Genomic DNA, 115,343 nt, shown 5'->3' with positions numbered 1-115,343 from the left:
GGAACGATTTAATGGGAAATGTATCTTACTATATTGATCAAATTGTCATTGTGGGACTGTTGAACCCATCTGAGCTCGGTTTGTACGCTGTTGCGGTGAGCTTGTCACGGGTGGTCAATATCTTTTCGACTTCGATCATCGTCGTCTTGTTTCCGAAGGCTTCGGGATTACCGAAGGACCAAGTGGTCGATATGACCTTCCGTGTCTATCGGTTAAGCACTTGCATTGCGCTCTTATGCTCCATGATCATCATGCTCGTTGCGCCATTCGTAATGCCGCTTTTATATGGGCCTGATTTCAAGGAAGCCATTAGCGTATTCCGAATGCTGCTGCTGGAAGTATCGTTATCCGGTGGAACCATGGTGCTGGCGCAAGCGTTCATGGCGTTAGGCAAGCCGAAAATTGTCACGATCCTCCAAGGTCTTGGACTCTTAATTGTCATTCCGTTATTAATGGTACTTATTCCGAAATTCGGCTTGTTAGGCGCCGGAATGGCGATCCTATCCTCAGGGATATTGCGATTTTTATTTATTCTAATCAATGTGAAATTCACGTTGAAGACGAAGCTGCCGAAATTATTCATTAACAAAGAGGATATCCGCTGGCTGCTTCGAGCTGTATCTGCCTATAAAGTTAAACAATCGGATTGAAATTGGGGGAGAGGGGCGAATCAAATGAGTCACCACCGTGACACTGTGGGAAAGCATGGCCTATCTGTTGTCATCATCGCTCAGAATGATGAGTCGAGAATAGGAAGTGCAATTAGTTCCTGCAAGTCTTTTGCAGACGAAATTGTAGTCATTGACGGGGGAAGCAAGGATGCAACTGTCCGAGTATCTGAACAATTAGGATGCAAGGTATTCACCAATGCTTGGCCAGGCTATGCGAAACAGCGCATTTATGGCAGTGATCGGGCGACGTATGATTGGATTTTTGTCATCGACACCGATGAGGTTGTCAGTGAACCATTGGCTGCTGCAATAAGAGAGCTGAAGTTGGATTTGTCAGATACGAGCAGAGCCTACTCCGTCTTGCGCATCGGTGACTTTTTGGGACGTTGGATGGGAAAAGGAGAACAATTGGTTCGTCTGTACAACCGGACGGAGTTTCAGTACCGAGACAGTCTTGTTCATGAAACACCTGATGTGCCGCAGGATAAGGTAGCATACTTGCCAGGCATCCTATGGCATTATGGGTTCCGCAGCATTCATGATCATATCCAGCGCTTTAACAAATATACCGATCTGGAAGCAGAAGGCGCTGTTGCGCAGGGCAAACGATTCAATATTGTACGAATGATGGTTCGTCCGCCGTTGCGTATTGTTCAAAAATATATTTTTCAAGGTTTATACAAAAAAGGTATTCCTGGCTTGGCCGTTTCCCTCTTCTGGGGAATGTACGAATTTCTAGTTTGCATAAAGCAGTATGAGCTGCTGTTAATTCAAAAAAAGACGAAGAAAATTGAGGGCGAGCCCCTGAAGGAGGGAAGTGCTTATGCAATTCAACAATAGCTTGCGGATCTTATCAACCGGCATGGGCTGGCCTTCCGCCCAGCCAGGTGGTTTGAACACCTATTTTAAACATATTAATGAAGCTTTAGCTGAGGATCACAATCTGCAAGCATTGGTAAGCAGTGCTGAGAAGCCAGTTGTCAAAGAAGGCCTGCAGGTGACGAATGTTGCCAAAACGCAGTTGAAGCTGAGTAAAAGGCGCGAAGCCTTTCGCCAGCACGCCGCTTGGCTCATGGACAATCAAGAAGTGGATGTTGTGTATTCCCACTTTGCTCCTTATAGCGTGGGTGTCGCGTTAGAAGCGAAAGAGCGCAATATCCCTGTTGTTATGACGTTCCATGGTCCTTGGAGTGAGGAAATTAAACTCGAAGGCAGTGGACTTAAGCATTGGATCAAAACGATCATTGCCAAAAATATGGAGATGAAGGCTTATCGATATGCCGATGCGTTCATTGTTTTGAGTGAAACCTTCCGGAGTATCCTTCACGAACAGTATCAAGTGCCGCTATCCAAGATCCATATTGTTCCGGGGGCAGCGGATATTGACCGCTTCAAGCCTTCCATCCAACGTACAGCAATACGAGAAAGACTTCATATACCTGAAGGAACAACAGCTGTATTGACGTTAAGAAGATTAGTCAATCGGATGGGACTCCTTCAACTCATTGATGCCTGGAGGGAGGTAGCCAAAGAAATACCGAATACGGTTCTCTTATTAGGCGGCAAGGGGCCGCTTAAGGAAGAACTGGAAAGTAAAATTAAGGAATATGGCCTGCAGTCACGTGTTCGTATGTTAGGCTATGTGCCGGATCATGAGCTTGCTGATTACTATCAGGCCGCCGATCTGTTCGTGGTTCCTTCGCAAGCACTGGAAGGCTTCGGACTGATCACGGTAGAAGCAATGGCAGCGGGAGTTCCTGTCATGGCGACGCCTGTCGGCGGAAATCGGGAGATTCTTCAGAAGTTCCGTCCTGACCTGCTGTTCGCTGGAAAAAGCAGTCAAGATATGGCGGATGGCCTCATTCGCAGCTTGCGTCAGAAGGAAAGCTGGCCAACGGCTGAACAATGCAGAATTCATGTGCTGGAGCATTACACATGGGCACGGGTATCCAAGCAAGTAGAAGGCATATTCCGTTCGGTCATTGATAATCATCTCATCGCTTACGGTCGCAATCGGAATCCACGCGTTCTGGCTGAACGAAAAGGAGGTCATGAGAAGGATGTTGAGAGTAGCGTATTTGGATCATACCGCTAGATGGAGCGGAGGCGAGGTTGCGTTATACAACCTGATTACGAATATGGGCAGCGAAGTGAGTCCGCTAGTCATTGTGGCAGAGGAAGGCGCATTAGTCGAGCGACTGCGTGCCAAAGGGATTGATGTCCGTGTTGTGCCTTTAAGTGACAAGGTGAGGAATCGAAACCGCAATGCCGTAAGTTTCGATGCTTTGGTTGGTGCTTTCGAGCTGTTTACGTATGGGAAACGGATTTCGAAGCTGCTGAAAGAAGAGCAGGTCGCTTGTGTGCATACGAATTCACTGAAATCAGCGTTTTATGGTGCCGTAGCAGCCAAGCTGGCAGGTGTCCCGCTAATCTGGCACATCCGTGATCATATCGGAGCTCCTTATTTAAAGCCTATCGTTGCTAGTGCAATCCGATTCATGTCCCGAATGCTGCCCAATGGCGTTATAGCCAATTCCAACTCAACACTGGATGCGCTGCAATTGCCGAAATCCAAAAAGACACTAGTTGTCTATTCCGCTTTTGCCCAAAAGCTCAACACACCTAGCCATGCCCTTCCTATGAAAAGGCAGAAGAAGTCGTACATCATTCTTTTAGTGGGTCGGTTAGCGGAGTGGAAGGGCCAGCATATTTTACTGGAAGCTGCCAAATCGTTCTTGCCTGATTCGCAGGTCGAGTTCTGGCTGGCCGGCGACGCGCTCTTCGGAGAAGATGCGTACAAACAACAGCTTCTGAAACAAATGGCCGATCATCATTTGTACAATGTTAAATTACTCGGACATGTGGATGATATCCAAGCCTTGATGCAGAAAGCAGATATTCTCGTACATACGTCCATCACGCCTGAGCCCTTCGGTCAAGTGATCGTAGAGGGGATGGCAGCAGGATTGCCGGTAATTGCCTCCAATGAGGGAGGCCCAAAAGAGACTGTTGTTCCTGGTGAAACCGGACTTCTTATAACGCCCGGAGATCCAAAGCTGCTTGCAGAGTCGATTCGCTACTTGCTGGAAAATCCGGAAGTAAGAATTCGCATGAGCGAGAATGGCCTGAAGCGTGTGGAGCAGCACTTTGTCATCGAGAAAACCGTTACCCAAATCACTCATTACTATGCTGGATTAATTGCCAATGCGTAACTAGTCTCATAGTAAATAAAGGATGGATCAAATGAAAATAGCAATCGCGCATGATTATTTGGTTCAAATGGGCGGCGCTGAAAGAGTCGTAGAAGTCTTTCACCAAATGTTTCCGAATGCCCCCATCTATACAACGATGTTTAGCAGTCATCGACTACTCGATGAGCTTCGAGATGCTGATATTCGAGCTTCATGGCTGCAGAAGATGCCAGGGGGAAAGAGCCATTTTAAAGAAATGCTGCCTCTTTATCCATTTGCTATTAAGGATTTCGACTTCCGCGAATTCGATATTGTTCTTAGCTCGAGCAGTGCTTTTATGAAGAGCATCGAAGTTCCCAAAGAGACATTTCATCTCTGTTATTGTCATACACCGATGCGTTTTGCTTGGGATTACGATACGTATATGGAGAGACAGACGAAATCCAGCGTGATGAAGCGGTTATTGAAGATTTATATTGATAGATTGAAGCATTGGGATCAGAAAACGTCTGCCAATGTGAATCAATTTATTGCCAATTCTTCCGTGGTGAAAAATCGTATTCGCAATTATTACCAGCGCGATGCCGACGTTATTTTTCCTCCAATTAATACGTCGCGATTCCAAAGAGCGCATTCGATAGAAAATTATTATCTCATCGTTTCCAGACTTGTTTCCTACAAGCGAATTGACTTGGCTGTCGAGGCTTTCAACCGGAATGGGCTGCCTTTATATATTGTCGGAGAGGGACCCGATTCAGCGCGCTTGAAGAGCATGGCTAAGGGAAATGTTCGTTTCTTGGGAAGATTGGATGATGCCGTAGTTACCAAAATGATGGCGGAGTGCCGGGCGCTTATTTTTCCAGGCGAAGAGGATTTTGGCATTACCCCTTTAGAGGCGAATGCGGCCGGAAGGCCTGTTGTTGCTTATCAAGCTGGAGGGGCTCTGGATACGATCGTTCCTCATGTAAATGGCGTGTTTTTCCAACGGCAGGAAGTGGATGATCTGCTTGGCGCCATTCACGACGTAGAAAGCCATGCGTGGGATATCAGTCAAATTATGAATCATGCTAAGCAGTTTGATGAAAAGACGTTTATGACGAAGTTGAAAACGTATATGAGCACATCCTACCAACAATTCAGAGAGGGGCATTGATCGTATGAAAATCGCAGTCATCGGAACAGGGTATGTGGGGTTAGTATCCGGGGTTTGTTTTGCTGAAAAAGGCAATCATGTGATCTGTGTCGATCAGGACAAGCAGAAAGTTGAGAAATTGCAAAATCGGATTTCACCTATTTTCGAGCCTGGTATCGAGGAACTGATGGATCGCAATCTCAAAGCTGATCGGTTGGCATTTACCTCTGATCTAACGCAAGCCGTACAGCAATCGGAGCTCATTATTATCGCGGTAGGCACACCCTCCTTACCCAATGGGGAAGCGGATCTCCAATATATCGAGCAAGCCGTTATACAAATTGGCCAAGCCATGAACGGGCATAAGATTATTGCCACCAAAAGTACAGTACCCGTAGGTACCAATGAGCATATTCAGATGATTCTTGCGATGAATACAATGGAAACCTATGATGTTGTTTCGATCCCCGAGTTTCTCAGGGAAGGATCTGCTATCCAGGATACGCTGCATCCTGACCGTATCGTCATTGGTCTGGATAATTTGGAATTAACGGAGACTTTGACAGAGCTTCATCGTGCGTTCACGGATCAAATCTTCGTGACCAGCATTCGAAGTGCCGAAATGATCAAATACGCATCGAATGCGTTTCTGGCAACCAAAATCTCCTTCATCAACGAAATCTCCAATATCTGTGAAAAGGTGGGAGCTGATGTCACCGAGGTTGCTAAAGGGATGGGCCAGGATCGCCGAATTGGCGCTTCCTTCCTGAATGCAGGGATCGGGTATGGAGGTTCCTGTTTCCCCAAAGATACGGATGCCCTCATCCAAATTGCCGGCAATGTGGATTATGAGTTTCAACTGCTGAAGTCGGTCGTTGAAGTGAATAAGTCCCAGAGGTACAAAGTGATTACCAAATTGGAGGGATCGCTTGGAAGGTTATCTGGCAAAGTCATCGGAATATGGGGATTATCCTTTAAGCCGAACACAGATGACATCCGCTACGCCCCTTCTATAGAAATCGTCGAAACGCTGCTGAAGGCAGGCGCACGCTTGAAGCTTTACGATCCAATTGCTATGGATAAATTCAGAGACCATATCGATCATCCGGCCATTCAGTGGTGCGAATCGGCTTTGGAAGCAGCCACCGGCGCAGATGCGCTTTGTCTCTTGACCGACTGGGATGAGTTCAAAGCAGCGCCGCTGTCCCAGCTTGTTTTCATCATGGAACAACCAATCCTCATTGATGGACGCAATGTGTATAGCCGTGAACAGATTGAAGGCACTGGCATTCACTATTACTCGGTCGGCAGACCCGACCAGAAGCATCCTACGCGTCATAAAGCTGTCGTTTAGCGTTAACGGGATCTAGCAACGAATTCTTATAAAACCGAATGGAGTGTGGTTTTCATGAAAATAGTTCTTCTTTCCGGCGGATCAGGTAAACGTCTGTGGCCATTGTCTAATGATTCTAGATCCAAACAGTTTCTCAAGGTATTAGAAGACAGGGATGGCAGAAGTGAATCGATGGTTCAGCGCGTCTGGAGACAGCTTCAAGCTGCTGGGCTTGGGGATTCCGCTTATCTGGCTACCAATCGCTCCCAAGTGGAAATGCTGATGAGTCAACTAGGCAGCGATGCGCCTCTCATCGTTGAGCCTGAGCGTAGAGATACCTTTCCTGCCATCGCTTTGGCGGCTGCCTTTATGTATGATGTGGAAAGTCTGCCGCTAGATACGGTCATTACCGTTATGCCGGTCGATCCTTACGTTGATGAGGCTTTCTTTCATAAGATTAAGGAACTGGAGCAAGTACTTCATGCAACAGAATCCAACCTTGCGTTAATGGGGGTTGTTCCGACGGTTCCTTCGGAGAAATACGGATATATCGTTCCTTCCGAACAGCGCTATGCTGGCACCGAAGGGCTGAAAGTTAATCATTTTGTTGAGAAGCCTAATCGCGATCAGGCTGCTGTTCTCATGGAGCAAAAAGCTTTATGGAATTGCGGGGTGTTTGCTTTCCGTTTGGGTTATATTATCGAACTGATGGTGGAAAAGGGGATTCCGCTTAAGTATGAGGAATTGCTCAAAAATTATAAGAAGCTGACGAAAATTAGCTTTGATTATGAAATTGTTGAGAAAGAAACGAGTATTGTTGTAGTACCTTATGATGGCTACTGGAAAGATTTGGGGACCTGGAATACGCTCACGGAAGAAATGAGTCGTTCACAAATTGGAACAGGCATCGTCACGGAAGATTCCTTCAATACCCATCTGATCAATGAGCTTGACATTCCTGTTACAGTCATTGGGATTAACGATGCTGTCGTGGCAGTCAGCCCTGACGGAATTCTTGTCACCTCCAAAGCGGAAAGTCCGCGCATCAAGGAAGTGATGAATACAATTGAGCAGCGTCCTATGTATGAAGAACGCAGATGGGGGCGCTACCGCGTTATTGATTATGTGAAATATACGGAGGACAACGAAGTTCTGACGAAGCGTATTCTTGTGCGTGCCGGTAAAAATATTAGTTATCAATTGCATTACAAACGCAGTGAAGTATGGACCATTGTGAGCGGTGTTGCGGATATTGTTATTAACGACAAGCTATATCAGGTTAAGCCGGGGGATGTTGTCAGAATTCCAGATGGAACAAGACACAGCATAAGAGCGATAACCGATGTCGAATTCATTGAAGTTCAGAGTGGATCTGAACTCGTTGAAGAGGATAATATCCGAATTTGTTTGGAATGGAAGGACATTCCACTGCACCAGTTTATTTAAGGCCAGCCTTCCAATAATGAACCGCCTTCTATTCGGATAAGAATGGAGGGCGATTATTTGTTTGGCAAGAAACGTACGTTTGGTAAAAACTTGCAATTACCTTAAACTTAGCTGATATTAGCTTAATACTTGATCTGTAGGATAGAACTAACACGAGCTGGATGCAGGCAATATGGCTGGGTGCAGCGTATGGTGTTAATTTATCTTACTGGAGGTTAGATGATGTTTATGAAATACGGAAAGGTGGGTGCGCGAGTTAAGGTGACTTCTTTGCTATTTCTACTCTCATTATTATCACCACAGCTTTTGTTTCACCCCGATATTTCGCATGCTGCGTCCGTTCCGATTAACACACAGGCGACGATTGAAGCGAAAGTCGTCTTGCAGCATCTGTATACGATTTCGGGACTTAAGACTATCAGCGGACAGCACGATTATCTGGAAAGTCCAGATGAATGGACGAACCAAGTGAAGGGAATAACGGGTAAATATCCGGGTATTCATGGTTATGAAATGGGAGCGATTATGAATCAGACGGACAGCGAGCAGGCTTCTCAACGGCAGAATGTCGTTAACAGTGCCATTGCTTGGCATAAGGCTGGCGGTTTAGTCACGATTTCCTATCATGAAAATATTCCCGGTACCTGTCTCTGCTGGTCCAATGTGAAGAAAGAAATGAGCCAAGCAGACTTTGATAAATATGTAACTCCGGGTACGCCGCAGTACAAACAATTGATTGCAGATTTGGATAAAACGGCTGTCTATTTAGGCAAGCTGAAGGATGCCGGTGTGCCGGTATTATGGCGCCCTTACCACGAAATGAACGGTGGCTGGTTCTGGTGGGGTAAGAAAACGAATTTCTCCGCTCTCTGGAATTTGATGTACGACCGTTTCGTTCAAGTCCATCAGCTGAACAATCTGCTATGGGTATGGAGCCCCAACGCTCCCAATGATTCCTCAGATGCGTATGATTTGACGTTTCCGGGGATAAACAAAGTAGATGTACTCGCTGTCGATATTTATGATAATGACTATAATCCAGATTATTATAATAAAATTGTGGAGCTTGCTAACGGCAAACCGATTGCCGTTGGCGAAAATGGGGAATTGCCCAGCAGTTCCATTCTTGCGAACCAAACCAAATGGGCCTATCTCATGACTTGGGGGAAGATGTTGTCTGAAAATAATAGACATGCTGAAATTGCCAGCTTCTATGCTAATCCACGATTGCTTTCGAGGGAAATGTTCCAGGGTGACTTGGAGAATCCGATCATTGTACCGTCGACACCTGCTGCTTCCCGCAATGGTTTGCGAGGAGAGTATTATGATAACAAAGATCTCACCGCTCTGAAGGAAGTAAGGGAAGATGCCAAGATCGACTTCAATTGGTCCAATTCAGCGCCATTTCCATCGATGGAAGCCGACACCTTCTCTGTCAGGTGGACAGGGAAACTGAAGCCAAAGTATTCAGAGACTTACAAAATTTCCACACTGTCGGATGACGGAATTCGGGTCTGGGTGAACGGTATTCTGGTCATTGATAGCTGGTTTAATCAAAGCTGGGTGGAGCGGGCAGGAAGCATTGCTCTTACTGCGGGCACTCCGGTTGATTTCAAAGTTGAGTATTATGACAATACGAATGGAGCTGTGGCTAAGGTTAGCTGGGAGAGTCCATCCCAACCGAAACAAATAATTCCTGACAATGTCCTGTTTCTTCCCTAACGAATAGACAGCATCCTGCAGGAAATGGAGAGAACAGGATGAACAAGAAAAACATCAGATATTGGATTATATCCGTTACCTTTATGATTTTACTGATTGTAACATCGGCTTCCAACAGCCACGGCGTCGTTGCGAAAAAAAAACCTTTCTTAAGCGAGGTGACGCCATTGTCTGCCTTTACGGGTGAACAGATCTGGAAACTTGGAAACTCGAATGATTCGTATGAGGAATTCGGCAAGGAGAGCAGCCAGTTACAGGACTACACGATATCCGCGGCAACAGAAGCGAATCCGGATTGGCGAGCAATTCCGCAAGGACTCAACAAATCGGTGAATCCCAGCCTTCGCTTGCATTTTGCTTTAGGGACAATGCCAGAGCATGGTGTGCTGTTAAAAGTACGGATATTGGATGCGCATAAAGCTGTGCCGCAGCTGGCGGTGTTTTCGAATCGGTTATTATCGGGGCTGATTCAAATTGCCGGCGTCGGTGGAACAACCAGCGCTTACCCTTATAAGAAGACATATGAGCTTTACATTCCTAAGGAGCAGCTGCTGCTAGGCGAGAACGAGTTAAAGCTTGCCGTTGTTGGTTGTCTTTATTGCAACGAGGATGAGAATAAATATCTGTGGTGGAAATGGGATTTCATCGAGCTGGATGCGTTGTCTGAGCCTGCGGTCGAACCGATTCATGGCAAATATATCGAATCCGGGACGAAAGTCAGCAATTTATCTTTCTATTATGATGAGGGGGCCGTTCGACATCTGCCTTATGTCTTGAAATGGCTGGGTATTGCCTATAGCGGCAACATCATGAGGGTAGATTGCGCGACGGATGTGAAGCAGGGCTGCTCAGCGATCAAGCCGTACTATGAAACCTTGCGGGATTACAACACACAAGCTGTTGCACTGCATCTGCATACGGGAAATGTGAAGCTGCAGCCAGACGGCTCGTTACCGGCCGATGCCCAGAAAAAGCTGCTGGATTATGTGAAATCGTATGGCTCGCTGTTCCAGTATTACGAAATTGATAATGAACCTGGGCTTTTTAATCGGGCCAAGGGAGTTAATCTGGCGATTGCGAATTGGTTAAAAGGCCATATTCCTGAGTTGGCTCCACATTTGAAAACCGTTGCTCCTGGCTGGGCTTATGCGCCTTCCTATGCGCAAAGAGCTTGCCGCAATCAAGATGCATCAGGGAAGCTGGCTTGTGGTGAGCCGGATGGCTGGGAAGGTGATCCGGAGCAGCGCTTGGAGCTTGAAGCGGTCACAGATTTAACCAATGGACATGCGTACGGCTCCTCCTATACGGACAATAAAGGCGGCAGCTTCTTGGAAAATCTGCGAACATTTGACGGAGCCGAGGAGGGCTTGCCAAAGCCAATGCTGAATACCGAATATGGTACGTCAGACAGCCATACAGATAACAAGTTGTATGGTGCGAAGCAGCCGAAATCAGCCGTTTTTGATCGGATCATGCGGGCTCATATTGGATTTGCCGATATGTTTATGCAGCATGCCGCGTTTTATCCGAATTACGCTTTGTTCGAGTCGGGTATTGATTTAAACGTTCAGAATCCTGCGCGGATGGTCATTCACAAAAATGCGCCTGATACGGATTCCCGTGTCGGTATTACGAGAAGGCTGAATTTAGCTTATGCGACGCATGGCAAACCATTGCCTTATACGATAATGAACGAATCTGACATCTACGATAAGCTTGTTTATGTTCGTGCGGTGGATACCTCAACCTTAGCGCCATTAGCGGGTTCTGGCGGCAAATCGGACAAGCTGCTCGTGAATTTTGTGAATTTTGAAAATAGCACACAAACGATCCATGCCAAAGTGACCATGCCGGAAGCTGTTCGTTACGAGGGAGAAAGAGTGGGAGCGGGAGATACGTATGAAAGCGCCCGTAGCTATGTAACGGCATTGGATGCAGCACCTGAGCTGGATTTCACTGAAACGCTCGGTCCCGGTGAAGCTGTCCAATATATCCTGACACGAGCTAAAGATGTCAAGTTGAAAGCACCCAGCTGGGTACAGGCTGGAATTCTGGCTGATCATACGATGGAGCTGAATTGGACGGAGTCTGAGGGGGCGCAGACCTATGAAGTTTGGCGGCAAGAGAGCGGGGCCGCGAATTTCATATTAATCGCCAAAGATGTACCTGTTACCCATTTTGTAGATAAGGATATTGTGCTTGGACAAGCCTACAGCTATCAGATTCGAGTTTCTGGCAGGCAGGAAGCATCACCAAAAGCTCAGGCCAAAGCTTCCGATCAAGCACCTTTGAATCGTGCAGATTGGGTTGTAAGCAGCAGCTCAGGGAAGCCGCAGAACGCAATTGACGGCAATCCTTACAGCCGGTGGGATACAGGAAAAGCACAAGCGCCAGGACAGTATTTTCAAGTGGATCTGAAAGAACCTTACCAAATCAGTCGAATTGAGCTTCAAAGTGAAGGCTCTCCCAACGATTATCCGAGGAAATATGAGGTATTCACCTCTATGGATGGGATGAATTGGACCTCACCGATTGCTTCGGGGACCGGATCATCCAACATGACGATAGCCTTTGAAGCACGAAATGCGAGATTCGTGAAGATTGTACAGACATCGAAGGCAGGGAATTACTGGTCAATTTATAATTTGCAAGTGTTTGGGAAGAAAATCGATTGAAGCGATTGAAGCCGTGTATGGTGGCTGACTCCAAGCTAAGTTCAGGTCTGAACGCTGATGCGCGTAAGAGCTACAATTCACACCAGGAATTTCCAACAATGGGGAACTAATGCGTCACGAGCTATGCAGCTGTAAGTGGCGGCTCAGCTAATCTGGAAAACCTGCGAAAATGCAGGTTTTTCCGATCAAATCATGTGAAAACAGAGAAAGCCTGCGAAAATGCAGGCTTTTTCGGCATTTTCATCCTGGAATCGCAAAATCGTGTGAAAAGGATGCACAATCGCAGGCTTTTCCTGGATTTGTTCATTCTCGAGCCGCAAAGGATGCACAATTGCAGGCTTTTCCAGTTTCGCTGATTCCCAAAGGACCGCTGAGCTCAAAGGTGCAGTTTCTGTACCCCAGATCGTCGTGGCTGCCTTAAGCAGGTCTATCTACGTAGGGGATAGCTCCTCTGTATTTGTCTCAATAAATTGACTAGACTCTCTATCGGAGCTATCATCAAGATAACGAATGATATCCTATGTACCTGATCTTCTTACATTTTTAAAGGAATGTTAATAGGGAATGGAGGTATAACATACTTATGCCAAAAAAATATAAAGTAGCAGCAGGTTTCACCATTTTAGGCTATCTCATCAGTCTGTTTACGTCCGGGCTTCTGCCGGGTGGTGTTAATTTATTAGTGCCAACAGCCTTTTCGCTAGGCAGCATATTCGTGCTTAGCCGGCGTTCATATACGTTGGACGAGCCGCGCAGTAACGAAAGGTTGAACAATCAAACACCGTCACCAGAAGTTCCTGTTGCTAACAGCAACAGCAGCTCCGCGGTAGAGCCAGAAGCGAAAATGGAGCAGGATACCTTCTGGGGACCCGTCATGGAATATATCCATGTCATTGAAGAAATGGTCATTTCTGAATGTCAGAAGAACACGCTGGATGATGAAATTGTCGAAAAGACACTTAGCTTGCTTTCAAGGGTGAGCCGAATCATTCCCCAGTTAAAAGAGCTTAATGATGGAAACATGAATCATAACATTCAACGACTTATTTTTAAGGATCTCAACGGCGCCATCAACCCTTTCCTCAAGCTTGGGGGAGAAGCAAAGCGGCTCAATCGCCGGCTTCTGCTGAATGGCCTCAGAGACATTAATTCCAAACTTTCCACCTATGTGGAAACGATCGAGCAGAAGGATTTAATCGAATTGCAGACGCGAATGGATCTGATTCAACAACGATATCGGTCAGCTGACTAAAGGAGGAGCAAGACATGTCAACGCAATTGGTGCAATTAAAAGAATCCGATTTGGTCAAAGCAGAGCAAGAGGCAAAGCAACTGCTTCAGAAAGTATCGACGACAGACACAATGGAACTTGAAACACTCATGGATTCGATTGGGCGAATGGGTTCCAAAACGATGGAGCAAGCTGGTCAATCTTTAGCGATGCTGGAGAGACCAGTGAATGAATTGATGTCAGGCAAACGGTCTGATGTGCAAAATAATATTTTGAAGCTTCGCGGGGAAATTGATTCCTTAAGCAAGAGCAAGCAGTTGGGCTTTTTTGAGAAAATGATGAAAAAGACACCGCTCAAAAATTACATTTATAAATATCAATCAGTCAAAACGAATGTCAATGCGATTGTTCAATCGCTGCGCAACGGGAAAGAAACGCTGGAAGAAAACATGGCTTATATGAAAACCTTGAAGCGGAATTCACTCGAATCTGTCTACAATTTGCAGATGCGGATTGCGATGGGGGAGAACCTGAGGCAACTGTTTGAACAAGAGATGGCCAAGCCTGAGAATGAGAGCCGGAAGACACATCTGGAAAGAGGACTGCGCAAGGTGGTCACACGCATCCAATCCTTCCAGGAGATGATTATTCTGTATCAGCAAGCGATTGCTGGAACCGATATTATCAATGACAACAACGATAAATTAATTGATGCGGTTGATGCTACGATTGACAAAACGCAAAATCTGCTGACGGTATCTGCGATGATTTCGATGGCTATCGAAGATCAGGTACAGACGATTGATGCCGTCAATTCAGCTAATTCTACGCTTAACAAAATGTTTGAGGAAAATTCGCGACTGCTGAAGGAAACGACTCAGAGAACGAATGAATTGCTTGGCAAACCAGGTGTGCAAATGGAATCCATCGAGCGGGGAATGACCGATCTCTTCGCGGCATTGGATTTATTTGAACAGTCGAATCGAACGATCATTCAGTCCGCGACTGAGCACACGAAACGACTCGGTTCCATCAGCGAGCAAATGACGCAGCGATTAGGGCTGATGCCGGGGAACCAGACGAATGCGGAACTAAAGGGTTCAGACTTGAACGAGTTGTTGAAGTAGTTAACCTTGCAAAGCTCAGGATGTCAATCTAGTAATGGTTTGTATAATGTTGAACGAAAACCCACACCAACATGAAAATGTATGGACATGGGTTTTTTTCATACCTTTGGCCGTTTAGGAGCTTGCAGGCTCAGGTTGTCCAAACCATGCTTGTTTTAGCAAAAGAATGCCTTGCTTCATCTCTTTTATACGCATTCCGGCAAATCCCAAGTAGATTCTGGGCGAGATGTCATATCGTATACTCTGTGAGATATAAACGATAACACCTGCTTGCTCAGCTAACGCTTGCAATTCTTCGGCTGGGCAGCTTGTCAGAACCGTAACTTCCAAATGCAGCGCCGCACTGTTCGGATTAACTTCCACATACGGTGATAAATGCTGCTGAATGAGTTCAACCAGCAGGCTCCTTTTTTTGCGATACAGAATACGCATTCGACGGATTTGCTGGAACCAATGTCCGCGGTCTATAAACAATTGCATCGCCAACTGGTCAATTCGAGAAGGACAAGTGAGCAGGTGCTGACTACTTTTCAGCTTCTGCGCCAGTGGTAAAGGCAGCACCATATAATTCATGCGAAGCGCAGGCGTAAAGGCTTTGGAGAATGTGCCCAAATAGATGACGACACCCTTGTAGTCGAGCCCTTGGAGAGAAGGAATTGTTTTGCCGGCATGGCGGAATTCTCCATCATAATCATCTTCGATGATATATCGCTCATGGTCATAAGCCCATTGCAGAAGTTGCATTCGTTTGCTGTACAGGAGCGGAGTGCCATTTGGCTGGTGAGAAGGTGTCAAGTAAACGCCATGAACGTTGCTTTGGTCCAAAGCATCAACAATGGTTTCTGGACTGGCAAGGGGAACGTCCCGAATCACAAATTCATTTTGTGCAAAAATGTTTCTAACCTGCGCGATGCCGCCTTCTTCAAAAGCGATCACTTTGGCTGAACCTAGCAAATGGGAAAGAATGCGAATGCTGTTTGAGATACCTGTTCCTATGATAATCTGTTCGGGTATACACGATACTCCGCGTGAGGTTTTCAAGTAGTGAACTAAGCTGGCACGCAGTCCATATTCTCCTTGAGAATCGCCGTACTGATGAAGTGAATTTCCATGCATGGACATGGCGTCCATCCAAACTGACTTCCAAGATCGAATAGGAAGCGACTCGGTGTCGACCGATAACAAATTGAAGTCGATCATCTCTTGGTCTTGCCTTGGCGGCAGCTGATGTTGGACGCTCATTTTGTTTGCCAAAGGGATCGTCGGCTCGTGTCCTGCAAACGAAGGGGCATGGGCCGATGCCGGGGTCACCACAAATAGACCGGAACGCGGTTTGCTCACAGCATAACCTTCCTCCATGAGCAGGTGATACGCTGCCTCAATCGGGGTTTTGCTAATATGTAATGTCACGCTTAAAGAACGAACAGAAGGAAGCTTAGTTCCATCGGCAACTGCGCCGCATTGAATGTAATCTCGGATTGTTCGATACAGCTGCATATATAAGGGACCGGCTTCATTGTCAGGAAGCAGGATGTCAAACATGTTCACTCACCTCATCTGACCCTTTTAATTAACTGGAATCTGTCTATATAAAAATGGTCACATTCAGTATAAGCTAATGCTGACTAGGGATCAATTGGTAACTGAGGAGGCATTTATCACTATGACAGATCATGTGGAGCAAAGATTAGAGAGGCTTGGCATCATTTTGCCGCAAAGAAGCGAGCCAGCGGCTAATTACTCGAATTATGTGAAGAGCGATTCTTACCTTTTCGTTTCTGGGAAAGGTCCTTCTGGCAGCCCCAAAGGGAAACTCGGGCAAGATTATTCAACGGAGGCAGGTTATCACTTTGCGCGCTCGGCAGGCATAGAAGTATTAGCGGTTATCAAAGAGGCCCTGGGACGTTTGGACGGGGTGAAGCGGGTTGTGAAAATACAGGGTTTTGTTAACGCAACCGATTTTTACGAGGAGCATCATCTTGTGCTCAATGGTTGTTCAGATCTTATGTGTGAAGTTTTCGGTGAGCAAGGTATTCACAGCCGTTCGGTTATGGGAGCCAACTCGCTGCGCGGGAATTTGCCAGTTATAATCGAGTCGATTTTTGAAATTTAGGCTTTATGTTACTATGATACTAAGTGTTATAGCTGATTGAAGGGGCTGGAATGAAGATGGATAAAAAGAAACTTGCGGCAGAACATGCTGTTGCTTCTATCGAAGAAGGCATGGTGCTTGGTTTGGGAACAGGATCAACCGTATACTGGATGATTCAGAAGTTAGGGGAACTGGTCAAGGAAGGGCTCAAGATCAAGGGAGTTCCTACGTCGCAGGAAACCGAAGCAATGGCAATGAAGCTAGGAATTCCATTATTACAACTCGCTGATGTCCATGAAATTGATTTAACCATAGATGGAGCCGATGAGGTAAGCGCCAATTTGGAGCTGATCAAAGGTGGAGGAGGAGCATTATTCAGAGAGAAAATGATAGCTTCCATTTCCCGCCGTCTTCTTATTGTCGTTGACGATTCCAAGGTTGTAACTACTCTAGGGGAATTTCCATTGCCTGTCGAAGTCGTCCCTTTCGGATGGGAACTAACGAGCAGAAAGCTCCGTGCATTTGGGTGCGCCCCGGTATTGCGTTTCACGGATAAAGGGCCGTTCATTACCGATAACGGGAATTATATTCTAGACTGCCATTTTGACACGATCCACAATCCGGAAGAATTGAACAAACACTTAAATCTGACGATTGGCGTTGTGGAAAATGGCCTCTTTGTCAACATGGCCGATACGATTATTGTAGGGAGCAATGAAGGCGTATATACGAAGAAGAAATCAATGTGAATACGTACGATTGTGCAAGATGATTGTGCAAGAGCTGCCTTAGCGAACTTATCGCTGAGGCTTTTTTTGTTGAACCAGCACAGAATTTTAAAGTTAAGGATAGGTAGAAAAGTGCAAATTTTCAGTAGTAAAGTGTATTCATTTCAGAGCGATATCGCTTTACTATTAAGAGGTCATCATCAAGGTTATACGAATGAGAAGCTAATGAGGGGAGTGTGAACGATATGCATCCATTTATGGGAATCACCGATTGGGATCGTGTTGGCCTGTCCGTTGAGGCGTCAGCCAAAAGGCTGCAAAGAATCGCCTATGTGGATCGTGGTTTAATGCAAATTGAATGCGGACAACTGATAGCAAGACCTGAATATGAGGTGAAAGGCGCCTTGGCCCGGATGGTCTGGCAAGAGGCTAATCATTATGATGAACTGCGCAGCCGCTGCAAGCAGCTCAGAATGGGCTCGGTTGCTTTTGACAAGTGTCCAGATTCCGGACTTAAAGCAATGATCGACAGGACATTAGAAACTGGTTCGGCATTAACTTTGCTAGTTGTTTTATTCGAAGTGATTAAACCAGCACAAATCCGCGCGATAAGCAGCTATATGGAACAGGCGCAGCCCTTGGTAGATGAACCCACGATTTCACTTCTGAAACGGCAATTACCGGAGCGGGAGGAGCAGATGGCGTGGGGGACAAGCGCGATCCAAGAGCTTTCACTCGCAGCTGCGGAAGAGGAATGTGAATTAGCCGCTAGATGGAAAATCTATGTGAATGGACTTCTTGGGGCCGCAGGCGGGGTTGACGGTACAAGCCCGCGGACTGAAATTCGCGCGGAAGACAAAGTGGTGACCCAACCGTTCCAGCTCCCCCTTCAAAGCACTAGGGACGCTCGTTTTGTTTCGGCTGTCAAGAAGCACAAAGATCAGCATTTTACCGACAATGAGCATGGTCGGTTCGAACAGATGATGTTCACTCGCTTTTTTGAGATGTCACCGGCAGAAGGCGTTGCTTATGTTCATTTTACGACAAAAGGCAAGCCTTGGGCGTTCTACATGGATACGGCACGCCATCTGTGGGACGAGGTCAGACATTCTTGGTTTGGAGAAGCCGCGCTTCGCAAGAAGGGCTATGACATCTATGCTGTGCCGAATTGGACCGGTTGGTACGATTTGACGGCACAGCATTTTGAACTTGATGAGGCTTATACGCATCTGACTATCGCGATTGAAAAGGCAGCCATGAAGTATCCGCCGGGCAAACGGGAAGAATGGGAGTTCTGCCGTGATATTGCTAAGGATCCATTGATGACGACCTTTCAGGATTTCGATTGGGCTGATGAAGTGGTCCATGCCAGCTTCGGTCAGAAATGGATCATAGACGAGATCCATCAAGGAGATAATCGAGCCGCCAAGGCAGCAGCGGAAGCCACCGTGGTGAAACGGCTTGCGTATATGAAAGCATATGAAGAAGGAAAGCAAGCGCACGGCAACCCTTTTGCCGGAGGTTATTAATACGTCAGTGGTATATCAAACAAAAACAGCCCTCAAATAGATATGAAGGCTGTTTTTGTTTGGAGCTAGTGGCGAATGACACCGTTTCTGCCGTTATTTTTTGCACCGTAAAGGGCTTTATCACAGGTTGTGTATAGAGTCTCCAATTGTGTATCGGAATCAGGAATAACCGTAACCACGCCTATGCTTATGGAATAGCGAACCGCGATGTCCCCGATGGTCGCTTCGGCAATGGTATGTCTAAACAATTCTGCCTTATCTGTGGATTCGATTTCATCTGTTCCCGGCAGCAAGATTGCAAACTCATCACCGCCATAGCGACCGAATAGGTCGTTCTCACCTAGTAATGACGTTATTCTCTTGCATAAATCCTGAAGTACGCGATCCCCGGCATCATGACCGTAGGTATCATTAATCGTCTTGAATTCATCAATATCAAAAAGCAGCAAAGAGATCGGCTTCTTCCTTTTGGCATAAGCAATCAGGCTTCCTCTAGCTTGATTTACGAACATTCTACGATTGAGAATGCCGGTTAGATCATCGTAGTTGGCTAATTGCTGCAGCTCGCGGTCTGCCCGTTCTTTCATTAACAGGACAAAACCCGTATTTCCTAAAATCATCACCAGATACAAGACCAGAAAGGAAATCGTCTGATAAATGCTGGGGATAAAGAAACCAATGACTTGTTTCAAAAATAGGGCAAATAAAGCCCGTCCGATCAACATGAAAATAACGATCCCGTACAGGTAACCCATCATTCGCATGAGCAAAGATGATGATTTATCAGTGATCATATGATAAGTAGGGAGAAATAGAATAGTGACCAAGCCGAGTGAAGCGACTGCAATCCGAATATCTTCTTGCTTCAGGAAAATAACAATATGAAATGTGGCAATGTTAATGAATGTCATGAGGTAGTAAAAATTTTTCGTTTGTCTCTGGAACTTCTGTTGAAGCTGCAACAAAGCGATCGTCTCTAAGCTGGCACCCAAAAAGAGAAGCGTATTGGAGAACGAGATTGTAAGAACATCCGGAATGCCACCACGAAGAACAAGGACGAACCATGCAAGTGCTTGTACGCATTTTCCGGCAAAAAAGATATTCATTGTCGATTCTTTCGCGTGTTGACTCCAATAGGCACTAATGAGAATGATCGTAAAAATATGCCCAACAACTAGTGTGATGAAAATCGTCTTCATATCCAATAAGTAATCCAATTGAACCACCAACTTACATACAAGTTCCAAGTCAATTAGAGTATAACCAATAATTCAACATTTTTCCACAAAATCTATCAGGATATTCCCCTAATTTCTGGGTGCCCACAGGATGATGGAGACACCGATTACACAAACTGCGGCGCCAAACCAATCATAGAGGTCAGGTGTTTTTTTATCTACTAGCCATCCCCAGAACAGCGCAAGCAAGATGAATACTCCGCCGTAGGCGGCATAAACGCGTCCGAATGATGGAAAGCTCTGCAGCGTGGGGATGATTCCATATACGATCAGAATGATACTGCCGACGATGCCATACCAGAGGGGCTTGGACTCTTTTAACCAGAGCCAGACCAAATAGCCTCCGCCAATTTCTGCGAGACCGGCAATAATGAATAGTAAGATGGCAATGAACATGTTCTAAGCTCCTTTCTAAGCTCAAGTTTATCATCTTGGCGAGAAGGTGTCTGCTTCATTTGACTTTAATTGAACGATCATTTAACATAAAACTTATGAGACATAAAGATGAGAATAAAAGCGAAGCGATCTTTGAGGCTACGATTCAACTTTTGAACGAAATTGGATTTTCTGACATATCCATGTCTAAGATTGCCAAACGTGCGGATGTTTCTTCGGCGACAATTTATGTGTATTTTGAGAATAAGGAAGATATGTTGGGCAAGTTGTATGTGCGGGTTAAAGAGAAAATGAGTCGACAATTGCTCCTGTTGGTTGATGAGAATTTGCCGCTCCAAGTGCTCTGTGAAAGATTCATGAGAAATTCGCTGCAGTTCATCATGAACAACAAGGATGATTTCATGTTTCTGGAGCAGTTTTCTACCTCCCCATTGATGGACAAATTATGTTTGGAAGATACGTCTTCGATGTTTACTCCTTTGTATGATTTGATCGAGAAGGGGAAGCAGAACGGGGAATTGAAACCCTTGGAGACGATATTAATACTCACGTATTGCTATTTTCCAGTAGCACAGTTAGCCAGAGCTCATTTCAAAGGACAATTCCAGGCAAGCGAAGAAAATTTGCAACAAATCATGAAGATGAGCTGGGATGCCATTAGAAATTAGTCGCGATATTTTGCAAATGAGAGAGCTGCTGCCCTCAATTAGCTGATGGTTCATAGCTAGTTGAGGGCGCAGCTTTATCTGTGCTATCCGGCATGTTATCATATAACAACACTTGTAATTCTGCTTCGGTGAACAGATCGGATGGTTCCATACCGCTTCTCCTCGAAATATGCTTAGATTTACGCTCTTGCTATCATGCTGCTAGGAGATTGGATCTTACCCTTGTTTTCTTTCACTTCTTTTTTTCAGTACCCATTCAATAAATTGATCTAACCGCTGCTCTGAGAAATCAGAGATTTGAAAGTTGAAGTCTTTGACGGTGCTTTCCTCCACATTCGGCAGCTGTGAAGGCAAATTCTTATGCATGTTATTCGTCATAGGCAAATTGAATTGGTTACGATTCATTCTTATCAGTTCCTTCCTCAATTACACGTGTTTAATAATTGCTGTAAGGAAAGAGACGTAAAAAAGACCATCTCTCTCAATGAAAGAAGGTCGGTTGCACTATTCGCTCCACTAGGTCAAAGTGCCCATATAATGACCTAGCTTCAAAGCTCCCTAATATCGTTCTATTTACTCGCATTATACAACTATCTACCATATTTAGTAAAGTGTTTGATTACATAAGTCATGATAAAACACAAAATGGGTGTGTCCATATATATGAGACACGATTGTCATTAAATTAGAGGAGAAGGATATGAACGAATGGATTGAATTATCTCGTCAGAGGTGCAGACAACGGGGGCTCGATCCCACTCAAATATCGCAGCCAGTGTTTCAATTATCGGAGATGGAATTATTGGAGGAGAGAGAAAGATATCATGATATTCTTTCCGTTATTCAATACTTTGCAGACAAAACATTGTCGATGTTATCCGGAAAACCGCACTTAATCATTGTAAGCAACAATAGTGGATATATTTTAGATCGGCACGGTGATCAAGCGTATAAATCGATGGTAGCTGAGTTCGGCATACATGATGGCATTAAGTGTGATGAAGCGTTTATGGGGACGAATGTTGTGACTTTAGCTCTTGAAGAACAGATGCCGATCCAGATTATTGGAGCCGAACATTATCATGTCTTGCTGGAGAATGCTGCCTGCTATTGTGTCCCGTTTTATTTCCCAATCTACCATGATCTGTCTGGAACGGTTTCCATCATGACATCGGTTGAACATCATAATCATACCTATCTTGCTTTGCTTTCCAATATGGTGGATTCCATCGAAAGAGAACTGTCGCTGCGCTTGACGAATCATAATCAGAATCTCATTCAACAGTTGGTCGTCAATAACATGCGCAATGGCATTATCATGACCGATGAGCGTGGTATCATTACCGAATTTAACGCATATGCAGAGAAAATAACGGGCAGAAATCGGGAAAGTGTCATTCATACTCCTGTATTTCCTTTTGAACATTTTGGAAGCTATTTTTATCAAGGCCTTAAATACGGCAAGCAATTCGAAAATATTGAGCTTTCGTTTCGCTATTCGCTTGACCAGAATTATGTCTGTTTGTTTGATTTGTTGCCAATAACGAATGAAAATGGTGAGTTGCTGGGAGCTTTTGCACAGTTTCGTGACATTACGGATCGTGTCATTTTGGAAAGACAATTCATCAATGCGGAAAAATTTTCTGCAATCGGTAAAATGGCAGCAGGCTTGGCTCATGAGATCAGGAATCCATTAACTTCAATTATTGGTTTCTTTCAGCTGCTGCAGCAATCTAATAACCCGCAGAAGTTTCAGAACTATGTAGGCTTAATTAATACAGAGCTGCAGAATATGAAGCAGTTGGTGTCTGATTTTGTCGTTATGGCTAAGCCGAGTACGCCGGAGCGAAAAGCCATTCCTATTAAAGAATTCCTGCAGGATACCATTCGTTTTATGGACAGCCAAGCTATTTTGAAAAACACTTCGATTCGTGCGAACTTCGATGAGGAGTTAACTGTTGCTTGGATTGATCCTGCGCAGGTCAAACAAGTCTTGGTCAACCTCATTCAAAATGCCATCGATTCCATTGAAAAAAATGGATTTATTCAGCTCTCCACGGAGCAGGACACGAATCGATCTCATTTTAAAATTATCATTGAAGATAATGGCGTGGGCATGACGAAAGAAGAACTCGCCCAGATTGTTAATCCCTTCTTTACAACCAAAGAGAACGGCGTTGGGCTTGGGTTATCCATTTGTTATCGAATCGTTGAAAATCATAAAGGAAACATGACGGCTACTTCTCGAAAAGGAATCGGAACACGGTTTGAAGTGACCTTACCGTTAAGCTAAGTTATGGAAATTCATGCCGAGTGATTGGGCAGCTGGGATGCTTCTCAAAAGTTGCATCCTTTTTTTGACATCGTATATAGTTAGATTAGGCACTTATTGTAGCAAATAATGGGTATTGGAGTGAATTTGAATGTCTGAAATTAAGCTCTCGATTGATTATGAACAGTATGAGGAAGGCATTAAGATGAAAGATCTACTGGAGGAGCTGGCCAATAAACCGGAAGGTGCGGAATTAACTAGCCTTATCATAGGGGATTGGGGAGGTTCTTACGAAAATGATTCCAGTGAAATCGTGGAAACTTTGACACGGTTGAAAGATCGTTTCCCACGCCTTCGCAAGCTGTTCATCGGGGATATGGGCTTCGAAGAATGTGAAGTCTCCTGGATCATGCAAAGCAACTTGTCTCCCCTATTAACGGCTTATCCGGAATTGGAATCCTTTACGATCAAAGGCAGCACAGGGCTTGAGCTAGAGCCAGCCAAACATGCCAAGCTGCAAGAACTTGCCATCATCTGCGGAGGACTAGGCAAGCATGTTCTTGCCAGTATTAGTCAAGCGGATTTCCCTAAGCTGAAGAAATTAGAGCTTTATCTGGGTGTCGACCAGTATGGATTTGATGGCGGCTTGTCAGACGTTTTAGCAGTAATTGAGCCTGGGAAATTCCCGGAATTAACGTATTTAGGGTTGAAAAACAGCGAAATAGAAGATGACATTGCCATTGCACTGGCGGATGCTCCCATTCTGGACCAGCTCCACACCCTGGATTTATCACTGGGTACCTTAACAGATAAAGGAGCAGAAGCACTTCTGAACAGCGCTAAGGTCCAAAACCTGAAGTTCCTCAACCTGAGCTATCATTATATGTCCGATAACATGATGAATCGCTGGGCGAACGCTGGCATTGAGGTGGATACAAGCGAACAACAGGATGCGGATGATGAAGAAGATTATCGTTACCCGCTTCTTACCGAGTAGAATATGGTCCCTATGTTGTTAATCGGCAACCCGGGAAATCGGCGCACAGCCGGCTTGCAAGCAGCGAGGGCTCGTTTGGGACTTCCGCCGGCTGTTGTCGTTCCTTATCTGGCTCTGCTGCAAGGTCTGTTGTCGCTGGCTGAAGTGGCGCAATGGACAGAGCTTCGCGGTTGCTCAGCACCATACGTCAGATTGGATGCGCCAGGTGAGGATTTTGATGTGGAGCGCGCCTTGATAGCATTAGGCGCGCCGGATCGTTCTGCCTCTGCGGAGGAAGAACGATTGCTGCCTTTTGGCGCACGCTGTGATCCGGATCCTTGGTCCAGTTCGATGGCTCTGGGAATTAAGGAACAGGTCGGCCGACTGTATCACCCCGCGCAATGGTTTCGCGGCTTCGGTCGCCTGCTTGCGCGGATTGAAAGCGAAGCAGCCGAGCTGTGGCCAGCCGCGCGCTGGGTGAATGCGCCGAAAGACATTGCGGCCATGTTTGACAAACGATACACCCATCAAATACTGACTGCTGCCGGCGTGCCCGTTCCGCGCTTATTGGCTGAACCTGATCGCATCCGAAATTATGAGGAGCTTAAGGAAACGATGATGCAGAAGCGGATGCATCGCGTGTTCGTTAAACTCGCTTTCGGCTCGGGGGCTTGCGGAGTTGTCGCTTATCAGCTTAACTCGTTGACAGGTGCGGAATTAGCTGTCACCACTTTAGGTGTTGAGACTTATGTAGCGCGACCGCCGATTTTCTTTAACTCGATGAAGATACGCAAATACGCGGATCAAACAACGATCCGTCTGATTGTGAACTGGCTGCTTAAGCAAGGAGCTCATACGGAGCAGTGGATTGCCAAAGCATCCTTTCAAGACAGAACCTACGATATCCGCCAATTAGTCGTTTCAGGCGAGCCTTGTCATCGTGTCGCTAGGGTTAGCCAGACACCGATAACAAATTTGCATTTGCGCAGTGAACGGATGAGTTTGGAGGCCGTGGGATTAGATAAGCGGCTGCAAACGACTATTGGTGATTGTGCAGTGAAGGCACTTGCTGCATTTCCGTCAGCTGCAGTAGCTGGTGTTGATGTGCTGCTCAGCAGTGGCTCGATGCAGCCCTATGTCATTGATGTAAATCCGTTTGGCGACTTACTTTATAAGGTCTTGCATCAGGGGGAAGACGCCTACACGTGGGAATTAATGAAGACAGAGGTGGAGCCACATACAGCAGCAGCGGCAAGGGAAGTGTTGAGAGAGGAGGAGTTGGCATGACAGATATGAATGCAATCATCGGCTCTCATGATATCGTGATGATCACTTTGGATACCTTGCGTTATGATGCTGCTGTACTTGAAGAGCCGAATTGCCCGAACCTGTGCGGCAGCGGATCTTGGGAAAAGAGGCATACCCCTGGGAGCTTCACCTACGCAGCACATCATGCTTTCTTCGGGGGATTTCTGCCCACGCCCGCTTCGCCAAACAAATCCGAGCATGAGCGGCTGTTTCATTCCAAGCATACCGGACTCAGGACACATCCGCATACGTGGTTATTTGACGCACCTGATCTCGTTTCTGGGCTGCAAGGTGAAGGCTATCGGACTATTTGTATCGGAGGCGTTATTTTTTTTACGAAAAAAGTACCGCTTGCCCGCGTATTGCCTAGCTACTTTCAACAGAGCTATTGGCGGATGACGTTCGGCGTAACGAATCCGCGCTCAACGGAGCACCAAGTGAATCATGCCTTGAAGCTGCTGACGCAGATGGATGAAACGGAACGTCTTTTTCTATTCTTGAATGTGTCCGCGATTCATGGACCCAACCATTATTATATAGACGGAGCCAAAAGAGATTCCATCGAGACGCAGCGCGCGGCCTTAAGGTATGTAGATGGAGAATTAGGACGTTTATTCGCGGCATTGCGGCAGCGTGAGCGACCGGTGTTCTGCCTCGTATTTTCGGATCATGGGACTTGCTATGGCGAAGATGGCTATGAGGGACATCGGCTTGCCCATGAAGCCGTATGGAATGTGCCTTATCGCGAGTTTATTTTAGCTTAGAGGATGTGAAACGAAGATGACTTCAAGAGACCACACAACAAGCCTTCGAAGCTGGAGTGAGAATTTGCGTTCAGAGCCTTATCGCTCTTATTTATACAGTTATCCGCACAAAACGGCCTACCGTGAGCTTGAGCCCAAAGCGCAGCTATCCGAACTATGGCGCAATGAGCCGGCAGAAACCTTGTTCTTGTACATGCACATTCCCTTCTGTGGAGCTCGCTGCGGTTTCTGCAATTTATTTACGCTGCCGGATAAACGTACTGGGGTGCATCAGCAGTATGTCGATGCGCTGGAAAGGCAAGCGCGCGAATGGGCTCCCATCGTTGCGAATAAGCCATTCGCCCGCTTTGCCATCGGCGGCGGAACGCCAACCTTGCTGGAGCCCTATCTCCTCGAACGGCTATTCACGATAGCCGAAGAAATCATGGGGCTTGACGCTCAGCAGGCATCCATTTCGGTGGAAACCTCGCCGGAAACCGTCACAGAGGAGAGACTGCGAATCTTGCATGAGCATCGCGTGGATCGGGTCAGCATGGGCATTCAAAGCTTCATAGAAGAGGAAGCGACAGCCATTTACCGCCCACAGAAGCCTTTGGAAGTGGAGAGAGCATTAGCATTATTGAAAAGAGAGCCATTTCCCATCTTAAATCTGGATCTCATTTATGGGCTGCCAGGCCAAAACGTACAATCCTGGCTGTATTCGCTTGAACGCGCACTTGCCTATGAGCCGGAAGAAATTTTCATTTATCCCTTATATACGCGTGAACAAACGATCGTAAAACCTGAGCAGATTCGCCGCAGTGGAGAGGATGTTCGTATGGCCTGTTATTTGGCCGCGCGTGACCGTTTGCGCGGTGCGGGCTATCAGCAGCATTCCATGCGTCGGTTCTCGAAGCCATCGGCCAACGCTGCTAAACAGCTGCTTCCATATGGATGTCAAGAGGATGGGATGGTAGGCTTAGGCTGTGGGGCGCGCTCTTATACGCGTGAGCTTCATTACGCGTCTCGTTATGCGGTAGATCGTCAAGCGACGGCTAGCATTATCGCGGATTATGTCGCGGCTAAGCAACATGATACTGCGGATTATGGCTACATGCTTAATCTCGAAGAACAGCAGCGGCGGTTTATTCTTAAAGCAATCTTACACAGCGAGGGCTTGGAGCTGTCTTCCTATACGGAACGCTTCGGAAGCGAGGCGTTGACCGATTATTCGGAGCTTCATCGCCTGCTAGATACAGGTCTGGCGCTGCAATCGGAGGATTTGTTCCAACTCACGGAGGAAGGTTTAGCCTATTCGGATGCTATCGGGGACTGGTTTATTTCGCCTGCGGTTAGAGAGCGGATGGAAGGATTCGTGTTTGTATGAGGGCAACACTTTATTACAGAGGCAGCATCTCCTCTTGTAATTATGATTGCCCGTATTGTCCTTTCAGCAAAAACAAGGACAATGCGCAGACGCTGGCTAAGGACCGCCTTCAGGTCGGCACATTCGTGAACTGGGTGAAAGATCAAGAGCAGGAGGGGCATCGTCTTTCGCTCTTTTTTAACCCTTATGGCGAAGGATTGACACATCGTTGGTACCGCGAAGCCATGATTGAACTTTCTCACATGGCACATGTTGACAAAGTGGCCATTCAAACGAATTTGTCCGCCAAGCTGGATTGGACAGATGATTTGAACCCGCACAAAGCGGCATTCTGGGCAAGCTATCATCCCGGACAAACGGAAGAAGCCAAATTCTTGCAGCAATGTCTCGCTTTGCATAAGCGTGCCATTCCTTTCAGTGTAGGCTCTGTGGGTGTTAGAAGCGCCTTCGCGGCACTGTCTTCGCTGAGACGTATTTTGCCTGCTGATGTGTATATGTGGGTCAATGCGTTTAAAGATCACAAAAACTATTACACTGACGATGATATTGATTTTCTAACCCGTTTAGATCCGCATTTCAATCGAAATGCAGTCGACTACGAGAGCTTTGGCAGAGATTGCTTGGCGGGCGAAGATGTTTTTTATGTGCAGGGAGCAGGGCTGGTTAAGCGTTGTTATAAGGATCGGTCCGTGATCGGGCACCTGTATCGAGATGGGTTAACGGCGTTGTCCGCCAAACGCGCATGTCGCATGAGCATTTGCGATTGTTATATAGGTTATATCCATATGCCGGAGCTGGAGCTGCAAAGTGTTTATGGGAGTCGGCTGTTAGAGCGAATTGCTGGAGATGAGAGATAAATGAGTAAAGCCAAGTTTCTTCCTGTTACCAGGAGGACCTTGGCTTTATTTGATCTTCCTAAGATCACTTTTTCTTCAGCATTATGAAGTGAGATGAGGACAGCTCGGGGTACTTCTGAGGGATAACATGGCTGATTGAGAAATCGGAATGCTGCATCAAATGATGCAAAATAGGACGGTCTTGAATGGTCGCGACCTCTTGCGGCTCGAGTCCGGTTGTTATTTTGGTATACAGGATGACCCATTTCTTGGCGCTCTCAAAAATGTTGGACAAGGTGGAGAGAAAATCTTCCTCATCGGTAATATGGTACAGCACATCGAGGCATACAACCAAATCTGCTTGAATAAATCCGCGGTTTACAAGTAAACCAGGCTTATAGAGCATGAAGCTTTTGGTCGTATCTTCCTTGAACTTCTCTTTGCACAAGCGAATGGAGGATTGAGCAACGTCCAGTCCTAAATAGGTTGAATACGACATCGTCAGCAGCTGATTGCCATCGCCGCAACCGAACTCGATGACGGATTCAATCTGGTGCTCTTGAATAAAATCATTGATGATTTGCGACTTGAATTCTGCTAATAAGCCATAAGAGCCGCTGCCTGAGTCTCCGCCATGGCTGTAATTATCGTTCCAGAACTCGATGTAATCGAAGGACATCCGGATGGTCTCCTTATTTATGGATTTTTTTCCTTAATACTGCGCGAAAACAATAAAGCCCACCCCATAGATCGGTATGGAGCGCATCAGACGGAAGGTCAAAGGAGGGAGCGGAGTAGAAGCTCAAGCCAGCCTCAAGGACCAGCTGATGAAACATTTCCAATTGAATGGTTGGGTAATCCAAAGTGAGCAGAAGCATACCGTCATCTTTAAGCGTTCGATTAAATTCCTTCAAAGCCAGAAGCATATCGGCGGAATTCAAGTGCTCGACGACAGAAATGCAAAAGATTTTGTCGAAAAAATGGTCGGCATAAGGCAGTTCCGTAAGGCTTGCTTGGCAAAGCTGCAGTGGTGAAGATTGAAATAGGCTTACCTTGGCGGCAGCTTCTTCACTAACGTCCGAACGCACGGATTCCAAAATATCGCTCGCTGCGTTCACTCGAGGATCTAGATCGCAGGCATAAGCCTGCTTACATTGTTCAGCCAGCACAAATTTGAAAGGATGCGGAATTCCGCAAGCTGCGTCTAAAGCGATATCGTTGGAGTCGATGAAGGAGGCGCACCAAGCATATTCATAAGGTCGACTCCACCAAGTATCAGGCAACTGGAAAACGAACTCATGCAGGGATGGATCAGAAGCGTTAATAAATCTGGATTCCAGCAAAGAAGCGGACTTCATCCAAAGCCCTCCTTTTCAATGTGGATACTTATTCGTTGCGCTTGCAATCAACTGCCACCTTAATGTTATGCGTGATTGTGAGCGGCTAGAAGGAAAGGGCACGGGAAGTGAGCAATTTTTTCACTTGACATTTGGAGTAATTATTCAGTAAGATGGGAAACATAATTCAATAATAGGCAATGACCAAAGACATGATTTCCTTCACGAACTGTTCAGAGAGAGAAGTTAAGGCTGAAAGCTTCTCCGGTAACCGGTTGTGAAATTACCCCTTTGCAGCCGTGATGTTGAACCCGTGAACGTCCTTTACGGCAGTAAGCAGCACCGATTTATCCTCGATACCGGATACTGATAAGGACCTTTCAGCTGCTCATTTGATGATGAATCAAAGTGTGACATGCTGCAGGTCGAATTTGGGTGGAACCACGAGCTGAACGCACTCGTCCCTTTCTGGGAGAGATGCGTTTTTTTGCGTTCAAAATAATCGGAATATGAGGGAAATGGAGGTCATATCATGGAGATCAATGTCACACTGCCAGATGGAACAAGTAGGAGGTACCCGCAAGGAACGACATTCGAACAGGTAGCGGAATCGATCAGCTCAGGTTTGAAGAAGAATGCGGTAGCGGCGAAACGGAACGGAAAGTTGGTTGACTTGAACCAACCTATTGAGCAGGATAGTCATATCGAAATTGTTACTCTAGACAGCAAAGATGGATTAAATGTCTACCGACACACAACTGCTCATATTATGGCGCAAGCCATCAAGCGGATTTACGGAAACAAGGCGGTTAAGCTGGGCATTGGCCCCGTGATCGAAGACGGGTTCTATTATGACATGGATTTGGAAAGACCCCTATCGACGGACGAGCTTGAGAAGATTGAGAAAGAGATGGAGAAAGTGATCCAAGAAAACATCCCGATCGTTCGACGGGTCGTTAGTCGTGCTGAAGCGATTCAAACTTTTGAGGATTTAGAGGACCCCTTCAAGTTGGAGCTGATTCGCGACTTGCCCGAGGATGCCCAAATTACGATTTATGATCAAGGCGAATTTTATGACTTGTGCCGCGGTCCGCATCTTCCTTCAACTGGCAGAGTGAAGGCGTTCAAGCTGATGAGCGTAGCAGGAGCGTACTGGCGTGGAGATTCATCGAACAAAATGCTGCAGCGGATCTATGGCACGTCCTTTCCCAAGAAAGCGCAGCTGGAAGAGCATCTGCATGTGCTCGAAGAAGCAAAGAAGCGGGATCACCGCAAACTGGGCAAAGAGCTTGAGTTGTTTATGTTTTCTGAGGAAGCGCCAGGCATGCCGTTTTTTCTTCCCAAAGGGATGACGATCCGAACAGAACTGGAGAACTTCGCCCGTGAGTTGCAGCGGCAGCGGGATTATGATGAAGTGCGTACGCCGCTTATGATGAACAACAGGGTCTGGGAGCAATCAGGCCACTGGGATCATTACAAAGATAACATGTACTTCACTCAAGTAGATGAAACGAAATTCGCGCTTAAACCGATGAATTGCCCCGGTCATATGCTTATCTTCAAAAACAGCTTACATTCCTATCGGGAGCTGCCGATCCGCCTTTCGGAATTTGGCCAAGTACACCGTCACGAGTTCTCTGGGGCCTTAAATGGCATGATGCGAGTTCGTACATTTTGTCAGGATGATGCCCATCTATTTGTACTTCCAGAGCAAATTGAGGAGGAAATTGGACGGATCATTACCTTGATCGACCATGTCTATCAGGTGTTGGGCTTTGAATATAAAATCGAGCTGTCTACACGTCCCGAAGATTCAATGGGCTCAGAAGAACTTTGGGATCAAGCCGAGAAGTCTCTGCAAAATGTGCTCGATAACCTAGGCATCCAGTATGTGATCAATGAGGGGGATGGCGCTTTCTATGGCCCCAAAATTGATTTCCACATCTTAGATGCATTGAAACGCAGCTGGCAGTGCGGTACCATCCAATTGGATTTCCAAATGCCGGAGAAATTCGACCTTACCTACATTGGCGAGGATAACCAAAAGCACAGGCCGGTCGTCATTCATCGTGCTTTGTACGGTTCGATTGAACGTTTTATTGGTATTTTAACTGAGCATTTTGCGGGAGCATTTCCATTATGGCTGTCACCTGTGCAAGCGAAAATATTGCCTGTCTCTGAGAATTATCTCGATTATGCGCTGCAGGTGAAAAGCCAATTAGAGAAAGCTGGCATCCGCGTCGAAGTTGATGGGCGCAATGAGAAACTCGGGTATAAAATTCGGGAGGCTCAACTTGAGAAAGCACCGTACATGCTCGTTCTCGGAGAGACGGAGAAGAACTCGGACAGCGTGTCTGTGCGCAAGCGTGGAGGCATTGATCTTGGTACGATGAAGATTGCGGAGATCATTGAGCGTATGACGAATGATATTCATGCGAAGTTAAGCGATGACATGCATAAATCATAACCAAAGCAGCGAAATGCATAAATCATAACCAAAGCGTTCCATACTAAAGCTTAGACTTGTGACACAAGAGGCTTGACCCGTTTGTATAACGAGGGGGGCCTCTTGCAAGTCACAGTTTGCAGGGATGGAGATGATACTATCAAGAATAAACTGCTCGTAATTAATGCGCATCCAAAAGTAGAATCTACAACTTCTTTTAGCTTACAGGTGCTTAGTCATTTTTTAGAGGTATATAAAGAACAAAACCCGACAGAGCCCATTGAACAAATTAATCTTTATGATGATCAAGTCCCCGCTGTTGACGCAACTGTTCTAAGTGCCTGGGAGAAGCTGGCCAAAGGCATAGGCAAAGGTGAACCCTTAACAGAGAATGAAGCAGTAGTAACAGGCCGGATGACAGAAGTGTTGAGTCAGTTCAAAAGCGCCAACAAATATGTGATCGCGCTGCCGCTGCATAATTTCAACATTCCTTCCAAGCTAAAAGATTACATGGATAATATTCTCATCGCACACGAAACCTTTCAATACACGGATGCAGGCTCTGTTGGACTATTAACTGACGGCAGAAGCGTCCTTGTCATCCAAGGCAGCGGCGGCGTTTACACGAATGACGACTGGTACACAGAAGTCGAATACTCACATAAGTATCTTAAATCGATGTTTAATTTCATGGGACTTGAGGATTATCAAATTATTCGAGCACAAGGCACTGCTTTCCTGAACAAAGATGATATCCTGAAACATGCGAAAGAAGAAGCGGCAAGAGCAGCTACCAAATTGTCCGCAGTAACTTCTTACCTGGCATAAACTGGCCGTTCTGCTTATACTTTTGAGCGCTAGCTCCAGTCACTTTCTCAAAACCTGCAATTATGCATCTTTTTTGCTCTTGGGATAGCCTTAATTATTAAATTCCTGCGATTGTGCAGGCTTTTGAGGCTTTTTCTGGATGAGCGGCTCGAAAAGATAAAAATACCTGCACAATCGCAGGCATTTCCACTTTTCAGCTCGATTTGGTATGAAATTCCTGCATTTTCGCAGGTTTTTGCATTCAGGTGACCTGAAGACGATCATCTATCGACGCTTACGTACTAAACTTGGCTTATGGAACAGTCTTCTTAGAATTTAGGAGGGGTTTTACTGGGTAAGAGAGGGCTTTATTTGAACGACTACCTTTCCTTTGGCACTTCCACTTTCAAGATATTGAAGCGCTAGCCCGGCATCTTTGAATGTAAATTCCTTATCAATAACAGGCTTAATGCGATTTTCTTCCATAAATTCTTTGATGATCTTTAATTGCGCTCCGCTTGGTTTCATAAAAAGGAAATGATAGCTCGTGCGGGTTTTCTTCTCAAGAGCTGTGATTTTACGGCTCACGATGGACAAAATGGCCGTCTTCATCCAACCTAATTTAGCTTCTTTTCCGAATCTTGCGTTCGGAAGGCCGGAGATGGATACTATTTTTCCGTTTGGCTTCAGCACCTGGAAAGATTTCTCCAAAACTTGTCCTCCTAAAGTATCGAACACCGCATCATAGCCCGTGAGATGTTCTTCAAAATTCTCTTTTTTATAATTAATGATTAGGTCGGCGCCTAGAGATTTGACCAAATCGTAACCTTTATCGCTTGCTGTAGTGGCAACATAAGCTCCCATTAATTTGGCCAATTGGATAGCGAAGGTGCCTACGCCGCCTGATCCTGCGTGAATCAAGATTTTCTGGCCTTTTTGAAGATTCAAAATATCGGAAAAGGCTTGGTATGTGGTAAGTCCAACCAATGGGATGGATGCCGCTTCTTCAAAGGTTAAGTTCCGCGGCTTCAGCGAAATATCTTCCTCATGTATAGCAATATATTCGGCCAGTGTCCCAATCCTGTCTTTGCGGGGTCTTCCGTAGACTTCATCTCCAGGTTTAAATGCGCTAACCCGGCTTCCTGCCTTAACCACAACGCCAGAAAAATCATTGCCTAAGATTAAGGGCATCTTATACGTTAGTAGAAATTTTGCTTTTCCTTCTTTGATTTTAAAATCGATAGGATTTAAGCTGGCTGCATAAATTTCAACGAGCACATCATATTCTCCGATGTTAGGCGTTGGTCTTTCAGTCATAAGTAAGGGAACATTTTTACCGTATTTCTCAATGACCATGGCTTTCATTCCTATCACTCCTGTTATGATTATTGGTTTAAACTTATGGACGAATAGGTCGCAAAAGTTTCCTGTGTATACTTAAACTGACGGGGGGCGTTGAATCCGAATTAGTCATTTATGATAAGCCCAGTGAAATAATGGCTAATCGGACAACACATGTAAGCAACCTTGCTGGTCAAGATTTGGTGCACTGGGCTTCAATGGCGGCAATTAATGCCTTGAGTTGTTCAAGAGGTTTGCTGACAGTCAGCACATAATAGTTTTCTACGCTCTTTTTTTCAAAATTAACAAAGCCAGATAGTCTCAACACCTTCAAATGATGGGAAATGGCCGGCCTGGACAAATTGATGTGGTCCGCTATCGTATTGACATTAAGTCCGGATTTATGCTCTGCAAGCAGCAAAATAATAGCTTGACGGTTTTCATCTGTCAGCACATCCAGCAATGGAATACACGCTTTGAATTGTTGCAGAATAGGCTCGATTTGCTGACTCATGCCATTCACCCCTTCCGTTTATTCGTTTAAATACTTAAACTAATTATAATCAACTTGTTTATAAAATCAAGGGGGAGCGGTAGGAAATGATCGGTTTGAATTAGCAGCAGGTGAGATATAATGGGATAAAAGAGGAATAGAGGAGGGAAAATGGTTGTTACAGTATCAAACCACCTCGGAATGGAACGAGGGATTATGGCTGCAAGCAGAACGCGTTTACAACAAGGCGTTTCCAAAGCATGGCAGGAAAAATCGCTCCATCGTTCGACGCATGTTCGAAAGAGGCATCTGTACGCTGCACACATGGAGCGAGCATGAAGAAGTGATAGCCATGGCACTCACCGCAAGCAATGATGCGGCGCGTATTCTTATCATTGATTATATAGCTGTTCGACAAGATCAACGAGGCAAGGGATTAGGCCGAATAAGCCTAAGGCATATCCGAGAGTGGGCAGAAACTACGGCAAATTGCAGAGGGATAGTCATTGAAGTTGAAGCAGACCCATCCACGGAAAATGCGGAGCGAATCCGCTTCTGGGAAAGGGTCGGCTTCCATTTGACCGATTATGTGCACACATATATTTGGGTCCCCGAGACTTATCGAGCTATGTATTTGAGTTTGAATGAGCATGAACCACTACTGGATGATGGGAAGCTACTTTTTGAATATATCACGGAGTATCATGAGAAGGCTTACCGCGGGAAATGAGGGGTGAATACTTGATAAATTGTGCTTGCTGCGTGGAATATTCGGTGTGTGCTAGTTAGTGGTGCTATATGGTGGATAGGATGGAGCAGCATTAGATTCGGGCGGATAGTTGAAACTGCCGCTGTAAGGCTGTTTTTCAGCTCTATAGCGAGGATTCAGTGCGAATTTCCCGCTGTAAGGCTGAAAAACAGCCTTAACGTTGTCGTGATGCTGCTTTAGGGGCTGACATTCAAGCTGTAAGGCTGTTTTTCAGCTCTATAGCGAGGATTCAGCGCGAACTGCCCGCTGTAAGGCTGAAAAACAGCCCTACCATTGTAGTGATGCCGCTTTAGTTACTGAAATTCAAGCTGTAAGCAGGTTTATTAGCGTAACAGTGAGGATCCAACTGGAGATGTGTGATGCACATTTGCAAAGCGTGTCCCTTCTTTTCCCCGCCATTCGAGTCGTACCTCAGGCAAAAATAGCCGAATAAGAGATAAATCGGTTGTATCGAATATGGCTATAAACCTAGGCGACTGATAGAATACTAGCAAATAGAAGCAAGAAAGGATTGAAGATGACTATGCCTTATTTATCATTGACGACTTGGAGTTTACATCGAAACCTTGGACCATTGCGGTGGACCCGCTGGGACGCAGATAACCGAACGCAAGTGACGGCGGTGCAAGATCAACCGGAACTTCTCACATTGCTAGAGCTGCCGATCGTTTTGGCGGAAAAAGGGTTTAAGTCGCTGGAAGTTTGCCATTTTCATATTCCGGATACGAGTGAAGCTTACTTGAAAAAGCTGCGGCAATCGTTTGCTGATGCAGGCATTCGCTTTTACACGCTGCTAATTGAGTACGGTGATCTTACCAACACGGATGAGGCGCGTAGGCAATCCGACATCGCATGGATAAAAAGCTGGATAGATCATGCTTCCGTGGCTGGAGCAGAACGGGTTCGAGTGATTGCTGGCGATGCGGAACCTTCTGACCAGCTTGCTTTGCAGCGTTCGGCAGCAGCGCTAAGTGAGCTTGCGGATTATGCATCTGCGCGAGGCGTTAGAGTTGTTACGGAAAATTTCCACGCACTAACTTCAACGGCGGAGAATTGTCTTGCCTTGTTGGAAACTTGCGGAGAGACACTTGGATTTACTTCAGATTATGGGAATTTCAAAGGGACTACGAAGTACGATGATCTCAGCAAAACGATTCCGCATAGCGAGTCTATTCACGCGAAGGCGCAAACCGATGCGGAGGGGAATCCCGATGAAGCGGAGTTTATTCAATGTATGGAGCTGGCTAAAAATGCCGGCTATGAGGGACCTTTCACACTAGTTTACGATGGCCCTGGTGAGATGTGGGAGGGAATTGAACGAGTGAGAAAGCTTGTGGCTCCCTATTTAGAATAGTGAGATTAACGGAGTGATTTGACTCAAGCAACAACTTATATCCGATAATGCATATCGGATTATAATAATTTGTGATTGACGAGTTTTAATAAAAGATGTTAATCTATGGATAGAAATTTTCAATCCTGTGACTACCGTATGAACGGAGACGCTTCTTCCTCTATCTAGAGGAGAGTGTCTCTTTTTTTTATCCCAAAAAGGAGATGAATGCGATGACAGAGCCATTACTGCGTATCGAACATTTAAACAAGACATTCCAGTCCAGCAAAGGGGCTGTCCAAGCTTTACATCATATTCAATTGCAAGTAAAAGAAGGGGAATTTATTACCGTTATTGGACCCAGCGGCTGCGGGAAAAGCACGCTGCTTAAGATTATCGCCGGCTTGGATGTGCAGCATAACGGGGATGTTCGGCTTGGCGGTCAACCGATTAAAGGTCCGGGTATTGATAAAGGCTTCATTTTTCAAGAACCGCGATTATTTCCTTGGCTGACTGTAGAGAAAAATATTGCGGCCGACCTCTCGCTAAGGGATGGGGAAGTTCGAAGAAAAGTCGATGAACTGATTGAGCTCGTTCGCTTGGAAGGATTTCAGAAATCATTCCCCAGAGAACTTTCCGGGGGGATGGCTCAACGTGTCGCAATCGCTCGAGCGCTGCTTCGCAATCCTAAAGTTTTGCTGCTGGATGAGCCGTTTGGTGCACTGGATGCTTTTACGCGAACGCATATGCAGGAAGTGCTGATTGATATTTGGCAAAAAAATAAAACAACGATGATTTTTGTGACGCACGATATAGATGAAGCTATTTATCTGGGCAATCGTGTCGTTATCCTCAAACCGCGTCCTGGTGCAATTCGGAACATTATTCCGATTGACCTGCCGGTTCCCAGGAAAAAAACGACCACGTCTTTTCAAGAGCTGCGCTTAAAGGTGTTAAGTGAATTCGAAAAAATCGAAGAGCTGGAGCTAATCGATAGTTCCGGCATCTAGTCGGAGAGGGGGATCTCGCAATGAGCCAACAAGGTGAATTGGCAGGAGTGAATCTAGACGTGGCGCAGAAGCCAAGTTTGACGGATAAACAAATAAGATTAAAGCAACGTTTGAAACGCACATATTTGGGGGCGATTGTACCTATCGCAGTGTTGATTGCATGGCAAGTATTAGGCCAATCAGGCATTATTTCATCCTTGCTGTTTCCAACGCCGATGCGCATTATAAGTGCGGGAATTCGCTTGATTCAGACAGGTGAGCTTTATGAAAATATTAGAATCAGCGTTTTTCGTGCCCTATCAGGTTTCCTTTTGGGCGGCACTTTGGGTCTGGCCTTTGGCATTCTTGTTGGTTTATTTCGCCGAACAGAGAGGGCGCTCGATCCGACCGTTCAAATGATTCGAATGGTGCCTCACTTGGCAATTGCGCCGCTTTTTATTCTATGGTTTGGGATTGGGGAAACGGCGAAAATTCTTTTAATTGCAAAAGGTGCCTTTTTCCCGCTCTATATCAATGCATTCCTAGGCATTCGCGGTGTAGATAATAAATTGTTTGATGTGACGCGAGTACTCGGGTTCAGTAAATGGAAGCAAGTGATCCGACTAACGATCCCTGGCGCGTTACCTCATATCTTGTTAGGCGTCCGTATCTCGCTTGGCGTATCCTGGTTGGGTTTGGTCGTAGCAGAGTTGATGGGTTCTACATCGGGCATCGGCTACATGATGTCGGATGCGCGGCAATTTTCCAAAACGCCGGTTGTTTTCGTAGGCATTCTCATATTCGCCGTCTTCGGTATTGCTGCCGATTCTGCTGTAAGAGGACTTGAACGCAAATGGCTTAGCTGGCAGGACAGCTACAAAGGACATTAAGAAAATACGATGCAGGAGGGTGCGGTCATGAGCAACAGTGTTAAAGCGATAAGGCAAACACAGGGAATTGGAAATTCCGAAGGGGCGGAGCTCGGTTTTCTGCGAGTAAAATGGTTCAAAGACAAACTAAATGATATTGTCATCGGTTCTATCTTACCCTTGCTGCTTCTGGTCATATGGCAGGTATCAGGCGATTTGTCCTTATTTTCACCTGAGTTTCTGCCGACACCTTTACGCATTTTGGCTGAGTTCCAAACCTTGATCGGATCAGGCGAGCTTATCCATCACTTAGCGATTTCGCTCCAGCGAGCGGCAGTTGGCTTTTTAATTGGCGGTGCAATAGGGCTTCTTTTCGGGTTTCTTGCCGGTTTTATTCAAAAGTTTGAGTTCATGCTGGATCCCTCTTTTCAAATGCTGCGGATGATTCCTCATTTGGCCATTGCCCCTTTAATCATATTGTGGTTTGGTTTTGGGGAGGTTTCGAAAATCGTTATCATCGCGATTGGCGCCTTTTTCCCTATGTACATTTATACCTTTCTGGGGATACGCAGTGTGGATTACAAGTTGTTTGAGGTTGCTCAAGTACTCAATTTCAGCAAGGCGAAGCAGATTTTTCGCTTAATTCTTCCGGCCTCTTTGCCAGGGATTTTATTAGGCTTACGGCTGTCTGTAGCTATATCTTGGTTAGGCCTCGTCGTTGCTGAATTAATTGGCTCGCAGGAAGGGATTGGTTTTCTAATTAATTATGGCAAGCAAAACTCGAGTGCAGAGCTTATTTTTGTTGGTGTCATCATTTTTGCTATTATCGGCAAGCTAGTCGATTCATTGGTTCGTTTATTAGAAAGAAAATGGCTTAGCTGGAGAGACAGCTTCCAAGGCTAAGTCGACAGCGACATCAAGGAGGTAATCTTATGGGGAAAGCCCAGCATACAAAATGGGAAGCTGATGTTCTGGTTATTGGCGGTGGACCGGCAGGCGCATGGGCCGCCTGGAGCGCAGCCAAACAAAACGCAAAAGTCATCTTGGTTGACAAAGGATATCTGGGATCAAGCGGAGCGACCGCACCAGGCGGCACGAATCTTCTGTATCTTCCTCCAGATCCCGTGCTGCGAGAGAAAGCGGTGCAGCAGCGCTACAAGGAAAGCGGATATTTGGCTGAACCTGAGTGGATTCACCGGGTTTTGGATCAAGTTTATGAAAGCTTGGTTTTGGTGGAAAATTGGGGTTATCCATTTCGCAGAGATGAGAATGGCGTTCCGCTGCGCGATCATTTGCAAGGGCCGGAGTATATGAAGCTTATGCGCAAGCAAGTGAGTCGTGCAGGCGTGAAAATTCTAGATCAATCGCCGGCTTTGGAATTGCTGGTAGATGAGCATGGGGTTGGAGGGGCGCGGGGAATATCGCGGCTAGACGATACCGAATGGGAAGTCCGCGCCAATGCGGTTGTCATTGCAACAGGAGGCTGCGCTTTTCTAAGCAAAGGGTTAGGCTGCAATGTCCTGACTGGCGAGGGACTCTTAATGGCGAGCGAGCTGGGGGCGGAGCTGTCCGGGATGGAGTTTACTAGGCAATATGCACCAAGCACAGCTTTCGGTACGGTGACACGCGGCCGGTTGTTGAATTGGGCTACCTATACATCGGAAGATGGGACTGTCCTGCAAGCCGGCGGGCCCAGAGCAGGCGATTTCTTGCCGAGTATGCTGAGCAAAGGGCCAGTATATGCGGTGCTAAATCATGCGGATACAGAAGAAAAGCAGCAGATTTTGCGAAAATCCCATGCGATTTTCTTCCTGCCTCTGGATCGCGCTGGCATCGATCCCTTCAAAGAGCGTTTCCCGCTCACGCTTCGCTATGAGGGGACGGTGAGGGGCACGGGCGGCATTCGCCTAACGGATGAAAGCTGCGCTTCCACCGTGCCAGGTCTTTATGCCGCCGGCGATGCCGCTACCCGTGAGCGAGTCACGGGTGCCAAATCAGGGGGAGGCGCCTTCAACGCCTCCTGGGCCATTTCCTCCGGCACGTGGTCGGGTGCCGGCGCTGCGAAGCATGCGCTGGCACAGAACCGCAGCGCAGGAGAAAGAGATCTGCGACCGGCCGGCCGATACGGCCTGGTCCAAGAAGAGCCGCCGACTGGCAGCGTGCTTGATGCGGCGGCGCTCGTGAAAGCTGTCCAGCAAGAGGTGTTTCCGCTGGACATTAATTATTTCCGCAGCGAGCCCGTGCTCCGTCAATCGCTGGAGCGATTGAACGGGCTGTGGGCGAGCGTACAAGGAGCTGTGACGCCAACGGTACAGGGCCGCGTTCGCTCGCGTGAAGTCGCGGCGATGATCGCGACGGCGAGATGGATGTATACGGCAGCTCTAGAGCGAAAAGAGACGCGTGGCTTGCATATGTTCCAAGAATATCCGGAGACTGACCCCAAGCAGCAGGTCCGGCTCATTGTATCAGGTATTGATGAGATTCGAGTTCGGAAAGAAAAACCATCGACACAGGAGGTTGTTGTCCAATGATTGAATTCGTAAGCGCCGAAAGATGCGTTGGCTGCACATTGTGTGTGAAGGTGTGCCCAACGAATGTTTTTGACAAAGGAGAGGATGGGATTCCTAGCATTGCTAGACAGGAGGATTGCCAGACTTGCTTTATTTGTGAAGCCTACTGTCCGGTTGATGCGCTCTATGTAGCGCCATTCGCCGATCCGCTCGACGTTTCTCCGCAAGAGGAGGAACTCGTGGAAGCGAATCTGCTAGGCAGTTGGAGAGAAACGATAGGCTGGGGCAAAGGCCGAACGACGTTAGCTGAGCTGGATACCACGCCATTCATCGATCTCATTTTACCGCAGCGTCGGTGACTTTAATATCAATTATGTGTCTTATGTTATGTAGGGGTGTCTCTGGCAGGCAGCTTGTTAACGAGTCTATCTAAAAGCTCCACAAGCATCAGCTTCTCAGCCGGGCTGAACTGCTCGAAAGGTTCGGCTAATTTATCTTTCCATGCTTGTTCCGTCTGTTTAATGACGTCATAGCCAGCTTCTGTCAAAATAACGGTTTTGACGCGTGTATCGCTTTCACTCGTTCGGCGTACAACGAGCCCCGCTTTCTCCAAGCGATCAAGCATTTGGGACATCGTGCTTTGCTGTACATCGAGCTTAATCGCTAGTTGTCCGACTGTCTGGTTCTCTTCCGTGGAGAGATGGCGAAGCAGCAGCCATTGAACACGGGTAATCGTTCGGCTCTCAAGGCCGAAGGTTGTATACCGCAGGTAACGATTAACCGCCAAAAGCGAAGCGGCAAGCTGGTCTAAAGTATCCGATTTGTGCATTCGATTCACTCCAAAGGTTGGTTTCATATTGGGTTAATTATATAGTGCACCTATATATAATACAATCTAAAAATGGAAATAAATGCGATATTTAGTGGGGATATTGAACGAAACAAACTAATAAAACATAGTTGACGAATATAAATGGGAGTGCTACTATGGTCTTAATCTTAGTAAACAACTTGGTTTATAGATGATTCAACGAATGGCATAACCAATCGGCCAACCGTACAAACGGAGGCGTTCCTTTCATAAAGGGATGCCTCTTTTTTGTTTCATTAAGGGAGCATGATGGAACATGCACAGGATTTCAAACGGCTTCAATGAAGATATGGGGAGGCAATGAGGATGGCAAAGTTGTGGGAGGATCAAGAATTGCGGTTATCGGCAGACGTTCTAGTCATTGGAGGGGGCCCTGCGGGAACTTGGGCAGCTTTAACGGCGTCAACGAACGGCTCTAAAGTTATTCTGGTTGATAAAGGCTACTGTGGAACTAGTGGAGCAACGGCGCCATCAGGTACAGGCGTTTGGTATATTAAGCCGGATGAGAAGCTGCGTGAAGAAGCGAGGCAAAGCCGTTATTTGCTGGGCGGCAAGCTGGCGGAAGTCCCTTGGATGAATCGGGTATTGGATCGTACGTATGAGAATATGAACAAGCTGGGTACATTGGGATATCCGTTTCCCAAGGACGATATCGGTGATCCCTATAAACGCGGCTTGCAAGGACCTGAGTATATGAAGCTTATGCGTAAAGTGGTTCAAAAAGCGGGCGTTCAGATTCTGGACCACAGTCCGGTTCTTGAATTGCTGGCTGATGAGCACGGGGTTGGCGGAGCCACTGGCATAAGAACTCAAAGCGGCCAAACCTGGACCGTACATGCCGGAGCTGTCGTTATTGCGACTGGCGGCTGCGCTTTTCTGAGCAAAGCTTTAGGAACTAACGTGCTGACCGGGGATGGTTATTTATTAGCTGCTGAAGCTGGGGCGGATTTCTCGGGGATGGAATTCTCGAATGCTTATGCCATTTGTCCAACGTTTTCCTCGGTTACCAAAACAGCTTACTATCGTTACGCTTCCTTCTATTACGAAGATGGCACGATCGTTGAGGGAGCCGGTTCACAGCGCGGACGTTCCATCATTGCCCGCAACTTGCTGCAAGGACGCCAAGTCTATGCAAGCTTGGATCAAGCGCCTGAGGACATTCGTCCATTGCTGCGTGTAAATCAAACGAACTTTTTCCTGCCGTTCGATCGGCTTGGCATTGATCCATTTAAAGATAAGTTTCCGGTTACCCTTCGCTTGGAAGGTACGGTTCGCGGAACCGGCGGCATTCGTGTCATTGACGAGAAGTGCTCGACCATTGTGCCTGGCCTATATGCGGCAGGAGATGCGGCTACGCGTGAGCTCATCTGTGGAGGATTCACAGGCGGAGGCAGCCATAATGCAGCTTGGGCGATGTCATCGGGCTCATTTGCAGGAGAAGGAGCTTCCCAATTCGCACGTGAGCTTGGAGATAAAGCGGCTCGTCGTCAATTGAAAAGCGTATCTACAACGACTTTTACGAAAAGCAGCACAGGCAGCGACAAGGCGAAGTCGAGTGAAGCGATTCGAGCTGTTCAGGAAGAGGTCATGCCGTATGACCGGAATTTGTTCCGAACACAGAAAGGTCTTGAAGGCTCGCTGAATCGGCTGGATGGCTTGTGGCACGATCTTCGGGAGCGTGAAGCTACGTTGGATCTAGAGGGGGTTAGGCACAGAGAGGCAACTGCCATGACGGCAACGGCACGTTGGATGTATAACACGGCTCAAGTGCGAACGGAAACAAGAGGGATGCATAAGCGAGAGGATTTCCCGGACTTGGACAGCACGCAAGGATACCGCTTGATCAGCGGGGGGCTTGACCAAGTATGGGTTCATAAAGCGGAAGAGACGAAGGAGGCTGTTCCCCAATGATTGAGCTGGTGAGCGAATCCAAATGCATTGAATGCAATATCTGTGTTTCTGTGTGCCCTACGAATGTATTTGATAAAGGCGACAACGGCATTCCCGTCATTGCACGCCAAAGTGATTGCCAAACTTGCTTCATGTGTGAGCTGTACTGCCCTGCTGATGCCCTGTATGTGGCAGCTGATGCAGAGGGGCCAACACTCGTGAGTGAAGAGCAGCTAGATGAACATGGATTATTTGGCGGCTATCGGGAAAAAGTCGGATGGGGCCCTGGCCGCAAGCCAGTTGCCCAGCATCCTTATCTATACGAACTAGCAAAGAGAACCGCCATTGGATAAATGGACGGCGTTAACCTGAGAGGAGATTAAGTCAAAATGAGATCGAATGTGAATCAAAGAAAAAGGGGACTGTTCCACAAATTAAATGTGATCCTGCTTGCTGGTGCTATGATGGCTTCCTTAGCGGCTTGCGGCAAATCAGATGGAGGTGCCAAGCCTGCGGATGCCAGTGCGACAGCAAGCAGCGGAAGTGCCAAAGCGCAACCGCCAAGTGTTCTGAATTATGGCTACATCGGGACTAACAAGCTTAATTTTCCAGGCGGTGCAGAAGGATGGGGCTTCTACAAAGGGATTATTCAGGATGAGCTGAAGAAATACGGGATCACCGAAGTTAAGCTCGTGGCTTTCCCGAACGGACCTGACCAAAGTGAGTCGTTGATTAGCGGCAGGCTGGATTTCGGCAGCTTGGGAGACACCCCAGCGCTGCTAGCCCGCTCCACAGGAGCTAAAACGAGAGCTATTACGCAAGGGGCGACAGATAGTGTCGGCTATTTGATCGGGAAAAAAGGAGGTCCCCAAACCCTCGCCGATCTGAAAGGGAAGACCGTCGCCATTCAGAAGGGCTCTTTCATGCATCGTTATATCGCAGGATTGGTGAAGGAACAGAACATTCCCGATGTGAAATTTATCCATATGCTTCGTCCTGATGGTGAAGCTGCTCTCTCACGGGGAGAAGTGGATGCAATGACGAACAGCGCGATTTTCGCCTTAAAGCAAATTGATCAAGGGTACCCATTGATTGATGAAGCCACGAAGCATCCTAATTTAATTGGCACTAGTATTACGGTGGTGTCGGAAGAGTATCTGAAGAAGTTTCCTGATTTTCAAAAGGTATGGAATGAAGCCAGGCTGAAGGCTCTTAAGGATTTGCAAGCCAAGCCAGATGAATATTACCAATTTCTATCCCAGCTCAACGGCTTTACACCGGAGCTAAATAAGAAAGTAACTCCTATCGCAACGATCAAAGATGTTAATTTTACCGATGACGGCATTAAGCTGCTAGAGGGTACGAAGAAATTTCTGGTGGATGAAAAATTGGCCGAAAAGGATTTCGATTTGAATCAGTGGATTTTAAAATAAGACGAAGTTACTTTCTGTAACGAAAGGATTGCATACACATGACAACTACTCAAACGGGCTATCAAGCGGTGATTACGCCGGAGGTCGAAGCGCAGCGCAAGGCGGAATATCCGGTACATCCTGTTTTTCTGAATCGTTGGTCTTCTCGCGCTTTTGAAGCGAAAGAGGTAACGAATGAAACCTTATACACGATTCTCGAAGCAGCACGTTGGGCACCATCGAGCAGCAATCTTCAGCCATGGCGCTTTATTGTTGCCAAAACCGAGGAGCAAAAGCAAAAGTTTCAAACGTTTATCAAACCGAATAATCAATTATGGACCGTTCATGCGCCTGTATTAGTGCTTATCCTTTCTCACAAGCTTCGCCAAGATGGAGAGCTGAATGGCGCGCATGCTTTCGATGCGGGCGCAGCCTGGGCTTCGATTGCGTTTCAGGCGCATTTGTTAGGGCTGGCAACACGTGCTGTCGGTGGATATGAGAAGGACAAAGCACGCGAGGTGCTTCAGGTGCCAGCTGATTATGAGCTGCATGCTGTGATTGCGCTTGGCTATCGCGGGGTGCGTGAAACGTTGTCAGCTGAGTTCCAAGAGCGAGAGCAGCCGAATGGCCGCAGAGTATTGCAAGAAAGCATCATTGAAGGTTCCTTCTAACCGCATGAGGCAGTGAAAGAAGCTCTGAAATATGAATAAAAATGGTGGACAGGATGCTTCCTGCTCCGCCTTTTTTTTATTTATAAGTGCGTGCAGCTGTACTTTTCGAAGGAAATTATTGATATGCATAAGTACCGACAGTTTTAAGGAGGTGCAAAGTGCGAGGAAGTGATGAGTTCGCATACGCGTTACATCGGATGAATGAAGATATTAAACATTCGGCTTCTCGATTGGAGGCATGCAGCAATTGCTTCGAAATTTTAAAGGATAAATTAGATCGTCTGTGTGATTTTATAACCAGCATAGAAAATGTGCGGCAATGGTCTTTATGGAACCATGAACCGAATGTGCAGGAACAATCGCGGATGCTCAGAACGACAGCTGTGAAAGCTCTTTGCGATTTGGAAAAATATCAGTCAAGGCGCATACATAATGAGGAAACTCAAATAAGCGAGTATATGCAAAAACTGTCTCATTCAGTCCGAGCGGATGTAACGTGTATGCAAGTCACTGAACAGTCAAAGGTTGTGTTTATTGGGTCTGGTGCTTTGCCTTTATCCGCGCTAACGATTGCCCAAGAATCAGGAGCAGAAGTCATCTGTCTGGATATTGATTTGGAGGCTGTGGAGCTTGGGCGCCATACGGCGGCGATGTCTGGTCTTGGTTCCCGTGTTGCGTTCTCTCATAAAAGGATAAGCGAATTAGCTGTTGCGCGTGAGGCTACGCATTTCATCATTGCTTCGCTTGTTGAGAATAAGCTGGAGATACTGGAAGAACTTAAGCATGCGGCGCATCATCAAGCTAAAATTTTGATCAGATACGGAAATGGGCTGAAATCGTTATTCAATTTTCCGCTGGAGGCTGATTTATCTGAGGACTGGACGCTGGATACGCTAAGGACACAGGGGCATCTCTATGACACGATTATTTTGGAGAGAGCGATCCAACTGAAGGGCGTGTGACAGTCGCCTTGTAGCTGATAGGCAGCTGGTGGAGAGATTCTAAGGCTGGAGCTCTGTGGCAAGCTGGTTTCATTGGATTAATTCCAGTGAAAGCTTGCAATAAGCCCTTTGACGGCTGATTTCATTGGACGAATTCCAATGAGAAGAAAAAAACCATTTGTGTATCTTTCATCCAGCCATCCTGAGTTTGAATAAGGGGCAATCCTCAAATTTTATCTACTTGAGGATTGCCCCTTTAGTGATCTTTAAGGATATACAATTGGCGAATAAACTGCTGAAGGATACGGATCGATGAGTACAGGAGTTGCGCTCCAGCCTGTATTACCGGGTCCTTGAATAATAGTGAAACCATTCGCGCTGCCAAAGTAGCTGCCTCTTCCAAGTCCTGTAGCCGTGACATTGTTGAAGGTGACAGATCCTCCGTTCGCGCGGTTTTCGATCGCATAGGTTCCTGCTCCGATAATTTGGTCGCGGTTGAAGGTGATATTGCTGATTGTGGAGCCAATAAAGTGAATCGCTTCATAGTTGCTGTCAATGATTTTGTTGTCATCAACATGGATGGTTGCTGTTAAAGGCTGATCCAAAGCAAAGAACCAGAGCGCGCCTGTTCCGAAGTTCCAGCCATTGTAGTAATCTTTGGAACCGCTGCGAATAATGGTGTTGCGGGAAATATTAATGACACCGCTGACCGGCGTGACCGGGGAGAAACGGTTGCCCACATGAATGCCGCCGCCTTCAGCTTGTTGATCCGCTACATAGTTATCTGTAACATCGTTGTTAGTTCCGCCATAAAGCGCAATGCCATTGGCAAGAACGGGCAATTCCACGCGATTGAACGTGAAGGCATTGTTCGAATCGGGGATGGAGTTTCCACTGGAATCACTCCACATCGCTAATCCGTCATCGCCGGTGTTGCGGAAAAAGGACTGTGTCACGGATGAGTTCGTAACCCCTTTGTGGAAGTTAATGCCATCTGCATTCTGATTGCGAATGCGAACGCCTGTAATTTTCAGATTATCGAACGGTCCATCGAGCCACATGCCGCATTTGGTATGTTCGATCCAAAGATTGCTGAGGGTTGAATTCGTTAACGCCCCGCCAATGCCATTAATTTGATCATTATCAATTCGTGTCATGACTTCTCCGAAGATAGCGAAATCGGAAAGATGCACGTTCGTGCTTGGATTTGGTGCATAGTTGCCATAAAAGCCTTCATTATTGCCTGTAGACGTGATGAAATGGAATTTGGAATACCAGATGCCCGCCCCTTTCATCGTGACATTATTGACGAGGATTTGTGTATTGATGGTGTAGGTGCCAGGCGGAACCCATAATACTTTTCCCTGCGCAGAAGCGGTGTTCACCGCATTTTGCGTAGCCGCAGTCGCATCAATAACACCAGTCGGATCGGCACCGAAATCTGAGGTTAACGATAAAGAGCCGGCAGGCTGAGTTGCGGCGGGCGCAACCTGTTCGAAATCCATGAGGTCAATGGTATAGGCACCTGCGTTATTGCCCGGATCTACCTGTACTTTGACTTTTGTCCCTGGCGTCATTTGGTTGACTAAGCGGTTCACTTCGTCATAGAAATGATGTGGACGAACATCGACCGGGTTATTGTTGAACGGATAACCGCCATAGATCCAGCCATATTTGGAGGTGAGTGTTAAATCCGTTTGTTTCACTCCATTGATGTATAAGGCGAGAGGAGCGGTAATCCCTGTCCCGGCAGCATTGTCGGGAATACTGTAGCGCATGACGATTGAATTTGCATTTTGCGGAACCGTAAATTCGACATATTGCCCTTGTGCGCTTAGTGTAACGGCTTTGCGTCCGGAAGCTTCTCCGGCCAAGCTTGGATACGAACGATCCGGGCCAATGATCGTCCCATTCGTGAGAGCATCCTCCGCTTGCACTTCTGCATAAGGCAGAGCAGGACCAGCGGTGGAGACGCCAATGGTTGTCGTTAGCGTGTTATTCGTTTCCTTCACTTCGGCAATTGTATTCGCTGGATCAACGGTAGCGACAACCGAAGTGGAGCCATTCACAGCCGTCCAAGTCCCGGATACACTGATGCTTCCAACGGCTCCAGCCGCCAGACCGCCGGCAAGTGAACCGTTTAATGTTGTTGAGCCGACGACGACACGCGCAGCTACGGCGCCATTCGCAGGATCAATGCCTTGATTCTTCACGACGACAGTGAAGCTCACGGAATTACCTGGCTGCGGATTGCTAGGCGACCAATTAACGCTCTGCACGATAAGATCCGGGCCTGGGAGTGGTGCAATCGTAATGGATTTGGAGGAAGAATTGTTGTTTTCATTCCATTCACTGATCGTGTTGTCAGGGTCAATGATGGCAGCTACAGTATAGGTACCCGAGGTGGATGACCATGGTGTTGAAGCTGTAATCGTTGTTTTCGCATTTAGGCCAAGGCTGGTCATTGCAGAGCCCGTTGCGATTTCATTGCCATTCATGCGAAATGAAACTTTGTGGGCTGTATTTGGACTGGCACCCGTACCCGAATTGGTAATTTCAGCACTAAATGTGACATTAGCGCCTTCCGTTAGGATTCCGCTGGGCGTCCAAGTCAGGTTAGAAACCGTTAAGTCCGGTTTCTGGGCTGAAGATGGATTGACTGTGATTTGATCCAAATTGATATTGGCTCCATCTCCGGCATCATATTTATAGGCAATGGTGTTCACACCGGCATTTAGATATACAGTTTCTGTTTTGATTGCCCAAGTGTTCCAGTCGTTGGTTGTAGGCAGAGCGCTTTGTGTTATCTTGGTTCCATTTACATACAAGGAAATGCTGGAAGCCGCAAATCCATTGCTAAACCGGAGAGCAACATCCTTCCAGCCAGCGGAGGAGGCATTGACGTTAAAGGAAGTTGATGCTCCTTGCGTCCAGTAGCCCTCAACAAAACCAGTACCCAGATAGCCGGTATGGTTGGTCGTAATTGCCGCACTGCCGCTTAATGTGGCATTCTCGGCTTGATATGTGGTACCCGTACCAGGGTCCGGTGATGATGAAGGGGTTGGCGTAGGGCTAGGAGGACCAGCGTCGCCATAAACCTCAAACTCGGAAATTTGCGCCGCAGGCCAAACGGAATTGGCAGTGAAGTTCAGCTTCACATAACGCGCACTCGTATTCGTAAACGTAATGGTTACGGTATTGGAAGTGTTCACATCAAAGGTATACGTTTGTGAAGCTTTTATCGTCGTATACGTTACATCATCTGAGCTTCCCAATACAGCCAATGTTTGGTTGCGTGTTCCCCAACCAGTGGGAAGTTTCAAAACAACTTGATTAATGGTCGCTGCCGTGCCTAAATCAACACGAAGCCACTGAGGAAAAGCATTATTGGCGCTTTCCCAATAGCTGGCTTGATTCCCGTCATTCGTGTTGCCTGCCCCATAGGTTTGGTTAGAGCTGCTGGATGTCACGGCTTTGCCTGCTGTCAAGTTCGTAGCTGCCGATGAATAACCGGCATAAAGCGGAAGCAGGGTCATAATAAGAATAAGCGCACAACACCATTTGGCTGCCTGCTTCGAGTTCAAGACTCGTTTTGCATGTAACATGGTTTCCTCCTCATTTCAGTTGGATTTATTTCATTATTGCGAAGACGGTTCGAAAGAATGATCACCTCCTTAAGAGTTAAATAATGCTATTGATTCCATTAATTCCTTAATACTAGGCCGGACTAAGCGCTAACTCAATGTAATGTGATACGCATTTCAAGTGTTTTATTACGATGTTATGTTTTAGCTATCAAAATACCAAAGAAAGTATCTATTTTCCCCTATGATGTCGATGGCAGGCATGCTATTTTTTTACCAAAAGAACGGAGAGGGGGATTGTTATGATCGAGCAAGAAATGAGCCGGCTTCTGGAGCAAGTGAAAACAAAGATTGCGGCTGCACAAAAAGCAATTCAATCTAATTGGGATCTGTTTATGCATGCTCAATTTGATCTAGCGCGGGAGCATATCCAGAAAGCTAGTCAACTATTTGAGGCGGCGGTTGCCTTAGAGAAATCGGATATTTCCACAGGCATGAGTACTGCCAAATTGGCATCTATTGCGGCTTTGGACGCTTATTGTCTTGCGCAGCCAAGCCGCGTTGCGGAAGCTAGAGGCACCTGGTATCGCCCTACGGAGAAAAGTGATGAGGAGGTGTGCCATACCCTAGATCGGATGCAGGCTGCCGGTTTGAATGAATTATATGTAGAAGCCTGGTTCTGGGGATACACCATCTATCCGAGTCAAGCTGCATCAGCTCAAGGGATTGAGGAGCAGCATCCTGCATTCCGGGGGTGGGACCCCTTGGAGGCTTTTGTGAAGGAATCAAGCAAACGCGGAATAGCTGTGCATGCTTGGTTAGACGGCTTCATGGTCGGTGTCGATCCGACTGGAGGGCCAGTCCTCCGCGTTTATCCGGAATGGTCGGCATTTTCGAAGGAACTGAATGCGCTGGACGTACCACAGCCAGAGCAAGGCACAGGGTATTATTGGCTGGACATTACGAATGCACATGCTCGGCACTATTTACGGGATATTATCAAAGAAATAGTCTCACGTTATGACGTTGTCGGCGTTAATTTGGATTTCATACGATTCCCTGAAGCTGCGCAGATTCGTACGGAGATGCAGCCAGCACACTGGGAAGCTTGGTCTGATAGGGTGGAGAAAATCGAAGATGAATTTGTAGCTGAGTTATACAACGAATTGAAGTCGATTCGTCCTCAGCTAATTGTATCCGCAACGCCGGAGCCGGGAACTGAGTCAGAGAAGATCGGTCATTGGTCGCACTATGTGGATGTGGTCATTCCGCAGGCTTATCATCGAACTTGCATCGAGGTGCGAGAATCAGTTTTGAGGCATAAGGCTGAGCTGGCATCAGGCAACCTGATATACAGCGGCGTCTATCCCATGTACATTGGACTGGATGCTCAGGATACGGTAGAGCAAATATTCGCTGCATCTGATCAGGATCAAGGGACAATTATTTTTGCTTTTGGTCAAGCAACGGAGGAAACCATACGTGCGTTGCGAACAGGCCCATGGAGAAACCCGGCCATATCCACTGGATTGTCACCGCGCAAAGCTGTTCAAGCGCTCTTGCAGTCGACAATGGATGATATCGAACATATCTACATGCCACGTGGAGCTTTAGCTATCCAAATGGGCAGGGATCTCAGAGACAACATGGAGAGCCTCCTGCATAATTTGCGAGTCCAGCTACCGCAGGAGGAAATCAGCGAGCCCGAAGCAAGGGCAGCAGCACTTGTGGACTGGCTGAGCATGGTTAACGACGAAGCTGAGATGCGCTCGATTGTTCGGAAACAGTTGATAAATACACTATCGACCATTCGCGAGCTTCTCATCTATGCGAGAATTAAACAAATAGACTAGAAGCAGGAGAAAAGACCGCCTGGAGCGAATGCATGTGAAACAAATTGCAGCCACGAGGTGATCACGATTCATTTATTAATTGTCGAGGATGAAATACGGCTCCGGCATGCGCTTGTCAATAACATTCCTTGGGACCAACATGGCATTGAGGTGGTCGGGCAAGCTGGGAATGGAACAGAGGCCTTGCGGTTGATTGAGCGTAAAAAGCCTGAAATTGTGTTATTGGATTTGCAGATGCCGGAAATGGATGGGCTGACATTAGCCAGAAAACTAAGGCAAACGGACCCTTTGTTGAAAATTATCGTGTTAAGCGGCCATGATGACTTTGCATACGCACAAGAGGCCCTGGAACTCGGAGTTCTGAAATATTTGCTGAAACCGGCTGGTGAAGAAGAGATTTTGATGACCGTGCTGGAAGCCGCCGAAAGGTTAAAAAAAGAGCTTGAACAGCGCCATAATCAAGATGAGCTGAAAGAGAAATGGAAGCTCCATCTGCCATTTTTAATTAATGACTTCATGCAGGGATGGCTGAATGGGAAATTTGAAGCGTGGGAAATTGAGTACAAAAGCAAGGCCCTGCAGCTTGAGTTAACGATGGATGACAAGTACGCAGTTGTCGTGGTTGATATGGATCCTATCTCAGAGGCTGAACAACGTTTTAGCAAAAAGGACACCCCTCTGCTGCAATTTTCGCTCAGCAGCATAGTGAAGGAATTTCTGCAGTCTGAACGATGCTGGGTATCTACGGATTATGCAGGCTGTTCTGTCGTTGTGTTTCAAGTGCCCGGCAATCAAGAGGTCAACATCGTTCTGCAAAAAATCAATACGATTACTGAAAAGCTGCTGTTTACTGTTCACAGATGCCTTAGACTGACAGCAAGTGCGGGGATCAGCGGGGCAATAGGCGGCGGTGAAGATATGAATAAGCTTTATGTACAAGCTGTTCGCGCGCTGCAGAACCGAATTGTACTTGGTCATGACTTGGCAATTCCTTATCGGGAAGAGCAAGGAAGAGAATTGGCTTTGATGTTGGAACCGAATCTGGAGAAAGCGCTGGAGATTGCTCTGGAGACAGGGGAAGGCGACAAAGCCAGCGAAATGATGACAGCCATTTGGGAAGGCGCAGTGGCGAAGCTGCTAACGTTCGGGGACATGCAAGAGCACATCTTGTATTTTGCCAGTCTTTTTGTGCGAATCATACAGAAACAGGGCTGGTCGGTTCAGGAAGTGGCAGGCGACGATTATATGTACTTTGTGAATCATAGAGAATTGACAACAAAGGAACAAATTTTATTATGGCTGCAGCGAATGATTAAAGCCTATTTAAACTACGCCAATCAGCGAAGGAAATCAACAAGTCATAGCATAATTAAAACTATCCTGAGTCTTGTTGAGAACGAAATCGACCAGGAAATGACGCTGCATGCTGTTGCAGACAGGCTGTATGTCAACTCCTCCTACCTCAGCCGATTATTTAAGCAGGAAACAGGCAAAGCCTTTTCGACGTATGTACTGGAACGGAAAATGGAGAGAGCCAAGGCCACCTTGCAAGAAGGTGTTCGGGTGTATGATGCAGCAGCAGCAGTTGGCTACAGGGACGTAAGTTATTTTACAAGAGTATTTCGCAAATTTTGGGGTGTGACGCCTGGCGAAGTACGTAATTAACTGCATAAGAAACGAGCAAATGACCTTCCAGATCCTAGGGAAGGCTTTTTTGCGTTGAAAGGAAGGGTTAATTATACGCGATTGCTCCGAGAAGTTATCAAAGTACCAAAACAAGTAATATTACTCTAATTCGCATTAAATGGACGGATGATACACTAAATCTAAGATGAATAGGCAAGAGGGAGGAGTCACCATGAGAGAACCGACCATGACAGAGAAAAGTGTTAGAAGTGCGAAAAAAAACGTGAAAAAGAGTTACACACGGCAATTATGGATTGATATTCGGAAGGATTGGGACTTGTATCTGGCTCTCATTCCAGGCATCGCTTTTCTGCTGTTGTTCAAGTACACCCCCATGTATGGCATTATTATCGCTTTTAAGGATTTCAATATTTTCGAGGGAATGTCGGCAAGTCCGTGGGTAGGCTGGAAACATTTCGAGAAATTGATATCATCCGCCAGTTTTTTGCAAGTATTTCAGAATACGCTGCTTATATCTGTGTATAAAATTGTTTTTCTATTCCCGCTGCCTATCATCATCGCGATCTTGTTGAATGAACTGAAACATATAGCTTTTAAGCGAAGCGTACAAACGGTGATCTACCTCCCCCATTTCTTATCGTGGGTTATTGTCAGTGGCTTGTTCATTGATCTGCTGTCAACGAATGGCGGGATTGTTAACAAAATGATTGTCGCACTAGGCGGCGAGCCCATTCGCTTTTTTCTGGACAGCCATATATTTCGTTCTGTGCTTGTAGCTTCAGCAGGTTGGAAGGATCTTGGTTGGAATACAATCATCTATTTGGCCGCTTTGGCAGGTATCGATCCCGGATTATATGAATCCGCCAAAATGGATGGTGCAAATAGATGGAAGCAAATCATACATATCACACTGCCAGGTCTGCTGCCAATCATTCTGCTCATGTTTATTCTACGGCTTGGTTATGTGCTGGAGGCAGGCACGGAGCAAGTGCTTGTCATGTACAATCCAAGTGTTTACAATGTCGCCGACGTTATTGGCACCTATGTTTACCGAATCGGTCTTGGCGAACAGGATTACAGCTTTTCAACGGCAGTGGGCGTCTTCGAATCGGTGGTCGCGTTTATTTTGATCATTTCGGGGAACAGCCTGTCGCGGAAGTTTTTTGGACGAGGCATCTGGTAATCGCGGAAAGAAGGAGGAACACGCATGCAAGTGAACAACGTTGTGAAAACAGCAAGCAGGAAGAAAACGGGCGGTCTTCGGACCTCATCCAGTGAGAAACTTTTTCACGTAATCAATTATGCATTCTTTATTCTGCTTGGACTGTCTACAATCTTTCCCTTTATTAATCTAATCGCCAAGTCGCTCAGCGGGGAAGCAGCTGTCGTATCCGGCATGGTATCTTTGTATCCGATTGATTTCCAAGTGGGAACGTACAAATATGTGGCAAGCAATTCCTTGTTCCTGAATGCTTTCTTAGTTTCCGTTACGGTGACATTCGTAGGATCAATTCTGGCATTAATCATGACAACACTTGCCGCGTATCCCTTATCAAAGCCGAGACTGCGGGGACGCAAGATTTTTATCCTCATGTATCTGTTCACCATGCTGTTCAGCGGGGGATTGATACCGACTTACTTGCTCATGCACAAGCTTCATCTGATCGACAAGCTGCCCGTCTTATTTCTGCCTTTTATGATTAACGTGTACAACATGCTGATTATCAAAAGTTACTTCGAAAGCTTGCCCGATAGCCTGGAAGAATCAGCCAAGATCGATGGAGCAAGCAATATCCGCATCCTGCTGCGTATTATTTTGCCGCTGTCGCTTCCTGTGTTAGCCACGATCGGACTGTTCTATGCCGTAACGTTCTGGAATGATTACTTCACTTCGTTAATTTACATCAATTCGGCCAATCTGAAGCCTTTGCAGCTTTACTTGAAAGAGCTGTTCGTCACTTCGACAGATGTGTTTCTTAGAACGAATGTCGATGCTTCCCTCAATGTTTCACCGCAATCCATCCAAGCCGCTTCGATTATTCTTGCCACACTGCCGATTATCGTCGTGTATCCTTTCCTCCAGAAATATTTTGTGAAAGGCGTTCTGGTAGGATCTGTTAAAGGGTGAGAATACCAGCTGTGCGTATGAAAGGTGGTGGTCGCGGGAGTTATCAGCTTGGTTCAGGTTCCTTGAAGGTAGGCATTGGCATGATCCCATGATCACGAATGAAAAGGGAGGTTTATGTATGTTAAAAAAATGTTTAACCGTATTATCCATTACAACGTTAACAGCGGCATTATCGGCTTGCGGTGGAAGCACTCAAACTACAGGAAGCTCTAGCTCGCCATCCGCGACTACGGCAGCAACAGCATCAGCAGCTGTAAATGCGCAGAAACCGGAATTCAAAGCACTTCTGCAGTATGGGCGTTTTGACCCGAATACTGAGGTTGTGGCGAAGTTTTTGAACGAAAAAACCGGTTATAAAGTAACGTATGATATGCTGCCTGTTGAGAACCCGGATGACAAATTAAATTTGCTAATGGCCAACAAGGAGCAATATGCCTTCATGCTGCTTACAGGACTACAGTATTCCAAGCTGGCGTCTTCCGGAGCGCTTGAGCCCATCGACGAGTTGGTGAACAAGTACGGAACGAATATGAAAAGTGTCATTTCCCAAAACTCCTGGAACGGGGCAAAACTGAACGGTAAAATCTACGGTATTCCGCAGACCGGATCAGGGACAGTTGTGAGCTCGTCACTGATTGTCCGCCAAGACTGGATGGATGAGCTTGGACTTAAAGCGCCGACGACACGCGATGAATTGTACATGGTGATGAAGACAATTAAAGAGAAGAAGAACGTGATGGCTTTGTCCGGTGGGAAAAGCCCGCTTCTTCCGGAGATCATGCCGACATTTGGTTTGACGATGGTGCAATCCACCTTAACAACAGGTTGGCAGGATGTTAGCGGCAAGTTGGTTAATGCCGTCGAGAATCCGAACATGAAGACGTATTTGGCTTTCATGAAGAAGCTTTACAGCGAGAAATTAATCGATCAGGAATGGTCGCTGAATCAGCCGAACAAAGTGATTGAAAACTTTACGAGCGGTAAAACCGCAATCATTTCAAATGGCTACTTCAATGCGCCGATTGTGCAAACTGCGCTGGTGAAAAATACGCCAAATGCGAAAGTTGCCAGCCTGCCTTATTTGAAAGGCGATGATGGGAAGGTCCAAGTCATGGCAAGCGCAGGAATCAATTATTATGTCGGTATTCCGAAGTGGGCTGAGAAGAAAGAGGACATCATCAAATATTTGGATTTAAAACTCGACAAAGAGATTCATAAGGAAGCAAGTATCGGGAAAGAAGGCGTCCATCATAAAGTTGAAAACGGCAATTATTTCCCGATTCTTCCGATCTTCAATGACCAATACAACAACGCGTCTTCGTTCCTAACCGGTGTAGATGAGAAGAATTACCCGATATACTGGCAGGCACGCGTACGGAAAGATCCGATTCTGACGGAGGCATTCAACAAGAATCAGGAAGCCGCCAAAGGGAATACCGTGGTTGATCCGCTTGCTTTTGCACCGCCGCTTGAAGCCATCGGTAAAAACAGTCTAAAGCTGCAGAAGCTGATGGAAGATACGTTCTTAAAGTACATAACAGGAGCAGAGCCTCTGGAGAACTATGACAAGTTCCTTGCGCAATGGAAAGCTGATGGCGGCGATGATATGACCAAAGCTGCTAACGAATGGTACGCTGCAAATAAGAAGTAAGCTGATTTACGCGCAAATCATCCCCTATGGTTCATGCCATGGGGTTTTACTACGAAAAGGGAGTGAAGAGCGATGAAGAAAATCGGATTCATAGATTACTTTCTGGATGAGTGGCATGCGGAGAAATATCCCGACTGGATTGAAAAGGCCTCAGGGGGCGAAATGAAAGTAACTTGCGCATATGGTTTGGTGAATATGCCAGGCAAGCTGACTAACGCAGCGTGGTGCAGGAAGAAAGGCATTGAGCTTCTGGATTCTATTCAAGCAGTTGTGGAACAAAGCGATTATTTGGTTGTGCTGTCGCCGGACCATCCCGAGTTCCATGAAGAGCTGGCGCTGCTTCCGCTGCAATCCGGCAAGCCAACTTATATAGATAAAACGTTTGCGCCAGACCTAGCAAGCGCGGTACGGATGTTTGAGTTGGCTGCTGCGCATGGAACGCCTATGTACTCGACTTCAGCGCTTCGTTTTGCTGCTGAATATTGCGAACTTGAGCGCTCAGGCATAGATGCGATAAGCAGCTTTGGTCCTGGCAAGTTTGAGAACTATTCGATCCACCAAATTGAACCGATTATCGCTTTGATGGGTACAGCGGTTCAACGTGTCATGTGGACGGGAACAGAGAGGACGCCATCACTGCTTATTGGATACGAGGATGGGAGACAGGCTGCTGTTAGTCTGTATGGCTCCGAGTGTCCGTTCATGATGAACGTGAATTATGGCAATGATCAGGCAAAGCTGCTTAAGATCGAATCGAACTTCTTCGGGGCATTTATTGAAAACCTCGTCGCCTTTTTTGAATCAGGTGTTCCCGTCGTATCTCAAGCGGAAACCTTGGCTATCGCTGCGATTTTGGAAGCGGGCATGAAGACGAAGAAGACACCTTATCAGTGGTTGGCACTGCCTTAGTTCGCTACCACCTGACTAGAAAAGCCTGCGAAAATGCAGGAATCTCAGGGTGAATTTGGGTATAAAATGGAAATACCTGCAATTTGTGCAGGTAATTTCAGCTTTTCCAGCTTCTAACCCGGAAAAAGCCTCAAAAACATGCACAAATGCAGGCATTTCATGCTTGAGGCTATTCCAAGCGTAAAAAAGATGCACAATTGCAGGTTTATAAAAAGGAGCCAGTCGAGGTTTGCACAGGATACATCAATCTACATAAAAAGAAGCTGTCCTCAAGTAGTTTATCTACTTTGGGGACAGCTCTTTTTTACTTTTATCTACTCATTATTCATATCTCCGTCGATTTCTCTATCTTCGGTTTTATCTTTATGCGAGTTAAATACTTTAATTTTGATATCCGCGTGTTTGCCATGATAAGCAGCGCTGATGGTTGCTGTGCCGGGTTTTACGGCTGTGATCGTACCGTCCGGTGCGATGGAAGCGACTTTATCATGGGAAGAGCGGTAGCTGTCCGCCTGCCTTATGTAGGCTGTTTGCCCATCCGAATAAGTGGCTTTAAGCGGTGCGAGATAAGTGTCGCCTTTGACTAAGCTATGTTTGTTTTCGTCAAAAGACAAGCGGGTCAAGGTGACAACCGTTACAAGTGCCTTCGTTACTTTTCCTTCGAACTGAGCGGTAATTTCAGTTGTTCCGGCTTTCACAGCGGAAATGAGGCCGCTCGCGGAAACCGTAGCCACTCTCGGATTGCTGGAGAGGTAAGAAGCTCCGGTGATTACGGCACGCGTACCGTCCGAATAAACAGCGGAAGTTACAACAGCTTGTGCAGTGCCGGATTCAAGACGATAGCTTGGCGAATCCAAGGTTAATCCAGTCATAGTGGGAGCCGTACGCGTAATGTTGACTGTTTTTTCATTAGTTTTGCGGCCGTCAACATAAACTGAAATTTTCAAGGCATTCGTGCCGATGAGAAGAGCCGCTTGGCCGACAAAATCACCGTTGCTTGCTACTACGGCGGGCACTTGATTGACGCGAACTTCTGCCGTGCCCGGTCCAAGAACTTCTACATTGCCTTTGATCTCCAAGCTGGCAAGTGAAGTTGAGGTGTTCTCGTAAGCCAAGTGACCGCGCAGGACAGCTGATCTCACGTTATCCCCAACCTTAAACGTGCTGGCGACAAGCTGACGTCTGGTCCGCGTGCCGGAGGCATCCAATGCGGAAATGACGAAGCCGCCCTGCGGGATGACGCTGTTATTCGGGGACATGTTCGTCCAGTTCCAAGTCAGTGCCTGCTGTGCATTAACGACTTTGGTCACTTTACCGGTGTTATCAACGATTGCTTCTACGCCAAAGGTTGATGTCGCTGTTGTCTGACCGAATGTGTCCGTGTAAACATTTAAATTATTTTCATTGCGGCTTACATTGTACAAATCAGCTTCGAGGTAGGCCTCATTATTCGCAGGAATGCTGGTGCCTAGCTGGTAATCTTTCACGTATACCTGATCCTGAAGGGAAGCTTTCACGATCGGCCAGTTGACTTGCGAATAGTCGAAAAGCATCAGACCGTTCGATTGGGCAAGACCCGCTTGGAATACGGACCGCTGAAGGGCGGGTTCCTGAATGTTCGCCAGAGCAATGCTGGCATACATCGGCACTTCGCCGTTTGTGACAATATTGCCTAGCGTAATATGCTGTTCAATTTCTTTCTGTGTTGTCTGGTAGGTGCCAATCATCAGGAAATCGATGTTTTTGGCATAGCCGGTTGCAGCGTAAGACGCGGTATACATGCTATCCTCGGGAAAATGGAGACGGCTGTCATATTGGAAGTGGGGACTTCCCCAGTGAACGCCGTTCAAATAATAACTTTCAAACCACGAGCCTACGTAAGCAGAAGATTGAACTTTTTTACCTTTTAATGCCGTATACCGATCCGTTAAGGAACGTACTTCATCTGTAAAGGTTTTGATCGTCAATGAACGGAATTCCCACCAATCGTTAATGAGCGGGCCATTTTGGCGTACATTATTCACATAGCTGAATACATCAGCCGGCCAGTTCGTCAATGACTTCCCGCGTGCTGTGAGAAATGTTTCAAATTTACTGCGCGTCAGCGGGCTGAAATCGGCCGTTTCATTGTCATACCGGGTGCGGTCGAGCACGACGCCATCTACATCGTAATTTTTGATGACTTCTTCCATGTTTTTCAACTCAAAAGCACGTGCCTCGTCATTCGCCGGATTAATGAAAGCTACCAGTGATTTGCCTGATTTGTAATAGTTGCTTTCCCGCAGGCGAAGAATTTGACCGCCATCCTCAGGTCGGAAAACGTGTTCTTCCCAATCCAGATGCTGATTCAGCAAGCCATATTCATTATGTGCGGGTGAGCCTTCAGCAAATACGTTAAAGGCGGCATGAATTTTCATGCCAAGCTGATGCCCGTAAGTCACGAATTCCTGAAGCATGTCCAGGTTCGGGTTGGCACCTGCTCGGGTTGGTGCCGTCATCTGAGAAATGTGAGGCCGCCCCGTTAGATCATTCTTCTTGTAGTTGGCAAACCCTTCGACACCCTTCACATCGAGCGCAATCGCGGTGACGCCGGCGTCCTTCGCTTTGGTCAGCATATCATGAACATTTTCAGGCGTTTGCAGCTTAAAAATGTTCGTTCCCTGATCTACCCAAAGCACGACTTCCTTCGGAGCGCTGGTTGGCTTCTTATAGAAAACGATGAGCGATTTGCGAACGTTCTCCACGCCGTTTTTGGCAGCGATAACATCGAGGAAATTGACCCCTTCGTTCAACACGTACTCAACTTGGAAGGTGTGATTCGCTTGCAGGATAGCGGTCGTTTGGTTGACGGAAACGGAGTAAGAAGCACCTTGTTCAAGGTTATCGAGTTTACCGGAAATGATGGTTTTCGGCTGTGTGACGGTCGACCAGTCATCATTATTCAGTTTGAGCTGAACTTTAAGCCCTTGGCCAGTCATGAGTTCGGTGACAGGAATGACTTCGCCGTTTTTGCGCAGCTTGATTTTGTCCCCGATCTTAAAGTTTTTGGCTAGATACTGCTTGTATGTTTTATTAGCCCAGCTGTCGTCATTAGCGACCAATAGGTAGCCGCCTGGCGGGATCATCAGATCAGTGGGACCTGTCCACACGGGCACCCCGCCGTTAACGGACGGGTTAATAACCTTGGTCACTTGTCCGGAGGCGTCAACCGCAACACCGACGGTCGTCTTGCCAACTGTGATTTGCGGCGCAAATTCCGGGGTAAACAAGGCTACATAATCGGTTATTGCTGAAACATCTTGATCAATGAGATTAATTTGCTTGCGTGGACCTTCAATGTCAATGGTGATATCTATCGGAGCGGCTTCGACTTCAATCAAGTCCGCTGCGCTCGGTTGAGCAGCAGCGGTGGAGCCAGTTCCCGCAGCTAAGGCGGTAATTGGACTAAGGGAAACGATTAGCGTTAGCAAGACAGCGAGATTCAGCCATTTTGATTTAATCAACGAAACCCACATTCCTTCCATTCGTAGAATAGGCGGTTAAATACGAACAGGCTCCAGATCAGGGGGAGGACCCCTCATGTCTTAGAAGTGTATTTCTTTCCCTTGTGCGCTGGATTCGTAAATGCCGCAAAGAATTTTCATCATCTCGACACCATCCTGTACAGGAGAAAGCGTCTCTTTTTTACCTTGGCAAACTTCGATGAAATAATTGAGCTCTTGTTGAAAACCGGCGACAAAGTCGAAGGATAGGTTATTGATTTGTGGTGTCAAATTAAGGATCGTATCATATTTCTCTGTAATGATGGACAGCTCTGGTTCCAGCTCTGCGCCGCCTTTTTCGCCATATAGCTTGACGGTTAGTTCGTCTTCTTTGGCATGAAGAGTGAAGCTAACGTCAACTAAGAGGGAGGCGCCGTTCTCGAAGCGAATCATAGCGTTCGCCATGTCTTCCACCGTGTTATGAGAAGCGTCGTAATCGGCGGCTTTGTAAAAAGCGAGATTTTTCACATTTGCGCGATTGCCAAGCTTCTTGTACGCATTGCCGGATACCGATTTCACTTTGGGTCTGCCCATCAAATACCAACATAGATCAATGACGTGAACGCCAACATCAATTAAAGGTCCGCCGCCCGAGCGCTCAATATCCGAGAACCAACCGCCCGGATTGCCTAGCCGGCGAATGCAGGAAGCTTTGGCATAATAGATCTCACCGAGCTCTCCGTTGTCTACGAATGATTTGACGATTGCTGTATTAGAGGCATATCGGCGAACAAAACCGACTTGCAGAATTTTGCCTGAACGCTGGACAGCGGCTTCGACGGCCAATGCTTCTTCAACCGTTTTACATAGCGGCTTTTCAGTGAGGACGTTTTTGCCGGCTTCCAAAGCGGCTATGGAAATAGGGGCATGGCTGTTGTTCCAAGTACAGATACTTACAGCATCTATCTTAGGATCGGCAAGCAGCTTCTTATAATCGGTATACACATGTGGAATGCCGTACTTATCTGCCTTGGCTTTGGCGCGTTCTTCATTTAAATCACAAATCGCGTAAAGCACCACATCGGGATTGTTTTGATAAGACTTTAAGTGCATTTCGGAGATAGAACCGGCTCCGATTACCGCTACATGTATGTTGCTCATCGTATGAAAGCACCTCGTTTATAGGATGGATAGATCAGGTAATGATAAATAAAGTTAGACGGGGTGAATGGTCGGCCAAGTTAATTCAATCCCATAGTTCACCAGAGTTTGCTGGAATTTACGAAGCTCGGACTCAGTATTTCGAACATCACGGGGGATCAGCTTACGGTCCAAACAGTAACTAGCCAGGAAACCTGCGGCTTCCCCGATGTTCCACTCCACGGGGTGAAGACGGTAACAACCGTTCGTAATATGGGTAACCCCTAAATTTTTGCATGCCGGCAACAAATTAGTCATTCGGACTGGAATCAAGCTGCCGAGTGGAATCTGGAACGGCAGGGAAGAGATGTCGATATAATGCCGGTTGCCCGTACTAGGATGCAGATCAATGCGATAACAGCCAATGCCAACGGAGTCATCAAATTGCACGGCTTTGCCTTCAGGCCGACATGCTGCGCTTACATGCTGCTCCAATACAGTGAATTCAGCTTTGATTCGGCGAGATTCCCGTATGTAAGGATACATGGCTAAGCCATCCTCGGTACCAACGATATCTTTGCGAAGGCGAAGTCCCGGATAGCCGTGCCCCCCGTCAGGTCGCGGTGCTTCTGTCTGAAGCCAGTAGAGCAGGGAAAGGCTAAGCTGCTTCGCATCCCAGAGATTTCGCTCTCTTTCTTGTTCGCTCACATCAATAACGGAGCCTAGCCAGTAATCATTTTGCGGCCAATTAACGAGTGTGATGCTTCCTGGGTAAAAGCCCTTCTCGAAATTCGTGCTGTCGATAATGCGCCGATAGTAGAATAGGGAGTACCTTTCTGTGCCTTCGAAAAGCTCGTAATCAACAGCCTCCAGCGTGTGCGGTCTTACCCCTGTCCAACTTAGCAGTCGATCAGGCCAGAAGTCAGCTTTGTACTGCCGCCAGAAATCGTAGCGCTCAGGACGCTCGATGGTGTGATCCTCGCCTTCGATGTAATCCATCGCGAAGCAGTAAGTAAAGCCTTGCATGTCCTGCGGAAGCGCTTCGCCAGCGACAGCATGGGGTTCACCGGTTTCGCTGAACGCTTCTGCACCTGTGACATATTCCGCGCCTGCAAGCGGAAGGACGTCTCCGCATTCTGTTGCATCAAGGAAGTAGGCAGCAGTAAGTTCAACAAGCTCGCCCGTGATTAAATTCGTCATGGTTACTTTACGGATATCATCGCCTTCCACTGAAGCCGATTTAATGCGATGACGGTACAGGATCTGCAAGCGTCCGCTATGAATATACGGTGCAAGCATATCTTGCAGAACCGCTACTGCGGCGCGAGGCTCGTGGCATAAACGCGAGACGCCGCCATTTCCGGGATTCAGGTAGACTTGCGAGCGAGCCTCCGCTGTTAGCGGGAAATGCCGCCGATAATAGTCACGAACCCCATTTCGAAACTGCCGATAGGTGCGTGTGCATCCGAACTTCTCAATCCATGGATGTTCATCCGGCGGGACGGCTTGGCTTGTCAATTGCCCGCCAATCCAATCGGTTTCCTCTGTCAGAATAACCGTCTTGCCTGATTTAGCTGCCGCGAGTGCAGCGGCGCTGCCGCCGGTGCCTCCGCCAATAATGATGATATCAGCGCTATGTTTGTGCATGTTGCGTTGGTTATCCTTGTCCGTCAACGATGATTCCCTCCTTTATTCCATCTCACCTATAAGTATCCACCAACAGGCTAACCCTATTGTATTACAGCGGTAACGGCGCTACAGCGGAGGACCATGACTTCTTTTGGTACTTTAATAACCATTGATCTTCTAGAAAAAGGGTTTGAAGCTATAGTGACGAAAAGGTTTAACAGAATATAGGAGAATCAAGTAGGAGGTTCACATTATGAGTCACCGCAAAAAAACGATTGATGCTGTGCAGTTGGATACAAATATGAACATACGGCCATCCGGCGATCAGGACGTCATGTGGTATTCACCACTTGAAGCGCCGTTCCACATTGCCGGTTTTGGTTGGCTTCAAGAGGAAGGGCTTTATCGGCGTCTGCCGGCTCATCCTTCTCATCACATACCTGATGCTGTTGATCAATTAGCGAATTGCACTTCGGGCGGGCAGATTCGGTTCACGACGGATGCCACGTCTCTGCTCGTGAAAGTGAAATTAACGGGGCCTGCGAATATGTATCATATGACGGCAACAGGTCAATGCGGGTTGGATTGCTACTTGGGAGGACCGGGGGAACAAGTCTATTACGGAACAACGACTTACGATCATCGTTTGACGGAGTATGAAAGCAGCCTTTTCACGCATAAGGTGAGAGAAAATCGCATATTTACTTTGAATTTCCCGCTTTATCAAGGCGTAGAGGAAATATGGATCGGCGTGGATCGAGAGGCCCGCATCTCGCCGCCGCCTAGCTACGACAACAATAGGAAGATTGTTGTTTATGGGACTTCGATCACACAAGGAGGCTGCGCATCCCGTCCAGGCATGTCTTATACGAACATTTTATCGCGCCGCATAAATCTGGAATTTCTGAACTTAGGTTTTTCCGGTAATGGCAAAGGAGAACCAGAGCTATCGCATATACTGGCGGAAATTATAGATCCTGCCTGCTTGATTGTTGACTATGAGGCGAACTGCGTTTCGACGGAATTATTGGCGAAGACCTTGCCCGAATTTATTTCAATCTACAGAGACAAACATCCCTTGACACCTATTCTCGTTATCTCCAGAATCACGCATGCCAAAGAACGATTTCATGCTGACATGGCCAAAGAACGTTCAGATCGCAAACAAATTCAGCAGCGAGTTGTTGAACAGCGACGCGTGATGCAGGATGACAACATTTATTTCTGCGATGGATCTACGCTGCTTGGTGCAGATGCTCATGAATGCACGGTGGATGGGTCACATCCGACGGATCTTGGTTTTCTGCGGATGGCGGATGGCTTAACGCCGATACTTCAGCAGATTGTGGGCGGATGACAGAGGCAAGACAGGCCTTAAGGGGTGGTCCCATGAAAATAACGAAGCCATTATCCACGTGCGTAGTTCTGACGATGTTAGGTGTAAGCGCAGGATGCAGCTATCCTTCCAAGGAAAAAAATGAAGATGAAACCAGCCCTGCGAAAGTTCCTCACATTCGAATTGTGGCGAACAGTCTAGGCATGAAGTTCCCATTGGGAATGGATGCCAATCACAATCCTTATCTGGCCTACATCGAAAAAAATACAGGCATGGAGGTCAATGTAACGCTCCCGCCGCTTAATGGCTATGATGATAAATTGAACGTAATTATGACCTCGGGGGAGCCGCCGGATCTGCTGAATACGGCCAATCCTTCGTGGTTCATTAACTTTGTAAATCAAAAGGCATTAACGCCTTTAAACGACTATATTGACAAATACGGAGCCAATCTGAAAGCCAAAATTCCTAAAGAAGCATGGGACAATGTCACGGTAAATGGTCAAATCTATGCCATTCCCAGCGTCAATGAGGTCAAAGGAACAGAGATTATTTATGCTCGGAAGGATTGGTTGGATAAACTTGGCCTGCAGCCTCCTCACAGTATCGAGGAATTTACGGCTGTGATGAAAGCTTTCGCTGAGAGGGATCCGGATGGAAACGGGATACAAGACACCTACGGCCTCTCCATCTTGGAGCGTCTGGGTAGAACCTCACCTTTTCTTGGCGCTTTCGGAGCGCAAATGAATGCGTGGTACGAACGAGATGGGAAGTTGGTATACTCCGGCATTCTCCCAGAGATGAAACAAGCGCTAACTTATATGAATAGCCTCTATGAGCAAAATATTTTGGACCCCGAATTCCCGTTGAATAAAATTGATATTCTTGGCGAAAAGGTAGCACGAGGGAAGATTGGCTTGTATTCTGCCGCTTGGTCGGATACGCGTTCACACATAGAACAAAACCGTAAAAGTGATCCAACTGCGGTATGGATTCCACTTGATTATCCAACGGGTCCCGGTGGAAAACATGGCGTTTACAGCACTTCCATCGTTCGTTCCTACAATGTCGTGCCGGTCAAAAGCCAAAACGCAGCGGCCGTGGTCAAATTTCTTGATTTTATAGCAGGGCCTGCTCAAAATACGCTGAAGCTTGGCTTTGAGAAAGAAGTATGGACCCAAGTAAACGGAAAGCTGTCTATTCGGTTGGATGAACATATTAAACAAGCTTATCGGGGCATCTATGGGGCCTTGGTTGATACCATAGACCGGGATTTGACGAGAAAACGTCTAGACGGATTAGGTGAACAGTTCAGACTTTATGAAAACTTGCAGCGGATTGATAACAATCTAATGCAAAATCGGTTTAATGGGCCTCCAACTCCGGCCATGGGCAAGCATCAGGTTAAACTGTCCAAGCTGCAGGAAGAAACCTTTACCCGAATTATCGCAGGAATGAGTCCAATTGATGAATTTGATGTTTTTGTGAAAAATTGGAAGGATGCCGGAGGGGATGAAATTACCGGAGAAGTGAACGAATGGTGGCGGCAATCCGGTAAGTAATGGGGAGTGAACCCGGTATAAATGGAGGGACCACCATATGGTAAGAGAGATCCTGCCCAAAGTACGGAAATTATTGACTGGCTTTATTCAAGTTAGGCTGACCTGGTATTTTATGCTCATTTTATTGCCGATCTCAGGCTTTAGTCTTTTTGCCATTGCGAAATCGCAAACGATTTTGGAAATACAAACCGGGGAAAGAACCCAAGGTGCTCTGCATACGATGGCTGATTATGTGGATCTGACGTTGCAGAATATCGAACAGCTTTCCTCGTTAATCGCCTTTGATATGAATATGAATAAGACGCTGCAATCCGTAGGGCAAGAGCCACGCAAACAGTCTTATGTGCAGCTCGCGCAAGTGATGGATCAGATAACGAATATGACAACCGTTAATTTGATGGTGGACCAAATCACGATCATCCATATGCCTTCGCGCACCGTTATCTCAACGAAGCTTGGCGGAAGCAAGCTGCCTGAGGGCGCAGAGAAGCAAGAGTGGTATATGCGCTTAATGGAGGCTAATGGAGGGACCGTTTTCTATACGCCACAAGCAGGTGAATCGTATTTTGACACAGATAGTGTGCATTTGATCCGAACGATGGACCCCTATAATCGAACCCTGATGAACCCTAATTTGCTCGTCATTTCCATTAAAAAAAGTGCCTTAATCGAGCTGGCAAAGCCACTGCTTCCTACTGCCAATGCAAATATCTATCTGTATGAAAGCAATGGCTCGCTAATCACAGGAACTGGAAAGTCCATGAACCCGCAGGCTTGGAATAAAGAAAATAAAGCTAGATTTATTCGTAAATCGCCGCAAACCGGAACTGAAATGGTGACCATTAGCGTAAAGTCCAAATTATCCGGGTGGTCGCTTATGATGGAACAGCCGCTATGGGAAATTCGCAGCCATACGGATTCGTTGAAAGTTTTTACCTATGGCATTGTAGTCGTAAGTTTAGTACTCGCGATTTGGATTTCCTGGATCGTCTACAGGGGAATTTCCTCACCGCTGCGCAAGCTCGCGTATGGGATGAAACAGCTGCGAACTGGCAATTTCACCATTCAGTTGGAGGATACGCGCGTGGACGAGCTTGGGTATGTCATTGAATCCTTCAATCGCATGGCTGAAAATCAAAAAACGCTGATACGTGATCATTATGAAAAGCAGCTTTTACTGTCCAAAATGGAGCTCAAATTTCTGCAATCGCAGATTAATCCGCATTTTCTCTATAACACTCTGGATTCAATCTACTGGACAGCTAAGAATTACGAGGCAGATGAAATCAGTGAAATGGTGCTCAATTTGTCCAAATTTTTCAGGCTGAGCTTAAACAAGGGAAATGAAACATTTCCGGTGGGCGAAACTGTCATGCACCTCACGTATTATATTAAAGTGCAGCAGCTGCGGTTTTTGGATCATTTTACTGTCCGCTACGATATCGCCAAGGAGAGTGAGCCTTATCATGTACTAAAGCTGCTCTTGCAGCCACTTGTCGAAAATGCCGTTCTGCATGGTCTTGAGAAACAAAGCAGGGGCGGGGAGCTGGTCATTTCCTCCTATTTGGATAAAAGCTTGCTGGTGCTAGAAGTGAGCGACAACGGCATCGGCGTGGAGCCTGACAAGTTGAAAGAGATTCAAACCAAGTTAGAACAAGCTTACAAGCTTGCGGCTGAAGGCATCTCGACAGATGGACGGAGGGAAAAGGATTTGTTTGGTCTGCGCAATGTAGTTACGCGGATGAGGATGTATTATGGGGAAGGCTCCGAATTCCATTTCGATAGCGATGTTCGCATCGGGACGCGGATTACGATTCGACTTCCGCTTGAGAAGTGCATCTCCGCTTTAGATGAACAGGCAAGTTAAAGCAGCTGCGGTTGTCCCAAAGCGATGCGCAGCATTGAGCTCCGCCATGCGTAGACGCTATAATGCGCGCCAAGGCTCGCTCGCGTTGGGACAGCGAATGCGGGCGACCATATTTAGCGAGGTTCATAGCCTAATCGGAAATTCCTGCGTAAATGCAGGCTTTTTCGATCAAATCGCATGAAAATTTCAGAAATCCTGCGATTATGCAGGCTTTCTGGGCTTTTCCATTCTAGAATCGAAAAAAGGTCGCTAAAGGATGCATTATCGCAGGCTTTTCACGTTTGTGCTGGTTCCCAAGACGAAAAGGATGCATAATCGCAGGAATTATGTGAAATATTCGGATCTGCGAAAACAGAGAGGGCTGATCTATAAGATCATTAGATCTTATAAATCAGCCCTCTTCCTAATGTGTTGTTTCTGCCATAGATGAATCAATCTGTAATATTGCGCATGTAGTACTCGATGATATCTTTGCGGCGAATAATGCCAACGAAGAGATGGTCATCATCAACGACGGGTACAAAATTCTGATCGGCGGCAAGCGCCAGCATATCTTCCATGTGAGCATGCAAGGAGACAGATTCATTGCGAATATGCTTTTCAATATTGCTAACCTGAATGTGATCCATGTTATCGAAAGTGAGGCCTGGCGTGTCTTTCATTGTCCACAGCAGATCGCCTTCCGAAAGTGTGCCAACGTATTTCCCATCTTCGTCAACAATGGGAAGAGCTGTGTAATAATGCTGTTCTAGCTGTTCTAATGCTTCCTTCATGGAAGATGTCGAAGTGATAAAGGATACTTTATCTTTGGGTAATAGAAAAGAGGCAGTTTTCATAGTTTTTGATTACCTTTCCCTGAATTTTCAATTCCCTATATGTATATTTAAACATACTTTGCCGTTAAAGGCATTGAAAAATCTTTCCATTACATAATAAGACGCATGGAAATGTTATTTTGTTCAGTATCTTTTACCCAGTTCATCAGATTTGAAACAAGGCTGGCTTATTCACTCCATTTTTATATGGAGAACAAATAGGTCTTGTTGTTTTGTTCAAAAGAATACAAGTTGACACCGCGAGATTACAAGTGTAATATGATGAATGTATTACAAGTGTAATCTAACTAGATAGGAGGTAAGCCTGTGACCCAAGTTCCCCAAATCTCCGATGCGGAGTGGGAAGTGATGAAAGTTTTATGGGCCAAATCGCCCTGCACCGCTAATGAAGTGATTGAAGTTCTAGAGAGTCGTACGGAGTGGAAGCCCAAAACCGTAAGAACACTTTTGAACCGATTAGCTCAAAAAGAAGCTATTTCTTATACCTTAGTTCACAAAGTGTATGCGTATTTCCCTCTCGTGTCGGCAGACGAATGTGTGAAGTCGGAAACCGATTCTTTCCTGAAAAGAATATACGGCGGGGCGTTTAAACCGCTGCTCGTTAACTTTTTGAAAGAAGAGAAGCTATCGCCGGAAGAAATCAAAGAATTGAAAAATATCCTTGATGACAAATCGAAATGATCCCCTAAAGGGCTGCATGCAATCTGCCGCAACCTCTTGGGGGCGAAGTTGGAAAGGGAGAATCACCTGTGACTCAACTGCTTGAACAACTTATTCCATTGTTTCATTGGGTATGGTCTGTCTCGGCGATGGCTAGTGTCTTGGTTGGATTCATCATTGTGATGCAGAAAGTGCTTAAAGCTCATTTGAAGCCCAGATGGCATTACATATTGTGGCTGCTCGTTATTCTGCGGTTAATTATGCCTTGGAGCCCAGAAAGCAAATTAAGTATTTATAATTGGGTCGGTACGCCGGAAGTCGTCCAATCTGTTGTTCACTTCGATCAAGCTGAATCAGCTTTAAGTCTGGATGAACATGAATCACCAGGCGCGAAGACACCAATCTTTTATCGCCTTTTACTGGCAGCTTGGCTGCTTGGCGTAGTTTTATTAGGGACTTATACTTTGAGCATTAACCTGAAGTTTGCGCGGAAATTAAAGCAAGAAACGGCAGCCGTCTCGGATGAAAGAATACGACAGCTATTCAGCCAAAGTAAAAAACGGATGGGAATCCAGGGTCACATTGCCTTGGTTGCTTCTGATGATTTAGCATCTCCATCGCTGTTTGGATTTATGAAACCTCAATTAATTATGCCGACAGTTTTGTTGCACAATTTGAATGACGAGCAATTGCAGCACGTCTTCCTTCACGAGCTTGCCCACAGCAAGCGCAAAGATATTTGGGTGAATGGCTTTATGCATGCGCTGCTCATCATTCACTGGTTTAATCCCATCCTCTGGTACGCGTATCGCCGAATGCGCGAAGACCAAGAAATTGCGAGTGATGCGCTTGCGTTAAGCTGCCTTGCTCCTGACAAAAGCCAAGCTTACGGCTATACGCTTATCACATTGCTGGAAAGTTTTTCGAAACGCAATCAAGTGTTTGGAAATGTCAATCTGGCTGGAAATAAAGCTCAATTACAAAGGAGAATTCTGATGATTAAACAGTTTAAGCTTCATTCCTATCGCTGGTCTTTTCTTGGATTAGCAACTATGCTCTTCATTAGCGGCTGCACATTAACGAGTCCTGATGCGAGTCAAAGCGCTAAACAATCCATGAGTGCCACAGCCACTGATAAACCTCAAGAAACAGCATCTCCAGATACAAGTCTAAAAACAAATGATGAGAAAACGGCCACCTCAGACACGGCATTATCGGCTCCAACACCAACGCCAAGCCTATCTCCATCCGCGGCATCAAGTGATAAGCAAAGTCCTGTTGCTGCCCAAGAGCAGCTGCCGACAGCATCTGCTCGTGTACCACAGCCTGTTCCTGCTGCCGATCAAAAAGGCGTGCGATCCGATACAGGTGTCAGACCGACAGCTGCTCCACAGCCGAAAGCCAGCACGAGGGAAGAATCGCCTAGAGCTGTTCCTTCGACAGAGCCCCAGCAAATTGTGGCCCAGGAAAAGACAGTAAGACCGGCTCCAGTAAGTGAGCCCCAATTCTTTGAACAGCCGCGGAACTAAGCGCAATACGCTTATGAAACAAAAAGCTGATTCTATCCTAGAGATGGAATCAGCTTTTTCGTGCAAGTTGCCGCATCAAATTTAGACTATACTTATTTGGAATTAACGAACATAATGGAGATATATCAACGAATCCAACAGGGAGGAAGTAGACATACATGCTGAAGATAGCGATTGTAGGTACGGGATGGTTTGCCGATATACATGCAGATTTGCTTACTGCGAGAAATGATGCGAAGGTTGTAGCTTTTGTAGGCACGACAGTGGAGAAAGCTGAGAAGTTGGCACTGCGATATGCAGGCTCGCAAGCTTTTGATCATTTGGAACAGATGCTGGATACATGCAAGCCAGATGCCGTTTATATTTGTGTGCCGCCAATGGCGCACGGTTACATAGAAGAAACAGTTATTGCGCGCGGTATTCCATTTTTGGTGGAGAAGCCGCTTGGCATCGAAGAAGAATCTGTTCAGCATATTCTATCATTAGTAGAAAGCAAAAAACTTATTACCTCGGTAGGCTATCATGTGAGGTATACAGACGCAGCCCAAACGGCCCGAAAATTGCTGGAAACCAGAATAATCGGAATGGCAACCGGCAGTTGGATGGGGAGCATGCCCGGTGTCTCATGGTGGCGGAAGCAGAACGGTTCCGGAGGTCAATTCATTGAGCAAACCACACATATTGTGGATCTAGTCCGGTACCTGATCGGTGAAGTGGACGAAGTGTATGCCGTTTACGCACAGCGCCATATGCACACCGTTCATGATCATGTGGAAGTAGCTGATGTTGGAGCAGTGACCTTGAAATTAGCTAATGGAGCTATCGCCACGTTGACTAATACGTGTATGCTGCCATTCGGGCACAAGGCAGGGCTGGAGTTGTATACGGATCAAGGTGTTCTGGAAATTGAGCAAAGCCGCTATTTGAAACATATTGAAAAAACGCAAACAACGGAGTATTTCGACGCAGCTAATCCGTATGAACGAGAATCCGAAGCTTTCCTGCACGCCATCAAGACAGGAGATCGGTCACTTATTTTGAGCGATTATGCCGATGCCGTGAAGAGCTTCCGCGTAACAACTGCCGCGCTGCAATCGTCAATCAGCGGCTTGCCGATCAAGCTTCGGTCATAAACAGAGGATCAGCGTATGTAAAAGAAGAGCGAACGGGTGGCTGCGTTCACTCTATAAATGTACGATTTAGTCTAGCTAACAGCGCCCCGAATGTTTGGCGTTCCTCATCTGTCCAGTCTTTGAACAACTGCGCGTGTCTAGCCAACCGCGCTTTTTTGGCTTCCATGACTCTATACATTCCTTCCTCCGTGACCTCAAAATTGCTGGATCTTCCATCCATGGGATCAGGCAATCGCCGAATATACCCCTTTGCTTCCAACACAGTCGTTTGTCTGCTGATCGTGGAGATATCCAAGCGAAATTCGCTTGCTAAAGCCTTTACACCAACCGGTCCACTTTTGGAAAGTTGGGTAAGAAGCGTATAGGTCGACCGGTCGAGGCCACCTAATTCTTTATCCAATGACGTACGACGAATCAGGACGACTAATTCATAATCAAGAAGTTCCAAATCTTCTGTTTTCATCCAAACATCCATCCTTTTCTAGAAATGCGCTTGACATTCAATTATCTAGTTGTACAATACAAGTATACATAAATGATTGTATTATTCAACTACTTCTTAAGTAAAGTAGGTGCAAGATTTCATGGGAAATCAAGCTAATCGCAATTCATCATTCTGGTTTATTATTTTATCTATCTTTTTCGGCAATTTCATGTCCATACTCAGCTCGACTACGATCAATGTAGCATTTCCGGTATTTATGAAGGATTTTCATGCCGAATTAGGTGCGGTTCAGTGGATGATTACCGGATTTCTGCTGGCAACCGGGGTCGTCGCTCCCGTAGTAGGTTATTTCGGAGACCGCTGGAGCTACAAGAGGCTGTATCTATTCGCCTTGTCAGGTTTCACACTGTTCTCAGGCTTATGTACGATTGCCTGGAATATTGAATCCTTAGTCGTGTTTCGAATCCTGCAAGGGGTCTTCAGCGGTTTAATTATTCCTACTACGATGACGATGATTTATCAATTTATTGAAAAAGACAGACAGGCGTTTGCGATGAGCTTATGGAGCTTGTCCTCCATGCTTGCTCCGGCATTTGGCCCGACATTGGGAGGATGGCTTACCGAATATTTCGGCTGGAGATCCTTATTTATCCTCAATCTGCCCATCGGCATTGTGGCCATCGCCGTTGCGTTTAAATGTCTGCCTTTGCACAAAACGGCCCCAACCAAGTCCTTTGATTTGCCCGGTTTTGTGACAGTTCTCATCAGCAGTTCGTTCATTATTCTAGCCTTCAGCGAAGGGAATGGATGGGGGTGGACTTCTTGGAAAACACTCTCTTTTCTGATCGTGGGTGCTGCGACATTAGCCTACTTCATTCGTAGGGAGCTCACGGTGAAGGATCCCTTGCTAAATCTAAGCGTATTTCGCACCAACCGCTTTACGTACAGCCTGATTATTAATTGTATAATAACAGCTTCCTTGTACTCAGGAACATTCCTAATCCCCATTTTCCTTCAAGACATTCAGCAATCTACCGCTTTGAATACGGCGTTGGTTCTACTGCCCGGTTCCATCGTGATGGCGTTCTTTTCACCTATCGTTGGGAAGCTTTATGCGCGCACAGGTCCTTTTTGGCTCATCCTTAGCGGGATTGTGCTGTTGATTGTTTCAACCTGGGAGTTAAGCCATGTGAAGCTCCAGGCAACCCATATGTACATTGCTGTATGGATGACGATTCGATATGTGGGAATTGCCTTTGCTTTTATGCCGGTTATGAATGCCGGCATGTCAGCGATTTCCAAAGAGAAGTCCGGTCATGCTTCAGCCGTTACGAACTGGGTGCGCCAAGCAACGGGCGCTTTATCCATTGGTATTTTCAGTTCATTGCTCGCTGCACGTTCATCAACGCACATCAAACAATTGAATGAAGCTGCAGCGGCAGGAACGCCTTTCTTACGAGAGCAAGGAATGACGTTAGGCGTGCAGGATGTCTTCTTAGCCGCTACGATAATTTGTGTGATTGCCATTCCACTAACCTTTTTGTTAAAAGAGAAGCGGAAGAAGAGGCAATCACTAACTGCTTAAGAGCTGCTATCGCTCTGATTTGGCTATTTAATTTGTCCAATTGATAAGCTGATCTTGTAGTTGCCATAGTGCAAGAGCTCGTCAAGAAAGGCATTTAATTCAACCATAGAAGGGACGCGAACTCGCATCCAATAGCAGCCGTCCCCGCTTACCCGATGCATTTCCGTTACCATTTCACTGCTCTGGACAAAAGTTACGAAGGATGAATGGGAAATGGTCATTTTCATAAACATAGTCACAAAAGCGTGAACGGTTAAGCCAATTTTCTCAGGATTCCAAAGTAATGTATACCCTTCAATAATGCCTGAATCCTGCATTTTTCGGATACGAGCCCCAACGGCTTGTCCGGTCAAATGCACGAGTTCTCCAATTTCCTTATGAGGGCGAATCGCATTTTCCAATAAAACTTGTAAAATCGCAAGATCTGTCTCATCTATACGATTGGCGAGCATTACGTCATTCTCCTTTCAGAATGAAACAAGAAACGGCAATTTCGTTTCATTGCATGATGTAAGGATGTTTGCTTATCTTCTATAATCGTAACATTACCATATAAAGAAAGAGATGAGGTAGGTTTTTATGAAACTTCGATTAATTCGTCATGCAACGCTTTGGTTAAATTATGCAGGTGTTCAGTTCTTAATTGATCCGATGTTTAGCGATCAGGGCATCAATCCGCCGATTGTTAATACAACGAACGAAAGAAGAAATCCGCTTGTTTCACTGCCTATTTCCTCAGAGGAAATGCTGGCTTTGTCGCCTGATGCGATCATCGTCACTCACTTGCACCCTGATCATTGGGATGTTGCAGCCAAAGAAGCGCTTAACAAGGAAACGGCGCTTTATTGTCAGCCGGGAAACGACTCCGAATTCACAGCCTCAGCCGACGGTCTATCTCGCAGGCGATACGATATGGTGCAAGGAAGTTCAAAGTGCGCTGGATAAGTATCAGCCTGATGTAACCATTGTCAATGCAGGAGGTGCACAGTTTGCTGTTGGGGAGCCCATTACGATGAATGCTTCTGATGTGATACAAGTATGCCAATACGCTCCTTATACCAAAGTTGTCACGGTGCATATGGATACGATCAACCACTGCTTAGTAACCAGAGAAGAATTGCGAAAAAGGCTTACGGATGAGAAATGGATAGATCATGTCGCAATACCGCAAGACGGTGAATGGGTCTGACCACAGGGAGATTTAGGGTTTCCCGCAAACGCCGTAAAAAATATTGAGGAATGGGTGTGAGGGTGGAAAGGCGCTTTGCGGTGGGAACCCCACATCCATCCCTCCCCATGAACAAAAGTATGGGTTTACACGCAAAAGGACCGGCAGGATTTGTTTCCTGACGGTTTTTCTTATTTTGTGCCGTAGGCGGGATATCGTTCTTGGTATCTGCTATTTCGGATGATCCATTCGTTTCGAATACGGGATTTGCCTTTATAAGGCGGTGCATCTATAATGCTAGAAAAAGCAATCGAGGGAGATAAATGATGTCAACGATAATCGACAAAATAGCATGGATTCATGTGGTAGATGGTCAAATCCTATGTGCGCGTTCGCACGGAAAAGAGCTCTATTATATTCCCGGAGGAAAAAGAGATCCCGGTGAAACCGATCATGAAACGCTTATACGTGAAATTGAAGAAGAACTGTCTGTTCAAATTAAGCCGGAGACAATCGCCTACGTGGGAACGTTTGAAGCGCAAGCGGATGGGAAATCAGAGGGGACGTTCGTTAAAATGACCTGCTACACGGCAGATTTCGCAGGCGAACTAAGGCCAGCGTCGGAAATAGCCGAGCTTGTTTGGCTAACCGCTGAAGAAACAGACCGTGTTTCGGCTGTTTGCCAGCTTATTTTTGACCAATTACGTGAATTGAAGTGGCTTTCTTAAACTTTCTAAATCCTGCGAGATTCTCAGCAAATCCTCCGTAATATCGAGACAGGATGTCACGATATCCTTTAACTCTATCCAGCCTTCATCCATCTCGGTTATCATCCGTTCAATATCGCGATAAGTAATTTTTCTTTCTTCACTATTGGACAGCATGTGATCTCTCCTTCTAGTTTGATTTCGATTAGTTCTTTCTTATACTTTTCGTTCCTGTGTTCACTTATGTGGGTGTCTTCAAAAATACAATTATTGGGTATGGGTGGAGGAGGGTATTTAAAGAAAAAAGTGAACCACTATTTGAGTGGCTCACTGATAGAGGACGTGAATATTCCTGTATTGCCTAATCAACATCCGAATACGTTCGCTTATTTTATCCGCACTAAATTGCTTTGCAGCACGGTATCTCCTACTTGAGGAGTAAAGGGAGTGTTCGTAACACCGGTTACATTCGTTATTAGTTTGCGGTCTTCCTGGTGAGTAATGCGAACCTCATATTTAAAAGTTACTTTGGATACATCGGCGAACAAAAAAACAGATTTATTCGGTCGAACGTTCACTGTACACTTTTTAGTGCCGCACGGGCTTACCTTCAAAGGAACAGGTGAACCTGTTGACCAATCGATCACTTGAACCGTAACAGCGCGGTTCGCTGTTCGATTGAGATTAACGACATCGATTAAAGCAAATTTTGTCTTGGGAGCTTTACGTAAAATTCCCGTTGATAACGTGATCCTGTGGACGATCATAATACCACTCCTTTCTTTTATTACAGTAGATGCAAATAAAAGGAAGGTGCTTGTATTTATAAGTGGAATTATTGCTTCTTCAAGCTTATTTCGCTGTCCAATGTTCGGGATGAAGGAGCGACGGAGGAAGCTGGGTGTCAGCATCTCCTTTGGCCGCATTGAGCTGGGATTGGGTCAGGAAAATGCTCTCGGTAAGGTTGGCGCCACTCAAATCGGCGTCTCGCAAATCAGCCCCGATGAGATCGGCTGCTCTCAGATCCGCGCCTCTTAAATTAGCGGCAATCAGATAGGCACCTCGTAAGTTGGCGCATCTTAAGTCTGCGCCCTTGAGGTTTGCCCCGATGAGGTCGGCCCCACGATTGTAAATCTTTTGTTTCTTTGCTGGGTTCTTCTGAAGGCGGCGGGCTTCTGTTCGCACCAACTCACTGGTCTGAAGAAGCAGGATATTCACATCTGCACGGTGAGCTGCCACATCAAGCTCCAGAATAGCGCTTGGACTGAGAAGGGTAAGCTGCTCGGTCTTCGTGAGCGCCCGTTGAAGTTCCTTATGAATGGAGTGGGCGGCTTGGAATGTCAAGGACTCCGATAAATACCAGAGAAGCTCATGAAGCTGCCTCATCATTGGAAAGACCTCGAACATCTGCTTCGCCGAAGCAGGGAACTGACGCCAATCATTTCCATCGTAAGTGATTTGTGAGACCTTCTGGCCGGCACCAAAACAGTCATAAACGGTACATCCTCGAAAGCCAAGCGGCCTTAACTTCGTGTGAACACCGCAGCGGAAGTCAGTCTTCAAGTTGGGACAGGGCTGACCGGCATTCTTGTCCATCGCGAAGTCGGAAGAAGCTGCGAATGGAAGTGCAACACAGCACAAACCAAAGCAGCTCTCACAGTCAGAAACGAGGTTAATTTGATTTCCGGCAGGAGAAATATCAACATACTCGTCTTGTTCATTCAAAACTTGGTCACCGTCCATATTAGTTGTTGTAGTTCTTATATAGTAGTACTTGAAGTTATGCAGCGTCAATCTTTAATTGCGTCACTGCAAGTACCAAGTTACACTGTTATTTTTGCTGTGAGAAAATAATATGTTATAAAGGAGTTGTCGGTCGCGCGCGATCGGCAGTTTTTTTTGACATATAAGAATTTATATGTTTTGGGTTTTGGGGTTAGCGAAGCTAACCCCTTATTTAAACATATAAGAATTTATATGTTTTGGGTTTTGGGGTTAGCGAAGCTAACCCCTTATTTAAAACATATAAGAATTTATATGTTTTGGGTTTTGGGGTTAGCGAAGCTAACCCCTTATTTAAATTTTTGGTAAAATGCAGATATGGACTCGAACATATTAAAACAAATCTTTTTCGATAAGCATCATCACTGGGATGCGTTTGTGCAAAAACATAGTGAACATATTCGGCCCAATGTCCTCAAAGAGGTACAAAAATTCCGTGGTTGTGGAGATCCTAGAAATGGATTCAAAATTCTAGTTTGTGAAGGGTGCCACGATATAAAGAGAGTGCCGTATCGCTGCAAAGGACGTTTTTGCACAACCTGCTCTTGTGGAGAAACGGAAGAGTGGAGCCGAGTATTGCTGGAGGATGTCTTTCAAGTCAATCATCGTCATGTGGTGTTTACCATTGATGAAGGGCTTTGGAGTGTCTTTTTGATGCACCGAAAAATGTTGAAAGAGTTTATGTATGAGGCTGTCCAAATTATTAAGATGCATTTTGAGAAGAAACATAAAATTACTCCTGGTATTATTGCAGGTCTACATACATTTGGCTCACGTTTGAATTTTAATCCGCATGTACATATGTTAGTCACGATGGGTGGAATGAAGTCAAATGGGGAGTGGAAAACGTATGATTACGTGCCGTTTGAAATGCTTAGAAAACAGTGGCAAACCGTGGTGTTGAAACTAATTCGGAAAAGCCTAAACGAAGAAGAAAAGAAACAGGTGCAACCCCGTTTACAGAAAGCCTATTCCGCCAATGGAGAAGGCTTTTATGTGCATGCTCCGAAGCAAAAAGGGAATGTGAAAGAGCAGCTAGGCTACATAGGTCGTTATATGAAACGACCAGCGATTGCATTAAAGAGGATTCAGTCGTATGACGGGGAGTATGTCGTATTTAGCTACCGCGATAAGACAAATGGAGAAGAAAAGACGGAGAAACTGACAGTTGAAGAATTTATTGCACGTGTGATACGTCATATACCGGAAGAGAATTTTAAAACGATTAGGTACTACGGAGTGTATTCACGGAGGCTGAAGAAGATAAGCAAAAAATTAGTGACAGAGTGGCAAAAAGAAGCAAGAAAGTGGGTAGTGCGAGCACAAAGACAACTAAAACGTAGAAATTGGAGAGAGAGGATTCAAAGAAAGACAGGAAAAGATCCACTAGTATGCCAAAAGTGTGAATGTTATTATGAATACAAGGGAGAAGTCTGTCTCGAGGAAGGGATACTAACTGTTAAATATGCAGCATGCGAGAGAACAAGAGGATGCTTGGAAAGGATGATACGAGATCTCACAGGGAAGCAAGAAACCAAAAAACAAAAAGAAAAAACCGCAGTTGTCAGTAAGCAATTATCTGCTGTCGAAGCAGACAGTGAAGTATATATGTTTGACCTGTTCGGAAAACGAAAACATACCGCTTAAGGTTGTGCAAGATTTTGACCGAATGGATCAAGGTGATCCCACAGTCCCGCCACAATTTACATGTGAAAGCTGTGAAGGAGCGATGTATCCAGAGTACTACAAAGGTATTCGTGGATATGAGTACAAAATTACCGATGTGCGTGCAACCTAAAAGGACCGTCAGGATGAACTTCCCTGACGGTTTTTCTTATATGGAGTACGATCTCCAAGCCGCTGTAATGAAATTTGTTTCAACAGAGCTCATTCGTGTTATTAGTTAGAAAAGCAAGACAAGGGAGGGAAGCAGCAGCCATGATAAATAGAAATGGCTCTATCACGAGTGATTGCAATTCAACCAATAAACATATGCTGCTCCGGAAATCGAGGAAGAATCGTGGTCTTCAATTATTTTCAATCGTAGGGATTTTCTTTATCGTGCTCATTACGGCAGTTGCCATCTATCAATCCCACAAGCCGATGCCTCCAGGTATGTCCATGGAAGGTCCGATACATACGGTTTCGGATGGAGACATTCAGTTCCTCTCTGATTTAACGTACAAAGAGGAGGGAACAACTACAACGAAACAAGAACAGATGATTTTCGAACGGATTTATCAAGCGATTGATGAAGCCGAACAATTCATTGTTATAGATATGTTCCTCTATAATGGATTTCACAAGAAGGATCAAACGTTTCCTCCGCTTAGCCGGACACTTACGGATAAGCTCATTGCTGCCAAAGTGAAGCATCCTCAGCTAAACATCGCTGTGATTTCCGATGAAATCAACACCTCCTACGGGTCAAGCCAGGCTACTGAACTCGAGAGATTGCGCGCTGCTGGCATTCCGAGTGTTATTACGGATGTCAACCCGCTGAGGGATTCCACACCTGTATATTCAGCGGGATGGCGAATATTCACGCAATGGTTTGGCCAGTCCGGACATGGATGGCTGCCCAATCCTCTGGCGGATCAGGCTCCTGACATGACGGTTCGATCTTATTTGAAGCTGCTGAATGTCAAAGCAAATCACCGCAAAGTCATCATCACGGACAAGACATTGATTGTCCCTTCTGCCAATGCGCATGACGCAAGCTTTTATAACTCAAACAGTGGTTTCGCTGTAAATGGGGACATTGTTGGCGATGCGCTGCTTAGCGAACGGGCTGCGATTCAACCTCATGCTGAGATGCAGCTTCCTACTTATAAGCCTGCGGGACAAGAAAAGGGCAATATCCAGGTGCGCCTGTTGACCGAAGGCAAAGTTTATCAGCATGTGCTGGAGGAAATTGCCGCAACTAAGTCTGGAGACACGTTATGGATGGGTATGTTTTATTTGGCAGATCGCAAGGTCATCAAGCAACTGCTTGAAGCCTCTACGCGTGGCGTACAGCTGCGGTTAGTTTTGGATCCCAATGAAAATGCATTTGGCAATGACAAAATTGGCTTGCCCAACCGTCCCGTAGCTGCCGAACTGAAGACGAAGTCGGAGGGACAGATTCAAATTCGGTGGTATAACACAACCAAAGAACAATATCATACGAAACTGATGTTTATCGAGAAGAATGATCGTGTTGTCATCCAGAATGGCTCATCCAATTTTACCACACGCAATCTGGACGATTTAAATTTAGAGAGCAACCTGGAGATTACGGCTCCTCTTGACAGCGGGGTTGCGCAGCAGGTTCGGAGCTATTTTGATCGTATATGGAATAACAAAGGGGCGCCGTTTACGCTGGATTACGCAGCCTACGAAGATAAAACGGTTTTCATCAAAAGACTGATGTACACGATCCAGAACTGGCTGAGATTAACAACATATTAACCTTGCGCTGATCATTTCGATCTCAGATCAAGTTTCAATGATGGTGCGCAAGGTTAAAGGATGGTAGGTAGGACTTTATTTGATGCTGGTTCGTCTAGCAAAGTCAGCAATTCATTGTAGAGATGGGAGAGGATGACAATGCCATGGACTAAAAGCAATTATCCGGAATCGTTAAAGAATTTTGAATCACGCACGCGCGATAAAGCTGTTGAAATTGCTAATGCGCTGCTCGAAGAAGGCTATGAAGAAGGGCGTGCAATTGCGATTGCAGCTGCTCAGGCGAAGGAATGGGCCCGTGACCATCCGCAGCGTACACATGCTAACAAAAATGAAGAAATGCGGGGAGCAGGACATCTTCATGTAGTACCCCTAGATGGCAAATGGGCAATTAAGATCGAGGGGACTGAAGATCCGAAGTTTGTCGCCGGGACCAAATCAGAAGCTGTAAAAAAAGCGCAGGAATGGGCCAGTGATGAGAATCAAAGCGCCATCATTCATCGGAAAAACGGTACGGTACAGACCTCTTATAATTATAAATAAAGAGGGGCATTACACCACAGGGTTCGGTGAGTCCATAAACCTGCGAAAGTGCAGGCTTTTTCAACGAAATCGCGTGAAAAGTGGAAAAGCCTGCGATTATGCAGGCTTTCTAGGGCATTTCACCATTACATCAATAAAAAGCTTCAAAAGCCTGCATAATCGCAGGTATTTTTGGCTAAAGCCAGTTCCAATAAGAAAAAAGATGCACTTTTGCAGGTTTGTCAAAAATACATCGCCCAAGCAGCCATACTATCACGGAAATGTAAGGAAAAAGGGATTTCCCACAAGTAGATTACTACTTATTGGAAATCCCTCTTCGCCTATAATGCAGGATAGGGAGCTGCCTGCCGGAATTGGTTAGCGTACAGCTCATAGTAATGGCCGCGGCAGGCCAAAAGCTCTTCGTGAGTGCCTCGTTCCACGATTTCCCCTCCGCGGATGACCAATATCGCACTTGCTTCGCGTATGGTACTGAGGCGATGGGCGATCACGAAGCTCGTTCGCCCTTTCATTAGCACGTTCATCGCTTGCTGGATGTGCAATTCTGTTCGCGTGTCGACGGAGCTCGTCGCCTCGTCGAGTACAAGAATCGCGGGGTCGGCGAGGATCGCCCGCGCGATGGTCAACATCTGCCGTTGGCCTTGACTCAAGTTGCCGCCGTCGGCGGTTAACCTTGCGTCATAGCCATCCGGCAGCTTGCGAATGAATCCGTCCGCGTTGGCTAGTCGCGCGGCGGCTTCGACTTCTTCGTCTGTCGCGTCCAGACGACCGAAGCGGATATTTTCTCGGATCGTATCCGAGAAAAGGTAGACATCCTGCAGCACGATGGCTAATCGGCTGCGGAGACTGTCTTTGTCGAGGTCGCGAATGTCGTGACCATCGATTGCAATTCGCCCCTCGTTGATGTCGTAGAAACGGGTCAGCAAGTTAATGATCGTCGTTTTGCCTGCCCCTGTGGGGCCAACCAAAGCGATCAAATCACCAGGTTTCGCGGTGAACGTGACATCACGGAGCGTGGGAACATCTTTGGTATAAGAAAAGGACACATGTTCGAAACTAACTTCGCCCCGGACCTCTGTTAGAGGCGTTGAGCCTGTGCCAGCTTCGTATTCTGTCTGTTGATCCATCACTTCGAAAACGCGTTCCGCTCCGGCAATGCCGGATTGAATCATATTGTACTGATTAGCCAGATCATTGATCGGACGGCTGAACTGTTTGGAATAGTTCAAAAAGCTGATCACAACGCCAACGAGCGTCCAACCTTTCAAAACCATCCAACCCCCAACTGCCGCTAGGAGAATGAAGCTGAAATGATTGATCATATTCATACTTGGCCCCATCATACCAGAGAGGTGCTGAGCGCCTGTGCCGGCTGTTCGAAGCTGCTCGTTAATGACAGCGAGCTGTTTCACGGAAGCAGCCTCGCGGCGGAACGTTTTGACCACCCTTTGTCCTGAGATGGTTTCTTCAATCAATCCGTTGAGCTCGCCAAGTCGCTGCTGCTGTTCTTTGAACAAGCGCTGAGTTCGTTTGGTAATGAGCTTTGTTGTCATTAGGACGATTGGCACGGTGGTTAAGGTAAGTAAGGTAAGCCAGATATTCAAGGTCAGCATCATGATGAAAGAGCCAACAATCGTAATGATACTGGAAATGAGCTGGGTTAGGTTTTGGCTAAGCGTGGTGGAGACATTGTCGACATCATTGGTTGTTCGGCTCATTAGCTCCCCATGAGTGGTTTGGTCAAAGTAGCGAATGGGCAGCCGGTGCAGGTGATTGAATAAATCCTGACGCATTTCCCAAACCGTTCTTTGGGATACCCCTGCCATCACATAGGTTTGAATCCATGACGCAGCACCGCTGAGCAAATAACTGCCGAGAAGAAGGAGACAAAGTCCAAAAAGTCCGTCCGCATTTCGCGGTAAAATATAATCGTCTATCGCCACGCCAATGAAGTAAGGCCCGAGCAGTGCAAGACCGCTTCCAATAATTGTGAGTAAAATAACGCTAATCAATCCGATTCTCTGTCTACGGAGATAACCCCACATGCGCAGGAGGGTTGCGCCCGTATGCTTGGCGCGTGGTTTGCGCTTGGTGTCTTTAGCCATGAAGGGCAGCCTCCTTTCCTTGCTGTGAGTTATAAATGGCTTGATAAATGGCGCTGGTTGCCAATAGCTCCTCATGTGTCCCTTGCGCGGCAATACGTCCTTCGTCAAAAACAAGGATCTGATCGGCTTGCATGACCGATGAGATGCGCTGCGCGATAATGATGCGGGTGCTGTTTGTCATGAGTGTCTGCAAAGACTGTTGAATGCGTCTTTCCGTGCCAAGGTCAATCGCACTGGTGCTGTCGTCTAGTACGAGCAATGGAGGACGCATTAACAGCGCCCGAGCTAAGGCGATTCGCTGCTTCTGGCCACCGGAGAGATTAACTCCGCGTTGTCCGAGCTTCGCTTCATAGCTGTCCGGAAGCCTGCGGATAAATTCATCCGCTTCTGCAGCCTTGGCTGCGGTCTCAACTTCAGCCTCAAGAGCGTTGGGCTTGCCGAAGCGAATATTGTCGCGAATGGATCCGCTGAACAGAATCGATTGCTGCAGCACGATACCGACTCGGTTGCGCAGACGCTCCACGGGCATGTCGCAGATATCTACGCCATCAAGTAGAATCCGTCCACTTGTAGGGTTATATAAACGCGGAATTAAGCTGACAAGTGTCGATTTACCGCTGCCTGTTGCTCCCAAGATACCGATGGTCTGCCCTGGCATAGCCGTGAATGATATATCCTGAAGCACGTACTGATCAGGCGCAGCCTCGTAAGCAAAGGAGACTTGTTGAAATTCCAGCCGACATCCACCTTCAATTGCTGTAAGAGGAGGTTGATCGATCTGAAGAGGATAAGGTTCATTAAGAATAGACTCGTTCTTATCTGGTTTGGTCTCCAGGACTTCACGAATTCGTTCAGCCGAAACTTGCGCGCGAGAGATGTTCATGAGCGTACTGGTGATAGAGACGAGGGAGAATAAGACCTGTGTGATATAAATGATGAACGCAGCCAAATCACCGATCGCCATGCGACCATTCCATGTTTGTGCGGCGCCTAACCAGATCACCACTACGATACTTATATTCAAAATTAACGTCATCAACGGACCGCTTGTGGCTAATGCGCGTGCCGAGCTCAAACTGGCATCAAGAAGGGCGGTATTGGATTTGCCAAAACGGGTCCGCTCGAAAGCCGCACGAACAAAAGCTTTTATGACTCGTATTCCTGTCGTGCTTTCTTGCATGACAGTGTTAACTTCATCAAGACGCTGCTGCATCTTGCGAAAGAGCGGTGTGGAGCGTTTCATCAGCACATAGAGAATGCCAAATTGAACGGGTACAACGACAAGTAGAATCAAAGACAGACGAGGAGAGATAAGAATAGCCATGATGATGCTGCCTATGAGCAGCGAAAGTTCACGGACGAATTGACGCAGCAGCATTTGCAGCAGATTCAGCATTTGCATCACATCGCCTGTCAGGCGGGTAATGAGCGACCCTGTTGAAATAGTGTCCAACTGGCGGAAAGATAAGGATTGGACTTTCTCGAATAGGCTGAGGCGCAAATCAGCACCAAAATTCTGTGCAGCTTTCACAGCAAAATAAGTGCAGCCCACGCCTCCGATTAGGCCTATCAAAGCGACGACAAGCATGTGCAGGCCTGTTGACCACACCAGACTCAGATTGCCTTGACTAACACCTTGATTTACAATCGCGGCCATTAAGCGAGGCTGAGTGAGATCCATGCACACTTCCATCACCATCAAGAGAGGGGCAAGCAGAGTAATGAACCAGTAAGGCTTAACGAATGATTTCAGTTTCCACATCAAAGGAGTTCCTTTCTTTTTGTTTGTCGGCTAACTAATTGCTCGAATCAGTTTGACGAAGATTATCTTGCATTTGCAGTAGAAGGCGGCGGAATAGCATCAGTTCCTCGGGGAGAAAATTGGCAAAGGTCAACTCATCCGTCGTTCTGATTGCTTCTTTGACATGTATGGTAACCTCCCGGCCCTTGTCTGTCAGATAGACGCGGGTTACACGCTGATCGTGTGGATCTGGCCTCCGTTCAAGCAAGCCTGTTTTCTCCATACGGTCTATCATCACAGTGATTGTTGCAGGTTTATTATGAATTCGGGCAGCGAGCTCATTTTGCCTAAGGCCATCTTCTACGAACAAACTTAGCAGCAGAGGAGGCTGTCCGGGATAAACATCATACTCGTTAATTAATTGATCGATGGTGCGGCGGTGCATTTTCAATAAATGAGACATCATATGTGTAAGAGGTTCATTAATGGGATGTTTGGACATGTAGACATCCTCCTTTTTAGTTAGTCGACTAAATAATAGTTTAGTGGTGACATGGCATACTGTCAATAAGTAATTTTACCGATTAGCAGGACTTTTTATTTTAAATAAACGCCATTTTATGGTACGATATCGTCATTATTTAAGTAAGCATGATGACAAATATGATGTATATACATCCTGAGAGGGCTGCAGAGAAAATGACGGATACCGTAAAGCTTTCCATTGGAGGCACCTATATATTTGCGCCAGATAACCCTAGAAAAACGAAAAATCGCGGCCGAAGATGTACAATTCTTTCTTTTGAATTTGACCAGAATACGAATCAAGTCGAAGTTCGAATTGTTTATCATGATACGAATCGACAGACATCCGTTGAAATAAGTGATTTAAAGCCGATTGATGAAGCAACTGACTAATAGAATATCGGAGGAGACGGACATGCGAATTTTCGTAGCTGGTTCTACGGGGGTAGTGGGCAAGCTGCTGCTGCCCAAATTAATTGTGGAAGGTCACGAAGTTATAGGCATGACCCACAAAGAGGAAAACAAAGCAATGATCGAGAACCTAGGCGCCAAAGCTGTCATTGCAGATGCGTTTGATCGGGCTTCTTTATTTTCAGCGATGGAAGAAGCACGGCCGGATGTCGTTATTCATCAGCTTACGTCACTTAGTACAAGAAACTTTTCAGACAATTCAAGGATACGAATAGATGGAACTCGAAATATCGTGGACGCTGCCCAATCCGTTGGTGTAAAGCAGCTGATTGCCCAGAGCATTGCTTGGGCCTACGAGTCAGGGGAGGGGGCTGCTGCGGAGGATATTCCTTTGGATCTCAACGCCGCGGAGCCTCGTCAGGGGACGGTTGCCGGTGTTAGCGCATTAGAAAAGACAGTTGCTGAAATGCCAAATCATGTAATTTTGCGATATGGCATGTTCTATGGTCAAGGAACTTGGTACGATCTACATGGATTCATGGCAGAGGAAGTAAGGCAGAAACGTGTGAAAGGAACGGATGCGATCTGTTCTTTTCTTCATGTGGAGGACGCAGCTAACACTGTTGTACTAGCGCTGAACTGGCCTTCGGGTCCTATTAATATTGTGGATGACGAGCCTGCTGCGGGCAAAGATTGGCTGCCCGTTTACGCGCAAGCAGTAGGGGCTCCATTACCAGAATTGCAATCAGGAAGTTCCGCGTGGGAACGTGGAGCACTGAATGGCAAAGCTCGGAAGGAATATGGCTGGAAACCTTCGTACCCAACGTGGAGAACTGGTTTTGCCCAAAGCTTGTCAACTCGCTAATAGCCGTATTTTGACATGGAGGAATGAACTTGAACGGAGGATTGTCTGTGAAAACAATAAGGGTATATCATTATGACGCATTCAGCAGTGTTCCTAATATGGGAAATCCAGCAGGGGTTGTCTTCCAGAGTGAAGACCTGCTAGAGGACCAAATGCGGGAAATAGCCGAAAAGGTTGGCTTCAACGAGACGGCATTTCCAATGAAGTCTGATCAAGCGGATTGGCGTATTCGATATTTTACACCAGGTCACGAAATCGATCTCTGCGGTCATGCTACGATGGCAACCATCTTTGCGTTGAAAACAAGAGGCGAGCTTGGTGATAAAACTGATTTTACCATAGAGACCAAAGCAGGCATTCTGCCAATTAAACTTCGCGAGAATTCGAATGAAGAGCTGCTTATCACGATGAAACAACCATCTCCTCAATTTCACAATTTCAACGGTTCGTTACAGCAGTTGGCGCATTCCATGGGCATCGAAGAGGGAGATATCGAAACAAAACTTCCTACTTTGTATGGAAACACGGGTGCTTGGACTTTGTTGATTCCGATAAAAAGCTTACATACTTTCAGTAAAATGAAACCTATGAACGCGCTGTTCCCAGACATCTTGAAAGAGATGCCAAGAGCTTCAATCCATCCGTTCTGTTTAGAAACTTATGATCCTGAAGCGCATATGCATGCTCGCCATTTTTCCTCACCATACTCAGGGACGATTGAAGATCCGGTTACCGGAACCGCCTCTGGCGTTATGGGCGCTTATTATGCCAAGTACGTCAATCCACATGCTGATTCCATCCTAACACTTACCGTGGAGCAAGGTCAGGAAATCGGAAGAGATGGCAGAGTCGCAGTCATCGTCACAAGATGTGAGGCAGATTATGAAATTGAGATTACAGGAAAGGCTGTTTATGTGAAGGAATTTGATGTCTCGCTCTAGAATAGAGCTTATGCTTCGCTCACAAAGCGTTCAATAAATTCGGAAACCTCCCGATCATACGTTTCGGGATCGACGGATCTAGCTAAACCATGACCAGCCCCGGGGATAACGAGCATCTTTTTAGGGACAGAGGCATGTTCGAACAATTCATAAACCATCCTTGTGGGCACGAAGGCGTCTGCACCCCCATGAATGAAGAGAATGGGTGTTTTGGATTTGCTGATCTGTTTAAGGGCGGAAGCTTCCTTGAAAAAGTAGCCTGCTCGGATTTTAGTTATTAGGCTAGTTAAAGGAACGATCGGAAACGAAGGGATATGATACAGGCGTTTGAGCTGATAGACCAGTTGATCTTGCACGGAGGTATAGCCGCAATCTTCGATAATCGCTTTGACATTGGGGGGCAGAGCTTCGCCGCTTGTCATCATAACCGTTGCTGCTCCCATAGATACGCCATGTAGAACGATTTGTGCTTGTGCACTCGTTTGCTTGATCACTTTGTCAATCCATTTGACGTAATCCTTGCGTTCGGGCCAACCGAAGCCGATGTAAGCTCCTTCACTGATCCCATGTCCACGGGCGTCCGGGAGGAGAACGTTGAAACCTAACTCTTCCCTATACATCTGTGCCAACTGCCCCATTTGCTTCGCTTGTCCAGAATAACCATGTGCCAGAATGACGGTCCGATCTGTTGGTTGGTTAGCGGGTAAAAAGTAGGCATGCAGCAGTAACCCATCGCTCGATGTCGTGTTCCACTTTTCAAAAGCTTGCTTACCCCACCATTCCTCCATTTCTGCAAATGACTTCACAGCGCTTTCTTTGATTTCTAGATCGGGATTGCCGTTTAGAAAGCTTTTATCAGCGCGAGCAATCGCGATGTGGTAGAAGTAAAGACTGGCACAAACGAGAATAATAAAGATCAACAAGACAACTAAGATCCCAATAACCACGAAGAACAATCCTTTCTTTTCCATCCCAATTTATACATAGCATTCTACTTAGAATAAAATTAATACTCAAAAAAACTACTCTCAATTATTGATGTAAAAGGATTTGGAAAGAAGGAGGGGCCCGAAAGTGGATAAAATTCGCTATCCCATTGGACAATTTGAGGCAAATCCCATTTCTCAAAAGTCGAACGAATTGATTGTATTCATCAAATAGCTGATATCGTTAAAACTCTTCGAGACGTTGTTAACCCGCTTAACTACGATCAGCTTCAAGTTTCGTATCGACCTGGAGGTTGGAGCACACAACAAATCATACATCACATGGCGGACAATGATATGAATGCCTACCTGCGCTTAAAAAGAGCATTGACAGAAGATGAACCTATTGCGAACTCGTATCGGGAAGATTTATTTGCAGAACTGAATGAATATAAGGATATGCCGATAGAAATGTCGGTGTTATTACTGGAGCAGCTACATAAGCGAATGATTACGCTGCTTAACAGCTTACGTACGGAGGAATTTCAAAGAAAGTTTAAAACACAAGCTTTAGGTTTAATCACGATTGATATTGCACTTCAAAGATTTGTATGGCACAACCAGCATCATATTTCCCAGATAAAATTGCTCAAAGACAGCAAGAGGTGGTAGACGGTTCCCTATTTACAGAATAACGATCCATTGGAAGAAGCGATCATAAGGGCAAAAGCCTACGTTGAGAGCGGGGCAAGTGTTCGGAGTAAGGCGAATAAGCCTTAGGTGTTTTTCGCGGCAGTATGAAGACGTTATCATTAGTCTTTTCGAGCGGAAGCAACTAGTAAGAACAAGACAAAGATCAGCAACCATATCCCTTCAACCATATGTACCATCGCCTTTTGCTTTAGTAAATCAAGCATATCAAGAATCCGAACTAATTTCTGTCTGAAATTTAACAAAAAATGTTGAATTTACTCGAATAATAGCAAAAAGAGAAAGGGTTAATTCCCCTCTCTCTGAAAAAAACTATTCATTCGGTTGATCAATACGGTGGCCATGACCCCCATGACCGCCATCATGCCAGTGGTAACCTCCATGCCCGCCGTGCCATCCCCCATGCCAATTACCACCGTGCCATCCATGATAGTAAGGGTGGTATGGTGTTGAAATCGGAATTGGATAAGGAGTAGCAACAGAATATGGAGTTACTACAGGGTATGGAGTTGCAACAGGATATTGAGGGTAAGTGTAATTGGTATAAGCCATTTTATAATCTCCTTCAAGTTCAAGTGGATACATCAACAATCTATGTGCGGTTGATACAATTGGATGCTTGCCTATTTGGAAATGGGCGCAGTGATGACTATCGTATAACTCTAAAACAAAAGGCTAAAACCCATATGTAGGAAGGGGATTGGCCTTTTTGTTTTGGGCGGTAATTGGGCAGGAAATCAAGCCAATCTCATCAGAGATTGGCTATTTGCTTTGTCTGAAAAGGTACGTAGATTCCTTAGACGATTGATAATGCTTCAGTATCAAGATGGATCAAGAATCGAATTAACAGTCTTCAATAAGATTATCCACCTATTCGTAAATGTTTCCTACTTTGCAGTTGTTTTTACTGCTCCTATGTATTAAAGGGAAGAAAGCGGGGGGAGCAGACTGGGCTTGCCATCGTATGACAAATTATCGAAAGGCATCAGGGAAGCACTTCAGTCGCCAGAGAACCTGCGACGGTGCGTTATTTACCGTTATTTTAGCCATTTTCACCTACCCATAGAAAAATTATGAATGATGAGAAATCTTGGGAGATAAATTTCCAAGGTTTTTTGTTTGTTCATATTGAGTTCATAACTCGATTGTATTTTGGGTGAGGTGTTAATGAAATGAGGGGAAGTGCAGGAATGAATCGACTTACACAATTTTCAATGAAGAACGTCTCGGCGCTATTTATCATTATGATCATGCTATTTGTCGGGGGTATTTACTCGTCTTCCCAGTTGATGGTCGAGAATATGCCTAACGTGTCATTCCCAGTCGTGGCCGTCACGACGACCTACATGGGAGCGCCCAAAGATGTTATGGACGAAATTACCGATCCGATCGAGAAGAAGCTGTCTAATATCGAGGATCTCGATTCGATGAGTTCTACATCAAGTGATAATTTCTCCACGATTATTTTGATGTTCAAGCAAAATGTAGACACGGACAAGAAGAAGCAGGCTGTGCAGGATCTGCTTGCCGATATTAAGCTGCCTACTGAGGCGGGTACGCCGAAAGCTTCCACCTTTGGTGCGGCATCCTTCCCGTCCAATTACTTGGTTGCTTATGCAGACAACAACATGAGCCAAACGGAGCTTGACAAGCTGTTCAAGGATACGATCAAACCAGGATTCGAAGGATTGAAAGGGATCGACCATATGGATGTTGTCGGTGCTCGCGACACCTCTCTCGATATCGAACTCGATGCCAGCGCTCTTGATGTGTATGGGTTATCGCCTGCCCAAGTCAGCGCAGCGATCAAGGCAGCCGTCGCACAGAGTCCGATCGGCAGCGTTGAGATCAGCGGCAATAGTAAGATGACTCGGGTAACGGGCAATATCAGCTCGCTGTATGATTTGCAGCAGGTGGAAATTACAACGCCAAAAGGCGATATCGTCACACTTAATACAGTAGCCAAAGTCAAAGCGATCACGGAATCGGATTTCAACGGACGCCTGGATGGCAAGCCTGCTATCGGGATGATCCTGTATAAAGCGAGCAGCGCAAATGCTGTTGAATTCTCAGGGTCCATTGAGAAACTTGTGCATGAATGGAAAACGACGATGCCGGACGTACAGTTAAAAAATACATACGATAGCGCGGATGAAATTAAGGACTCGATCACAGGACTTATTCGTGAGGGGATTGTAGGAGCGGTACTTGCATCGCTGATGATTCTGATCTTCTTAAGAAATGTGAGAATGACGCTGATGGTTCTCGTATCGATTCCGTTATCGATTCTCATTACGCTGCTGCTCATGTCGCAACTAGGACTCACGCTCAACACGATGACGCTTGGAGGTATTTTCATTGCCGTAGGCCGAGTGGTGGACGATTCTATCGTCGTCATCGAGAATATTTACGCGTCGCTTGAAAAAGCGCAGGAACGGAAAGAATCCGTCATTGCGTTAGCCACGAGTCAGGTTTCCATGGCTATCACGTCATCTACGTTAGCTACCGTAGGCGTGTTTGCGCCATTGGCGCTTGTAACGGGCATTGTTGGCGGGCTCTTCCGGCCATTTGCGATAACGATTGCCTGTGCGCTGCTGTCTTCCTTGGTTGTCTCTTTAACGGTTATTCCGATGCTGGCGAAGCTTCTAGTATTGCGCAGCAAATCGGGCAAAGCACATCATGATGAGTCGGCACCTAGCAAAATAACGAGTTTCTACGAAAAAGTGCTGAGCTGGAGCTTGACAAACAGAATTAAAACATTGCTGATTTCGCTGCTCTTGCTTGTTGTCACTATTGCAGCAACGGTTCCGGTGCTTTCGGTTTCGTTCCTGCCCGGCTCCAAGCCGCCCAAGACGATGTATTTCCAAATTAAAATGCCTTATTCGACTTCCTTTGAAGCGACGGATTCCAAAACGAAAGAAATTGAGAAAGTGCTGCAGGATACGAAGGATTCGAACGGTCAGCCTGTTTTTAAATTCGTAGAGGCATTGGTTGGCTATGCTGGCAATGACGATGAGCGTACGCCATATGCTTCGCAAATCTTCGTTGAAGTGAACGACAAGGTCGATCCGGATAAAGTTAAGGGGCAGGTGAAGGAATTCATCCTAAGCGAGCTTCCTGCCGGATCGGAAGTCGAGCCTAAATCGATGGAGGGCGACTTCGACACAACCTCGACAGACTTCTCCTACGCGCTGACGGGAGATGACCAGCTTCAACTGGAAAAAGCCGCAAAGCTTGTCAAGGATAAGCTGAGCACGTTCCCGGAGCTTAGCGAGATCGAGGATAACCTGAGCGATGCGAAGACCGAAGTTGAGATTGCTGTTGAACAGAAGAAGGCGAGAGCCTACGGCTTGAGCGCTTCGATTGTGCGCGATACGGCCCGTGCCTGGATTCAGAAGCAGGATCTTGGCGATATGAAGTTCGATAATATTGTCTATACGACGACCGTATCTTTGGATAAATCGGATAAAAATACGCTCGTAAAGCTGGGCAACATTCCCTTTACGACATCGAACGGTTCCATCGTTCTATTGAAGGAAGTTGCAAAAATCAGCGAGATGAAAGGAGCGGCTTCACTGGCAAGGGAAGACCAGTCTCAACTCGTTAAGGTGACCGCGAAGATCAATGCGGACAATAAGAGCGGTGTGAGCGCCAAATTGGCCATGGGCTTGAAAGAGGTCGAGCTGCCGGATGGCGTAACTCCGAAAACCGGCGGTGTCTCCGTAGATATTGATGAGAGCTTCTCGCAATTATATGTAGCGATGGCCGCAGCCATTTTCGTGGTTTACTTGATCATGGTGTTGGCGTTCGGAAATGCCAGTGCGCCATTCGCGATTCTCTTCTCTTTGCCACTGGCCGTTATCGGAGGGCTGTTGGGACTCGTAATCGCTAGAGAACCTTTGTCGGTTACCACGATGATCGGCTTCCTGATGCTGATCGGGATAGTCGTCACCAATGCCATCGTGTTGATCGACCGAGCTCAGCAGCTCAGACAAGAAGGTTATACAGTGAGACAAGCGCTGATCGAGGCAGGCAAGGTGCGTTTGCGTCCGATTATTATGACTGCCGGCGCTACGATTATGGCGCTGGTTCCGCTGGCACTGGGTATGTCAGGTGAAGGCGGTCTGATCGGTAAAGGACTGGGGGTTGTTGTTATCGGTGGTCTTATCACTTCGACTGTATTGACGCTTGTCGTAGTCCCAATTGTCTATGAACTGATCGAGAGCATGAAAAATCATTTCGGCAGGATGTTTAAGCAGGGTAAGAAAAATGAGGTGACTTCACCGGACACCGTTGAGGTTTAAAGAGAGAGAGTAGGCACATCGAAGAGAAAGGTTAGTTCTTAGAAACGGCGTAACAATATCGAACTTGGTCAATACTTGCAGCCGTGACGGCTGCAGCCGTACTGGCCGGCTGCTCCGTTCTTGGATCAGCCAAACCGGCTATACCGGAGCTGACACCGAGGGTAATTAAAACAGAAATGATTAGCAAACAAAAAATCAGCAATCCCATCGAACAAATTCTCGGACAGTCGTCACGAGCTTTGACGGTGATCGGCTGAAATAGCGCGCACAGCTAAATTGGAGAGAACCGATGCGGTCTGTCGAGCCACAATGAGAATTTCCTTAAAGTCGATATCCATGCCGCGAGAAGCGGACAGGGCAGCAGATATGGTATCTAGGGTCATACGGACCAAAAGACGTGCTTCAGCACTGCTATTGTTGTCTACGAAGCGGTTAATAATCTCCTGAAAGCCAGAGCGAATATCCTGACCAGTTTCACGGAGGCGGAGTATGACCGGCTGATTCGTGTGAGCGAGAATCATCACCTGTAATCTTTCAATGGTGGTGCAGTCGATCCAACGGTGTGCAGTACGTTCGAGAAGATCGGGAGCCGTCGGTTGGTTATCCAACCATTCAAGAAGCTCCTCAAGTTGAGCGTAGCGCAGCTGAATGAGGTTAATCAGGATCTCTTCTTTGCTGCGGAAGTGATAATACAGCGAGGACTTTGTCATACCCAGCGCCTCTGCAATATCTCGGATAGAGGTACTCTCGTACCCTTTTTCAATGAAAAATTTTAAAGCAATGCTCAATATCTGAGATCGCGTTTCTTCGCCGGAACGACGCTCTGACGAAATGGAGTTGCTCATGATATTAGCTCCTTCCTTTAACAGGAGCAACACGTATACTCCCTACACTTAATATTAGCTAAAATTATAATCTAAACTCATGCTAGCTCTCTAATTGACATTCGTCAAGTTTTTGCCGGTGCTAAGAAGCATTGCACATACAAACCATATTTCAAGATTGCCATTTCAATGTTCTTGACACTGAACGACCGTTCGTTTAGTATGAGCTTAATGAACGGTCGTTCAAATAACTTAAAAGGCTGTGTCTATTCATCCAAGACTGGCTGAGAAAGGATAATACCCATGAAAAATTCTGTTTCTACTCACATAGCTATCATTGGCGGCGGCCCTGCTGGACTTACCTGCGCACGTATTCTTCAGGGGTATGGTCTCTCTCCAATTGTGTATGAAGTCGATACTGCTGCTGATTCACGCGACGCTGGAGGTACACTTGATCTTCACGCGGACTCAGGACAGATCGCACTGGAAGACGCCGGACTCGTAGAAGCATTCCATGCACTGGCAAGAATGGAGGGGCAAGCCAAAAAACGACTTTCGCACACTGGCAAGCTCGTCGTATCTTTTGTGCCAGCGGAAGACGATTCTGCGGCTCCCGAAATCGATCGCGGCCACTTACGTACTATGCTCGCAGAACACCTTGATCCTAACACTATCCGTTGGGGGCACAAATTGGCCAGCGCGACCGAGCTCCAGGATGGACGGGTTCGCCTAGAATTTGAGAACGGCCACGTTGACGAGGCAGATCTGGTTATCGGAGCTGACGGAATATGGTCAAAGGTCCGACCTCTTCTCACGGATGCTAAACCCATTTATTCTGGAGTCTCTTACCTCGAAATTGATTTCGCCGACGTAGAATCCCGTCATCCTGCACTAAGCGAGCTTGTTGGTCCTGGCCATGTGTTCGTCACTGATGGCGCAGGGCACGGACTCGTCGTTCAGCGTAACAGCAATGGACATATTCGCGGCTACATTGCAATGCTTACACCGGTTGACTGGTATATGAAGGTCGGGATTTCTCTCGATGATACCGACGCAATCCGTGGATACCTGATTAAAGAGTTTTCAGAATGGGATCCTATCTTACGCCCATTTCTAACGGATACCGATTCAGGCTACATTAACCGCCCCATCTTTATCCTGCCTGCACCGCTTACATGGAAGAGTAACCGTAGCGTGACACTTATCGGTGATGCTGCTCATGCCATGGCACCTTTCGGAGGATTCGGCGTCAACCTCGCCATGTTAGACGCCACCGAAATCGCACGAGCAGTTGCGGAACAAGCAACTGTTGCTGAGGCTATCGCAGTGTACGAATCGGTGATGTTACCTCGTGCCAGTGAACACGCAATTGGTGCAAATGCTGCGATTCTCCGGTTTTTATCATCCGAGGGAGCTAAACCCGATATGGTGCCCGATCATGAGGCTGAGCATCGGCAATACAGGGAATCTGCTGAAGCCTATCGTTTACGACAAGCCGCGGACACATCGCCTGCTCGGAACCAGTCAAGCGAAATACAGATTGCACCGATAAGACTCAACACTACAGAAGGGCGTTGGACAATAACATTCAATACCCCGCGTGGTGAAAATAATGTCGAGCTAGTACTTGCCACCGACAATGAAGAGCTTACGGGCACCTTCGATGAGCAGCCTATTAAACATGGAAAAGTCAATGGCTGCGACGTAACCTTTACTACCCGTTTGACTTTACCATTCCCGATGAAAGTATCCTTCACACTTACAGTCAACGGAGACTTGATGACCGGTTCTGCGAAAGCACCGATGATGACGATACCTGTTAACGGAATTAGAATTGTCTCTTCATCCATTTAAGGAGGAATACAGAGCCTATGACTAGCCTTATGCAAGATACCATTTTCGCATTTGCCGCCATCTTTTTTGCTGGACTCCTCGCAGGTACAGAGTTTACGGTGCGATTTGGCCTACGGGGTCCACTTGACCTGCTCGAACAATCGGCGCACATTATTGTCCGACAAGGGCTTGTACGCACACTGCGCATCATAGCACCATCATTTTATTTTCCAGCTCTCATATTCGGAGTCGTTTCGCTATTCACGGGTGCTAGTGGAACTCCGTTCATACTCCGGATACTCGGTATTGTCATGCTAGTTATTTGGCTTGGAGTAACATTCGGCGGTACGGTTCCTATTAATAGTGCTGCACTGGAATGGCGGTCTGAAGCACCGCCTCACAACTTCCATTCTCTTGTGGAACGGTGGGAGCGACTCGCGATATTTCGCGTACTAGCATCTGTTTTTGCATTCATCTTTTTCCTAATCTCACAGATAATTATCATTGCCTCATGAACGAAGCTCCTGTATAGGGACGGCTGAACGCATATATTCAAGCAGCAGGGGGGTGCAAAGTATGGCGAGGATTATGGTCGTCGATGATGATCCGGATATCCGGGAGCTAATCCGCGTCTATTTGGTCGGAGAGGGGCTTGGTGTGATTGAAGCCGGCAATGGAGAGGAAGCGTTGAAGCTTATAGAATCTACGCAAGTCGATCTTGTCGTCCTAGATGTAATGATGCCGCTCATGGATGGTTGGGATTTGTGCCGCGAGCTCCGCAGTCACTTTAGCGATCTTCCGCTGCTGATGGTAACAGCAAAAAGTGAATCGACTCACAAGGTAAAAGGGTTCCGGCTCGGTACGGACGATTACGTCGTCAAGCCATTCGATCCGGTTGAGCTAATAATGCGGGTTAAGGCACTGCTTAAACGCTATAAGATCGCTTCTTCCCAACTGATTTCCATTGGCGATATGACGATTGATCACGTCTCTTTCGAGGTCCGCGTGCAGGAGCAGTGCTTTATCCTGCCGCTCAAGGAATTCAAGCTGCTGTTTAAGCTTGCCAGCTATCCCAGACTAATCTTTACCCGCACGCAGCTAATCGAGCAAATCTGGGGGATGGATTACGAAGGCGACGAAAGAACGGTAGATGTTCATATCAAGCGGCTGCGCGAGAAGTTCGAGCCCTTAACCGATCAGTTTCGAATCACTACGATTCACGGCCTCGGCTATCGCCTCGAGGTGAGCAGCTCAAGATCATGACCCTTTATCTACGCGTCGTTTTGACGTTCTTGGCCGTCGTCGTAGTTAGTGTATTGCTGGCTTTTTTCATTGCCATGCTGCTCTACACGAACCGAATTACAACCGAGTTGCAAGCTAGCTTGCTGAAAGTGGGAAACCAGCTCGCTGAGATGAGCAATGAGTATCAGACGACAAAATTGGAAACTCTACTTGAAGGAAGCACCAAATTCAACGACAGCTATTCCCTGTTCTTATTTGACGACAGCGGTTACCTAGCCTCCTTCGGGGTTGAAAAGAAAAACGACATGATTGAGATGGACCAGCGGAAGGTCATCTCTGTTCTGCAAGGAAACATCTACCAAAACGAAAAAACGAATTTTATATACGCCGACTTCAAGCAATCGACGAGTTTGATGATTGGCATCCCCTTGGCAGTAAACGGCAGGCAATACGCCCTCTTTTTAACGCCTAAGGTGTCTGAGGTAGCGAGGAAACAGACCCGAAACTCGATAACTACCGTATTGTTGATCGTGCTTCTCATCGGAAGCTTGCTCATACTGGTCGCATCGCGGTATATCGTCAGCCCGATGAAGAAGCTGACACGGGCTACGAATCGGCTGGCGCGCGGCAATTTCAACGTGAATGTGAATATACAAAGAAGCGACGAAATCGGTTTGCTTGCCGAAGGCTTTAATCATATGGCGGGTGAGTTGAAGCAGCTTGAGCAGATGAGGCAGGATTTCGTCTCTAACGTATCGCATGAAATCCAGTCACCGCTGACCTCGATAAGGGGATTCTCCAAGGTGCTCCGTCAATCGGCCTTGCGGAGGAGGAACGCCATCGTTACTTGGAAATCATTGAGCGGGAAAGCGAGCGCTTGACTCGGTTGAGTGAAAACCTGTTGAAGCTGGCTTCTTTGGAATCGGAGCATCATCCCTTTCATCCCAGCACGTATGATCTCGACGAGCAGCTTCGTCGCGTACTTGTTTTCTACGAGCCCCAGTGGTCGGAGAAAGAGCAAGTGCTGGATTTGAATTTGCCCAGAGTGAAAATATCGGCAGATGCCGATCAACTCAATCAGGTGTGGACGAACCTGCTTGGCAATGCCATCAAGTTTACCCCGCCTCAAGGAATGATTCAATTGAAGCTTGCGGCCAAAACGGATCACGTTGTCATCAGCATCCAGGATACAGGAATTGGCATTAAGAAAGAGGAGCAGGAGCGGATCTTCGAGCGTTTCTACAAAGCCGATCATGCTAGACAGCGGGGAACAGGGGGCAGCGGACTGGGACTTGCCATTGTAAGAAAAATTCTCGAGAGGCACCAAGGTAGCATTTCAGTCGCCAGCGAACCTGGCGAGGGTACGTTATTTACCGTTATTTTACCGATTATCACCTACCTGCAGAAAAATCATAAATAATGAAAACCTTGGAAGATTATAACCTTCCAAGGTTTTTCTGTTCCTACATATTGAGTTCATATGACTTTAGTCAAATTTCTAGTGAATCAAAGAAGAGCTGTGACACTGAGGTGGTGTTAAGTCACTAAATGAAAATTAGACCTACAACGCTTTACTGTTGTAAGTCCAATTCTCTATATGTGAATAGTGGGGTTGCTTATAGAATACCCAGTGAAGATTAAGGTGGGATTAAGATTAGATAATTATTCCATGAATAGACAAACCGTTGGAATGAACAAATCTCTATCGGGGGCTAGGGGTTGTTTTGTAATCATGAGTTCAATCCTCATTTCTTCTTGAGGAGAAGGACATTAAGAATATCCTATTACTATATGGAAGCAGGGATGAAAATCCTTGTTTTTTCATTTTATGATTCATTTGAAGTAATAGAAACTTCTACAAATCCATATAAATCTAGAAGATGAAGATTTCTCAGAATTTGTTCAGTATGAATAAATATCATAATCCACGGAGGCAACAGCATATGAAAAAATCACTTATCATAATCCAAACCATTCTCGCGCTATTCCTTTTCTCGTCTCAATCCTTGGCGGCAGAATCTAATCAATCAACTGTTCAAACTAAAATTGATTATGTCTATTACGATGCGAATGATCATACCTATTTTATAGTCACTCTGGGAGACTCGCTAGAAAGCCGCTGGGTGTTCAATGTCCAATCTTCTGTAGCATTTGATACTCATACACTACAACAGCTAAACGAGACTTACAAAGGTAAACAGACAACTATTATTTATACAGGTGACATTCAACACGAGGACGAAATCGAAATCATTTCATGTGATATTGAAGGTTTTGGAAATCTATATTGAGTAGAGAATAGGAGGCAATTAGTGTGATTAAACATTACAAATTACTTCTATGGGGAGCGGGTTTTGGATTGTTATAAGCCGCAGTGTTTATACACTGTTTACAAAGTTAAGAATAAATATAAAAACCAAAGAGGAAGTGTTCATTATGGATAGAAAAACAATGTGCGAGAGATTATTTATTCAATGTTTAACTAACGCAGAAGTAAATTTAGCAGTCAAAAGCAGCGAGAATTTTAAAGGCTTGGACTTTATGACAGATGAAGAAATTAAAGAGCTTTATGAGCAGTACGGATGAAAGAATGTGATTAACTCAACTGAAGGATCTTTTCTCGACAAATACTCCATAAAATGGTAACAAGCACTAGGTGCATTTACCCATTTATAGGAGATGATTAGATTTGAAGAAGTTTGTGAGTTTAATAGTTATTTTTTGCACAGTAGCTTTAGCAATTGTTCCAGTATCAGCTTTGGCCAAGGACTTTGAATACGAAGTTTATGTAAATAACAAGTTGATGAAATCAGAATATCCGCCAATTAGCCATAATAATGCTGTATATGTTCCGCTATGGAGTTTGCTGGGGCAATTGAATATGTCAGCAAAAGATTACAGTGGAGTATTGAGAATAAATCATCCATACCGCACACTATTAGTAAAAGCTGATCAGAATATGATGACTTACTTTGGACGAAATATGGATATACAGTATACGAGGCTCGAGTATCCAATAATAACAAAAGACTATGTCATGTATGCGCCATTAGTATTTCTAGGTGACTATTTGGATATGAAAATAGCTTACGGTGAAAATGGAAGAATAGATATTACATCTGCTGATTTGAGTAAGGATGTTTCATGGGGCAAGGATTATGATATTGAAAAAGCTGCTAAACAATTAAAATTAGATGCTGCTGCAGAAGAAATTTGGAAAACGAATTCGTCACTCTGGAATAAAAAAACCTATTTTGGAGGCCACTCTTCTAAGAAAAATTATATTGAAAACTCTGTAGTTAGTTACAGTGGTGCAACAGTAACCTTAGCAAACAGTTTAGAAACATATACGGTTACGTTTTCATCAATAGAGGATATAGTCAATGCATTAACTAATGTCGATCCCTTTGATGGTTTAGGCTGGTCTAATGATACAATTGATATGATTAAAGATGGATATGTCAAAATTGGTATGACAAAACTGATGGCAAGATATTCTTGGGGAGCTCCAGATAAAGTGAACAAATATAGCAGTAAGTATAGCTATTCCGAGCAATGGGTTTATAATTACACCAGTTCTATGAGTTTTCTGTATTTTGATGAAGATGGAAAGTTAACAAATATTCAAAATTAAAGATTGATTATAAAAGGGGAAACGTTACATTTTAACGTTTTCTTTTTTTATTTAATTTGGCTCAAATGACCTTTATCTACATATCTGTATGGTCTATTATTTAAATATATAATACACGTTGCAATGAGGATGGTGTCCATGAGTACAATCTTAAACAGGATTTTGAAGCAAATAGGTGACCAAGAAATAGTAGATAAACTTCTTTCTCTGTCAAAGGCAGACTTGAACTCGCTGCTTTTAGAACTTTTTGAAAAACAAACGGAGGGGTTTACCCCGGCGGATGTCCTAAAGACGTATCAATCCAACCGTTTCCCTACCCCAAGCGATGCTGACCCAGCTAAATTTCACGCTTTAGAAACACAGCTATTAACCGCTGCTCAGAAAATGAAAATCACAACTGTTCTGCTTTCACCATCGGCGCCTCTTGGCAGTTGCAGCGTTTTTGGATGCGTAGACCAATACAATGTGGTAAGCGCATTGCGTGGGACGGAAACCCTGTCTGATCCCTCTAATATGCTGGCTATTATTATTGCTGACAAATTAAAGAGCAGAACAGAGAGTAATATCATCCCTTTGCACTACGCTGCAACTGCAAGAGTTGTCCGGGCGCAGGCGTTTTCTGGAAAAGGCTTTTTTGCTCATTTCGGCCTTTATTGTATGGTATCTTCGGGCAAAGATAGTGGTTCGTATGCCTGTGAAAAAGAACTGTTGGAAAAGCATTTAATTTTTTATAAAAAGTTATTCCAAGAACAATACAACGCAAAACTATCCATTGTTCTGCGAAAAAGAGGCGGCTATACAGACGGCGATGGTTTTTTTGACAGAATGACCGAAGTTATTCAAACTATGTTTCCCGATACGCCGCTTTCTTTTGACTATGATGATGTGGACAACAAGTATTACCAAGGCGTTAATTTCAAGATATATATGGAAAGAGATGGCGAAAATTTTGAATTTGGTGATGGCGGTTTTGTTGACTGGATGTATCAAATGCTCGGAAACAAAAAGGAGCGATGTTTGATAAGCGGCATCGGACTAGATCGGTTTCTTCTATTTGGTTCATAAAAGGAAAATAATGGATGGTAAGTAGCCTCCTATTGAATTTAGGAGGTTTTTTGATTAGTATTAATTTAGATATATTGGAGAAGCTTGAATGATCGAAAAATGGGCATTTCAAAAAGAACCAGATAAAATAATGTTTATTTTCCAGAAGAATGGGAAATTCTATGGACACATAATTCCTATTCCCATCAGTTTGAGCAGATGAATAAAAGAAATTAAAATAGAGGAGAATTCTAGTATGTCACTCATGTCATCCTTTAAATTGCCTTGCGGGACGAAGAATAATTATCCTGAAAAACTGGATTATTTAACTCGAAAAGGTAAGGTCGTAATTTTCCAATCGCCTTCTTCCAAAGTTAAAACCGCTTATATTGTTTCTCCAAAACATAAGGGGGTAGAGTTTATAGTTGAAGGCTCTCCCTTAAACATTGATGCACTTTATGAAAGTATTGATCTTGAAGAACATGAAATTAGAGACGCAAGTGGTGTGTTTTTTTATAAATTAGCAGAAACAAGAGAAGATTTTGATCATGCATTTGAAAAATTTGTGAAAGCGGCAGAATAAAATTTGGATAATGGTAAAAAGACTGTAAACACCAGAGGAGGAAAGGTGTTTACAGTCTTTTTCGTGCTTGCGCCTGCTCGCGCAACGCCGTTTCCACGATGATTCAAATAAATGTTGCAATAAAATTAATCGATTTGTGTTTTTATTCAACTTTTATTTTTATACTAGTTTGCAATTTGCGATTTGTCTTAATGTCTTCTGGATCGGCATATGTTGTTCGAACTGTAACAGTGTAGGTACCTCTCTTCAAATGTGTTTTTGATTCGCGAAGACTTTCCGAGTATAGATCATTGTATCCGAAGAAGATAATCCATTGTAAAGAAGAAATATAAACATCATTTTCTTTAAAAGTAGACTTTAACAGAGCCAAAGTCTCTCCTGGGTCATATGTGTTTCCATGTTCATCCATCAATGTATATACAAATAAATCATGTGAATGAGCAATTCTTTTTTCTTCCTTTCCGGTGTAAGTAAGAGCGCTCCAGATGTTTATATCTTGTCCATATTGATACACTTCTTTCTCTGAGTGAATGCTGAGTTTAAAGAAGTCGTCTGAATTTGCTGAACTAGTCTCTGACTTATAGCTGTCTTTGCCTCCACGAACATTAATATTTGCAACATTTTCTTGTTCATTATAAGAAACTGTTCCTTGGAGAGTTTCACTTAAGCTTCTAAGAGGAACATAAATATGGCCATTGTAGTTCAGAGTACTATATTCAGTACCGGTTAAGTTTAATTTATTACCGTTTAAGACTACATCTCCACCGAATAAAGAGACTTGAAGACTATTTTCTGCAAATGAAATTGTAAAGGAGAAAGTCGACAAAAACAATACCAAAAAGCTTAAGATCACTTTTCTCATAAAATCCCTCCGTGTTCATTTAATTTTTTTAAAATAAGCATTTTACAAATACAGTAAATTGATGGTGTTTTTTTACTAGGATGATCTGACCAGTTCATCAATACCATTATAAAGGGAGTATTCCATTATTTTCAAATACTCCAAGTTACATGAGCTATGCACTTCGTGGTAACGAATGGTAATTCTGAGGTTTCGTTGTATCCCAAAGAGGACCATTTCGCGTGAGTGCGGCGGTTACTTATGATGAGGTAGGCACCTTTGTAGGTAGCTGGAGACTCGTCGTCTAGCTGTTCAACCTTCGAAGAAGACTCATCTTCCTTGGTGCGCGTAAGATGGGGGCACCTGCACACTCACTCAACTGTAAATCGCAATATTTCGGTGCTTGTAGCGTTTTCATTGGAAAATCACCTATGCTTTTTGACTTTTACCAATATTTATCTCGAACTGCATAGGTCATGTAAAATAAAACAAAGAGGAAATGATCTCCAATCATGATATAATATTGGGTAAAATGGTTATATGATATCAACAATGAGATTGATAGTTTTGCAGTCTAACTAAGAATGATAATGGGGAAAGCAGATGAACTATGAAGGTATTTATTAAAAATGGTTTTGATAATCAAATTGCAAATCATAATTTTTATGCAGCGTATGATGGATTTAGACAAATGGGCTTGGAAATTCTGTATTTTGAAAATATAGAGGAGCTAACGGAAAATACTAAAGAAGATATTATAGTAAGCTACGTTGATGATGTTAGGGCAACACTTTCTAAATATTCTATTGTCCCACCCGAAATTGATTATCCAGAAGAACTTGAAAGTTACTTAGGAAGAAAGATTTGGAAGTCTAAATTAAGTGTAATAGCAAACAATCCCGATAACTGGAATGTATTTATTAAACCAGTTGAGGATAAAAAGTTTACTGGAGTAGTTGTTAGAGGGACTAAGGACTTGGTTGGATGTGGTACATATGGAGAAGATCCAGAGATATTATGCTCTGAGGTTGTTAATTTTGTCGCTGAGTGGAGATGTTTTGTTAGACATGGAAAAATATTAGATATCCGAAGATATAGAGGAAATTGGAGATTTCACTTTGATTATAAAGTGGTAGAAAATGTTGTACTCCAATACAAATCTGCGCCAAATGGCTATGCTGTAGATTTTGGATTAACTGATAAGGGTGAAACATTGTTAATAGAAGTTAACGATGGCTATTCTTTGGGGCACTATGGGCTATTTTCCTTAGATTATGCGAAGTTACTTTCGGCTAGATGGTCTGAGCTGACATCAACGATAGATGAGTGTGATTTTTAATATAGCTGGCTTAGGATGACTAAAACACGAATTTTTTTATCCAACTTTAAGGGTGCTGCTTCGAATGAACTTATACTACAGAGGTGTTTCAGATGTTCGATTGGTATTTGAAGTTATTGCCAACCAAAACATAAGGTGAAACTAATAAACTGATTTGAATACATTTCTTTCTTCATCAGAAGGCATAAAAATTAATTAAGCAAGGAGTGTGCAATAATGGGTTGGTTTTCGAAAGAAATAAAAGATAATTCTTACGTAGTAATTCCGTAAGAAAATGTAACTAAGATACAAGTTGGAGATCCGTGTTATATTGGTTATCAACTAGATGGGCAAGAATTCTGGGAATTAAGTGGTGTCTCTTATACGACTGAAGTATCTTCGTTAGAAGTTCGTAAATACAAATACCATATGGCAGGACATCTGCATCATGCCTTATTGCCGTTTAGTAGGCTGCTATAAAATAGTAGCGATCCGTTGATTACTGGTGATATATTTTGAGATCTAATAGCCGTTTACAAAAAAAGTGAGCTTTACAATTGATAATGGAAAGTTACATATGGACTATATAGAAGTAATGAAAAGATAATTTCATTGAAGGAGGTTCGAGATGAGAAACGAAGAATGTTGTCCTGAATGTGGCGGAACTAAATTTGGAGAGGGCAAGTCGCACGGCGAAGCTAGGGTATATCCTATGAAAAAGATGCTAACATTAGGATCAGATGTTACTCATGTAATTTGTATAACATGTGGATTTATTTTAAAAAGTTTTGTTAAAGAGCCACATAAATTTGAGGATAAATAAAATGAATATCAACATTTATGAACGCAGTAAAACAAATCGTTTATTAAGTATCTCGGATTTTTAAACCTTAAATGTATCGGAGTTGATTTAAATAGGCGTTTACTGGAAACACACAGATGAAGCAAAAGCCAAGATTAGTGAGTTTTTCAAAGGTAAAGCAAGAAGTGACGAAGTAAGGAAAAAGATAAGTGATAGTCATAAGGGGAAAAAACTGTCAGAACAACATCGTTTAAAACTCAGTGAGGTGAAAACAGGGAAGAAGCTTAATGTTGATCGACGCGGCGAGAAAGCTAATAGAGCAATATTGAATGAGTTAGATGTAATTGAAATTAGAAGATTGTATGCAACAGACAAATCGTGGACACATAGGTCGTTGGCAAAGAAATATGGCGTTGGGAAAAGTACAATAACTGCGATATTATCTAATAAGTCATGGAGTCACATATAGCGATTGGGGTTTGTATAAACTTTACAATAAAATGAATATCTAGAAGACACCATGCGTATTTTAAGAAGTTGTTTCTCTGGAGATGAAATAGAAGGTTCAATGGTGAATGTAATATATAATTTGCGATGAAAGAATGATTTTATCAAAACCTCTTAACTTAAAAGGATGGTTTCCGTATTGTGGATAATACGCTTATCAATAAGAAAAAAATTAGGGGATGGAAAAGAAAAATAAAAAAGATTGAGCAGTGGAAGGAAAATACACTTAACCTTGATATAGAAAATTTAAATAAGTATCAAAGAGATTATGTAAAGTTATGGATCGACCCATTCTATAGACTTACAAGAAGAAATCCGCCAACATGGTATTGTAGACTATTATTGAAAGCAATGTTTGAAGTTTACTTCAATTGGAATAGTGAAATAAAGGGGATTAATAAAGATTATTACCTAAAACTCTGGATATATGAACCCAATTTTATAAATTCTCAAATAGTTGTAGCTGTAAACGATTGTTTACATTTTTACGATAATCCCTTCATCGTCAGTGAGATCCAAAAACCATTTCCACTTCAAAAATATAAAGAACTCAGCAACATAATTGACCAATTTGAATGGGAACTATGCTATGAGACTCAAGATTATATTGAATCTCATTTAGTACAGGATTATAATGACGGATTATATTCAGAGAATAAAATTATTAATATTAGATCTAAAGCATTTCTGGTTGATAGCATTACTTATCCAGAGGGCAAAAAAGATGCTGTTTATTTTGTTAAGAAAGGTTATGTATGGATAGGGAAGTTTAAAGATATTTAAATTGCATAAAAGCACGATTTTATAGAAACGAGGGCAAAGCACAATGATCGAACTTCACGATGCAGAAGACCAACTAAAAGAAATGCTTGGCGATAATAAAACTGATGTATTAGATGTTTGGAATACATTTAAGTCATTTGCAAGATTAGATGTTGAATGCGCCGAATCTTCACTATTATTTGAATGCGGTGTATATAACTTTACTGGGAAAGAACTTTTTCATTTTGGTTTTGTTCGTCAATTTGTTGTAGAAGAAGATGGAGAGTCTTCGCATATGGAGCAATTACATTGTTTGTTATTGTATGAACCGGTTGAGGAGTTACAATTCTTAAAAAAGACTTTATGGTCTTATGATACAGAAGATAACTATGAAATATTTTTTAATAAGGTTGAAGAATTGAAAGAGTTCTTAATTCCTGTTCAAAACTATCTCCCTTTAAAAGTGAAAATTTATCAAGAAAAAGTATAAATGGAAGAGCAATTTTATAGTACTAAGTTATCAAGTTTGGTTCATATATCAAATTATCATAATATGGTTCCCAGTCTTCTATGCCATTTTTGGCTTTAACAGCATCCTCAATAACTGATGGTGAATAAGATTTGTGATTGTTTAATATCGATACTTCTAGTTCACTCGCCTTACGAATAATTTGATGAAGATGATTTTGAATCATCCAGCCATTGGAGTTTGTATCTTATATATTGGGAAATTGATGTTATTGAATACAGGAGCATTACCATTTCGAAGCCATTCACTATGTGTAATCTTTACATCAACTGAAAAGGCTAAGAGTAAAATTGGTTTATTTATAATATCATCTATTGCAGGATGATCGTCTGTAACGAAATCGAAAATTAGAAAGCAATCTTTATATGTCGTAACTATTTGTCCGTAACCGTAGCTTGTTTCATTTAAGGGTATTGCGAAAATATCTCCATATTTTGTTCGAACTCTTTTTTAAAACTCCATTACTTCACCTCTTTGGATTCATTAAGTGATGGAAGTTGATAAAGAAACATTATACATCATACTGACAGATTCATACCCTCTTGTTTGTAAGATTTGTGGAGCAGAACCAATCCCTATTAAATTGCTAGATAACGATGTAGACATTGAGGTCTTATTTATGGAGATAGATGAATCTAATTAAAATTGAGGTTTTAACGGAAAGGAGTTGAGAAGCTTGCATCAGGGATTCAATAAAGGTGGCGGTCATCATGGCAGAACACACGATGCTGAAAAAATGTGTCCTATCATTTATAAGCGTAAACGTTCTAATACCGCTAAATGGAAAGGAAAATGGAATATAGCACAACATGGCGCTATCCATCCGATAATGGGGGACACGGCTAAAATGCTAACGAAGCAACGGCATAAGAAGAAATCGAGAATGTGGCATAAACAATTATGTAGAACATCTGAATAAAACTGAAATTTCATGGGGAGCTGATCGCTTACCGACGATGAAAAGTTTATCCAAGACTTACGTAATGCTTATATAGAAAAAGCCATGTATAGAAAGCACTTTCTGCCTATATGTTCAATCTATCTAGAATGATATCCCCTTTCTAATATCCACCAAAAAAATAACTTATTCTAGTTAATATTAACACTACTCAATTAATAGCCAATTAAAAATACATTTTATTTAGATCTAACTGATCTCCTAATATTAATATACAATGCGACTAGTCCAAGCAATGTGCAAATGAGAATGATGGGGATTACATTTCTTTTTTTAAATTTCTTAACACTTTTCTCGCTAAACTCTCGGTTGCCTAGTGAGGACATTTTTTGCTGAATTTCTTTCAATCTATTTCCATTTAGCGGATCGATAAGAGCTGCTTTAATTCCTATAATAAATCCTATTACCATCCAACTTAAAATAGCTATTAGAACCCAATACATTTAGGTCACCAACTTTCATAGACGATTTTATCTATTATTATTTTATAGCCTGTATCAATGATATACCACATATTGTGATGGAGGAAATCCAAAGAATATATGCAAAATAAATTTCCCGGACAATTAGATTTTCTTCGTTTCTTAGACATTTTCATACAAAATAACAACTGACACACATTTAACAGGGCTGAAAAAGCCTTGCTTTTTATTTTAAGTCGCCATATTATTATATGTAACTTATTATTAATTAATTTGAGGATACAAAAAGTCACTGTAATTGAACTCTAATGAAATAAAAAGCCTATTATCATAGTGTTTTGATCGTATCAAGACACAACAGATAACTAAAGATTATTTGATCTTTTCTTCGGGGCAGGGTGAAATTCCCTACCGGCGGTGAGGATGCATTCGTGTATCTCAAGCCCGCGACTCCCAGCTGTGTTGGTTGGGACTGACTTGGTGTAATTCCAAGGCCGACGGTATAGTCCGGATGGGAGAAGGTGAAGAACAACTTGTTAAAATTTACTTTTTACAGGTTTGTTTGTTGATGCCCCTGTTGATTCATGACAGGGGCATTATTTTTTCAGAAGGTTCAATTCAAAACATTTCTTAGGAGGTTTTTGAATTGGAACAAGCATTTAAGCTGGAAAGCAAGCAATCGAATGGGTATTCATCATGGACCCGAGGCATCAACGGGATTTGGTTTGTGGCAGTCGGGGCCGCACTTTGGGGGATGGACCCGCTTTTTCGGATTTTATTGTTGAAAAGTTTTACTTCTGCGCAGATTGTGTTTTTGGAGCATTTGCTATTGGCTTGTTATGCACTTCCTGTGCTGCTGAAGCACCGCAAGACTTTAGCCGGCAAACTCACGTTGGCAGTCATTGGTGCACTGCTATTTATCTCTTGGGGTGGATCGGCTATTGCCACCGTGCTTTTCACCGCGGCTTTTGCTCACGGCAATGCCAATGCAATCTTGCTGCTGCAGAAATTACAGCCCTTATTTGCCATCATCCTAGCTCGTGTTTTGCTCAAAGAAACGTTGCCTTCCAAATTTTTTATTTATATCTTAGCGGCGCTTCTAGGAACTTATTTGTTGACGTTTGGTCTTCACACACCTGAGATGGGGTTGAAGGATTTAGGTACGATAAGCTGCTTATTTTCAATTTTGGCAGCATGTTTATGGGGAGGGTCCACCGTTATGGGGAAATTCCTTCTTCAAAAAAATATAGATTTTCCTGTTGTGACTTCGCTTCGATTTTTATTGGCAATTCCTTTGCTATCGGTTGTTCTTTTGATGAGCGGCGATGTTTGGCATTTGAACGGAACGGGTAAAGAAGTGACAATGATCGCGGTGAACCTATTGTTTCAGGCTTTTTTTCCTGGATTAATCAGCATGCTCTTCTATTACAAGGGCTTGTCAACGACTAAGGCGTTCTTCGCGACGCTAGCGGAGCTTGCTTTCCCAGCAATAGGGATATGCATGAACTGGCTCGTATTTGGTCAAAAGCTAACCCTAGGGCAACTCTTAGGTTTCATACTGATTTGGCTTACCCTGTGGTTAATGAGCCGGGTTAAAGGAAATGCTGCTGCATAAAATTTAATATGATTAATAAAAATCCTGATGAGCACTCTCATCGGGATTTTCGTTTTGAAGCAGAATCATACAAATGTGAAATAGACTTTTGCTGCAACTTTTTAACTCAAATCACGTCTAATTCAAAAAAATGGAAGAAAAACCAAGAGACAGCCTTGATTTTAGGGTTTGAGGAGAATTCAAAATGAAGAAGCAGGTTTATGCTGTAGTTTTGACCGCCATCCTGTTGATTTTAAGCTCATGTGCGAACGAGGAAGTTCATCCGGTTATGAGGTCTGGTGAAGATCAAGCAGTACGCGAAGAAAAACTTAAAGACTCTGGGGATACAGAAGTTGTGTCACCGGACGGAAAGCATATTTATGTAGTTAATCTTCATATGGAAGGTGAGAATTTATTCGCTAAGCATACAATTCGGAATAGCATTTCGGGACAATCGGTGCCAATTGCCTTAGATTTGGTTTCAGGATATGCAGTATGGTTAGATAATGAACATGTGCTTTACATAGGTGGGATTGGTGAAGAGGGAGTTACGCAAATTGATATGCAAGGTCATATGACTTCAATGCCTGCTTTAAGTAAGATTATGGCACCAACAGAATTGAAGCAAACTGAGCGAGCAACGATCGGCAATGATCGTCTCTATTATCTAGAAACGAACTATCCAAGGAATGTTCACGACTTAAAATATATCGAGCTCTCCCAGATGGATGCCCCTGCGGCTCATCAAGTTAGAGGAGAGGTTTCCTTGTTCCAGCCGATGAAAGCTGGGCATATGATCTCTGTCGTAACGACTCGAAGCCATTTAGATGAATTGAAGCAAGAGCTCATACTCATTGATTCGAATGGTAAAGATCAAGGAGCTGCCCTTGCAATAGGAGCGGCTATCGGACCGATGGCCTGGTCACCGGATGAATCCAAATTAGCCTATGGGATGCTGGAGAAAGCAGGGAGTACGTATCAAATCTCTGTTTTTGATCTGAAGGCGGGAAGTAGTTCTGTCGTCTTCGAAGGATCAAGACTTATCGGAGATCTTCTCTGGAGTCCAGATAGTTCTCGACTTTCGGTGACAATTGAACGTTCCAAGGATGGTCTCGAAAGACAACCAGAAACAAACATAATTCAAATAAAATGAATGAGACAATTTTACATGGAAACAAGTATTCGAGAATATGGGGCTGTCCTAAAGGTCACAAGACCTGGAGGGCAGCCTTCTCTGTTTCGCAAATAAGAGCCTCTCGGGACTCCTATCTACATAAAAAGTGGCTATTTTTCACAAATAGAAGTCTTTGGAGACTCTTATCATCGGTAAAATACGCGAAAACTTCCATACACGAAGCATTAGGAGTCTCTATGAGCTCTTATCTACCTAAAAAGCGGCTGTTTTTCACAGATAGAAGTCTTTAATGTATCTGAGTCAATAGAGTGGACACAAAAAAGAGCTAAGAAGTTAGTTTTGTTTGCTTGTAAAACTGCGATTCGAATTTGTCTGGAGACAAATAGCCGAGCTTGCTGTGCGTACGCTTCCTGTTGTAGAAAAACTCAATGTACCAGTAGATTCGTTGGTGTGCTTCCTGGCGGCTTTGAAATTTATATCTGTACACTAATTCCCGCTTGAGAATGCTGTGAAAAGCCTCGATACAAGCGTTATCGTAGCAGTTGCCTTTACGGCTCATACTACGAATCATACGGTATTCTTTCAGTTGTTTACGGTACTCCTTAGACGCATACTGTGATCCCCGGTCTGAATGATGGATAAGGCCTTTAGGCGGCCTTTTAGCTTCGTATGCTTGATTTAAGGCGTCTAGCGTCAGTTCCACGGTCATGCGATTGCCAAGCTGCCAGCCAACGATTTTGCGGGTAAACAAGTCAAGAACGCTTGCTAAATAGAGGTTTCCTT

Annotated in this window: 101 protein-coding genes, 1 pseudogene and 2 riboswitches (1 of these 104 running past the window's edge); of the genes and pseudogenes, 74 read left to right on the top strand and 28 right to left on the bottom strand. The window is 45.3% G+C overall.

Annotated elements, in window-relative coordinates:
- From HQN90_RS16090 to HQN90_RS16040, 11 genes are all read left to right on the top strand, one after another.
- Nucleotides 1–650, top strand: partial view of a lipopolysaccharide biosynthesis protein gene (locus HQN90_RS16090; RefSeq protein WP_173220430.1) — the end only. 727 nt of this gene lie to the left of the window's left edge; only the last 650 of its 1,377 coding nucleotides appear in the window; its start codon lies off the left edge, out of view; the stop codon is at nt 648–650.
- Nucleotides 651–674: 24 nt separating this feature from the next.
- A complete protein-coding gene (locus HQN90_RS16085) occupies nt 675–1,511 on the top strand; it encodes a glycosyltransferase family 2 protein (protein ID WP_173220428.1) in 837 nt (278 codons plus the stop codon).
- Nucleotides 1,495–2,766, top strand: coding sequence for a glycosyltransferase family 4 protein (locus HQN90_RS16080; protein ID WP_173220426.1), 1,272 nt, complete (start codon nt 1,495–1,497; stop codon nt 2,764–2,766). The genes HQN90_RS16085 and HQN90_RS16080 overlap by 17 nt, the downstream gene beginning before the upstream one ends.
- Nucleotides 2,732–3,883, top strand: coding sequence for a glycosyltransferase (locus HQN90_RS16075; RefSeq protein ID WP_173220424.1), 1,152 nt, complete (start codon nt 2,732–2,734; stop codon nt 3,881–3,883). Before HQN90_RS16080 ends, HQN90_RS16075 begins: the two co-directional genes overlap by 35 nt.
- A gap of 31 nt (nt 3,884–3,914) precedes the next feature.
- On the top strand, nt 3,915–5,015 hold the full coding sequence (locus tag HQN90_RS16070) for a glycosyltransferase (protein ID WP_173220422.1): 1,101 nt from the start codon (nt 3,915–3,917) through the stop codon (nt 5,013–5,015).
- Between the two features lie 4 nt (nt 5,016–5,019).
- Complete coding sequence (locus HQN90_RS16065; protein ID WP_173220420.1) at nt 5,020–6,348, top strand: UDP-glucose dehydrogenase family protein; 1,329 nt, start codon at nt 5,020–5,022, stop codon at nt 6,346–6,348.
- A gap of 54 nt (nt 6,349–6,402) precedes the next feature.
- Nucleotides 6,403–7,773 carry a sugar phosphate nucleotidyltransferase gene (locus HQN90_RS16060; protein ID WP_173220418.1) on the top strand — a complete coding sequence of 457 codons (1,371 nt, stop codon included), beginning with the start codon at nt 6,403–6,405 and terminating at the stop codon, nt 7,771–7,773.
- Between the two features lie 219 nt (nt 7,774–7,992).
- Nucleotides 7,993–9,495, top strand: coding sequence for a glycosyl hydrolase (locus HQN90_RS16055; protein ID WP_246362479.1), 1,503 nt, complete (start codon nt 7,993–7,995; stop codon nt 9,493–9,495).
- Nucleotides 9,496–9,533: 38 nt separating this feature from the next.
- Entirely contained in the window at nt 9,534–12,170 is a 2,637-nt protein-coding gene (locus HQN90_RS16050; protein ID WP_173220416.1) for a discoidin domain-containing protein, read from the top strand.
- A gap of 583 nt (nt 12,171–12,753) precedes the next feature.
- Entirely contained in the window at nt 12,754–13,422 is a 669-nt protein-coding gene (locus tag HQN90_RS16045) for a hypothetical protein (RefSeq protein ID WP_173220414.1), read from the top strand.
- A 14-nt stretch (nt 13,423–13,436) separates the two neighbouring features.
- Nucleotides 13,437–14,528 carry a toxic anion resistance protein gene (locus HQN90_RS16040; RefSeq protein WP_173220412.1) on the top strand — a complete coding sequence of 364 codons (1,092 nt, stop codon included), beginning with the start codon at nt 13,437–13,439 and terminating at the stop codon, nt 14,526–14,528.
- 114 nt (nt 14,529–14,642) lie between these two features.
- Here the strand turns inward: HQN90_RS16040 and pdxR are convergent, their stop codons facing one another.
- Entirely contained in the window at nt 14,643–16,070 is a 1,428-nt protein-coding gene (gene pdxR / locus HQN90_RS16035; protein ID WP_173220410.1) for a MocR-like pyridoxine biosynthesis transcription factor PdxR, read from the bottom strand.
- Between the two features lie 121 nt (nt 16,071–16,191).
- On the opposite strand from pdxR, the gene HQN90_RS16030 reads away from it, so the two are divergent.
- The 3 genes from HQN90_RS16030 to HQN90_RS16020 all read left to right on the top strand — a co-directional run bounded on the left by HQN90_RS16030 (nt 16,192) and on the right by HQN90_RS16020 (nt 18,877).
- Complete coding sequence (locus tag HQN90_RS16030; RefSeq protein ID WP_173220408.1) at nt 16,192–16,641, top strand: RidA family protein; 450 nt, start codon at nt 16,192–16,194, stop codon at nt 16,639–16,641.
- Nucleotides 16,642–16,697: 56 nt separating this feature from the next.
- Entirely contained in the window at nt 16,698–17,369 is a 672-nt protein-coding gene (rpiA, locus tag HQN90_RS16025; protein ID WP_173220406.1) for a ribose-5-phosphate isomerase RpiA, read from the top strand.
- A gap of 224 nt (nt 17,370–17,593) precedes the next feature.
- Nucleotides 17,594–18,877 (top strand): hypothetical protein, encoded by a 1,284-nt coding sequence (locus HQN90_RS16020; protein ID WP_173220404.1) that lies wholly within the window; start codon nt 17,594–17,596, stop codon nt 18,875–18,877.
- Between the two features lie 65 nt (nt 18,878–18,942).
- Here HQN90_RS16020 and HQN90_RS16015 read toward each other — a convergent pair whose 3' ends face one another.
- The gene (locus tag HQN90_RS16015; protein WP_173220402.1) at nt 18,943–20,094 is read right to left on the bottom strand and encodes a GGDEF domain-containing protein; all 1,152 of its coding nucleotides are present in this window, start codon (nt 20,092–20,094) and stop codon (nt 18,943–18,945) included.
- A gap of 90 nt (nt 20,095–20,184) precedes the next feature.
- Complete coding sequence (locus HQN90_RS16010; protein ID WP_173220400.1) at nt 20,185–20,511, bottom strand: YnfA family protein; 327 nt, start codon at nt 20,509–20,511, stop codon at nt 20,185–20,187.
- Nucleotides 20,512–20,570: 59 nt separating this feature from the next.
- On the opposite strand from HQN90_RS16010, the gene HQN90_RS16005 reads away from it, so the two are divergent.
- Complete coding sequence (locus HQN90_RS16005) at nt 20,571–21,179, top strand: TetR/AcrR family transcriptional regulator (protein WP_173220398.1); 609 nt, start codon at nt 20,571–20,573, stop codon at nt 21,177–21,179.
- Nucleotides 21,180–21,395: 216 nt separating this feature from the next.
- On the opposite strand, the gene HQN90_RS16000 is transcribed toward HQN90_RS16005, so the two are convergent.
- The gene (locus tag HQN90_RS16000) at nt 21,396–21,584 is read right to left on the bottom strand and encodes a hypothetical protein (RefSeq protein ID WP_173220396.1); all 189 of its coding nucleotides are present in this window, start codon (nt 21,582–21,584) and stop codon (nt 21,396–21,398) included.
- 79 nt (nt 21,585–21,663) lie between these two features.
- Nucleotides 21,664–21,747, bottom strand: a riboswitch (cyclic di-GMP riboswitch).
- A gap of 132 nt (nt 21,748–21,879) precedes the next feature.
- Here HQN90_RS16000 and HQN90_RS15995 point away from each other — a divergent pair.
- The 6 genes from HQN90_RS15995 (at nt 21,880) to HQN90_RS15970 (ending at nt 28,722) form a co-directional block, all read left to right on the top strand.
- Nucleotides 21,880–23,472 carry an ATP-binding protein gene (locus tag HQN90_RS15995; protein WP_173220394.1) on the top strand — a complete coding sequence of 531 codons (1,593 nt, stop codon included), beginning with the start codon at nt 21,880–21,882 and terminating at the stop codon, nt 23,470–23,472.
- Between the two features lie 130 nt (nt 23,473–23,602).
- Nucleotides 23,603–24,448, top strand: a complete 846-nt coding sequence (locus tag HQN90_RS15990; protein ID WP_173220392.1) for an STM4015 family protein — start codon at nt 23,603–23,605, stop codon at nt 24,446–24,448.
- A 12-nt stretch (nt 24,449–24,460) separates the two neighbouring features.
- The gene (locus HQN90_RS15985) at nt 24,461–25,714 is read left to right on the top strand and encodes an STM4014 family protein (RefSeq protein WP_246362477.1); all 1,254 of its coding nucleotides are present in this window, start codon (nt 24,461–24,463) and stop codon (nt 25,712–25,714) included.
- Nucleotides 25,711–26,499, top strand: coding sequence for an STM4013/SEN3800 family hydrolase (locus HQN90_RS15980; RefSeq protein ID WP_173220388.1), 789 nt, complete (start codon nt 25,711–25,713; stop codon nt 26,497–26,499). Before HQN90_RS15985 ends, HQN90_RS15980 begins: the two co-directional genes overlap by 4 nt.
- A gap of 16 nt (nt 26,500–26,515) precedes the next feature.
- Nucleotides 26,516–27,865, top strand: a complete 1,350-nt coding sequence (locus HQN90_RS15975; RefSeq protein WP_173220386.1) for an STM4012 family radical SAM protein — start codon at nt 26,516–26,518, stop codon at nt 27,863–27,865.
- Nucleotides 27,862–28,722, top strand: coding sequence for an STM4011 family radical SAM protein (locus HQN90_RS15970; protein ID WP_173220384.1), 861 nt, complete (start codon nt 27,862–27,864; stop codon nt 28,720–28,722). The genes HQN90_RS15975 and HQN90_RS15970 overlap by 4 nt, the downstream gene beginning before the upstream one ends.
- A gap of 64 nt (nt 28,723–28,786) precedes the next feature.
- Here the strand turns inward: HQN90_RS15970 and HQN90_RS15965 are convergent, their stop codons facing one another.
- Entirely contained in the window at nt 28,787–29,380 is a 594-nt protein-coding gene (locus tag HQN90_RS15965; protein WP_173220382.1) for a class I SAM-dependent methyltransferase, read from the bottom strand.
- Between the two features lie 13 nt (nt 29,381–29,393).
- The gene (locus HQN90_RS15960; protein ID WP_173220380.1) at nt 29,394–30,059 is read right to left on the bottom strand and encodes a class I SAM-dependent methyltransferase; all 666 of its coding nucleotides are present in this window, start codon (nt 30,057–30,059) and stop codon (nt 29,394–29,396) included.
- A 511-nt stretch (nt 30,060–30,570) separates the two neighbouring features.
- Here HQN90_RS15960 and thrS point away from each other — a divergent pair.
- Nucleotides 30,571–32,505, top strand: coding sequence for a threonine--tRNA ligase (gene thrS, locus HQN90_RS15955; protein WP_173220378.1), 1,935 nt, complete (start codon nt 30,571–30,573; stop codon nt 32,503–32,505).
- 138 nt (nt 32,506–32,643) lie between these two features.
- Nucleotides 32,644–33,312 (top strand): NAD(P)H-dependent oxidoreductase, encoded by a 669-nt coding sequence (locus tag HQN90_RS15950; RefSeq protein ID WP_173220586.1) that lies wholly within the window; start codon nt 32,644–32,646, stop codon nt 33,310–33,312.
- Between the two features lie 327 nt (nt 33,313–33,639).
- On the opposite strand, the gene HQN90_RS15945 is transcribed toward HQN90_RS15950, so the two are convergent.
- Both HQN90_RS15945 and HQN90_RS15940 read right to left on the bottom strand, forming a co-directional pair.
- Nucleotides 33,640–34,656: an NADP-dependent oxidoreductase gene (locus tag HQN90_RS15945; protein ID WP_173220376.1), complete on the bottom strand. Its 1,017-nt coding sequence runs from the start codon at nt 34,654–34,656 to the stop codon at nt 33,640–33,642.
- Nucleotides 34,657–34,825: 169 nt separating this feature from the next.
- The gene (locus tag HQN90_RS15940) at nt 34,826–35,146 is read right to left on the bottom strand and encodes an ArsR/SmtB family transcription factor (RefSeq protein WP_173220374.1); all 321 of its coding nucleotides are present in this window, start codon (nt 35,144–35,146) and stop codon (nt 34,826–34,828) included.
- Between the two features lie 154 nt (nt 35,147–35,300).
- Between HQN90_RS15940 and HQN90_RS15935 the strand changes: the two genes are divergently transcribed.
- The 7 genes from HQN90_RS15935 (at nt 35,301) to HQN90_RS15905 (ending at nt 41,954) form a co-directional block, all read left to right on the top strand.
- Nucleotides 35,301–35,855: a GNAT family N-acetyltransferase gene (locus tag HQN90_RS15935; protein ID WP_173220372.1), complete on the top strand. Its 555-nt coding sequence runs from the start codon at nt 35,301–35,303 to the stop codon at nt 35,853–35,855.
- Nucleotides 35,856–36,417: 562 nt separating this feature from the next.
- On the top strand, nt 36,418–37,248 hold the full coding sequence (locus tag HQN90_RS15930; protein ID WP_173220370.1) for a sugar phosphate isomerase/epimerase family protein: 831 nt from the start codon (nt 36,418–36,420) through the stop codon (nt 37,246–37,248).
- 212 nt (nt 37,249–37,460) lie between these two features.
- Nucleotides 37,461–38,237, top strand: a complete 777-nt coding sequence (locus tag HQN90_RS15925; RefSeq protein ID WP_173220368.1) for an ABC transporter ATP-binding protein — start codon at nt 37,461–37,463, stop codon at nt 38,235–38,237.
- Nucleotides 38,238–38,257: 20 nt separating this feature from the next.
- Nucleotides 38,258–39,106 (top strand): ABC transporter permease, encoded by an 849-nt coding sequence (locus tag HQN90_RS15920; protein ID WP_173220366.1) that lies wholly within the window; start codon nt 38,258–38,260, stop codon nt 39,104–39,106.
- A 27-nt stretch (nt 39,107–39,133) separates the two neighbouring features.
- The gene (locus tag HQN90_RS15915) at nt 39,134–39,988 is read left to right on the top strand and encodes an ABC transporter permease (RefSeq protein ID WP_173220364.1); all 855 of its coding nucleotides are present in this window, start codon (nt 39,134–39,136) and stop codon (nt 39,986–39,988) included.
- 29 nt (nt 39,989–40,017) lie between these two features.
- Nucleotides 40,018–41,616, top strand: a complete 1,599-nt coding sequence (locus HQN90_RS15910; RefSeq protein WP_173220362.1) for an FAD-dependent oxidoreductase — start codon at nt 40,018–40,020, stop codon at nt 41,614–41,616.
- Nucleotides 41,613–41,954, top strand: a complete 342-nt coding sequence (locus HQN90_RS15905; protein ID WP_173220360.1) for a 4Fe-4S dicluster domain-containing protein — start codon at nt 41,613–41,615, stop codon at nt 41,952–41,954. Before HQN90_RS15910 ends, HQN90_RS15905 begins: the two co-directional genes overlap by 4 nt.
- Nucleotides 41,955–41,980: 26 nt before the next feature.
- Here the strand turns inward: HQN90_RS15905 and HQN90_RS15900 are convergent, their stop codons facing one another.
- The gene (locus HQN90_RS15900; protein ID WP_173220358.1) at nt 41,981–42,424 is read right to left on the bottom strand and encodes a MarR family winged helix-turn-helix transcriptional regulator; all 444 of its coding nucleotides are present in this window, start codon (nt 42,422–42,424) and stop codon (nt 41,981–41,983) included.
- Between the two features lie 348 nt (nt 42,425–42,772).
- Between HQN90_RS15900 and HQN90_RS15895 the strand changes: the two genes are divergently transcribed.
- From HQN90_RS15895 to HQN90_RS39625, 5 genes are all read left to right on the top strand, one after another.
- Nucleotides 42,773–44,377, top strand: a complete 1,605-nt coding sequence (locus tag HQN90_RS15895) for an FAD-dependent oxidoreductase (protein WP_173220356.1) — start codon at nt 42,773–42,775, stop codon at nt 44,375–44,377.
- Nucleotides 44,374–44,709, top strand: coding sequence for a 4Fe-4S dicluster domain-containing protein (locus HQN90_RS15890; RefSeq protein ID WP_079413057.1), 336 nt, complete (start codon nt 44,374–44,376; stop codon nt 44,707–44,709). Before HQN90_RS15895 ends, HQN90_RS15890 begins: the two co-directional genes overlap by 4 nt.
- Before the next feature lie 36 nt (nt 44,710–44,745).
- Complete coding sequence (locus HQN90_RS15885) at nt 44,746–45,789, top strand: ABC transporter substrate-binding protein (protein ID WP_246362473.1); 1,044 nt, start codon at nt 44,746–44,748, stop codon at nt 45,787–45,789.
- A gap of 38 nt (nt 45,790–45,827) precedes the next feature.
- Nucleotides 45,828–46,439, top strand: coding sequence for a nitroreductase family protein (locus HQN90_RS15880; protein WP_173220354.1), 612 nt, complete (start codon nt 45,828–45,830; stop codon nt 46,437–46,439).
- A gap of 158 nt (nt 46,440–46,597) precedes the next feature.
- The gene (locus HQN90_RS39625; protein ID WP_173220352.1) at nt 46,598–47,401 is read left to right on the top strand and encodes a nicotianamine synthase family protein; all 804 of its coding nucleotides are present in this window, start codon (nt 46,598–46,600) and stop codon (nt 47,399–47,401) included.
- A 245-nt stretch (nt 47,402–47,646) separates the two neighbouring features.
- On the opposite strand, the gene HQN90_RS15870 is transcribed toward HQN90_RS39625, so the two are convergent.
- The gene (locus tag HQN90_RS15870; protein ID WP_173220350.1) at nt 47,647–50,985 is read right to left on the bottom strand and encodes a CARDB domain-containing protein; all 3,339 of its coding nucleotides are present in this window, start codon (nt 50,983–50,985) and stop codon (nt 47,647–47,649) included.
- Nucleotides 50,986–51,266: 281 nt separating this feature from the next.
- Between HQN90_RS15870 and HQN90_RS15865 the strand changes: the two genes are divergently transcribed.
- The 6 genes from HQN90_RS15865 (at nt 51,267) to HQN90_RS15840 (ending at nt 59,152) form a co-directional block, all read left to right on the top strand.
- Nucleotides 51,267–52,817: a glycoside hydrolase family 10-like protein gene (locus HQN90_RS15865; RefSeq protein ID WP_173220348.1), complete on the top strand. Its 1,551-nt coding sequence runs from the start codon at nt 51,267–51,269 to the stop codon at nt 52,815–52,817.
- A 66-nt stretch (nt 52,818–52,883) separates the two neighbouring features.
- Nucleotides 52,884–54,482 (top strand): response regulator, encoded by a 1,599-nt coding sequence (locus tag HQN90_RS15860; RefSeq protein WP_173220582.1) that lies wholly within the window; start codon nt 52,884–52,886, stop codon nt 54,480–54,482.
- A gap of 208 nt (nt 54,483–54,690) precedes the next feature.
- Nucleotides 54,691–55,647, top strand: a complete 957-nt coding sequence (locus tag HQN90_RS15855; protein WP_173220580.1) for an ABC transporter permease — start codon at nt 54,691–54,693, stop codon at nt 55,645–55,647.
- 24 nt (nt 55,648–55,671) lie between these two features.
- Entirely contained in the window at nt 55,672–56,592 is a 921-nt protein-coding gene (locus HQN90_RS15850) for a carbohydrate ABC transporter permease (RefSeq protein ID WP_173220346.1), read from the top strand.
- A 118-nt stretch (nt 56,593–56,710) separates the two neighbouring features.
- Nucleotides 56,711–58,243 carry a type 2 periplasmic-binding domain-containing protein gene (locus HQN90_RS15845; RefSeq protein WP_173220344.1) on the top strand — a complete coding sequence of 511 codons (1,533 nt, stop codon included), beginning with the start codon at nt 56,711–56,713 and terminating at the stop codon, nt 58,241–58,243.
- A gap of 72 nt (nt 58,244–58,315) precedes the next feature.
- Nucleotides 58,316–59,152 carry a Gfo/Idh/MocA family oxidoreductase gene (locus HQN90_RS15840; RefSeq protein WP_173220342.1) on the top strand — a complete coding sequence of 279 codons (837 nt, stop codon included), beginning with the start codon at nt 58,316–58,318 and terminating at the stop codon, nt 59,150–59,152.
- Between the two features lie 314 nt (nt 59,153–59,466).
- On the opposite strand, the gene HQN90_RS15835 is transcribed toward HQN90_RS15840, so the two are convergent.
- The 3 genes from HQN90_RS15835 to HQN90_RS15825 all read right to left on the bottom strand — a co-directional run bounded on the left by HQN90_RS15835 (nt 59,467) and on the right by HQN90_RS15825 (nt 65,421).
- Nucleotides 59,467–62,655: a family 10 glycosylhydrolase gene (locus tag HQN90_RS15835; RefSeq protein WP_173220340.1), complete on the bottom strand. Its 3,189-nt coding sequence runs from the start codon at nt 62,653–62,655 to the stop codon at nt 59,467–59,469.
- An 81-nt stretch (nt 62,656–62,736) separates the two neighbouring features.
- Nucleotides 62,737–63,795, bottom strand: coding sequence for a Gfo/Idh/MocA family protein (locus tag HQN90_RS15830; protein ID WP_173220338.1), 1,059 nt, complete (start codon nt 63,793–63,795; stop codon nt 62,737–62,739).
- 54 nt (nt 63,796–63,849) lie between these two features.
- On the bottom strand, nt 63,850–65,421 hold the full coding sequence (locus tag HQN90_RS15825) for an FAD-dependent oxidoreductase (RefSeq protein ID WP_173220578.1): 1,572 nt from the start codon (nt 65,419–65,421) through the stop codon (nt 63,850–63,852).
- Nucleotides 65,422–65,656: 235 nt separating this feature from the next.
- Here HQN90_RS15825 and HQN90_RS15820 point away from each other — a divergent pair, with 235 nt between their 5' ends.
- From HQN90_RS15820 to HQN90_RS15810, 3 genes are read left to right on the top strand one after another with little or no spacing between them, the layout of a single operon-like run.
- Nucleotides 65,657–66,760 carry an SGNH/GDSL hydrolase family protein gene (locus HQN90_RS15820; RefSeq protein ID WP_173220336.1) on the top strand — a complete coding sequence of 368 codons (1,104 nt, stop codon included), beginning with the start codon at nt 65,657–65,659 and terminating at the stop codon, nt 66,758–66,760.
- Nucleotides 66,761–66,792: 32 nt separating this feature from the next.
- Nucleotides 66,793–68,301, top strand: a complete 1,509-nt coding sequence (locus HQN90_RS15815; protein WP_173220334.1) for an extracellular solute-binding protein — start codon at nt 66,793–66,795, stop codon at nt 68,299–68,301.
- Nucleotides 68,302–68,338: 37 nt separating this feature from the next.
- On the top strand, nt 68,339–70,168 hold the full coding sequence (locus HQN90_RS15810; RefSeq protein WP_173220332.1) for a cache domain-containing sensor histidine kinase: 1,830 nt from the start codon (nt 68,339–68,341) through the stop codon (nt 70,166–70,168).
- A gap of 431 nt (nt 70,169–70,599) precedes the next feature.
- On the opposite strand, the gene HQN90_RS15805 is transcribed toward HQN90_RS15810, so the two are convergent.
- Entirely contained in the window at nt 70,600–71,004 is a 405-nt protein-coding gene (locus HQN90_RS15805) for a CBS domain-containing protein (RefSeq protein ID WP_173220329.1), read from the bottom strand.
- A 306-nt stretch (nt 71,005–71,310) separates the two neighbouring features.
- Here HQN90_RS15805 and HQN90_RS15800 point away from each other — a divergent pair, with 306 nt between their 5' ends.
- The 3 genes from HQN90_RS15800 to HQN90_RS15790 all read left to right on the top strand — a co-directional run bounded on the left by HQN90_RS15800 (nt 71,311) and on the right by HQN90_RS15790 (nt 74,326).
- Complete coding sequence (locus tag HQN90_RS15800; RefSeq protein WP_173220327.1) at nt 71,311–71,685, top strand: BlaI/MecI/CopY family transcriptional regulator; 375 nt, start codon at nt 71,311–71,313, stop codon at nt 71,683–71,685.
- 68 nt (nt 71,686–71,753) lie between these two features.
- Nucleotides 71,754–73,193, top strand: a complete 1,440-nt coding sequence (locus HQN90_RS15795) for a M56 family metallopeptidase (RefSeq protein ID WP_173220325.1) — start codon at nt 71,754–71,756, stop codon at nt 73,191–73,193.
- Between the two features lie 158 nt (nt 73,194–73,351).
- Entirely contained in the window at nt 73,352–74,326 is a 975-nt protein-coding gene (locus tag HQN90_RS15790; protein ID WP_173220323.1) for a Gfo/Idh/MocA family protein, read from the top strand.
- Between the two features lie 46 nt (nt 74,327–74,372).
- On the opposite strand, the gene HQN90_RS15785 is transcribed toward HQN90_RS15790, so the two are convergent.
- The gene (locus tag HQN90_RS15785; RefSeq protein ID WP_173220321.1) at nt 74,373–74,789 is read right to left on the bottom strand and encodes a MarR family winged helix-turn-helix transcriptional regulator; all 417 of its coding nucleotides are present in this window, start codon (nt 74,787–74,789) and stop codon (nt 74,373–74,375) included.
- Nucleotides 74,790–74,910: 121 nt separating this feature from the next.
- Between HQN90_RS15785 and HQN90_RS15780 the strand changes: the two genes are divergently transcribed.
- Nucleotides 74,911–76,356: an MDR family MFS transporter gene (locus HQN90_RS15780; RefSeq protein WP_173220319.1), complete on the top strand. Its 1,446-nt coding sequence runs from the start codon at nt 74,911–74,913 to the stop codon at nt 76,354–76,356.
- 23 nt (nt 76,357–76,379) lie between these two features.
- Here HQN90_RS15780 and HQN90_RS15775 read toward each other — a convergent pair whose 3' ends face one another.
- On the bottom strand, nt 76,380–76,808 hold the full coding sequence (locus HQN90_RS15775; protein ID WP_173220317.1) for an Lrp/AsnC family transcriptional regulator: 429 nt from the start codon (nt 76,806–76,808) through the stop codon (nt 76,380–76,382).
- Nucleotides 76,809–76,935: 127 nt separating this feature from the next.
- On the opposite strand from HQN90_RS15775, the pseudogene HQN90_RS15770 reads away from it, so the two are divergent.
- Both HQN90_RS15770 and HQN90_RS15765 read left to right on the top strand, forming a co-directional pair.
- Nucleotides 76,936–77,545 (top strand): annotated as a pseudogene (locus HQN90_RS15770) (MBL fold metallo-hydrolase).
- Nucleotides 77,546–77,850: 305 nt separating this feature from the next.
- Nucleotides 77,851–78,252: an NUDIX hydrolase gene (locus tag HQN90_RS15765; RefSeq protein ID WP_173220576.1), complete on the top strand. Its 402-nt coding sequence runs from the start codon at nt 77,851–77,853 to the stop codon at nt 78,250–78,252.
- On the opposite strand, the gene HQN90_RS15760 is transcribed toward HQN90_RS15765, so the two are convergent.
- The 3 genes from HQN90_RS15760 to HQN90_RS15750 form a co-directional block, all read right to left on the bottom strand.
- Nucleotides 78,226–78,408 (bottom strand): hypothetical protein, encoded by a 183-nt coding sequence (locus HQN90_RS15760; RefSeq protein ID WP_173220315.1) that lies wholly within the window; start codon nt 78,406–78,408, stop codon nt 78,226–78,228. The two genes, HQN90_RS15765 and HQN90_RS15760, sit on opposite strands and share 27 nt — an antisense overlap.
- 209 nt (nt 78,409–78,617) lie before the next feature.
- Nucleotides 78,618–78,998, bottom strand: coding sequence for a hypothetical protein (locus HQN90_RS15755; RefSeq protein ID WP_173220313.1), 381 nt, complete (start codon nt 78,996–78,998; stop codon nt 78,618–78,620).
- 85 nt (nt 78,999–79,083) lie between these two features.
- Nucleotides 79,084–79,956: a pentapeptide repeat-containing protein gene (locus HQN90_RS15750; protein ID WP_246362470.1), complete on the bottom strand. Its 873-nt coding sequence runs from the start codon at nt 79,954–79,956 to the stop codon at nt 79,084–79,086.
- Between the two features lie 375 nt (nt 79,957–80,331).
- On the opposite strand from HQN90_RS15750, the gene HQN90_RS15745 reads away from it, so the two are divergent.
- From HQN90_RS15745 to HQN90_RS15735, 3 genes are all read left to right on the top strand, one after another.
- The gene (locus tag HQN90_RS15745) at nt 80,332–81,660 is read left to right on the top strand and encodes an IS91 family transposase (RefSeq protein ID WP_246362466.1); all 1,329 of its coding nucleotides are present in this window, start codon (nt 80,332–80,334) and stop codon (nt 81,658–81,660) included.
- 291 nt (nt 81,661–81,951) lie between these two features.
- Nucleotides 81,952–83,463, top strand: a complete 1,512-nt coding sequence (locus tag HQN90_RS15740) for a phospholipase D family protein (protein WP_246362464.1) — start codon at nt 81,952–81,954, stop codon at nt 83,461–83,463.
- Between the two features lie 138 nt (nt 83,464–83,601).
- Nucleotides 83,602–84,003: a DUF2188 domain-containing protein gene (locus HQN90_RS15735; RefSeq protein WP_173220309.1), complete on the top strand. Its 402-nt coding sequence runs from the start codon at nt 83,602–83,604 to the stop codon at nt 84,001–84,003.
- Between the two features lie 320 nt (nt 84,004–84,323).
- Here the strand turns inward: HQN90_RS15735 and HQN90_RS15730 are convergent, their stop codons facing one another.
- The 3 genes from HQN90_RS15730 to HQN90_RS15720 are packed head-to-tail and all read right to left on the bottom strand — an operon-like array spanning nt 84,324 to nt 88,351.
- Nucleotides 84,324–86,108 carry an ABC transporter ATP-binding protein gene (locus HQN90_RS15730; protein WP_173220307.1) on the bottom strand — a complete coding sequence of 595 codons (1,785 nt, stop codon included), beginning with the start codon at nt 86,106–86,108 and terminating at the stop codon, nt 84,324–84,326.
- A complete protein-coding gene (locus tag HQN90_RS15725; RefSeq protein WP_173220305.1) occupies nt 86,101–87,870 on the bottom strand; it encodes an ABC transporter ATP-binding protein in 1,770 nt (589 codons plus the stop codon). Before HQN90_RS15725 ends, HQN90_RS15730 begins: the two co-directional genes overlap by 8 nt.
- Nucleotides 87,871–87,904: 34 nt before the next feature.
- The gene (locus tag HQN90_RS15720) at nt 87,905–88,351 is read right to left on the bottom strand and encodes a MarR family winged helix-turn-helix transcriptional regulator (RefSeq protein ID WP_173220303.1); all 447 of its coding nucleotides are present in this window, start codon (nt 88,349–88,351) and stop codon (nt 87,905–87,907) included.
- 197 nt (nt 88,352–88,548) lie between these two features.
- Here HQN90_RS15720 and HQN90_RS15715 point away from each other — a divergent pair, with 197 nt between their 5' ends.
- The 3 genes from HQN90_RS15715 to HQN90_RS15705 are packed head-to-tail and all read left to right on the top strand — an operon-like array spanning nt 88,549 to nt 90,591.
- Nucleotides 88,549–88,767: a hypothetical protein gene (locus HQN90_RS15715; protein ID WP_173220301.1), complete on the top strand. Its 219-nt coding sequence runs from the start codon at nt 88,549–88,551 to the stop codon at nt 88,765–88,767.
- 22 nt (nt 88,768–88,789) lie between these two features.
- Nucleotides 88,790–89,650, top strand: a complete 861-nt coding sequence (locus tag HQN90_RS15710) for an NAD-dependent epimerase/dehydratase family protein (RefSeq protein WP_173220299.1) — start codon at nt 88,790–88,792, stop codon at nt 89,648–89,650.
- A gap of 47 nt (nt 89,651–89,697) precedes the next feature.
- The gene (locus tag HQN90_RS15705; RefSeq protein WP_173220297.1) at nt 89,698–90,591 is read left to right on the top strand and encodes a PhzF family phenazine biosynthesis isomerase; all 894 of its coding nucleotides are present in this window, start codon (nt 89,698–89,700) and stop codon (nt 90,589–90,591) included.
- 8 nt (nt 90,592–90,599) lie between these two features.
- Here HQN90_RS15705 and HQN90_RS15700 read toward each other — a convergent pair whose 3' ends face one another.
- Nucleotides 90,600–91,562, bottom strand: coding sequence for an alpha/beta hydrolase (locus tag HQN90_RS15700; protein ID WP_173220295.1), 963 nt, complete (start codon nt 91,560–91,562; stop codon nt 90,600–90,602).
- A 168-nt stretch (nt 91,563–91,730) separates the two neighbouring features.
- Here HQN90_RS15700 and HQN90_RS15695 point away from each other — a divergent pair, with 168 nt between their 5' ends.
- Nucleotides 91,731–92,189, top strand: coding sequence for a YfiT family bacillithiol transferase (locus tag HQN90_RS15695; RefSeq protein WP_338042334.1), 459 nt, complete (start codon nt 91,731–91,733; stop codon nt 92,187–92,189).
- Nucleotides 92,190–93,418: 1,229 nt separating this feature from the next.
- Nucleotides 93,419–96,532, top strand: a complete 3,114-nt coding sequence (locus tag HQN90_RS15690) for an efflux RND transporter permease subunit (protein WP_173220293.1) — start codon at nt 93,419–93,421, stop codon at nt 96,530–96,532.
- A 31-nt stretch (nt 96,533–96,563) separates the two neighbouring features.
- On the opposite strand, the gene HQN90_RS15685 is transcribed toward HQN90_RS15690, so the two are convergent.
- Both HQN90_RS15685 and HQN90_RS15680 read right to left on the bottom strand, forming a co-directional pair.
- Nucleotides 96,564–96,740, bottom strand: coding sequence for a hypothetical protein (locus HQN90_RS15685; protein WP_173220291.1), 177 nt, complete (start codon nt 96,738–96,740; stop codon nt 96,564–96,566).
- Nucleotides 96,741–96,762: 22 nt separating this feature from the next.
- Nucleotides 96,763–97,377: a TetR/AcrR family transcriptional regulator gene (locus HQN90_RS15680; RefSeq protein ID WP_173220289.1), complete on the bottom strand. Its 615-nt coding sequence runs from the start codon at nt 97,375–97,377 to the stop codon at nt 96,763–96,765.
- Between the two features lie 282 nt (nt 97,378–97,659).
- Here HQN90_RS15680 and HQN90_RS15675 point away from each other — a divergent pair, with 282 nt between their 5' ends.
- The 10 genes from HQN90_RS15675 (at nt 97,660) to HQN90_RS15630 (ending at nt 105,692) form a co-directional block, all read left to right on the top strand.
- Entirely contained in the window at nt 97,660–99,210 is a 1,551-nt protein-coding gene (locus HQN90_RS15675) for an FAD-dependent oxidoreductase (protein WP_173220287.1), read from the top strand.
- Nucleotides 99,211–99,227: 17 nt separating this feature from the next.
- A complete protein-coding gene (locus HQN90_RS15670) occupies nt 99,228–99,704 on the top strand; it encodes an anthrone oxygenase family protein (RefSeq protein ID WP_173220285.1) in 477 nt (158 codons plus the stop codon).
- 61 nt (nt 99,705–99,765) lie between these two features.
- Complete coding sequence (locus tag HQN90_RS15665; protein WP_173220283.1) at nt 99,766–100,452, top strand: response regulator transcription factor; 687 nt, start codon at nt 99,766–99,768, stop codon at nt 100,450–100,452.
- Nucleotides 100,449–101,312: a HAMP domain-containing protein gene (locus HQN90_RS15660; protein ID WP_173220281.1), complete on the top strand. Its 864-nt coding sequence runs from the start codon at nt 100,449–100,451 to the stop codon at nt 101,310–101,312. Before HQN90_RS15665 ends, HQN90_RS15660 begins: the two co-directional genes overlap by 4 nt.
- Nucleotides 101,279–101,851, top strand: coding sequence for a sensor histidine kinase (locus HQN90_RS15655; RefSeq protein ID WP_173220279.1), 573 nt, complete (start codon nt 101,279–101,281; stop codon nt 101,849–101,851). Before HQN90_RS15660 ends, HQN90_RS15655 begins: the two co-directional genes overlap by 34 nt.
- Nucleotides 101,852–102,374: 523 nt before the next feature.
- On the top strand, nt 102,375–102,722 hold the full coding sequence (locus tag HQN90_RS15650) for a hypothetical protein (protein ID WP_173220277.1): 348 nt from the start codon (nt 102,375–102,377) through the stop codon (nt 102,720–102,722).
- Nucleotides 102,723–102,867: 145 nt separating this feature from the next.
- Entirely contained in the window at nt 102,868–103,017 is a 150-nt protein-coding gene (locus tag HQN90_RS15645) for a hypothetical protein (RefSeq protein WP_173220275.1), read from the top strand.
- Between the two features lie 103 nt (nt 103,018–103,120).
- Nucleotides 103,121–104,065, top strand: coding sequence for a stalk domain-containing protein (locus tag HQN90_RS15640; protein WP_173220273.1), 945 nt, complete (start codon nt 103,121–103,123; stop codon nt 104,063–104,065).
- Nucleotides 104,066–104,203: 138 nt separating this feature from the next.
- The gene (locus HQN90_RS15635; protein WP_173220271.1) at nt 104,204–105,130 is read left to right on the top strand and encodes a hypothetical protein; all 927 of its coding nucleotides are present in this window, start codon (nt 104,204–104,206) and stop codon (nt 105,128–105,130) included.
- Nucleotides 105,131–105,365: 235 nt separating this feature from the next.
- Nucleotides 105,366–105,692: a hypothetical protein gene (locus HQN90_RS15630; protein ID WP_173220269.1), complete on the top strand. Its 327-nt coding sequence runs from the start codon at nt 105,366–105,368 to the stop codon at nt 105,690–105,692.
- A gap of 142 nt (nt 105,693–105,834) precedes the next feature.
- On the opposite strand, the gene HQN90_RS15625 is transcribed toward HQN90_RS15630, so the two are convergent.
- Nucleotides 105,835–106,554 (bottom strand): stalk domain-containing protein, encoded by a 720-nt coding sequence (locus HQN90_RS15625; RefSeq protein WP_173220267.1) that lies wholly within the window; start codon nt 106,552–106,554, stop codon nt 105,835–105,837.
- A 589-nt stretch (nt 106,555–107,143) separates the two neighbouring features.
- Here HQN90_RS15625 and HQN90_RS15620 point away from each other — a divergent pair.
- The 4 genes from HQN90_RS15620 (at nt 107,144) to HQN90_RS15600 (ending at nt 110,412) form a co-directional block, all read left to right on the top strand.
- The gene (locus HQN90_RS15620) at nt 107,144–107,872 is read left to right on the top strand and encodes an ATP-grasp domain-containing protein (protein ID WP_173220265.1); all 729 of its coding nucleotides are present in this window, start codon (nt 107,144–107,146) and stop codon (nt 107,870–107,872) included.
- Between the two features lie 607 nt (nt 107,873–108,479).
- Nucleotides 108,480–108,674, top strand: a complete 195-nt coding sequence (locus tag HQN90_RS15615; RefSeq protein WP_079413157.1) for a transcription initiation factor TFIIIB — start codon at nt 108,480–108,482, stop codon at nt 108,672–108,674.
- Between the two features lie 627 nt (nt 108,675–109,301).
- Entirely contained in the window at nt 109,302–109,943 is a 642-nt protein-coding gene (locus HQN90_RS15605; RefSeq protein WP_173220263.1) for a hypothetical protein, read from the top strand.
- A gap of 43 nt (nt 109,944–109,986) precedes the next feature.
- The gene (locus tag HQN90_RS15600) at nt 109,987–110,412 is read left to right on the top strand and encodes a hypothetical protein (RefSeq protein WP_173220261.1); all 426 of its coding nucleotides are present in this window, start codon (nt 109,987–109,989) and stop codon (nt 110,410–110,412) included.
- 201 nt (nt 110,413–110,613) lie between these two features.
- Here the strand turns inward: HQN90_RS15600 and HQN90_RS39950 are convergent, their stop codons facing one another.
- Nucleotides 110,614–110,874, bottom strand: a complete 261-nt coding sequence (locus HQN90_RS39950) for an Imm26 family immunity protein (RefSeq protein WP_173220570.1) — start codon at nt 110,872–110,874, stop codon at nt 110,614–110,616.
- Nucleotides 110,875–112,211: 1,337 nt separating this feature from the next.
- A riboswitch (FMN riboswitch) is annotated at nt 112,212–112,358 on the top strand.
- 119 nt (nt 112,359–112,477) lie between these two features.
- Here HQN90_RS39950 and HQN90_RS15590 point away from each other — a divergent pair.
- Nucleotides 112,478–113,446 (top strand): DMT family transporter, encoded by a 969-nt coding sequence (locus HQN90_RS15590; protein WP_420851051.1) that lies wholly within the window; start codon nt 112,478–112,480, stop codon nt 113,444–113,446.
- A 184-nt stretch (nt 113,447–113,630) separates the two neighbouring features.
- Nucleotides 113,631–114,578, top strand: a complete 948-nt coding sequence (locus tag HQN90_RS15585; protein WP_173220259.1) for a hypothetical protein — start codon at nt 113,631–113,633, stop codon at nt 114,576–114,578.
- 307 nt (nt 114,579–114,885) lie between these two features.
- Here HQN90_RS15585 and HQN90_RS15580 read toward each other — a convergent pair.
- Nucleotides 114,886–115,343: IS3 family transposase (locus tag HQN90_RS15580; RefSeq protein WP_173220257.1), on the bottom strand; the 458-nt coding region annotated here is incomplete at its 5' end.

Source organism: Paenibacillus alba, from assembly GCF_013204855.1.
Taxonomy (GTDB): Bacteria; Bacillota; Bacilli; order Paenibacillales; family NBRC-103111; genus Paenibacillus_E; species Paenibacillus_E alba.
Note: the sequence above shows the minus strand (reverse complement) of the source record. Positions and strands in the feature narration are given on the sequence as shown.

Coding starts and splice junctions, on each gene's coding strand:
- HQN90_RS16085 (WP_173220428.1), top strand. CDS start 675: ATGAGTCACCACCGTGACACTGTGGGAAAGCATGGCCTATCTGTTGTC.
- HQN90_RS16080 (WP_173220426.1), top strand. CDS start 1,495: ATGCAATTCAACAATAGCTTGCGGATCTTATCAACCGGCATGGGCTGG.
- HQN90_RS16075 (WP_173220424.1), top strand. CDS start 2,732: ATGTTGAGAGTAGCGTATTTGGATCATACCGCTAGATGGAGCGGAGGC.
- HQN90_RS16070 (WP_173220422.1), top strand. CDS start 3,915: ATGAAAATAGCAATCGCGCATGATTATTTGGTTCAAATGGGCGGCGCT.
- HQN90_RS16065 (WP_173220420.1), top strand. CDS start 5,020: ATGAAAATCGCAGTCATCGGAACAGGGTATGTGGGGTTAGTATCCGGG.
- HQN90_RS16060 (WP_173220418.1), top strand. CDS start 6,403: ATGAAAATAGTTCTTCTTTCCGGCGGATCAGGTAAACGTCTGTGGCCA.
- HQN90_RS16055 (WP_246362479.1), top strand. CDS start 7,993: ATGATGTTTATGAAATACGGAAAGGTGGGTGCGCGAGTTAAGGTGACT.
- HQN90_RS16050 (WP_173220416.1), top strand. CDS start 9,534: ATGAACAAGAAAAACATCAGATATTGGATTATATCCGTTACCTTTATG.
- HQN90_RS16045 (WP_173220414.1), top strand. CDS start 12,754: ATGCCAAAAAAATATAAAGTAGCAGCAGGTTTCACCATTTTAGGCTAT.
- HQN90_RS16040 (WP_173220412.1), top strand. CDS start 13,437: ATGTCAACGCAATTGGTGCAATTAAAAGAATCCGATTTGGTCAAAGCA.
- pdxR (WP_173220410.1), bottom strand. CDS start 16,070: ATGTTTGACATCCTGCTTCCTGACAATGAAGCCGGTCCCTTATATATG.
- HQN90_RS16030 (WP_173220408.1), top strand. CDS start 16,192: ATGACAGATCATGTGGAGCAAAGATTAGAGAGGCTTGGCATCATTTTG.
- rpiA (WP_173220406.1), top strand. CDS start 16,698: ATGGATAAAAAGAAACTTGCGGCAGAACATGCTGTTGCTTCTATCGAA.
- HQN90_RS16020 (WP_173220404.1), top strand. CDS start 17,594: ATGCATCCATTTATGGGAATCACCGATTGGGATCGTGTTGGCCTGTCC.
- HQN90_RS16010 (WP_173220400.1), bottom strand. CDS start 20,511: ATGTTCATTGCCATCTTACTATTCATTATTGCCGGTCTCGCAGAAATT.
- HQN90_RS16000 (WP_173220396.1), bottom strand. CDS start 21,584: ATGAATCGTAACCAATTCAATTTGCCTATGACGAATAACATGCATAAG.
- HQN90_RS15995 (WP_173220394.1), top strand. CDS start 21,880: ATGAACGAATGGATTGAATTATCTCGTCAGAGGTGCAGACAACGGGGG.
- HQN90_RS15990 (WP_173220392.1), top strand. CDS start 23,603: ATGTCTGAAATTAAGCTCTCGATTGATTATGAACAGTATGAGGAAGGC.
- HQN90_RS15985 (WP_246362477.1), top strand. CDS start 24,461: ATGTTGTTAATCGGCAACCCGGGAAATCGGCGCACAGCCGGCTTGCAA.
- HQN90_RS15980 (WP_173220388.1), top strand. CDS start 25,711: ATGACAGATATGAATGCAATCATCGGCTCTCATGATATCGTGATGATC.
- HQN90_RS15975 (WP_173220386.1), top strand. CDS start 26,516: ATGACTTCAAGAGACCACACAACAAGCCTTCGAAGCTGGAGTGAGAAT.
- HQN90_RS15970 (WP_173220384.1), top strand. CDS start 27,862: ATGAGGGCAACACTTTATTACAGAGGCAGCATCTCCTCTTGTAATTAT.
- HQN90_RS15965 (WP_173220382.1), bottom strand. CDS start 29,380: ATGTCCTTCGATTACATCGAGTTCTGGAACGATAATTACAGCCATGGC.
- HQN90_RS15960 (WP_173220380.1), bottom strand. CDS start 30,059: ATGAAGTCCGCTTCTTTGCTGGAATCCAGATTTATTAACGCTTCTGAT.
- thrS (WP_173220378.1), top strand. CDS start 30,571: ATGGAGATCAATGTCACACTGCCAGATGGAACAAGTAGGAGGTACCCG.
- HQN90_RS15945 (WP_173220376.1), bottom strand. CDS start 34,656: ATGAAAGCCATGGTCATTGAGAAATACGGTAAAAATGTTCCCTTACTT.
- HQN90_RS15940 (WP_173220374.1), bottom strand. CDS start 35,146: ATGAGTCAGCAAATCGAGCCTATTCTGCAACAATTCAAAGCGTGTATT.
- HQN90_RS15930 (WP_173220370.1), top strand. CDS start 36,418: ATGCCTTATTTATCATTGACGACTTGGAGTTTACATCGAAACCTTGGA.
- HQN90_RS15925 (WP_173220368.1), top strand. CDS start 37,461: ATGACAGAGCCATTACTGCGTATCGAACATTTAAACAAGACATTCCAG.
- HQN90_RS15920 (WP_173220366.1), top strand. CDS start 38,258: ATGAGCCAACAAGGTGAATTGGCAGGAGTGAATCTAGACGTGGCGCAG.
- HQN90_RS15915 (WP_173220364.1), top strand. CDS start 39,134: ATGAGCAACAGTGTTAAAGCGATAAGGCAAACACAGGGAATTGGAAAT.
- HQN90_RS15910 (WP_173220362.1), top strand. CDS start 40,018: ATGGGGAAAGCCCAGCATACAAAATGGGAAGCTGATGTTCTGGTTATT.
- HQN90_RS15905 (WP_173220360.1), top strand. CDS start 41,613: ATGATTGAATTCGTAAGCGCCGAAAGATGCGTTGGCTGCACATTGTGT.
- HQN90_RS15900 (WP_173220358.1), bottom strand. CDS start 42,424: ATGCACAAATCGGATACTTTAGACCAGCTTGCCGCTTCGCTTTTGGCG.
- HQN90_RS15895 (WP_173220356.1), top strand. CDS start 42,773: ATGGCAAAGTTGTGGGAGGATCAAGAATTGCGGTTATCGGCAGACGTT.
- HQN90_RS15890 (WP_079413057.1), top strand. CDS start 44,374: ATGATTGAGCTGGTGAGCGAATCCAAATGCATTGAATGCAATATCTGT.
- HQN90_RS15885 (WP_246362473.1), top strand. CDS start 44,746: ATGAGATCGAATGTGAATCAAAGAAAAAGGGGACTGTTCCACAAATTA.
- HQN90_RS15880 (WP_173220354.1), top strand. CDS start 45,828: ATGACAACTACTCAAACGGGCTATCAAGCGGTGATTACGCCGGAGGTC.
- HQN90_RS15870 (WP_173220350.1), bottom strand. CDS start 50,985: ATGTTACATGCAAAACGAGTCTTGAACTCGAAGCAGGCAGCCAAATGG.
- HQN90_RS15865 (WP_173220348.1), top strand. CDS start 51,267: ATGATCGAGCAAGAAATGAGCCGGCTTCTGGAGCAAGTGAAAACAAAG.
- HQN90_RS15855 (WP_173220580.1), top strand. CDS start 54,691: ATGACAGAGAAAAGTGTTAGAAGTGCGAAAAAAAACGTGAAAAAGAGT.
- HQN90_RS15850 (WP_173220346.1), top strand. CDS start 55,672: ATGCAAGTGAACAACGTTGTGAAAACAGCAAGCAGGAAGAAAACGGGC.
- HQN90_RS15845 (WP_173220344.1), top strand. CDS start 56,711: ATGTTAAAAAAATGTTTAACCGTATTATCCATTACAACGTTAACAGCG.
- HQN90_RS15840 (WP_173220342.1), top strand. CDS start 58,316: ATGAAGAAAATCGGATTCATAGATTACTTTCTGGATGAGTGGCATGCG.
- HQN90_RS15830 (WP_173220338.1), bottom strand. CDS start 63,795: ATGAGCAACATACATGTAGCGGTAATCGGAGCCGGTTCTATCTCCGAA.
- HQN90_RS15825 (WP_173220578.1), bottom strand. CDS start 65,421: ATGCACAAACATAGCGCTGATATCATCATTATTGGCGGAGGCACCGGC.
- HQN90_RS15820 (WP_173220336.1), top strand. CDS start 65,657: ATGAGTCACCGCAAAAAAACGATTGATGCTGTGCAGTTGGATACAAAT.
- HQN90_RS15815 (WP_173220334.1), top strand. CDS start 66,793: ATGAAAATAACGAAGCCATTATCCACGTGCGTAGTTCTGACGATGTTA.
- HQN90_RS15810 (WP_173220332.1), top strand. CDS start 68,339: ATGGTAAGAGAGATCCTGCCCAAAGTACGGAAATTATTGACTGGCTTT.
- HQN90_RS15805 (WP_173220329.1), bottom strand. CDS start 71,004: ATGAAAACTGCCTCTTTTCTATTACCCAAAGATAAAGTATCCTTTATC.
- HQN90_RS15790 (WP_173220323.1), top strand. CDS start 73,352: ATGCTGAAGATAGCGATTGTAGGTACGGGATGGTTTGCCGATATACAT.
- HQN90_RS15785 (WP_173220321.1), bottom strand. CDS start 74,789: ATGAAAACAGAAGATTTGGAACTTCTTGATTATGAATTAGTCGTCCTG.
- HQN90_RS15780 (WP_173220319.1), top strand. CDS start 74,911: ATGGGAAATCAAGCTAATCGCAATTCATCATTCTGGTTTATTATTTTA.
- HQN90_RS15775 (WP_173220317.1), bottom strand. CDS start 76,808: ATGCTCGCCAATCGTATAGATGAGACAGATCTTGCGATTTTACAAGTT.
- HQN90_RS15765 (WP_173220576.1), top strand. CDS start 77,851: ATGTCAACGATAATCGACAAAATAGCATGGATTCATGTGGTAGATGGT.
- HQN90_RS15760 (WP_173220315.1), bottom strand. CDS start 78,408: ATGCTGTCCAATAGTGAAGAAAGAAAAATTACTTATCGCGATATTGAA.
- HQN90_RS15755 (WP_173220313.1), bottom strand. CDS start 78,998: ATGATCGTCCACAGGATCACGTTATCAACGGGAATTTTACGTAAAGCT.
- HQN90_RS15745 (WP_246362466.1), top strand. CDS start 80,332: ATGGACTCGAACATATTAAAACAAATCTTTTTCGATAAGCATCATCAC.
- HQN90_RS15740 (WP_246362464.1), top strand. CDS start 81,952: ATGATAAATAGAAATGGCTCTATCACGAGTGATTGCAATTCAACCAAT.
- HQN90_RS15735 (WP_173220309.1), top strand. CDS start 83,602: ATGCCATGGACTAAAAGCAATTATCCGGAATCGTTAAAGAATTTTGAA.
- HQN90_RS15730 (WP_173220307.1), bottom strand. CDS start 86,108: ATGGCTAAAGACACCAAGCGCAAACCACGCGCCAAGCATACGGGCGCA.
- HQN90_RS15725 (WP_173220305.1), bottom strand. CDS start 87,870: ATGTGGAAACTGAAATCATTCGTTAAGCCTTACTGGTTCATTACTCTG.
- HQN90_RS15720 (WP_173220303.1), bottom strand. CDS start 88,351: ATGTCCAAACATCCCATTAATGAACCTCTTACACATATGATGTCTCAT.
- HQN90_RS15715 (WP_173220301.1), top strand. CDS start 88,549: ATGACGGATACCGTAAAGCTTTCCATTGGAGGCACCTATATATTTGCG.
- HQN90_RS15710 (WP_173220299.1), top strand. CDS start 88,790: ATGCGAATTTTCGTAGCTGGTTCTACGGGGGTAGTGGGCAAGCTGCTG.
- HQN90_RS15700 (WP_173220295.1), bottom strand. CDS start 91,562: ATGGAAAAGAAAGGATTGTTCTTCGTGGTTATTGGGATCTTAGTTGTC.
- HQN90_RS15690 (WP_173220293.1), top strand. CDS start 93,419: ATGAATCGACTTACACAATTTTCAATGAAGAACGTCTCGGCGCTATTT.
- HQN90_RS15685 (WP_173220291.1), bottom strand. CDS start 96,740: ATGGGATTGCTGATTTTTTGTTTGCTAATCATTTCTGTTTTAATTACC.
- HQN90_RS15680 (WP_173220289.1), bottom strand. CDS start 97,377: ATGAGCAACTCCATTTCGTCAGAGCGTCGTTCCGGCGAAGAAACGCGA.
- HQN90_RS15675 (WP_173220287.1), top strand. CDS start 97,660: ATGAAAAATTCTGTTTCTACTCACATAGCTATCATTGGCGGCGGCCCT.
- HQN90_RS15670 (WP_173220285.1), top strand. CDS start 99,228: ATGACTAGCCTTATGCAAGATACCATTTTCGCATTTGCCGCCATCTTT.
- HQN90_RS15665 (WP_173220283.1), top strand. CDS start 99,766: ATGGCGAGGATTATGGTCGTCGATGATGATCCGGATATCCGGGAGCTA.
- HQN90_RS15660 (WP_173220281.1), top strand. CDS start 100,449: ATGACCCTTTATCTACGCGTCGTTTTGACGTTCTTGGCCGTCGTCGTA.
- HQN90_RS15650 (WP_173220277.1), top strand. CDS start 102,375: ATGAAAAAATCACTTATCATAATCCAAACCATTCTCGCGCTATTCCTT.
- HQN90_RS15645 (WP_173220275.1), top strand. CDS start 102,868: ATGGATAGAAAAACAATGTGCGAGAGATTATTTATTCAATGTTTAACT.
- HQN90_RS15635 (WP_173220271.1), top strand. CDS start 104,204: ATGAGTACAATCTTAAACAGGATTTTGAAGCAAATAGGTGACCAAGAA.
- HQN90_RS15630 (WP_173220269.1), top strand. CDS start 105,366: ATGTCACTCATGTCATCCTTTAAATTGCCTTGCGGGACGAAGAATAAT.
- HQN90_RS15625 (WP_173220267.1), bottom strand. CDS start 106,554: ATGAGAAAAGTGATCTTAAGCTTTTTGGTATTGTTTTTGTCGACTTTC.
- HQN90_RS15620 (WP_173220265.1), top strand. CDS start 107,144: ATGAAGGTATTTATTAAAAATGGTTTTGATAATCAAATTGCAAATCAT.
- HQN90_RS15615 (WP_079413157.1), top strand. CDS start 108,480: ATGAGAAACGAAGAATGTTGTCCTGAATGTGGCGGAACTAAATTTGGA.
- HQN90_RS15600 (WP_173220261.1), top strand. CDS start 109,987: ATGATCGAACTTCACGATGCAGAAGACCAACTAAAAGAAATGCTTGGC.
- HQN90_RS15585 (WP_173220259.1), top strand. CDS start 113,631: ATGAAGAAGCAGGTTTATGCTGTAGTTTTGACCGCCATCCTGTTGATT.